The organism is Belnapia moabensis DSM 16746 (genome assembly GCF_000745835.1).
Classification (GTDB): Bacteria; Pseudomonadota; Alphaproteobacteria; order Acetobacterales; family Acetobacteraceae; genus Belnapia; species Belnapia moabensis.
This window is the reverse complement of the sequence record NZ_JQKB01000008.1, coordinates 54,472-165,659: the sequence shown is the minus strand read 5'-3', so window position 1 is coordinate 165,659 and position 111,188 is coordinate 54,472. Positions and strand designations below refer to the sequence as shown.

At 71.6% G+C, this 111,188-nt stretch carries 86 protein-coding genes (1 of these 86 running past the window's edge); 34 read left to right on the top strand and 52 right to left on the bottom strand.

Features of this window, described 5'->3' with window-relative positions; all coding sequences use genetic code 11:
• Nucleotides 1-3 precede the first annotated feature (3 nt).
• From tuf to EP26_RS07645, 10 genes are all read right to left on the bottom strand, one after another.
• On the bottom strand, nucleotides 4-1,191 hold the full coding sequence (tuf, locus tag EP26_RS07690) for an elongation factor Tu (RefSeq protein ID WP_043337546.1): 1,188 nt from the start codon (nucleotides 1,189-1,191) through the stop codon (nucleotides 4-6).
• A 27-nt stretch (nucleotides 1,192-1,218) separates the two neighbouring features.
• On the bottom strand, nucleotides 1,219-1,695 hold the full coding sequence (gene rpsG / locus EP26_RS07685; protein ID WP_043337545.1) for a 30S ribosomal protein S7: 477 nt from the start codon (nucleotides 1,693-1,695) through the stop codon (nucleotides 1,219-1,221).
• 13 nt (nucleotides 1,696-1,708) lie between these two features.
• Complete coding sequence (gene rpsL / locus EP26_RS07680; protein WP_043337543.1) at nucleotides 1,709-2,080, bottom strand: 30S ribosomal protein S12; 372 nt, start codon at nucleotides 2,078-2,080, stop codon at nucleotides 1,709-1,711.
• Nucleotides 2,081-2,405: 325 nt separating this feature from the next.
• The gene (gene rpoC / locus EP26_RS07675; protein ID WP_043337542.1) at nucleotides 2,406-6,560 is read right to left on the bottom strand and encodes a DNA-directed RNA polymerase subunit beta'; all 4,155 of its coding nucleotides are present in this window, start codon (nucleotides 6,558-6,560) and stop codon (nucleotides 2,406-2,408) included.
• Nucleotides 6,561-6,636: 76 nt separating this feature from the next.
• A complete protein-coding gene (gene rpoB, locus EP26_RS07670; RefSeq protein WP_043337541.1) occupies nucleotides 6,637-10,815 on the bottom strand; it encodes a DNA-directed RNA polymerase subunit beta in 4,179 nt (1,392 codons plus the stop codon).
• A 201-nt stretch (nucleotides 10,816-11,016) separates the two neighbouring features.
• Nucleotides 11,017-11,400: a 50S ribosomal protein L7/L12 gene (gene rplL / locus EP26_RS07665; protein WP_043337540.1), complete on the bottom strand. Its 384-nt coding sequence runs from the start codon at nucleotides 11,398-11,400 to the stop codon at nucleotides 11,017-11,019.
• A 77-nt stretch (nucleotides 11,401-11,477) separates the two neighbouring features.
• A complete protein-coding gene (rplJ, locus tag EP26_RS07660; protein WP_043337539.1) occupies nucleotides 11,478-12,008 on the bottom strand; it encodes a 50S ribosomal protein L10 in 531 nt (176 codons plus the stop codon).
• Between the two features lie 288 nt (nucleotides 12,009-12,296).
• On the bottom strand, nucleotides 12,297-12,998 hold the full coding sequence (gene rplA / locus EP26_RS07655) for a 50S ribosomal protein L1 (protein ID WP_043337538.1): 702 nt from the start codon (nucleotides 12,996-12,998) through the stop codon (nucleotides 12,297-12,299).
• Nucleotides 12,999-13,002: 4 nt separating this feature from the next.
• Nucleotides 13,003-13,437 (bottom strand): 50S ribosomal protein L11, encoded by a 435-nt coding sequence (rplK, locus tag EP26_RS07650; protein WP_043337537.1) that lies wholly within the window; start codon nucleotides 13,435-13,437, stop codon nucleotides 13,003-13,005.
• A 160-nt stretch (nucleotides 13,438-13,597) separates the two neighbouring features.
• Nucleotides 13,598-13,861: a GlsB/YeaQ/YmgE family stress response membrane protein gene (locus tag EP26_RS07645; RefSeq protein ID WP_043337534.1), complete on the bottom strand. Its 264-nt coding sequence runs from the start codon at nucleotides 13,859-13,861 to the stop codon at nucleotides 13,598-13,600.
• 153 nt (nucleotides 13,862-14,014) lie between these two features.
• Here EP26_RS07645 and EP26_RS07640 point away from each other — a divergent pair, with 153 nt between their 5' ends.
• Both EP26_RS07640 and EP26_RS07635 read left to right on the top strand, forming a co-directional pair.
• Complete coding sequence (locus EP26_RS07640; protein ID WP_084112377.1) at nucleotides 14,015-14,569, top strand: YidB family protein; 555 nt, start codon at nucleotides 14,015-14,017, stop codon at nucleotides 14,567-14,569.
• Between the two features lie 59 nt (nucleotides 14,570-14,628).
• Nucleotides 14,629-15,720, top strand: coding sequence for a PQQ-dependent sugar dehydrogenase (locus EP26_RS07635; protein ID WP_043337533.1), 1,092 nt, complete (start codon nucleotides 14,629-14,631; stop codon nucleotides 15,718-15,720).
• A 54-nt stretch (nucleotides 15,721-15,774) separates the two neighbouring features.
• Here EP26_RS07635 and EP26_RS07630 read toward each other — a convergent pair whose 3' ends face one another.
• Both EP26_RS07630 and EP26_RS07625 read right to left on the bottom strand, forming a co-directional pair.
• Entirely contained in the window at nucleotides 15,775-16,566 is a 792-nt protein-coding gene (locus EP26_RS07630; RefSeq protein ID WP_043337532.1) for a Bax inhibitor-1/YccA family protein, read from the bottom strand.
• A gap of 201 nt (nucleotides 16,567-16,767) precedes the next feature.
• Nucleotides 16,768-19,275, bottom strand: coding sequence for an ABC transporter permease (locus tag EP26_RS07625; RefSeq protein WP_245624318.1), 2,508 nt, complete (start codon nucleotides 19,273-19,275; stop codon nucleotides 16,768-16,770).
• A 120-nt stretch (nucleotides 19,276-19,395) separates the two neighbouring features.
• Between EP26_RS07625 and EP26_RS07620 the strand changes: the two genes are divergently transcribed.
• Entirely contained in the window at nucleotides 19,396-20,133 is a 738-nt protein-coding gene (locus tag EP26_RS07620; protein WP_043337530.1) for a TerC family protein, read from the top strand.
• Here EP26_RS07620 and EP26_RS07615 read toward each other — a convergent pair.
• Nucleotides 20,108-20,878, bottom strand: a complete 771-nt coding sequence (locus EP26_RS07615) for an SDR family NAD(P)-dependent oxidoreductase (RefSeq protein ID WP_043337529.1) — start codon at nucleotides 20,876-20,878, stop codon at nucleotides 20,108-20,110. The two genes, EP26_RS07620 and EP26_RS07615, sit on opposite strands and share 26 nt — an antisense overlap.
• 52 nt (nucleotides 20,879-20,930) lie before the next feature.
• Here EP26_RS07615 and EP26_RS07610 point away from each other — a divergent pair, with 52 nt between their 5' ends.
• Genes EP26_RS07610 through EP26_RS07600 form a run of 3 tightly spaced genes read left to right on the top strand, consistent with a single transcriptional unit; the run spans nucleotide 20,931 to nucleotide 23,360 of the window.
• Entirely contained in the window at nucleotides 20,931-21,818 is an 888-nt protein-coding gene (locus tag EP26_RS07610; protein ID WP_456303868.1) for a YicC/YloC family endoribonuclease, read from the top strand.
• Nucleotides 21,815-22,435: a guanylate kinase gene (gene gmk, locus EP26_RS07605; RefSeq protein ID WP_043337527.1), complete on the top strand. Its 621-nt coding sequence runs from the start codon at nucleotides 21,815-21,817 to the stop codon at nucleotides 22,433-22,435. Before EP26_RS07610 ends, gmk begins: the two co-directional genes overlap by 4 nt.
• A gap of 1 nt (nucleotide 22,436) precedes the next feature.
• Nucleotides 22,437-23,360, top strand: a complete 924-nt coding sequence (locus EP26_RS07600) for an AEC family transporter (protein WP_043337525.1) — start codon at nucleotides 22,437-22,439, stop codon at nucleotides 23,358-23,360.
• Here EP26_RS07600 and EP26_RS07595 read toward each other — a convergent pair whose 3' ends face one another.
• From EP26_RS07595 to EP26_RS07575, 5 genes are all read right to left on the bottom strand, one after another.
• Nucleotides 23,361-24,389, bottom strand: coding sequence for an amino acid ABC transporter substrate-binding protein (locus tag EP26_RS07595; protein WP_043337524.1), 1,029 nt, complete (start codon nucleotides 24,387-24,389; stop codon nucleotides 23,361-23,363).
• Between the two features lie 14 nt (nucleotides 24,390-24,403).
• Entirely contained in the window at nucleotides 24,404-25,720 is a 1,317-nt protein-coding gene (locus EP26_RS07590) for an NAD(P)/FAD-dependent oxidoreductase (protein WP_043337522.1), read from the bottom strand.
• A 78-nt stretch (nucleotides 25,721-25,798) separates the two neighbouring features.
• Nucleotides 25,799-26,623, bottom strand: coding sequence for a 16S rRNA (adenine(1518)-N(6)/adenine(1519)-N(6))-dimethyltransferase RsmA (gene rsmA / locus EP26_RS07585; RefSeq protein ID WP_043337521.1), 825 nt, complete (start codon nucleotides 26,621-26,623; stop codon nucleotides 25,799-25,801).
• Nucleotides 26,620-27,924, bottom strand: a complete 1,305-nt coding sequence (locus tag EP26_RS07580) for a peptidylprolyl isomerase (RefSeq protein WP_043337520.1) — start codon at nucleotides 27,922-27,924, stop codon at nucleotides 26,620-26,622. The genes rsmA and EP26_RS07580 overlap by 4 nt, the downstream gene beginning before the upstream one ends.
• Before the next feature lie 54 nt (nucleotides 27,925-27,978).
• Complete coding sequence (locus EP26_RS07575; RefSeq protein WP_052388921.1) at nucleotides 27,979-28,548, bottom strand: biliverdin-producing heme oxygenase; 570 nt, start codon at nucleotides 28,546-28,548, stop codon at nucleotides 27,979-27,981.
• A gap of 125 nt (nucleotides 28,549-28,673) precedes the next feature.
• Here EP26_RS07575 and hemN point away from each other — a divergent pair, with 125 nt between their 5' ends.
• The gene (gene hemN, locus EP26_RS07570) at nucleotides 28,674-30,026 is read left to right on the top strand and encodes an oxygen-independent coproporphyrinogen III oxidase (protein ID WP_043337590.1); all 1,353 of its coding nucleotides are present in this window, start codon (nucleotides 28,674-28,676) and stop codon (nucleotides 30,024-30,026) included.
• Here hemN and EP26_RS07565 read toward each other — a convergent pair.
• From EP26_RS07565 to EP26_RS07525, 9 genes are all read right to left on the bottom strand, one after another.
• A complete protein-coding gene (locus tag EP26_RS07565) occupies nucleotides 30,008-30,397 on the bottom strand; it encodes a winged helix-turn-helix domain-containing protein (protein ID WP_052388920.1) in 390 nt (129 codons plus the stop codon). The two genes, hemN and EP26_RS07565, sit on opposite strands and share 19 nt — an antisense overlap.
• Before the next feature lie 50 nt (nucleotides 30,398-30,447).
• Entirely contained in the window at nucleotides 30,448-31,209 is a 762-nt protein-coding gene (modA, locus tag EP26_RS07560; protein WP_043337586.1) for a molybdate ABC transporter substrate-binding protein, read from the bottom strand.
• A gap of 85 nt (nucleotides 31,210-31,294) precedes the next feature.
• Nucleotides 31,295-34,558, bottom strand: coding sequence for an efflux RND transporter permease subunit (locus EP26_RS07555; protein ID WP_043337519.1), 3,264 nt, complete (start codon nucleotides 34,556-34,558; stop codon nucleotides 31,295-31,297).
• Nucleotides 34,559-34,560: 2 nt separating this feature from the next.
• On the bottom strand, nucleotides 34,561-35,781 hold the full coding sequence (locus EP26_RS07550; protein ID WP_043337518.1) for an efflux RND transporter periplasmic adaptor subunit: 1,221 nt from the start codon (nucleotides 35,779-35,781) through the stop codon (nucleotides 34,561-34,563).
• A gap of 2 nt (nucleotides 35,782-35,783) precedes the next feature.
• Complete coding sequence (locus EP26_RS07545; protein WP_052388919.1) at nucleotides 35,784-37,136, bottom strand: TolC family protein; 1,353 nt, start codon at nucleotides 37,134-37,136, stop codon at nucleotides 35,784-35,786.
• A gap of 84 nt (nucleotides 37,137-37,220) precedes the next feature.
• Nucleotides 37,221-37,544, bottom strand: a complete 324-nt coding sequence (locus tag EP26_RS07540) for a hypothetical protein (RefSeq protein WP_211259395.1) — start codon at nucleotides 37,542-37,544, stop codon at nucleotides 37,221-37,223.
• Nucleotides 37,545-37,659: 115 nt separating this feature from the next.
• Nucleotides 37,660-40,107 (bottom strand): DNA topoisomerase (ATP-hydrolyzing) subunit B, encoded by a 2,448-nt coding sequence (gene gyrB / locus EP26_RS07535; RefSeq protein WP_043337516.1) that lies wholly within the window; start codon nucleotides 40,105-40,107, stop codon nucleotides 37,660-37,662.
• A 64-nt stretch (nucleotides 40,108-40,171) separates the two neighbouring features.
• Complete coding sequence (gene recF, locus EP26_RS07530) at nucleotides 40,172-41,350, bottom strand: DNA replication/repair protein RecF (RefSeq protein ID WP_043337515.1); 1,179 nt, start codon at nucleotides 41,348-41,350, stop codon at nucleotides 40,172-40,174.
• A 21-nt stretch (nucleotides 41,351-41,371) separates the two neighbouring features.
• Nucleotides 41,372-41,698 carry a TIGR02300 family protein gene (locus EP26_RS07525; protein ID WP_043337514.1) on the bottom strand — a complete coding sequence of 109 codons (327 nt, stop codon included), beginning with the start codon at nucleotides 41,696-41,698 and terminating at the stop codon, nucleotides 41,372-41,374.
• Between the two features lie 125 nt (nucleotides 41,699-41,823).
• On the opposite strand from EP26_RS07525, the gene aroA reads away from it, so the two are divergent.
• From aroA to EP26_RS07505, 4 genes are all read left to right on the top strand, one after another.
• Complete coding sequence (aroA, locus tag EP26_RS07520; protein WP_043337512.1) at nucleotides 41,824-43,173, top strand: 3-phosphoshikimate 1-carboxyvinyltransferase; 1,350 nt, start codon at nucleotides 41,824-41,826, stop codon at nucleotides 43,171-43,173.
• Nucleotides 43,170-43,823 carry a (d)CMP kinase gene (cmk, locus tag EP26_RS07515; protein ID WP_043337511.1) on the top strand — a complete coding sequence of 218 codons (654 nt, stop codon included), beginning with the start codon at nucleotides 43,170-43,172 and terminating at the stop codon, nucleotides 43,821-43,823. Before aroA ends, cmk begins: the two co-directional genes overlap by 4 nt.
• Before the next feature lie 255 nt (nucleotides 43,824-44,078).
• Nucleotides 44,079-45,797, top strand: a complete 1,719-nt coding sequence (rpsA, locus tag EP26_RS07510; RefSeq protein WP_043337510.1) for a 30S ribosomal protein S1 — start codon at nucleotides 44,079-44,081, stop codon at nucleotides 45,795-45,797.
• A gap of 82 nt (nucleotides 45,798-45,879) precedes the next feature.
• Nucleotides 45,880-46,659 carry an enoyl-CoA hydratase/isomerase family protein gene (locus tag EP26_RS07505; RefSeq protein WP_043337509.1) on the top strand — a complete coding sequence of 260 codons (780 nt, stop codon included), beginning with the start codon at nucleotides 45,880-45,882 and terminating at the stop codon, nucleotides 46,657-46,659.
• Between the two features lies 1 nt (nucleotide 46,660).
• On the opposite strand, the gene EP26_RS07500 is transcribed toward EP26_RS07505, so the two are convergent.
• Together EP26_RS07500 and EP26_RS07495 are read right to left on the bottom strand one after the other, a co-directional pair.
• Nucleotides 46,661-47,644 (bottom strand): tripartite tricarboxylate transporter substrate binding protein, encoded by a 984-nt coding sequence (locus EP26_RS07500; protein WP_043337507.1) that lies wholly within the window; start codon nucleotides 47,642-47,644, stop codon nucleotides 46,661-46,663.
• A 28-nt stretch (nucleotides 47,645-47,672) separates the two neighbouring features.
• A complete protein-coding gene (locus tag EP26_RS07495; RefSeq protein WP_043337584.1) occupies nucleotides 47,673-48,875 on the bottom strand; it encodes an MFS transporter in 1,203 nt (400 codons plus the stop codon).
• 158 nt (nucleotides 48,876-49,033) lie between these two features.
• On the opposite strand from EP26_RS07495, the gene leuC reads away from it, so the two are divergent.
• The 6 genes from leuC to EP26_RS07465 all read left to right on the top strand — a co-directional run bounded on the left by leuC (nucleotide 49,034) and on the right by EP26_RS07465 (nucleotide 54,228).
• The gene (gene leuC / locus EP26_RS07490; protein WP_043337505.1) at nucleotides 49,034-50,449 is read left to right on the top strand and encodes a 3-isopropylmalate dehydratase large subunit; all 1,416 of its coding nucleotides are present in this window, start codon (nucleotides 49,034-49,036) and stop codon (nucleotides 50,447-50,449) included.
• Between the two features lies 1 nt (nucleotide 50,450).
• A complete protein-coding gene (leuD, locus tag EP26_RS07485) occupies nucleotides 50,451-51,056 on the top strand; it encodes a 3-isopropylmalate dehydratase small subunit (protein WP_043337583.1) in 606 nt (201 codons plus the stop codon).
• Complete coding sequence (bla, locus tag EP26_RS07480) at nucleotides 51,053-51,895, top strand: class A beta-lactamase (RefSeq protein ID WP_043337503.1); 843 nt, start codon at nucleotides 51,053-51,055, stop codon at nucleotides 51,893-51,895. Before leuD ends, bla begins: the two co-directional genes overlap by 4 nt.
• Before the next feature lie 217 nt (nucleotides 51,896-52,112).
• Entirely contained in the window at nucleotides 52,113-53,327 is a 1,215-nt protein-coding gene (locus EP26_RS07475; RefSeq protein ID WP_342669091.1) for an aminotransferase, read from the top strand.
• 212 nt (nucleotides 53,328-53,539) lie between these two features.
• Nucleotides 53,540-53,779 carry a type II toxin-antitoxin system Phd/YefM family antitoxin gene (locus EP26_RS07470; protein WP_043337502.1) on the top strand — a complete coding sequence of 80 codons (240 nt, stop codon included), beginning with the start codon at nucleotides 53,540-53,542 and terminating at the stop codon, nucleotides 53,777-53,779.
• Nucleotides 53,776-54,228: a PIN domain-containing protein gene (locus tag EP26_RS07465; RefSeq protein WP_043337501.1), complete on the top strand. Its 453-nt coding sequence runs from the start codon at nucleotides 53,776-53,778 to the stop codon at nucleotides 54,226-54,228. Before EP26_RS07470 ends, EP26_RS07465 begins: the two co-directional genes overlap by 4 nt.
• Here EP26_RS07465 and argJ read toward each other — a convergent pair.
• Nucleotides 54,216-55,451 carry a bifunctional glutamate N-acetyltransferase/amino-acid acetyltransferase ArgJ gene (argJ, locus tag EP26_RS07460; protein ID WP_043337500.1) on the bottom strand — a complete coding sequence of 412 codons (1,236 nt, stop codon included), beginning with the start codon at nucleotides 55,449-55,451 and terminating at the stop codon, nucleotides 54,216-54,218. The genes EP26_RS07465 and argJ overlap by 13 nt on opposite strands.
• Before the next feature lie 16 nt (nucleotides 55,452-55,467).
• Nucleotides 55,468-56,412, bottom strand: coding sequence for a peptidylprolyl isomerase (locus EP26_RS07455; RefSeq protein ID WP_043337499.1), 945 nt, complete (start codon nucleotides 56,410-56,412; stop codon nucleotides 55,468-55,470).
• 244 nt (nucleotides 56,413-56,656) lie between these two features.
• Here EP26_RS07455 and secA point away from each other — a divergent pair, with 244 nt between their 5' ends.
• The 4 genes from secA to EP26_RS07435 all read left to right on the top strand — a co-directional run bounded on the left by secA (nucleotide 56,657) and on the right by EP26_RS07435 (nucleotide 60,977).
• Complete coding sequence (secA, locus tag EP26_RS07450; RefSeq protein ID WP_043337497.1) at nucleotides 56,657-59,386, top strand: preprotein translocase subunit SecA; 2,730 nt, start codon at nucleotides 56,657-56,659, stop codon at nucleotides 59,384-59,386.
• A 192-nt stretch (nucleotides 59,387-59,578) separates the two neighbouring features.
• Nucleotides 59,579-60,292 (top strand): RluA family pseudouridine synthase, encoded by a 714-nt coding sequence (locus tag EP26_RS07445; RefSeq protein ID WP_456303869.1) that lies wholly within the window; start codon nucleotides 59,579-59,581, stop codon nucleotides 60,290-60,292.
• Nucleotides 60,289-60,660, top strand: a complete 372-nt coding sequence (locus tag EP26_RS07440) for a hypothetical protein (protein WP_043337494.1) — start codon at nucleotides 60,289-60,291, stop codon at nucleotides 60,658-60,660. The genes EP26_RS07445 and EP26_RS07440 overlap by 4 nt, the downstream gene beginning before the upstream one ends.
• 44 nt (nucleotides 60,661-60,704) lie before the next feature.
• Entirely contained in the window at nucleotides 60,705-60,977 is a 273-nt protein-coding gene (locus EP26_RS07435; RefSeq protein WP_043337493.1) for a hypothetical protein, read from the top strand.
• Between the two features lies 1 nt (nucleotide 60,978).
• On the opposite strand, the gene EP26_RS07430 is transcribed toward EP26_RS07435, so the two are convergent.
• Genes EP26_RS07430 through EP26_RS07420 form a run of 3 tightly spaced genes read right to left on the bottom strand, consistent with a single transcriptional unit; the run spans nucleotide 60,979 to nucleotide 68,521 of the window.
• Entirely contained in the window at nucleotides 60,979-61,473 is a 495-nt protein-coding gene (locus EP26_RS07430; RefSeq protein ID WP_043337492.1) for a YaiI/YqxD family protein, read from the bottom strand.
• The gene (gene pbpC, locus EP26_RS07425; protein WP_052388916.1) at nucleotides 61,470-63,419 is read right to left on the bottom strand and encodes a penicillin-binding protein 1C; all 1,950 of its coding nucleotides are present in this window, start codon (nucleotides 63,417-63,419) and stop codon (nucleotides 61,470-61,472) included. The genes EP26_RS07430 and pbpC overlap by 4 nt, the downstream gene beginning before the upstream one ends.
• Nucleotides 63,419-68,521, bottom strand: coding sequence for an alpha-2-macroglobulin family protein (locus EP26_RS07420; protein WP_043337490.1), 5,103 nt, complete (start codon nucleotides 68,519-68,521; stop codon nucleotides 63,419-63,421). The genes pbpC and EP26_RS07420 overlap by 1 nt, the downstream gene beginning before the upstream one ends.
• Nucleotides 68,522-68,808: 287 nt before the next feature.
• On the opposite strand from EP26_RS07420, the gene EP26_RS07415 reads away from it, so the two are divergent.
• From EP26_RS07415 to EP26_RS34680, 3 genes are read left to right on the top strand one after another with little or no spacing between them, the layout of a single operon-like run.
• The gene (locus tag EP26_RS07415; RefSeq protein WP_084112374.1) at nucleotides 68,809-69,939 is read left to right on the top strand and encodes an efflux RND transporter periplasmic adaptor subunit; all 1,131 of its coding nucleotides are present in this window, start codon (nucleotides 68,809-68,811) and stop codon (nucleotides 69,937-69,939) included.
• A gap of 18 nt (nucleotides 69,940-69,957) precedes the next feature.
• The gene (locus EP26_RS07410; RefSeq protein WP_043337488.1) at nucleotides 69,958-73,050 is read left to right on the top strand and encodes an efflux RND transporter permease subunit; all 3,093 of its coding nucleotides are present in this window, start codon (nucleotides 69,958-69,960) and stop codon (nucleotides 73,048-73,050) included.
• Nucleotides 73,047-73,379, top strand: coding sequence for a DHCW motif cupin fold protein (locus tag EP26_RS34680; protein ID WP_043337487.1), 333 nt, complete (start codon nucleotides 73,047-73,049; stop codon nucleotides 73,377-73,379). The genes EP26_RS07410 and EP26_RS34680 overlap by 4 nt, the downstream gene beginning before the upstream one ends.
• Before the next feature lies 1 nt (nucleotide 73,380).
• Here the strand turns inward: EP26_RS34680 and EP26_RS07400 are convergent, their stop codons facing one another.
• The 3 genes from EP26_RS07400 to EP26_RS07390 are packed head-to-tail and all read right to left on the bottom strand — an operon-like array spanning nucleotide 73,381 to nucleotide 76,805.
• Entirely contained in the window at nucleotides 73,381-74,811 is a 1,431-nt protein-coding gene (locus EP26_RS07400) for a DHA2 family efflux MFS transporter permease subunit (RefSeq protein ID WP_043337485.1), read from the bottom strand.
• A gap of 9 nt (nucleotides 74,812-74,820) precedes the next feature.
• Nucleotides 74,821-75,825 carry an NADPH:quinone oxidoreductase family protein gene (locus tag EP26_RS07395; protein WP_043337484.1) on the bottom strand — a complete coding sequence of 335 codons (1,005 nt, stop codon included), beginning with the start codon at nucleotides 75,823-75,825 and terminating at the stop codon, nucleotides 74,821-74,823.
• Nucleotides 75,825-76,805, bottom strand: a complete 981-nt coding sequence (locus EP26_RS07390) for a Bug family tripartite tricarboxylate transporter substrate binding protein (protein WP_084112373.1) — start codon at nucleotides 76,803-76,805, stop codon at nucleotides 75,825-75,827. The genes EP26_RS07395 and EP26_RS07390 overlap by 1 nt, the downstream gene beginning before the upstream one ends.
• Nucleotides 76,806-76,852: 47 nt before the next feature.
• Between EP26_RS07390 and EP26_RS07385 the strand changes: the two genes are divergently transcribed.
• The 3 genes from EP26_RS07385 to EP26_RS07375 all read left to right on the top strand — a co-directional run bounded on the left by EP26_RS07385 (nucleotide 76,853) and on the right by EP26_RS07375 (nucleotide 80,663).
• Nucleotides 76,853-77,971, top strand: a complete 1,119-nt coding sequence (locus EP26_RS07385) for a CaiB/BaiF CoA transferase family protein (protein WP_052388915.1) — start codon at nucleotides 76,853-76,855, stop codon at nucleotides 77,969-77,971.
• Complete coding sequence (locus tag EP26_RS07380; RefSeq protein WP_043337481.1) at nucleotides 77,968-79,206, top strand: hydantoinase/carbamoylase family amidase; 1,239 nt, start codon at nucleotides 77,968-77,970, stop codon at nucleotides 79,204-79,206. The genes EP26_RS07385 and EP26_RS07380 overlap by 4 nt, the downstream gene beginning before the upstream one ends.
• Nucleotides 79,207-79,310: 104 nt before the next feature.
• The gene (locus EP26_RS07375; protein WP_052388914.1) at nucleotides 79,311-80,663 is read left to right on the top strand and encodes a tetratricopeptide repeat protein; all 1,353 of its coding nucleotides are present in this window, start codon (nucleotides 79,311-79,313) and stop codon (nucleotides 80,661-80,663) included.
• Here EP26_RS07375 and EP26_RS07370 read toward each other — a convergent pair.
• The 9 genes from EP26_RS07370 to EP26_RS07330 form a co-directional block, all read right to left on the bottom strand.
• The gene (locus EP26_RS07370; protein WP_043337480.1) at nucleotides 80,655-81,437 is read right to left on the bottom strand and encodes a fumarylacetoacetate hydrolase family protein; all 783 of its coding nucleotides are present in this window, start codon (nucleotides 81,435-81,437) and stop codon (nucleotides 80,655-80,657) included. The genes EP26_RS07375 and EP26_RS07370 overlap by 9 nt on opposite strands.
• Before the next feature lie 11 nt (nucleotides 81,438-81,448).
• A complete protein-coding gene (locus tag EP26_RS07365; protein WP_043337479.1) occupies nucleotides 81,449-82,384 on the bottom strand; it encodes an SMP-30/gluconolactonase/LRE family protein in 936 nt (311 codons plus the stop codon).
• Between the two features lie 68 nt (nucleotides 82,385-82,452).
• On the bottom strand, nucleotides 82,453-83,994 hold the full coding sequence (locus EP26_RS07360; protein ID WP_043337477.1) for a glycosyltransferase family 39 protein: 1,542 nt from the start codon (nucleotides 83,992-83,994) through the stop codon (nucleotides 82,453-82,455).
• Between the two features lie 48 nt (nucleotides 83,995-84,042).
• Complete coding sequence (gene bcsD, locus EP26_RS31785) at nucleotides 84,043-84,513, bottom strand: cellulose biosynthesis protein BcsD (RefSeq protein ID WP_169747370.1); 471 nt, start codon at nucleotides 84,511-84,513, stop codon at nucleotides 84,043-84,045.
• A 35-nt stretch (nucleotides 84,514-84,548) separates the two neighbouring features.
• Complete coding sequence (locus tag EP26_RS38075) at nucleotides 84,549-88,304, bottom strand: cellulose biosynthesis protein BcsC (RefSeq protein WP_043337475.1); 3,756 nt, start codon at nucleotides 88,302-88,304, stop codon at nucleotides 84,549-84,551.
• Complete coding sequence (bcsA, locus tag EP26_RS07345) at nucleotides 88,304-92,773, bottom strand: UDP-forming cellulose synthase catalytic subunit (protein ID WP_052388912.1); 4,470 nt, start codon at nucleotides 92,771-92,773, stop codon at nucleotides 88,304-88,306. Before bcsA ends, EP26_RS38075 begins: the two co-directional genes overlap by 1 nt.
• Nucleotides 92,770-93,594 carry a cellulose biosynthesis protein BcsQ gene (gene bcsQ / locus EP26_RS07340; protein WP_043337474.1) on the bottom strand — a complete coding sequence of 275 codons (825 nt, stop codon included), beginning with the start codon at nucleotides 93,592-93,594 and terminating at the stop codon, nucleotides 92,770-92,772. The genes bcsA and bcsQ overlap by 4 nt, the downstream gene beginning before the upstream one ends.
• 20 nt (nucleotides 93,595-93,614) lie before the next feature.
• Entirely contained in the window at nucleotides 93,615-94,145 is a 531-nt protein-coding gene (locus tag EP26_RS07335) for a hypothetical protein (RefSeq protein ID WP_157033433.1), read from the bottom strand.
• Nucleotides 94,146-94,357: 212 nt separating this feature from the next.
• On the bottom strand, nucleotides 94,358-95,431 hold the full coding sequence (locus tag EP26_RS07330) for a glycosyl hydrolase family 8 (protein ID WP_052388911.1): 1,074 nt from the start codon (nucleotides 95,429-95,431) through the stop codon (nucleotides 94,358-94,360).
• A gap of 180 nt (nucleotides 95,432-95,611) precedes the next feature.
• Here EP26_RS07330 and EP26_RS07325 point away from each other — a divergent pair, with 180 nt between their 5' ends.
• Nucleotides 95,612-96,499, top strand: a complete 888-nt coding sequence (locus EP26_RS07325) for a fumarylacetoacetate hydrolase family protein (protein ID WP_043337469.1) — start codon at nucleotides 95,612-95,614, stop codon at nucleotides 96,497-96,499.
• Between the two features lie 284 nt (nucleotides 96,500-96,783).
• Here EP26_RS07325 and EP26_RS07320 read toward each other — a convergent pair whose 3' ends face one another.
• Entirely contained in the window at nucleotides 96,784-97,674 is an 891-nt protein-coding gene (locus tag EP26_RS07320) for a LysR family transcriptional regulator (RefSeq protein WP_043337468.1), read from the bottom strand.
• A 151-nt stretch (nucleotides 97,675-97,825) separates the two neighbouring features.
• Between EP26_RS07320 and EP26_RS07315 the strand changes: the two genes are divergently transcribed.
• Nucleotides 97,826-98,896, top strand: a complete 1,071-nt coding sequence (locus EP26_RS07315; RefSeq protein ID WP_043337467.1) for an NAD(P)H-dependent flavin oxidoreductase — start codon at nucleotides 97,826-97,828, stop codon at nucleotides 98,894-98,896.
• Nucleotides 98,897-98,911: 15 nt separating this feature from the next.
• On the top strand, nucleotides 98,912-99,805 hold the full coding sequence (locus EP26_RS07310; RefSeq protein ID WP_157033431.1) for a hypothetical protein: 894 nt from the start codon (nucleotides 98,912-98,914) through the stop codon (nucleotides 99,803-99,805).
• On the opposite strand, the gene hemA is transcribed toward EP26_RS07310, so the two are convergent.
• Nucleotides 99,786-101,012, bottom strand: a complete 1,227-nt coding sequence (hemA, locus tag EP26_RS07305) for a 5-aminolevulinate synthase (RefSeq protein WP_043337573.1) — start codon at nucleotides 101,010-101,012, stop codon at nucleotides 99,786-99,788. The genes EP26_RS07310 and hemA overlap by 20 nt on opposite strands.
• Before the next feature lie 103 nt (nucleotides 101,013-101,115).
• The gene (locus EP26_RS07300) at nucleotides 101,116-101,715 is read right to left on the bottom strand and encodes a hypothetical protein (RefSeq protein ID WP_043337464.1); all 600 of its coding nucleotides are present in this window, start codon (nucleotides 101,713-101,715) and stop codon (nucleotides 101,116-101,118) included.
• 97 nt (nucleotides 101,716-101,812) lie between these two features.
• On the opposite strand from EP26_RS07300, the gene EP26_RS07295 reads away from it, so the two are divergent.
• Together EP26_RS07295 and EP26_RS31780 are read left to right on the top strand one after the other, a co-directional pair.
• Complete coding sequence (locus EP26_RS07295) at nucleotides 101,813-103,288, top strand: ATP-binding protein (protein WP_043337462.1); 1,476 nt, start codon at nucleotides 101,813-101,815, stop codon at nucleotides 103,286-103,288.
• A 134-nt stretch (nucleotides 103,289-103,422) separates the two neighbouring features.
• Nucleotides 103,423-105,438, top strand: coding sequence for an HWE histidine kinase domain-containing protein (locus EP26_RS31780; protein WP_052388910.1), 2,016 nt, complete (start codon nucleotides 103,423-103,425; stop codon nucleotides 105,436-105,438).
• Here the strand turns inward: EP26_RS31780 and map are convergent.
• Nucleotides 105,419-106,195, bottom strand: a complete 777-nt coding sequence (gene map / locus EP26_RS07280) for a type I methionyl aminopeptidase (protein ID WP_043337461.1) — start codon at nucleotides 106,193-106,195, stop codon at nucleotides 105,419-105,421. The two genes, EP26_RS31780 and map, sit on opposite strands and share 20 nt — an antisense overlap.
• Before the next feature lie 23 nt (nucleotides 106,196-106,218).
• Nucleotides 106,219-106,800 carry a TetR/AcrR family transcriptional regulator gene (locus EP26_RS07275; protein ID WP_043337460.1) on the bottom strand — a complete coding sequence of 194 codons (582 nt, stop codon included), beginning with the start codon at nucleotides 106,798-106,800 and terminating at the stop codon, nucleotides 106,219-106,221.
• A 69-nt stretch (nucleotides 106,801-106,869) separates the two neighbouring features.
• Here EP26_RS07275 and radC point away from each other — a divergent pair, with 69 nt between their 5' ends.
• Entirely contained in the window at nucleotides 106,870-107,799 is a 930-nt protein-coding gene (gene radC / locus EP26_RS07270) for a RadC family protein (RefSeq protein WP_245624316.1), read from the top strand.
• 81 nt (nucleotides 107,800-107,880) lie between these two features.
• A complete protein-coding gene (locus tag EP26_RS31775) occupies nucleotides 107,881-109,941 on the top strand; it encodes an HWE histidine kinase domain-containing protein (protein ID WP_084112371.1) in 2,061 nt (686 codons plus the stop codon).
• Here the strand turns inward: EP26_RS31775 and EP26_RS31770 are convergent.
• On the bottom strand, nucleotides 109,936-111,188 hold the 3' portion of the coding sequence (locus EP26_RS31770; protein WP_052388908.1) for a sensor histidine kinase. The gene runs 172 nt beyond the window's last position; 1,253 of the gene's 1,425 nt are visible here — the last part of the coding sequence; its start codon lies off the right edge, out of view — the gene reads right to left on this strand; the stop codon is at nucleotides 109,936-109,938. The two genes, EP26_RS31775 and EP26_RS31770, sit on opposite strands and share 6 nt — an antisense overlap.

Here is a 111,188-nt window from a genome sequence, read left to right as displayed (position 1 = left end):
GGCTTACTTCACGATGCTCGCAACGACGCCGGCGCCGACGGTGCGGCCGCCCTCGCGGATGGCGAAGCGGAGCCCCTGGTCCATGGCGATGGGGGCGATCAGCTCGACATCCATCGTCACGTTGTCGCCCGGCATCACCATCTCGACGCCTTCCGGCAGCTTCACGATCCCGGTCACGTCGGTGGTCCGGAAGTAGAACTGCGGCCGGTAGTTGGTGAAGAACGGCGTGTGGCGCCCGCCCTCCTCCTTGGTCAGAATGTAGGCCTCGGCCTTGAAGCCGGTGTGCGGCGTGATCGAGCCGGGCTTGGCCAGGACCTGGCCGCGCTCGACGTCCTCGCGCTTCGTGCCGCGCAGCAGCGCGCCGATGTTGTCGCCCGCCTCGCCGCTGTCCAGCAGCTTGCGGAACATCTCGACGCCGGTCACCGTCGTCTTCACCGTGTTCTTCAGCCCGACGATCTCGACTTCCTCGCCGACCTTGACGATGCCGCGCTCGACGCGACCCGTCACCACCGTGCCGCGGCCCGAGATCGAGAACACGTCCTCGATCGGCATCAGGAACGGCATGTCCTTCGGACGCTCCGGCTGCGGGATGTAGCTGTCCACCGCCGCCATCAGCTCGAGCACGGCGTTCTTGCCGATCTCGGGCGTCTTGTCCTCGAGGGCCGCCACCGCCGAGCCCTTGATGATCGGGATGTCGTCGCCCGGGAACTGGTAGCTGGAGAGCAGCTCGCGCACCTCCATCTCCACCAGCTCGACCAGGTCGGGGTCGGCCAGGTCCATCTTGTTCAGGAACACCACCAGGGCGGGGACGCCAACTTGGCGGGCCAGCAGGATGTGCTCGCGCGTCTGCGGCATCGGGCCGTCAGCGGCCGAGACCACCAGGATCGCGCCGTCCATCTGCGCCGCGCCCGTGATCATGTTCTTCACGTAGTCGGCGTGGCCGGGGCAGTCCACATGCGCGTAGTGGCGGTTCTGCGTCTCGTACTCGACATGTGCGGTCGAGATCGTGATGCCACGAGCCCGCTCCTCCGGCGCCTTGTCGATCTGGTCATAGGCCGTGAAGGTCGCGCCACCCGTCTCCGCCAGAACCTTGGTGATCGCCGCCGTCAGCGACGTCTTGCCATGGTCGACATGCCCGATCGTCCCAATGTTGCAGTGCGGCTTGTTCCGCTCAAACTTCGCCTTCGCCATCGTCGTCGTTCCTCGATCGGGTCCGGATTACCAGCGGTAATGGCTGAAGGCTTTGTTCGCCTCCGCCATCCGGTGCGTGTCTTCGCGCTTCTTAACGGCCGTGCCGCGGTTGTTCGCCGCGTCCATCAACTCGCCGGAGAGGCGCTCTTCCATCGTGTTCTCGCCGCGCTTGCGCGCGGATTCGATCAACCAGCGGATCGCCAGCGCCTGACGGCGCTCCGGGCGAACCTCGACCGGCACCTGATAGGTCGCGCCACCGACACGGCGGCTACGGACCTCGACGGCCGGCTTCACGTTGTCCATGGCCTCATGGAACATGCGCAGCGGGTCCCCATTGGGGCCGACGCGCCGCTTAAGCGTGTCCATGGCGGCGTAGACAATACGCTCCGCAGTGCTCTTCTTGCCGTCGTACATCAGCACGTTCATGAAACGGCTGAGGACGAGATCCCCGAATTTCGGGTCGGGCAGGACTTCGCGCTTCTGCGCGCTATGACGGCGAGACATGCCTCGGCCTCTCCTACTTCGGCCGCTTCGCGCCGTACAGCGACCGGCGCTGACGACGCTTCGGCAGGCCCTGCGTATCCAGGACACCGCGGAGGATGTGGTAGCGGACGCCCGGAAGATCCTTCACGCGGCCGCCGCGGATGAGCACCACGGAGTGCTCCTGCAGGTTGTGGCCCTCGCCCGGGATGTAGCTCACCACCTCGTAGCCATTGGTCAGACGCACCTTGGCCACCTTACGAAGCGCCGAGTTCGGCTTCTTCGGCGTGGTGGTGTAGACGCGCGTGCACACGCCACGCTTCTGCGGGCAGCCCTGCAGCGCCGGAACCTTGTTCCGCTTCGCATTCGGCTCGCGCCCCTGGGCGATGAGCTGGTTGATCGTCGGCATGACGCCCCTTCGTGTACCGTCCTGGGCCCCGCAGCCACGCAAAGCCAGAAGCCCGCACGGGCGGAGCCTGTAGCTCGCCGGCGGGCGCCCTGACCGGCACCCGGCCTGAGCAACCTCAAGGGTCGCGGTGCCGGACGCGCAGCGTTGTGGACCAAAGTTTCCTGGCTGTCCGGCGCCGCAGCGCCCGGCCTTGCCAAGGGCGGGCTACCTACGCGGTGCGGCTGGATGAGTCAAGCGAAGCAGAGCAACGGGAATGAAAAAGCCCGGATAAAAGAAAGGGCCGGGCTCCCGAAGGAACCCGGCCCCGTATCAAAGCAGAGGCAGCTTATTCGGCTGCCTGACGTCCACCCGGCTCCGGCAGGGCCGGCTGGGCCGTGGGCAGGCGCCCACGGTCCCGCTGCGCCGCCAGGGCCCGCAGGCGGTTCATCACGGAGCCCGTACCGGCCGGGATGAGCCGCCCGACGATTACGTTCTCCTTGAGGCCGGCCAGCACATCGACCTTGCCGGCCGTCGCCGCCTCGGTGAGCACCCGCGTCGTCTCCTGGAAGGAGGCGGCCGAGATGAAGCTCGTCGTCTGCAGCGAGGCCTTGGTGATGCCCTGGAGCACCGGCTCGGCCCGGGCGGGCCGCTCCTTGGCCTGGAGACGCTTCTCGTTCTCCTGCTCGAACTCGATCCGGTCCACCTGCTCGCCGACCAGGTAGGTCGTGTCACCGGGCTCGAGGATCTCGACCTTCTGCAACATCTGCCGAACGATGACTTCGATGTGCTTGTCGTTGATCTTCACGCCCTGGAGTCGATAGACGTCCTGGATTTCATTCACCAGATAGTTCGCCAGCGCCTCGACGCCCAGCACGCGCAGGATGTCATGCGGCACGCGCGGGCCGTCGACGAGCGGGTCGCCGGCCTTCACGTAGTCGCCTTCCTGCACCGAGACGTGCTTGCCCTTCGGCACCAGGTACTCGCGGGGCACCGGGGCCTCGTCGCCCTGCTGCTCCGGCACCACGACAATGCGGCGCTTCGCCTTGTAGTCCTTGCCGAATTCCACGCGGCCGTCGATCTCGGAGATGATCGCGTGGTCCTTCGGCCGGCGGGCCTCGAAGAGTTCGGCCACTCGCGGCAGACCGCCGGTGATGTCGCGGGTCTTCGACGACTCGCGCGGCAGCCGGGCCAGGACGTCGCCCGCCTTCACCACGCCGCCATTCTCGACGTTCAGCACCGAGGCCGGCTGCAGGAAGTACTGCTGCATTCCATCCGCCGAGCGCAGCAGCAGCCGCGGCCGGAGATTGGCATTGCGGGCCTTGTCGGCCGGCTCGCGCACCACCTTGGAGCTGAGGCCGGTCACCGGGTCCGTCTCCTCATAGAGGGTCACGCCCTCAATGAGATCGGCGAATTCCAGCGTGCCCGCCCGCTCAGTGATGATCGGCAGGGTGAAGGGATCCCACTCGGCCAGCTTCTGGCCACGGGAGACTGTGGCACCCTCATCGATCAGCAGCCGGGCGCCGTAAGGCACGCGGTAGCGCGCCCGCTCGCGGCCGGCCATGTCGCTGAGCACGATCTCGCAGTTCCGGCTCATCACCACCGGCGCGCCGGCGCTGTTGGCCACCACATTGCGGTTGGCGATCTTGACCGTGCCGTCATTGGTGGCTTCCACCGCCGACTGCTCGGCTCCGCGCTGCGCCGCACCGCCGATATGGAAGGTGCGCATGGTCAGCTGGGTGCCCGGCTCGCCGATCGACTGCGCGGCGATGACACCCACCGCCTCGCCGACATTCACCGGCGTGCCGCGGGCCAGGTCGCGGCCGTAGCAATGGCCGCAGACGCCGACGCCGGCGTCACAGGTGAGGACGGAGCGGATATACATCTCCTCCACGCCCGCCGCCTCGATGCGCTCGGCATCCGGCTCCTCGATCACAGTGTTCCGGGCGGCCAGCACCTCGCCCGTTGCCGGGTCGACCACGTCACGCTGGGTGAAGCGGCCGAGGATGCGCTCGGAGAGCGAGGAGATGACCTCGCCGCCATCCATCACCGGGCGCACGGTGATGCCGCGCTCGGTGCCGCAATCGTTCATGACGATGATGCAGTCCTGCGCGACGTCCACCAGGCGGCGGGTCAGGTAGCCCGAGTTCGCCGTCTTCAGCGCCGTGTCCGCGAGGCCCTTCCGGGCGCCGTGGGTGGAGTTGAAGTATTCGAGGACGGTCAGCCCCTCCTTGAAGTTGGAGATGATGGGCTGCTCGATGATCTCGCCGGACGGCTTCGCCATCAGGCCGCGCATGCCGGCCAGCTGGCGCATCTGCGCGGGCGACCCGCGCGCACCGGAGTGCGACATCATCCAGACACTGTTGGTCGGCCGACCGACCTCCTGGCGGGAGATCTCCTTCATCATGGCTTGCGCCACCTCCTCGGTGCAGCGCGACCAGGCGTCGACGACCTTGTTGTACCGCTCGCCGGCGGTGATGAGCCCGTCGAGATACTGCTGCTCGAACTCCTTCACCTCGGCCTTGGTCTTGCCGATCATCTCCGGCTTGCTGGCCGGGATCATCATGTCGTCCTTGCCGAAGGAGATGCCGGCCTTGGCCGCCTGGCGGAAGCCGAGGCCCATCAGCCGGTCGGCGAAGATCACGCTCTCCTTCTGGCCGCAATGCCGGTAGACGGCATCGATGACGTCGGAGATCGACTTCTTCGTCAGCTGGCGGTTGATGAGGCTGAAGGGCAGCTGCGGGTGCAGCGGCAGCAGCTGGCCCATCATGACGCGGCCCGGCGTCGTCACCGCCCGCTCCATCGCAACCTTACCGTCGCGGTCCATCGCCGGGCGCCGCATACGGATTTTGGTGTGGAGCTGGATCGCGCCAGCGGCCAGCGCCTGCTCGATCTCGCCCATGGTTCCGAAGGCCGGGGCCTCCTTCTCATCGGCGACGCGGAACTCCGGCGTCTCCAGGCTGAGATAGTAGAGGCCGAGGACGATGTCCTGGCTCGGCACGATGATCGGCTTGCCGTTGGCCGGGCTGAGGATGTTGTTGGTGGACATCATCAGCACGCGCGCTTCCAGCTGGGCCTCGAGGCTCAGCGGGACGTGCACGGCCATCTGGTCGCCGTCGAAGTCGGCGTTGAAGGCGGTGCAGACCAGCGGGTGGAGCTGGATCGCCTTGCCCTCGACGAGGACCGGCTCGAAGGCCTGGATGCCGAGGCGGTGCAGCGTGGGCGCCCGGTTCAGCATGACCGGGTGCTCGCGGATGACCTCCTCGAGAATGTCCCACACCTCGGGACGCTCCTTCTCCACCATCCGCTTGGCGGCTTTAATGGTGGTGGCATGGCCGTACTTCTCGAGCTTCGAATAGATGAATGGCTTGAACAGCTCGAGCGCCATCTTCTTCGGCAGCCCGCACTGGTGCAGCTTCATCTCCGGCCCGACCACGATGACCGAGCGGCCGGAGTAGTCGACGCGCTTGCCGAGCAGGTTCTGGCGGAACCGGCCCTGCTTGCCCTTTAGCATGTCGCTGAGCGACTTCAGCGGCCGCTTGTTGGCGCCGGTGATGGCGCGGCCGCGGCGGCCGTTGTCGAACAGCGCGTCCACTGCCTCCTGCAGCATGCGCTTCTCGTTCCGGACGATGATGTCCGGGGCGCGCAGCTCGATCAGGCGCTTCAGCCGGTTGTTCCGGTTGATGACGCGGCGATAGAGGTCGTTCAGGTCGGAGGTCGCGAAGCGGCCGCCGTCGAGCGGCACCAGCGGGCGCAGCTCGGGCGGGATCACCGGCACGACGCCGAGGATCATCCAGTCCGGACGCGCGCCGCTCTCGGCGAAGGCCTCGATCAGCTTCAGACGCTTCACCAGCTTCTTGCGCTTCGCCTCGGAGGTGGTCTCCTTCAGCTCGGCGCGCAGCCGGGTGGCCTCCTTGTCGCAGTCGATGCCGGAGAGCATCCCCTTCACCGCCTCGGCGCCGATGCCGACGGAGAAGGCGTCCTCGCCGAACTCGTCCATCTTCGCCTGGTACTGGTCCTCGTTCAGAAGCTGGTGCAGCTTCAGATCGGTCAGGCCCGGCTCAAGGACGACATAGGACTCGAAGTAGAGGACCTTCTCCAGCTCCTTCAGCGACATGTCGACCATCAGGCCAACGCGCGAGGGCAGCGACTTCATGAACCAGATATGGGCGACGGGGCTGGCCAGCTCGATATGGCCCATGCGCTCGCGGCGCACCTTGGCCAGCGTGACCTCGACGCCGCACTTCTCGCAGATGATGCCGCGGAACTTCATCCGCTTGTACTTGCCGCAGAGGCACTCGTAGTCCTTGATCGGGCCGAAGATGCGGGCGCAGAACAGCCCGTCCCGCTCCGGCTTGAAGGTGCGGTAGTTGATCGTCTCCGGCTTCTTGATCTCGCCATAGGACCAGGAGCGGATCTGCTCCGGCGAGGCGATCGAGATCTTGATCTGGTCGAAGGTCATCGCCTGGCCGGTTTGGCCCAGGATCTTCATCAGCTCGTTCATGCGGCCTTCCTTGTGGTCCAGCCCGCCGCCCCGCGCGCGGCGGGGCGGCTGTGTAGGAAAGATATGGGCGGCAGCCTCAGCTGCCGCGAGTCTCCAGGTCTACGTTGAGGCCGAGCGACTTCAGCTCCTTCACCAGGACGTTGAAGCTCTCGGGGATGCCGGCCTCGAAATTGTCCTGGTCGCGGACAATCGCCTCGTAAACCTTGGTGCGGCCGGACACGTCGTCCGACTTCACCGTCAGCATCTCCTGCAGCGTATAGGCGGCGCCATAGGCCTCCAGCGCCCAAACCTCCATCTCGCCGAAGCGCTGGCCGCCGAACTGCGCCTTGCCGCCCAGCGGCTGCTGGGTGACGAGCGAGTAGGGGCCGATGGAGCGGGCGTGGATCTTGTCGTCGACCAGGTGGTGCAGCTTCAGCATGTAGATGATGCCGACCGTCACCTTCCGCTCGAAGATCTCGCCGGTGCGGCCATCGGTCAGCCAGACTTGGCCGGAGCTGTCGAGCCCGGCGCGGTCCAGCATGCCCTCGATATCCGCCATCCGCGCACCGTCGAAGACGGGCGTTGCGATCGGGATGCCCTTCTTCAGGTTGTCGCAGAGCTCGATGAGCTGATCGTCGCTCATCGGGGCGATGTCGCGCTCGAAGACCTCGTCGCCATAGGTCGCGCGGAGATGGGCCATCAGCTCATCCCGCATCGCCCCGGTGCGGCGGTACTCCTCGACCAGGTCGCCGACCTGGCGGCCTAGATTGGCGCAAGCCCAGCCGAGATGGGTCTCGAGGATCTGCCCGACATTCATCCGCGACGGCACGCCGAGCGGGTTCAGCACGAGGTCGGCCGTGGTGCCGTCCTCGAGGAAGGGCATGTCCTCCACGGGCACGACCCGCGAGACCACACCCTTGTTGCCGTGCCGGCCGGCCATCTTGTCGCCCGGCTGCAGCTTCCGCTTCACCGCGACGAAGACCTTGACCATCTTCATCACGCCGGGCGGCAGCTCGTCGCCGCGCTGCAGCTTCTCGACCTTGCTTTCGAAGCGCTTCTGCAGGCGCTCGACGGCGGCGTCGAATTCGCGCTTCAGCGCCTCGATCTCGGCCATGGCTGCGTCGTCCTGCACGCCGATCTGGCGCCAGGTGGCCTTGGCGAACTGGTCCAGCACCTCATCGGTGATGACCGTGCCCGCCTTGACGCCGCGGAAGCCACCGGAGGCCTTCTTGTTCAGCAGGCGCTCGCGCAGCCGGCTGTGGAAGGACCGCTCCTGGATGGCTTTCTCGTCGTCGCGGTCCTTGGCGAGCCGCTCGATCTCGGCCCGCTCGATCGCCATCGCGCGCTCGTCCTTGTCGACGCCGCGGCGCGAGAAGACGCGGACATCAACGATGGTGCCCGCCACGCCCGGCGGCAGCCGGAGCGAGGTGTCGCGCACGTCGGAGGCCTTCTCGCCGAAGATGGCGCGGAGCAGCTTCTCCTCCGGCGTCATCGGGCTCTCGCCCTTCGGCGTCACCTTGCCGACCAGGATGTCGCCCGGCTGCACCTCGGCGCCGATATAGACGATGCCGGCCTCGTCGAGGTTGCGCAGCGCCTCCTCACCCACATTCGGGATATCGCGGGTGATCTCCTCCTGGCCCAGCTTGGTGTCGCGGGCCATGACTTCGAATTCCTCGATATGGATCGAAGTGAAGACGTCGTCCTTGGCGATCCGCTCGCTGATGAGGATGGAGTCCTCGAAGTTGTACCCGTTCCAGGGCATGAAGGCGACTAGGACGTTCCGCCCCAGCGCCAGTTCGCCCAGCTCCGTGCTCGGCCCGTCGGCGATGATCTCGCCGGCGCGCACGGCATCGCCCACCTTCACCAGCGGGCGCTGGTTGATGCAGGTGGACTGGTTGGAGCGCTGGAACTTGCGCAGCCGGTAGATATCGACGCCGCGGGTGGTGCCGTCATCGCCCGTCGCGCGCACCACGATGCGGGCGCCGTCAATGCTGTCCACCACGCCGTCGCGGCGGGCGACGATGGTCGCGCCGGAGTCCCGGGCGACCGCCGCCTCCATGCCGGTGCCGACCAGCGGCGCATCGGCGCGAACCAGCGGCACCGCCTGGCGCTGCATGTTCGAGCCCATGAGCGCGCGGTTGGCGTCGTCGTTCTCGAGGAACGGGATGAGCGCCGCGGCCACCGAGACGAGCTGCTTCGGCGAGACGTCGATGGCGGTGACCTCCTCCGGCTTCACCAGCCGGAAGTCGCCACCCTGACGCACGCTCACCAGCTCCGACTTGAACTCGCCGGTCTCGGCATCGACCTCGGCATCGGCCTGGGCGACGACCAGTCGCTCCTCCTCCATGGCGGAGAGGTAGCGCGGCTCGCCGACGATCTTGCCGTCCCGCACCAGGCGGTAGGGCGTCTCGATGAAGCCGTACTTGTTCACCTTGGCGAAGGTGGCGAGCGAGTTGATCAGCCCGATATTCGGGCCTTCCGGCGTCTCGATCGGGCAGATGCGGCCGTAATGCGTCGGGTGCACGTCGCGCACCTCGAAGCCGGCGCGCTCACGGGTCAGGCCGCCCGGGCCGAGGGCCGAGAGGCGGCGCTTATGCGTCACCTCGGAAAGCGGGTTGGTCTGGTCCATGAACTGGCTGAGCTGCGAGGAGCCGAAGAACTCCCGCACCGCAGCCGCCGCCGGCTTCGCGTTGATCAGGTCATGCGGCATGACGGTGTCGATATCGACCGACCCCATCCGCTCCTTGATCGCGCGCTCCATACGGAGCAGGCCGACGCGGTACTGATTCTCCATCAGCTCGCCGACCGAACGCACCCGGCGGTTGCCGAGATTGTCGATGTCGTCGATCTGGCCGCGGCCGTCCTTCAGCTCGAGCAGCACGCGAACCGTGGCGATGATGTCCTGCTTGCGCAGCGTACGCGTGGTGTCCGGCACCTCCTCGGCGGAGAAACCGAGGCGCATGTTCATCTTCACCCGGCCGACCGAGGAAAGGTCATAGCGCTCGGGGTCGAAGAACAGCCCGCGGAACAGGGTCTCGGCGGTCTCCGGCGTCGGCGGCTCGCCCGGGCGCATGACCCGGTAGATGTCCATCAGCGCCTCGTCGCGGTTGGTGTTCTTGTCCACCACCAGCGTGTTGCGCATCCAGGGGCCAACCGACTGGTCGATGGCGAGCGTCGGCAGCCGGTCGAGGCCGGCCGCCTCGATCGCCGCCAGCTTCGGCTCGGTCAGCTCCTCGCCGGCCTCGGCCCAGATCTCGCCCGTGTTCATGTCGACGAGGTCTTCGGCAACGAAGCGGCCGAGCAGGTCGGCGCGGCCGACCAGCACCTCCGTCGTGCCGCCCTCGGCGATCTTGCGGGCGGCGCGCGGCGTCAGCTTCGCGTCCTTCTCCGCGACGACCTGGCCGGTCTTGGCATCGATCAGTGGCTCCTGCAGCTTCACGCCGCGGAAGGCCTCCGGGTCGAAGGGGCGCGACCAGCCCTGGGCACTGCGGGTGAAGGCGACCTGGCTATAGAACTCACCCAGGATCTCCTCAGCATCCATGCCGCGGATCTCGTTGGGCTCCAGATTGGTGCCCTTCTCCGCGCGCAGCGCCTCAGTCCGGGCGCTGTCGAGCGCCAGCAGCAGGGTCGAGGCCGGGAGCTTCCGCTTCCGGTCGATGCGGACGTAGCAGATGTCCTTGGCATCGAATTCGAAGTCGAGCCAGGAACCGCGATAGGGGATGACACGAGCGGCGAAGAGGTACTTGCCGCTGCTGTGCGTCTTACCCTTGTCGTGATCAAAGAACACGCCCGGGCTGCGGTGCATCTGGGAAACGATGACCCGCTCGGTGCCGTTAATAATGAAGGTGCCGTTGTCCGTCATGAGCGGCATGTCGCCCATGTAGACATCCTGCTCTTTAATATCGCGGACGGAACGAGAACCCGTGTCCTCATCCACATCCCAGACGATGAGGCGGAGACGCACCTTCAGCGGCGCGGCGAAGGTCAGGCCGCGCTGGATGCACTCCTCGACGTCGTATTTCGGCTCTTCGAGCTCGTACTGGACGAATTCCAGCCGGCCACGGCCAGCGAAGTCGTCGATCGGGAAAACCGATTTAAAAACTTCCTGCAACCCAGTATGGGTGCGCGCGTCAGGGTTGACCTCCATCTGCAGGAAGGCCTCGTAGGAGGCCCGCTGCACGTCGATGAGGTTTGGCATCGGCGCCACTTCTGGCAGCCGGCCGAAGCTCTTGCGGATGCGCTTGCGCCCGGTGAACGACTTGGTGATAGCGTTCATGCCTGTCCCGTATCCCTCTCGCTCGGGCCACCGCCCGTCGCGTGCCGTATCAATGCCCGTCCATCGCTTCGCCCCGCCACGCCCGCCGGGGAGAAACGGCAGCACGGGCGGCAACCCAATGGGTTCCCGCCCGTACCTCCGATAGTATGGCCCCTGCCCCGGCGACGGACTGCCAGGGCGGGGATTGCAGCAGAAGCGACCTTACTTGACCTCGACGGTCGCCCCGTTCTCTTCCAGCACCTTCTTGATCTTGGCGGCCTCGTCCTTCGACGCAGCCTCCTTCACCACCTTCGGCGCGCCCTCGACCAGATCCTTGGCCTCCTTCAGGCCGAGACCGGTGATGGTGCGGATCTCCTTGATGATGTTGATCTTCTTGTCACCGGCCGCGGTCAGGGTGACCGTGAACTCGGTCTGCTCCTCAGCCGGGGCCGCGGCAGCACCACCGCCGGCGGCAGGCGCCGCCGCCACCGCGACCGGAGCCGCGGCGGAGACGCCCCACTTCTCCTCCAGCATCTTGGAGAGCTCGGCGGCTTCCAGGACGGTCAGGCTGGAGAGCTCATCGACCAGCTTTGCGAGATCGGCCATGTCTGTGTACCCTTTGATCTAATGGCTTGGCTTGCCGTTTGCAACACCCCCACCCATGGTGGGGGCTATCCCATTGGTCAGGCGGCTTCCGCCCCACCCTCGTCCTTCTTCGCGAAGGCGCTGAACACCCGCGCCAGCTGCGAACCGGGGGCCTGAAGCACCCCGGCGATGCGCGTTGCCGGGGTCTGGATCAGACCCAGCAGCTGCGCCCGCAGCGTCTCGAGCGAAGGCAGCTCGGACAGGGCCTTGATCCCATCGGGGTTCAAGGCCTGGGTCCCGAGTGCCCCGCCCAGGATCACGAACTTGTCGTTACCCCTGGCGAAATCCACGGCCGTCTTCGCCACCGCCACCGGGTCCTTCGACCACGCAAGCGCGGTCGGGCCCTTCAGCAGCGGCGAGACGGTCTGGAAGCGGGTGCCGTCGAGGGCGAGCATGGCCAGCCGGTTCTTCGCGACCTTGTACGTCGCACCAGCAGCCCGCATGCGGCGCCGCAGCTCGCTCACATCCGCGACCGTCAGCCCCTTGTTCTGGGCGACGAGCACGAAGGAGGTATCTGCGAACACCTCGGACAGCTGGGCGATGAACTCGCGCTTTTCCGTGCGGTCCATATCCCGTCTCCGTCGGTGGCCGGCGCCTGGTGGAGGGGCTCCGGCCGGTTCACGCGGGGGCTCACGGCGGAATGCCATGAACCCCGGTTCGACTGTCTGAGCGGGATTGCCAAGCCATCAGCGTCGCCAGGTCGCCCCGGCGTCGAAACGCTCCGCACCCCGTCTATCGCTGGCGGGGATACCCCCTTTAGGCCCCCAGAGGAGCACCCGCGGTCTCGGACAGGTTCGGGACGGCCCGGAGGCCGCCCCTGCGCACTCGCCCCGTCATGGGACGAGCGAATTGGGATCTCAGGCCGTCGCGCTCAAGGAGGCGACGTCGACCTTCACGCCGGGGCCCATGGTGGAGGCGACCGACACCTTCTTCACATAGGTGCCCTTGGCGCCCGCCGGCTTGGCGCGTTGGATCGCCTCGACGAAGGCGCGGGCATTCTCGAGGAGCTTCTCCTCGTCGAAGCTCGCCTTGCCGATGCCGGCATGGACGATGCCCGCCTTCTCCGCCCGGAACTCCACCTGGCCGGCCTTGGCCGCCGTAACGGCGCCGCGGACATCCATGGTGACGGTGCCGAGGCGCGGGTTCGGCATCAGGCCGCGCGGGCCGAGGATCTTACCGAGGCGCCCCACCAGGGCCATCATGTCCGGCGTGGCGATGCAGCGGTCGAACTCGATCTTGCCTTCCTGCACGGCAGCGGCGAGGTCATCGGCGCCGACCACATCGGCGCCGGCGGCCAGCGCCTCATCGGCCTTCGGGCCGCGAGCGAAGACGCCGACGCGGACGGTCTTGCCGGTGCCGTTCGGCAGCCCGACCACACCGCGGACCATCTGGTCGGCATGGCGCGGGTCGATGCCGAGATTCATCGAGATCTCGATGGTCTCGTCGAACTTCGCCTTGGCATTCGCCTTCACCAGGCTGATCGCCTGCTGGATCGGCACGATGGTGTCACGGTCGAAGGAGCCGTAGATCGCCTTGAGGCGCTTGCCCTGCTTGGCCATCGGATCAGCCCTCCACCACGACGAGGCCCATGGAGCGGGCCGAGCCCGCCAGCATGCGCACCGCCGCTTCCACGTCGTTGGCGTTCATGTCCTTCATCTTGGTCGCGGCGATCTCGCGCAGCTGGGTCTTGGTCACCCGGCCCACGGAGCCACCCTTGCCCGGCGTCTGGCTGCCCTTGTCGATCTTGGCGGCGCGCAGCAGGAAATGGGTGTTCGGCGGCGTCTTGGTAATGAAGGCGAAGGTGCGGTCGGAGAAGGCGGTGATGACCACCGGCGTCGGCGTGCCGGGCTCGAGGCCCTGAGTCGCCGCGTTGAACTCCTTCACGAACTGCATGATGTTGAGGCCGCGCTGACCAAGCGCCGGACCCACCGGCGGCGAGGGGTTCGCCTTGCCGGCCGGTATCTGCAGCTTGATGTAGCCGGTAATCTTCTTTGCCATGATACGTCCCTGCGGTCAGGGAGCCGCGGTGCTCACGGCGCCGGCCGCCTCGAAGGATGGCCGGACGCCTCCCGCGTCCCGATCTGAGTAGAGCCGGGGCGTATGGTCGGATCGGCGAGGGAAGTCAAGCCTTATCTGGCCTGACTTCCCTTCCGCACCGTCAGATCCGGTTGGCGGCGGAGCGGCGGGTCACGATGTTATAGATGGCCAGCACGATGACTGCGCCGACTACCGCGCCGATAAAGCCAGCCCCCTCCCCGGCCCGGTACCAACCGACGGCCTGGCCGAGATAGGTCGCCACCACGGCGCCGACGATGCCGAGCAGGGTGGTGATAATGAAGCCGGAGGGGTCCCGGCCCGGATGGAGGAATTTGGCGACGAGACCGGCGAGGAAGCCGATGACGATCGTTCCGATGATACCCATGGCCGCTAATCCCTTGTTGTCGATACGTGGCGATAAGCCTTCGCTTGCGCCTGGGTTCCGCGCTGTCGGTGCGATTCCAATAGGCGGGCCGGCATCGACTTCGATCCGTCTGCGTTCTCCGGTGCAGCGCACCAGCAGCGGGAGGATTGGCAGATGAGTGAAGGATTGTTCGGGCGTTCGGGCGGCGGCCTGACGGGTGGCATGTCAGGCGGGATCAAGATGGCGGCCATCGCGCTGCTGGTTCAGCAGTTGATGAAGCATTCCCAGTCCGGGGCAACTGAAGCCCAGGCGCAGGCGCCGCAGCAATCGGGCGGCGGGGGACTCGGCGACATCCTCGGTGGCTTGCTTGGCGGTGGCGGCGGCGCGGCGGCGGGTGGCATCCTCGGTGGGCTCGGCGGGTTGCTGGGTGGGCTACGGAGCCAGGGGCTGGAGCGGCATGTCGACAGCTGGGTGCAGCCTGGGCCGAACCAGCAGGTCTCGGGCGATGAGCTGTCCCGCGCCTTCGATCCGCGCGACCTGGATGCCGCCGCGCAGCATGCCGGGACCGATCGCGGCACGCTGATGAACGAGGTCAGCCGCGTGCTGCCTGAGATGGTGGACCGTATGACACCGCAAGGCCGCCTCCCCCAGCACGAGGGCGAGCTGGAGGGCGGCGGCATCGGCGGCTTGCTGAACAGCATATTCGGCGGTCAGAACCCTCGTCGGTAACCGGCCGGGGCTGGGTTCGATGGGCTTCCCGGCACCGCCGGGAGGCCCATCTCCGTCGGATGAAAACCCTTCTCGTGTTGGCCGTGATGGCCCTTCCCGCCGCTGCCGCCGCGCAGGGCGGATTTCGCGTGACCGAATTCGCCACAGGCCTCGACCGCCCCTGGGGCGGGGCCTTCCTGCCGGATGGGCGGCTGCTGCTCACTGAACGCCCGGGACGGGTGCGCCTGGTCGGGCGGGATGGGGCGGTCTCAGCCCCGCTCGGTGGCGTGCCAGCGGTGGAGGCTCGCGGCCAAGGCGGGCTCCTGGACCTGGCCCTTGCCCCGGACTTCCAGGCAACACGGGAGATCTATCTATGCCAGGCGGCACTGGTGCAGGGCGGCGCGCTGACGCGGCTGGTTCGCGCCCGGCTCTCGGCGGATGCGACGGCGCTCGAGGGGGCAATGCCCATCCTCGACGCGACACCGCCGCAGGAGAGCGGGCGCAACCACTATGGCTGCCGCATCGCCTTCGGCCCGGACGGGGCGATGTATCTTGCGACTGGCGATCGCTACGCAACCAAGATGCGGGCGCAGCGGCTCGACGACCTCGGCGGCAAGGTGTTGCGGCTGGCTCGGAATGGGGCGGCGCTGGCCGACAACCCTTTCGCCGGGCGGCCGGGGGTGCGGGCTGAGATCTTCACCCATGGGCACCGCAACCCGCAGGGCCTCGCCTTCAATCCCTGGACGGGAAGCCTGTGGGAGGCGGAATTCGGCGCCCGCGGCGGGGATGAGGTGAACATCATCCGGCCTGGACGGAACTACGGCTGGCCGGTCGTCACCAAGGGTGTCGACTATGACGGCAGCCGGATCGGCGAGGGCGCCTCGCGGCCGGACATGGAAGAGCCCGTTCATCACTGGGTGCCATCGGTCAGCCCCTCCGGCATCGCCTTCTATACGGGCGATGCCTTCCCCTCCTGGCGCGGCAGCCTGTTCCTGGCGGCACTCAACCCGCCAGGCCTCGTGCGGCTCTCGACCGAGGGCGACCGGGTGACAGGAGAGGAGCGGCTGCTGCAAGGGCGAACGCGGTTCCGCCAGGTGCTGCAGGGGCCGGATGGCTTCATCTACCTGCTGACGGATGAGAGTGCGGGACGGGTGTTGCAGCTCCGTCCATGAAAAAGGCCCCGGGGATTGCTCCCCGGGGCCCGTCCTCTCGCCTTGCGGCGAAGATCAGCTGTCGCTCTGGCGGACGCCCATGAACTGCAGCATCAGCTGGAACAGGTTGATGAAGTTCAGGTAAAGGCCGAGCGCATCCAGTACGCTGCGCTTGCCGGCCTGCTCCGTGCCCTCGGCATAGGCGTACTCGACATAGTCCGCCTTGATCCGCTGAGTGTCATAGGCGGTCAGGCCGGTGAAGATCACCACGCCGAGCACGCTGATGGCGAACTGGAGCGCCGTCGAGCCGATGAACATGTTCACCAGCCCCGCGATGATGATGCCGATGAGGCCCATCATCATGAAGCTGCCCATCCGCGTCAGGTCCGCCTTCGTCGTGTAGCCGTAGAGGCTGACGGCGGCGAACATGCCCGCGGTGATGAAGAAGGTGCGCGCGACCGAGGCGCCGGTGAACACCAGGAAGATGTGCGACAGGCTCGCGCCCATCACCGCCGCGAAGGCCCAGAACAGGGCCTGCGCCGTGGTCTTGGACAGCCGGTTGATGCCGAAGCTTAGCACCAGCACGAAGGCGAGCGGCGCGAACATGGCGATATAGGCCAGGATCGTCGGCTGCACGGCGGCGCCGCGCGGAGTCATCACACGCTGGTAGAACAGCGCCTGGAGCTCAGGGACGTTGGCGATCAGGTAGGCGACGATGCCGGTGAGCACCAGCCCCGAAGCCATCCAGTTATAGACCCGGAGCATATACGCCCGGAGCCCGGCATCGACGGCGACCGCGTCGGCGGTCGCCGCGCGACCCCAGCCTGGCGCACCCGTCGTGGCACGATAGTCGGGTTGAAGGGCCATAGGTGTCTCGAACCTCCCAAAGGGGGTTATCCCCGCGATATGCGTTTATATGGACAGGCTGTAACCCGTTTCAACGGGATTCGGGAGCGGCAGATCGAAGGATACCTCACAACCTCTCCGGCCGGCGGGCGAGGGAATCGCCGACCTGCCTAATATGGCCCGGCGACCGGTTAGGTTCATGTGAAGAAGTGTGCATGCCCCTTATTCGTTCCGCAACAGCGGCGCCGGCCGGGCCCGGAGCGCGAGGGCGGTGCCGATCTGGCCGCAGAGCAGGGTCAGCAGGGCGCAGCCGAGCACGGTGGCGGCGAGAGTCCCCGGCAGCGGTGCCCAATGCGCCTGCATCACCAGGGTGACGACGGCCCAGGAGGCGGCACTGCCCGCCACCGCCGCCAGCGCCCCGGCGACGAGGCCGATCAGCGCATACTCCACCATCCAGGCAGCGCGAATCTGCCGCCGCGTCGCGCCGATGGTCTTCAGCACCACCGCGTCGCGCACCCGCTGGCGCTGTCCGGCGGCGACGGCACCCGCCAGCACCAGACCGCCCGCCAGCAACGTCACCCCGCCGACCGCCGACATCGCCGTGCCGATGCGGCCGAGCAGGGTCGCCACCGCCTCCAGCGCGTCGCGCACGCGGATGCCGGTGACATTGGGGAAGGCGTCGGTCAGCACGCGGAGCACCGTCGCATCCTGCGCCGCATCGCCGCGGAGGGTGGCGATATGGGTGTGCGGCGCCGCCTCCAAGAGGCCGGGCGAGGCGACCATGGCGAAGTTCAGCCCAAGGCCGCGCCAGTTCACGTCGCGCAGGTTGGCGATGGTGAAGTCGATGTTGCGGCCGAGGATGTTGAGGGTGATGACGTCGCCGAGCCCAACTTCCCAGCCCTTGGCGATGTTCGCCTCGAAGGAGAGCAGCGGCGGGCCGCGGTAGTCGGCCGCCCACCACTGGCCGGCGACGAGGCGCGTGCCATCGGGTGGGGCCGGCGTGTAGGTCAGGCCGCGGTCGCCGCGCAGCGCCCATGCGGTCTCCGGCGTCGTCCGGTATTGCTCGGCGGGAATGCCCTTCACCGCGGCGACGCGGGCGCGGAGGCTCGGCACCCGCTTCACCTCCTCTATGCCGGGGATGCCGCGGGCCAGCGCGTCGAAGCGCCCGGCCTGGTCCGACTGGATGTCGATGAAGAAGAAGTTCGGCGCGTTGGCCGGCATCTCATTGGCCAGCTCGCGGCGGAGATTGCCCTCGATCTGGGCGATGGCGGCGAGCGTCGTCAGGCCGATGCCGAGCGAGACCACCAGCAGCACGGTCGGCGCGCCGGGCCGGTGCAGGTTGGCGAGGCCGAGGCGCAGCGCCGGCCGCCGCAAATGGCCGAGCCGTCGGGCGAACAGCATCAGCCCGGCGGCGCCGAGGCGGAAGAGCAGCAGCGCCCCGATCGCCGCGCCGCAGAAGCCGGCGGCGAAGTATGGATCGCCCGAGCTGCGGATGACGAGGCCGATCAGCGCCAGGGCCGCGAGCGCGTTGAGTGCGAGTACCGGCCAGGCCGGGCGGCCGGTGGCCGGCTGGACGGCGTCACGGAACAGCGCCGCGCCCGAGATCCGCGCCGCCCGGCCGAGCGGCCAGAGGGCGAAGGCGAGCGCGGTGAGGAAGCCATAGAGCGCCGCGCCGATCAGCGGCCGCGGATAGGGGGCAAGGCGCGGCGGCACCGGCAGTGCGCCCGACAGCGCCTGCGCCGCCGCCCAGGTCAGCCCGTAGCCGGCCGTGAGACCGATGACGATGCCGAGCGCGGCCAGTGCCATCACCTGGATCAGATAGGTAAGGAAGATGACGGAGGACGGCGCGCCGAGGCAGCGGAGCGTGGCGATGGAGCGGGCTCGGGCCTCGAGCCAGGCGCGTACCCCGGTGGCGACGCCAATGCCCCCCACCAGCAGCGCGGTGAGGCCGGCCAGCGTCAGGAAGGAGGCGGAGCGGTCGAGGAAGCGGTTCACCCCCGGCTCCGCCGCATCGGCGGTGCGGATGCGCCAACCCTCGGCGGCGAAGGCGGCCTGCAGACTTTCGGCGAAGGCCTTGGGGTCGGCGCCAGCCGGCAGGCGGAGACGGAGGTCGCTCTGGTAGAGGCTGCCGGGCTGGATCAGCTGCGTCTCCGGCAGGGTGGCGGCGGCGATCATAGCCCGAGGGCCGAACAGGGCGGGCGTCGCCACCTTGTCTGGCTCCACCTTGACCGTCGCGGCGAAGCGTAGATGCGCCTCGCCGATCCGCACCTCGTCGCCGAGGGCGAGGCCGAGCCGCCCGGCGACCAGTGGGTCGAGGGCGATCATGCCGGCAGCGAGCGGCATGGGCGGGTCGAGCTCCAGCCGGCCGATCAGCGGATAGGCGCCGTCCACCGCCTTTAGCTCCACGAGCATGCGCTCGCCCTTCGGCGAGACGGCCATGGCGCGGAGGGAGGTGATGGCGGAAGGGACGGCGCCGCGGGCGGTGGCCCAGGCCAGCAGCTCCGGCGGCAGGGGCCGCGAACCGCCGCGGACCTCCACATCGCCGCCGAGGATGCGGGCGCCATCGGCCCGCAGCCCGGCCTGGATGCCGGCGCGCAGCGTCCCGACCGCGGCGATGGCGGCGACGCCGAGGGCGAGGCAGGCGAGCACGATGCGCAGGGACCGCATCCCGCCGCGCAGTTCGCGCCGCGCCAGGACGAGGCCGAGCCTCGTTTGGCCGAGGATGCCCAAATATCGTCTCCGCAATGGTGTTAAGCTTCCGAGGTGGGGCGCCGGAATGGCGATCCAAGGCCTGACGGCAGCGCCTGCAGTGAAGAAGCGTTACGCCGCCCGACCGGGAGAGCAGAACGAATGGAAAGTGAAATCATCGTCGCCCTTGTGGCACTCATCGCGATGGAGGTGGTGCTCGGTATCGATAACCTCGTCTTCATCGCCATCCTTTCCAACCGCCTGCCGGAGGAGCAGCGGGTGAAGGCGCGGCGGATCGGCCTCGGCCTCGCCGTGCTGATGCGCTTCGTCATGCTGGCGGGCGCCTCCTGGCTGCTCTCGCTGACCCGGCCGCTCTTCGCGGTGGCGGGGATGGATTTCTCCGGCAAGGACCTGATCTTGCTCGGTGGCGGGCTCTTCCTGATCGGCAAGGCGGTGATCGAGATCCACCACCGCGTCGACCCGGACAGCCAGGAGGCGGCGCATCAGGCGGATACGCGGGTCGCCGGCTTCTGGGCGACGGTGTTCCAGATCCTGCTGCTCGACCTCGTCTTTTCGGTGGACAGCATCCTGGCGGCGGTCGCGCTGACGCGGGAATTCTGGATCATCGCCACCGCGATCGTCGTCTCGGTGCTGGCCATGCTGCTGTCGATGGATGCGCTCTCCCGCTTCATGGAGCGCAACCCGACGGTGGTGATGCTGGCACTGGCCTTCCTCGTCATGATCGGGATGGTGCTGGTGGCCGAGGGCTTCGGCGTGCATGTGCCGAAGGGCTTTGTCTATGTTGCCATGGCCTTCGCCGCGGCGGTGGAGGGGCTCAACCTGTTGGCGAAGCGGGCAATGCGGCGGAAGGGGACTACTCCTTCGCCGGGAAGCGGTTGAAGACCAGGGCGCGGAGGCCGGGCGGCAGGCCGCCCGCCAGCCGCGCCGCCAGGTAGAGCGGCCAGGGATAGGCGATGCGGGTACGGCCGGCGGCGATGCCGGCCAGCGTCCGCCGCGCCGCCTCCTCCGGCTCCATCAGGAAGGGCATCGGGAAGGCGTTCCGTGCCGTCATTGGCGTGCGGATATAGCCGGGGCAGACGGCGTGAAGGCGGATGCCGCGCCGCCGCTCGCTGGCATCCAGCGCTTCGGCCCAGCGCTGCACCGCCGCCTTGCTGGCGCAATAGGCGGGTGCGCCGGGGGCGGCCACGAAGGCGGCGACGGAGGCCACTACCGCCACCCGGCCGCGCACCCCGTCCGGGCCGGGAGGCTGGGCGGCTATCGCCTCGATCGCCGGAAGGGCGGTGTTCAGCACGCCGGTGACGTTGGTCTCGAAGACTGAGCGGGCGACCGAGGCGGGCTCCACCGCGCCGCCGGTGCCGGCGGAGATGCCGGCATTGGCGAGGACGAGGTCCAGCCGGCCGGCACCTCCGATCCAGCTGGCCATCGCCCCGGCGTCACAAACGTCGACCACGCGCGGCACGGCAGTGGCGCCGGCGGCCCGGCAGGCCTCGGCCACCTGCTCCAACCGGGCCGCATCCCGCCCGCCGAGATGGAGCACCCTCCCCTCCCCCACGCAGGCCAGCGCGAGCGCCCGCCCGAGGCCGGAGGAAGCTCCCGTCACCAGCACATGCCGCCACGCTGCCATCGCTTGCATCCCGCCGCGCCGCGCGGGACAAGGCGCGACGATGGGCACTCTTATGAGCATGACCGGCTTCGCGCGCGAGAGTGGCGTGCTGGCCGATGGCACCGGATTCGTGTGGGAACTCCGCAGCGTGAACGGGCGGGGCCTCGACCTTCGCCTCAGGCTGCCGAACGGGCAGGACGCGCTGGAAGCCAGCTTGCGCGAGGCGCTGACCAAGCGGCTGAAGCGCGGCAATGTCTCGGCGACGTTGACCCTGAAGCGGGAGGAGCGGCCGCGCCTAGCCATCGACCCCGCGGCGCTCGACCAGGCCTTGCGGCTGGCGCTCGACCTCGCCGCCCGCATCCCCGGCAGCGCGCCGCCGCGGGCCGAGGCGCTCCTGGCGCTCCCCGGCGTCATGCGGAGCGAGGTGCCGGAGCCGGACGAGTCGCAGGAGGACGCGAAGCGGGGCGAGCTCACTGCCGCCTGGGGCCAGGCGCTGGAGGGGCTGGTCGCGGCGCGGCGCGCGGAGGGGGCGAAGCTGCTCGATATCCTCGCCGGGCTGCTCGACGGGGTCGCGGCGCTGCGCGAGCAAGCCATCGCCGAGGCGGCCGACCAGCCGGAGGCGCAGCGGCGCCGGATGCTGGACCAACTCGCCGCCCTGCTCGGCGAGGCCGGCACGGCGCGCGTCCCGGAGGAGCGGCTGGCGCAGGAGGTGGCGCTGCTCGCCCAGAAATCCGACGTGCGAGAGGAGCTGGACCGGCTCGGCGCCCATATCGAGGCAGCCCGCGCCTTGCTGAAGGCGGGCGAAGGCGCGGGACGGAAGCTTGACTTCCTTACCCAGGAATTCGTGCGCGAGGCGAATACGCTCTGCTCAAAATCCGCCTCCGTCCCCCTCACCCGCACCGGGCTTGAACTGAAGGCCGCGATCGAGCGGCTGAAGGAGCAGGCGGCGAATGTCGAATGATGCGTAAGGGCTGCTGCCTCGTCCTCGCCGCGGCGCCTGGAGGCGGCAAGACCAGCATCTCCCGCGCGCTGCTGGAGCTGGAGCCGGAGCTGCGGCTCTCGGTCAGCGCGACGACGCGGGCGCCAAGGCCAGGCGAGCGGGAGGGGGAGCACTACTTCTTCCGCACGGCCGAGCAATTCGCGGCCGGCGTCGCGGCGGGCGAGTTCCTCGAGCATGCCAGCTTCCTCGGCCGCTCCTACGGCACGCCGCGCGCCCCGGTGGAGGCGGCGCTGGCGGCCGGGCAGGACGTTCTCTTCGACATCGAGTGGCAGGGGCACCGGCTGCTGAAATTGGCGATGCCGGAGGATGTCGTCGGCATCTTCCTGCTGCCGCCGAGCCTCGCCGAGCTGGAGCGGCGGCTGCGCGGCCGCGGCCAGGACGGCGAGGAGGAGATCGCCCGGCGCATGGCCGCCTCGCGCGAGGAAATGCGGCACTGGGACGAGTTCGACCACGTGCTGGTGAATGACGACTTCGCCACGACCGTCGCCGCGGCGCGCGCCATCCTGCACGCCGCGCGGACGCGGCGGAGCCGCCTGCCCTGGCTGCCGGGCTTCGTCGCCGGGCTGCTGGGGGAGTAGGGTGGGGGCGGTCCTCGAGGTCGTCGGGCCGGTCTTCGTCATCATCGGCCTCGGCTGGGCGATGGCCCGCCGAAACTTCATCGACGCGCCGGGCTTCGCGGCGCTGAACCGCTTCGTCTTCACCTTCTGCGCGCCCTCGCTGCTCTTTCTTGGCGGAACGACCGGGGCGGGTGGCGGCGGGCGGGCGGCGCTTGCCTTCTTCCTCGGGACGGCGGTGCTCTATGCGGGCGTGCTGGTGCTGGCGCGGCGGCGGATGCCGCTCGGCCAGGCGGGAATGCTGGCGCTCGACGCCACCTTCGGCAACACGGTGATGATGGGCATCCCGCTCATTCTCGCAGCCTTCGGGCAGGCGGCGCTGGCGATGCTGCTGGCGATCCTGGCGCTGCATTCCATGCTGCTGCTGGGGACGGCGACCGTCGTCGCCGAGATCGGGCTGCATGCGCGGGCGCCCTGGCGGCGGGTGCTGCGGGCGACGCTGCTCGGCGTGGCGCGGAACCCGATCGTCATGGCGGTGCTGGCGGCGCTGGTATGGCGGCTGGTCGGCCTGCCGCCGCCACCCGGCGTGGTGCGGCAGACGCTCTCGCTGCTCGGCGGCGCGGCGCCGCCGGTCGCGCTGTTCTGCCTGGGCGGTAGCCTGGCGCGCTTCGATGTCGCCAGCGCCTGGCGGGAGACAGTGGTGGCGACGGCCCTCAAGCTGCTGGCGATGCCGGCGCTGGTCGCGCTGGTGGGCGCGGCGATGGGGCTCGACCGGTTGGAGATGGCGGTCGCGGTGACGGCGGCGGCGCTGCCGACGGGCGCGAACGCCTTCCTGCTCGCCGAGCGCTACCGCATCGGCGCGGCACGCTCGGGTGCGACGGTGCTGGCCAGCACGCTGCTCTCCGTCGTCACGCTGGCGGGGCTGCTGGCTTGGTTCGGGATCGGCTGATCAGCGCATGGGCGGGGCGAATTGCAGGCCGCCCTTGGTCCAGAGCGCGTTCGGCCCGCGCTCGACGCCCATCGGGGTGATCGAGCGGTCCCACATCTCGCCGTAATTGCCGACCTGGCGGATCGCCTCATAGGCCCAGCGGTTGTCGAGGCCGAGCGCCTCGCCGAGATTGCCCTCGCGCCCGAGCAGGCGGCGGATGTCGGGGTTGGTGCTCGATTCCAGCTTGGCGAGGTCGGTGCTGCGGACCTCGAGCACCTCGGCGGTCAGCAGGGCGAAATGCACCCAGCGCACGACGTCGAACCAGCGGTCATCGCCCTTGCGGACCATGGAGCCGGATGGGCCGGTGCTGATCATCTGCGACAGGATTCGGTAGCCCTTCGCCCGCTCCGGCCCGAGCTGCCAGCGGAAGCCGGCAAGCTGCGAGGCATCGGTGGGGAAGGCATCGCAGCGGCCGGCAAGAAAGGCCTCCTGCACCTCGGTCACGCCGCCGATCATCACCGGGGTGAAGCGCATGGAGCGGGTGCGGAAGAAGTCGGCCAGGTCGAGCTCCGTGCTGGTGCCGGGGCGGACGCAGACGGTCGCGCCGTCGAGCTGCCCGGGCTCCGTCACGCCACTGTCGGCGCGGACGATGAAGGTGGTGCCGTCCCAGAAATTCGTCGCGGCGAAGAGCAGGCCGAGATTGCCCTCCCGCGTCAGCGACCAGCCGGTATTGCGGATCAGCACGTCGATCTCGCCCGATTGCAGGGCGGTGAAGCGGGTCTGCGCCGAGAGGTTGACGTAGCGGACGCGCTTGGCATCGCCGAGCACGGCGGCGGCGATGGCACGGCAGTAATCGGCATCGAGCCCCTGGACCTCGCCGCGGCTGTCGGCGAGCGAGAAGCCGGCGATCTCTCCCGAGACGCCGCAGAGGAGCTGGCCGCGGGCGCGGACCGCATCGAGCGTCGCCGAGCCACTGGGGCGTGGCTGGGCAGCGGCGGGCCCGGCGGCGAGACCGAGGGCGAGCAGGGCGAGGAGGCAGAGGCGGCGCATGGGGTCTCTCCGGGTCAGGCGGCGCGACGGGTGGCGCGGGCGAAGCGTTCCAGCCGGAAGGGCGCCGGATCGACGACGGGCGGGGCGCCGATGGCAAGCTCCGCGGCCAGCCGCCCGGCACCGGGGCCGAGGCCGAAGCCATGGCCGGAGAAGCCGCTCGCCAGGACCAGGCCGGGCAGCGCCGCGACCGGGCCAATGACCGGCACGGCATCGGGCGTCGCATCGATCAACCCGCCCCAGCTATCGGCGACGCGCATCGCCTTGAAGGCCGGGAAGTCGCGCGCGAGGTTGGCCTGCGCCTCGGCGAGGATGCCGGGGACCGGCGCCGGGTCGAGCACGCGGATGCGCTCGAAGGGCGTCACCTCGTCCATCGACCAGCGGCGCGGCATGCGCCATTCCTCGAGGAAACGGCCGCCCACGCGAAGCCGCAGCTCATGCCATTGCTTACGAAGCGAGGGCAGGAAGTCGCCCATCAGGCGGAAACTGTCGGGCACGATCTCGGCAACGCTGGCGCCGCGCTGCGCCACCGTGTAGCCGCCGTCGCGCCGCTTGCGGAAGGCCCAGTCGGAGGCGCCAACCGCCATCTCCGGCAGGCCCTCCAGCTTCTCGGTGCGGAGGACCGAGCCAAGGATCTTCAGTTGCGGGAAGTCGACGCCATGGTTGCCGAGAAAAAGGCGCGACCAGGCGCCGGCGGCGAGGATCACGCTGTCGCAGGCGATCTGCCCGCGCTCCGTAATGACGCCGGCGATGCGGCCGCCCGTCAGGTCAAGGCCTCGCACGGCGCATCCGGTGAGGATCGCGGCGCCGGCGCGGCGCGCGGCCGCGGCCATGGCTGGCACCGCCAAGGAGGGTTCGGCCCGTCCGTCGCTCGGCGTGTGGAGGCCGCCGGCCCAGCGGCGGGTGGTCTGGGGGAACATCTCCGCCACCTGGTCGGGGGTGAGCAGGCGGGCATCGATCTGCCATTGCCGCGCATGCTCGAGCCAAGCCTCGTGGGCCGCGGTATGCCGCGGGGTTTCGTGCAGGTAGACGACGCCGGCGCGACGATAGCCGGTCGGCGACTCGATGCGGGCTTCCATCCCCTCCCACTGGCGGAGGGCTTCGAGGGAGAGGGGCAGCTCGGCCGGGTCGCGGCCCATCTTGCGGCACCAACCCCAATTGCGACTGGACTGCTCGCCGGCGATGCGGCCCTTCTCCACCAGGGCGACGGAGATGCCACGCTCGGCGAGCGTCAGTGCGGCCATGACGCCGATGACGCCGCCGCCGATCACCACGACCGCGGCGCGGGCCGGGAGTGCCTCGTCGCCCTGAAATGGATCAACCGCTGCGGCCATGTATCACCTCGAGGACAATGCGATAGGGTGGCGAATCGGTGAGGCGAGGCCAAGGGCCTTATTGCGCCGCAACACCCCTCAAGCGCGGGCGAGCAGCATCCGGGCGAGGCGGTCGAATTCGGCGATGCTCAGCGTCTCCGCCCGGCGGTCACCGGCGATCCCCGCCGTGCCGAGCAGGCCTTCCGCATCGCCAAGTGATTTGAGCGCGCCGCGCAGCATCTTGCGGCGCTGGCCGAAGGCGGCGGCGGTCAGGCGTTCCATGCTGCGGAACAGCGCCTCGCCCGGATCCTCCGCATGCGGGGTGAGGCCGACCACGGCGGACCAGACCTTGGGTGGGGGGCTGAAGGCGCCGGGCGGCAGGCGCAGCAGCATCTCGCAGCGGCAGCGCCACTGGGCGAGGACGCCGAGGCGGCCATAGGCCTCCGTCCCCGGCGCAGCGCAGATGCGCTCGGCGACCTCCTGCTGAAACATCAGCGCCATGCCGGTCAGCGCCGCGGCGCCGCGCAGCCAACCGACCAGCAGCGGCGTCGCCACATTGTAGGGCAGGTTGGCGAGGATGGCGCGCGGGGCGGGGATGAGTGCTGAGACATCGATGCTCAGCGCGTCCGCCTCGATGACGCGGAGCCGGCCGGGATGGGCGGCCTCCAGCTCGGCGAGCGCGGCGATGGCGCGGCGGTCGAGCTCCACCGCCGTCACCGTCTCGGCCGGGCCAGCGAGCAGGGCCCGCGTTAGGCCGCCAGGGCCGGGGCCGACCTCCAGCACATGCCGCCCAGTCAGGTCGCCGGCGAGGCGAGCGATGCGGCCGCAAAGCGCCTCGTCCAGCAGGAAATGCTGGCCAAGCGACTTCCGCGCATCAAGCCCATGGCGGGCGATCGTCTCCCGCAGCGAGGGAAGCGTGGTCAGTTCCGCATCTCGATCACGGCGCGGCGGCGCAGGTCGCGCTGGAGCTGGCGGGACAGCAGCTCGATCCGGTCCCGCAGCATCTGCTGCTTGGCCTGGTCGGGCGTCAGCTCGGCGAGGTTCCGCTGCTCGCGGGAGCAGACCATCATCACCAGCACGCCGTCCGGCATCAAGATGGGCTGCGAGGGCTTGCCTGGAGCGAGGCCCGCCAGCATGGCCCGCAGCGGCGGCGGGTTCACCGTCTCCAGCCGGATCTGGCCGGGATCGGCGGCGCGGTCGCCGCCGCCGGCGGTCCGCGCCGCGGCCTCGACCGCATCGCAGCTGCGGGCATTGGCGGCGAGGCGCTGGGCCTTCTCCACTTGGTCGCGCTGCTGCTGCGTCGGGTTGTTGGGGTCGAGCGTGCCTGCGAAGGGGAAATAGGCCTGGCGGACGCTGATGAGCGTGGCGAGGTCGCGGCCGCTCTCGCGCTTCTGGCGGAGCGCGATGATCTGGTAGCCGCCGGGCACCTTAATAGCGTTGCTGATCGCGCCGGGCGGCATCCGCTCCGCGATGGCGGCGACGGCCGGGTCCAGGTCCTCCTTCCGGGTCCAGCCGAGGTCGCCGCCCTGCAAGGCGGTCTGCGACTGGCTGAACTGCGTCGCCGCCACCGGGAAGGGAATGCCGGCGCGGAGCTGGCGGATCACCTCCTCGGTGAAGCGATTGACCTCGGCCTCGTTCCGCGGGTCGTCGAGCGGGACGAAAATCTCGGAGAGCAGGTATTCCGGCTGCCCGGTGCGGGCGGCGGCGGCGCGGATGGTTTCCTGCACCTCGGCATCGGAGGGAACGGCAGTGGGGCCGAGCTGCTGGCGCAGCAGCCGGGCCCAGCCGATCTGGGTGCGGATCTGGTCATAGAGTACGCGCGGCTGGACGCCGACCTGGCGGAGCTGCTGGCTGAGCGCGCCCTCCGGCAGGTTGTTGCGCTGCTCCAGCTCCTTCACCGCCTCGGCGACATCGCCATCGGCGACGGGGATGCGGCGGCGCTGCACCTCCTGCAGGCGAAGGCGCTCGTCGATCAGCAGGCGGGTGACCTGCGGGGTGAGGCGGTCCAGCACCTCGGGTGCCACGGCGATGCCGGCATTGAGGGCGAAGAGCCGGGCGCGGCCGACGATGTCGGCGCGGCTCACCACCTCGCCATTGATCACGGCGACGATGCGGTTGGTCTGCGCCGCAGCCTGGGATTGCGGCGGCAGCTGCGCGCCCGCCGGCAGGGGCAGGGCGGCGGCCAGCAGCAGGGCGAAGGCGGCGGAACGGAAGGGGCGCGGCATGGGGGCGTTCCTTAGCCGGGCTGCGGCGGCAATGCCAGGGTCATGCATGGGCCGTCAGGCGAACCAGGCTTCGAAGGCGGCGAAGGTCGCGGCGGCGCCGGCCTGCATCCCGGCGAGGCCGCCGGGCTCGGCGCCGCAGGCCTCGATGGCGGCGCAGCAGGCGGCCCACATCGCCCCGTGCCGGGCGCCATGGCCGAGGAGGAAGCCCCTCCCCTCACCCGGCGGCAGCAGATGGTCGAGGCCGCGGGCGAGCTGGTGGCCCCCGAGGATGGAGCCTTCGGTCACGTAGAGGGCGCCGAGCGCCTCAGCGGCGGTGGCGAAGCCGGGTACGGGGGCGAGCGGCGCCTCGGCCAAGGCACCGAGATGGGCGAGGTCGGCCCACAGCAGCGGCGCCCGGCGGCGCTCGGCCAGGTCGATGCCGTAGCGGCCGAGCGGCGGAGCGGCTGCGAGGGCGGCCTCGATCGCCGCATGGAAGCCGAGCAGGCGGCGCAACAGCGCGACATAGGCCGGACGATCCAGCCGGCCCTCGGCCAGGGCCTCGAAGGCGGGGATGTGGTGCAGCCGCTCATGCGCCGCGGCTGTGGCCTCGCGGAGGGCAAAGCGGAAGGACGTGTGGGAGGGCACTGAGACGCGGGCTACCTTGGCTGGGGCGATACCGTACCAGCCCGGTCCGGTTAAGACCAGAGGCGGGTCCTGCCGGTTTGCGCCGGCGCAAGGACACCCGCACCGAGCGGGCGCAGCCTGCCGGCATGACCGATACCGCCCTGCCCTCCCGCCTGCTGCTCGCCGAGGCGCGGGTGCCCCGCTACACCAGCTACCCGACGGCCGCACAATTCGGGCCGCTGGAGGAAGCAACCTATCGCCGCTGGCTGACCGAACAGGTCAGCCCGGGCGATTCGCTCTCGCTCTACGTGCATGTGCCCTTCTGCCGCGATCTCTGTTGGTACTGCGCCTGCCACACGAGGCCGACGCGCTCGGCGGCTCGGATCGAGGCCTATCTTGGTGCGCTGCTGGCTGAGGCGGGGCAACTCGCCGAGGCGCTGCCGGCGCATGGCGGCATCGCCCATCTGCATCTCGGCGGCGGCACGCCTTCGATCCTCGGGCCGGAGGGGCTGCGGGCGCTGGTCGGCCTGCTGCGGGAGCGCTTCGGCCTGCGGCCGGGGGCGGAGCTGGCGATCGAGCTGGCCCCCCGGCTGTTCGACGCGCCGCTCGCCGGGACGCTGGGGGAGCTCGGCTTCACCCGGGCGAGCCTCGGCGTGCAGGACATCGACCTGGAGATCCAGCGGCGCATCGGGCGGCCACAGCCGGTGGAGCAGGTCGCCGAGGCGGCGCGGATGCTGCGCGCGGCGGGCATCGCCGGGGTCAACATCGACCTGATGTACGGGCTGCCGGGCCAGACCGAGGATCATGTGGCGGCCAGCGCGCGCTTCGCCGCCGGGCTCGGCGCCGACCGGCTGGCGGTCTTCGGCTATGCGCATCTGCCCAGCGCCCGGCCGCATCAGCGAGCGATCGACGCCGCCCTGCTGCCTGGCGCCGCGGCACGGATGGCCCAGGCCGAGCGGGCGGAACGGGAGCTGGTGGCGGCCGGCTATGTCGCACTCGGCCTCGATCATTTCGCCCGTCCGGAGGACCCGCTGGCCATCGCCGCGGCGGAGGGGCGGCTGCGCCGCAACTTCCAGGGCTACACGACGGATGCGGCGCCGGTGCTGCTCGGGCTCGGCGCCTCGGCCATTGGCTCGTTGCCGGGCGGCTTCGCGCAGAACCTGGTCGACGAGCGGCGCTATGCCGAGGCGGTGGCGGCCGGGCACCTGCCCGTCGCCCACGGCCTCGCAGTGACGGTGGAGGACCGGCTGCGCGGCAACCTGATCGAGCGGCTGATGTGCGACTTCGCCCTCGACCTCGACCTCGACCGGCCGGAGGCGGCCGCGGTGATCCGCGATGCCCTGCCGCGGCTGGTGGAGTTGGAAGGTGAAGGGCTGGTACGGCGCGGGCCGGGACGGCTGGAGGTGACGCCGCTCGGGCGCCGCTTCGTGCGGCAGGTGGCAGCCTGCTTCGACGTCCATGCCGGGGCGGCGGCGGCACGCTACTCCGTCGCCGTATGAGGCTCCTTCGTTCGGAGCAGGAGCGCGGCAAGGCGAGGCTCCGCGGCGCGCTGGGCAGCCCGCTCGATGGCGCGGTAGTCGGCGACAAGGCTGCGGCCAGCCTCGGTCAGCCTCGCGCCGCCGCCGCGATGGCCACCGGAACTCGCCTCCACCGCCGCTTGGCCGAGCAGCCGGTTCAGCGCATCGACCAGGTCCCAGGCGCGCTTGTAGCTCATCCCCAGAGCGCGGCCGGCGGCGGAGATGGAGCCCTCGCGGTCGATCGCCTCGAGCAGGTCGATCTTACCGGGGCCGACGCGACCCTGCGGCAGGTCGATCCGCAGGCTGAGCAGGCCGGTATCCCTGGCAGTGTTGGAGGAGCCCTCGGCGGTCATGCCGCCGAGTGTAGCGCCTTCCGCCTGGGCGCCCGGCGAAAAAACCTCCGTCAGCGCGCGAGCGAGAAGCCGAAGCGCTGCCAGGCCGGCGCCGCTTCCGGCCCGGCCAGGAAGCCGAGCAGGGCGCGGGCCTCCGCATGGCCCTCGGCCCGGCGGGTCAAGGCGAAGGGATAGGTAATCGGCGGGTGGCTCGCCGCCGGGAAGGTGCCGACGACGCGGACGCCGCTGCCAGCCGCGGCATCGGTCGCGTAGACGATGCCGTAGGGCGCCTCGCCGCGCTCGACCAGCAGCAGGGCGGAGCGGACATTGTCGGCGCGGGCGAGGCGCGGCGCGATCGCCCCCCATTGCCCCATCCAGGTCAGCGCGGCCTCGGCATAGCGGCCGACTGGCACATGCGCCGGGTCGCCGGTGGCGATGCGGCCGTTGGGGCCGAGCAGGGCAGCGAGGTCGGTCTCCCGCGTCAGCGTCACCGGGCGGGCGGCACCGGCCGGGGCGATGAGGACCAGGGCGTTGCCGATTGGGCTGCTGCGTGTCCTCTCCGCCAGCAGGCCGCGCTGTTGCAGGTAATCGGCCCAGCGCTCATCGGCGCTCATGAAGAGGTCGGCCGGCGCCCCCTGCTCGATCTGCCGGGCCAGGGCCGAGGAAGCGGCGAAGGAGAGACGCGGCGCCGGATAGCTGCGCGCCTGCCATTCCGAGGCGAGGGCGCGGAGCGCATCGGTCAGGCTGGCGGCGGCGAAGACGGTCACCGGCGCCTGCGCGCGGGCCGTGCCGGCGAGAGCGAGGCTGCCGAGCAGGGCGAGGCGGCGGCGCATGCGGGTCTCCCGATCCGTCATATCCAGCGGAACATAGCGAATGGGGTAACGGCGGTCCATCGCGCCGCCGCCACGGTCGGTGCGCTTAACCGATGCGAGCCAAGTCCGGCACCCGCCGTCGCGGGCTTGGCTCCCCCGTCGGGCCTTCGGCTCCGGCCTCTGCCACAGGCGGATCGGCGCTGCCAAAGCGCGCATAGAGCGCGGGCAGCACCATCAGCGTCAGCAGGGTGGCGGTGACGAGGCCGCCGATGACCACGGTGGCGATCGGCTTCTGCACCTCCGCGCCGGCCCCGGTGGCGAGCGCCATCGGCACGAAGCCGAGCGAGGCGACGAGCGCGGTCATCGCCACCGGCCGCAGCCGGTCCATCGCCCCCTGGCGGATCGCCGCCTCCCGCCCGAGGCCCTCGGCGCGCAGCTGCCGGATGTGGTTCAGCATGACTAGGCCGTTCAGCACCGCGACGCCGGAGAGGGCGATGAAGCCGACCGCCGCCGAGACCGAGAGCGGCATGTCCCGAAGCCAGAGCAGGGCGATGCCGCCGGTCAGCGCCAGGGGCACGGCGCTGAACACCAGCAGCGCGTCGCGCGGCGAGCCGAGAGCGGCGTAGAGCAGCAGGAAGACCAGGAAGAATACCGCCGGCACCACCACCAGCAGCCGCTGTCGCGCCGCCTCCAAATTCTCGAACTGCCCGCCCCAAGTGAGCCAGGAGCCGGCGGGCAGGCGCAGCTCCGCCTCCACCCGCGCCCGTGCCTCGGCGACGACGAAGGCGATGTCGCGGCCGCGGATGTTGGCGGTGACGACGATGCGGCGCCGGCCGTTCTCGCGGCTGACCTGGTTCGGCCCCTCGGTCAGGCGGAAGGCGGCGAGGCTGCGGAGCGGGATGCTCGCGCGCGCCTCGCCGGGCAGCGCCACCGGCAGGTTGCGCAGCGCCTCGAAGTCGCTCCGCACCGCCTCCTCCACCCGCACCATGATGGCGAAGCGGCGATCCCCCTCGAAGATCCAGCCCGCCTCGCGCCCGCCGATCGCCGTGCCGATCACCTCCTGCACCGCGTCGAGGCCGAGGCCGCGCCGGGCGATCTCGGCCTTGTCCACGGTGATCTCGAGGAAAGGCAGGCCCGTCGCCTGCTCCACCCGCACATCTTCGGCGCCAGCGACGCCACGGAGGATGCCGGCGACCCGCTCGGCCGCCGCCAGCATCGGCGGCGCCTCCTCGCCGAAGACCTTGACGGCGAGGTCGCCGCGGGTGCCAGCCAACAGCTCGTTGAAGCGCATCTGGATGGGCTGGGAGAACTCGTAATTGTTGCCCGGCAGGCGCCGTACCGCCGCCCCGATGCGGCGCACCAGCTCCGCCTTCGGCAGCGACGGATCGGGCCATTGGTCGCGCGGCTTCAGGATGATGAAGGTGTCGGAGATGTTGGGCGGCATCGGGTCAGTCGCCACCTCCGCCGTGCCGGTCTTCGAGAAGACCACCGCGACCTCGGGGAAGCGCGACACCGCGGCCTCGACCCCGAGCTGCATCGCCTGCGACTGGGTGAGCGAGGTGGAGGGGATGCGCATCGCCTGCATGGCGATGTTCCCCTCGTCGAGCTGCGGGATGAATTCCGAGCCGAGCCGCGTGCCGAGCAGCAGCGCGCCGAGGAAGAGCATCGCCGCGCCGCCGGCGACCGGCAGCGGCCGCCGCAGGGCGAGGTCCAGCGCCGGGGCATAGATGCGCCCGAGCGCGCGCAGGAGCGGGTTGTCCTTCTCCTCCACCCGTCCCGTGACCGCCAGGGCGACCATGGCGGGGACGAAGGTCAGCGACAGGACGAAGGCCATGGCGAGCGCGATGATCACGGTCAGCGCCATGGGCGCGAACATCTTGCCCTCCACCCCCTCGAAGCTGAGCAGCGGCAGGTAGACGAGGATGATGATGGCCTGGCCGAAGACCGAGGGCCGGATCATCTCGCGCGCCGCGGCGGCCACCGCCTCCAGCCGCTCGGGCAGCAGCAGCAGTCGCCCCAGCGCGTGCTGCCGCGCGGCGAGGTGACGCAGGCTGTTCTCGGTGATGATGACGGCGCCGTCGACGATCAGGCCGAAGTCGAGCGCGCCGAGGCTCATCAGGTTGGCGCTGAGGCCGCCTTCCAGCATCCCCGTCGCGGTCAGCAGCATCGTCGCCGGGATGACCAGCGCCGTCACCACCGCCGCGCGCAGGTTGCCGAGCATCAGGAAGAGCACGACGACGACGAGCAGCGCTCCCTCGGCGAGGTTGCGCGCCACGGTGCGGATGGTGGCATCGACCAGCTCGGTCCGGTCGAGCACGGTGCGCAGCCGGATGCCGGGCGGCAGCGTGCGGGCGATCCCGCCGAGCTTCGCCTCCACCGCCGCGGCGACGGTGCGGCTGTTCTCTCCGATCAGCATCAGCGCCGTGCCGACCACCGCCTCGGCCCCGTTCGCGCTGGCGCTGCCGGTGCGCAGCTCGCGCCCGACCTCGACGCGGGCGATGTCGCGGATGCGCACGGGCACGCCCTCCCGCGTCGTCACGACGACGTTGCGGATGTCTTCTAATGTTTCGAGCCGGCCGCCGGAGCGGACGACATAGCCCTCGCCGCCGCGCTCGATATAGCCGGCGCCGCGGCTCTGGTTGTTGCGTTCCAGCGCCTCCGCCACCGCGGCGAAGGAGAGACCGAGGCCGATCAGCCGCGCCGGATCGGGCTCGACATGGTACTGCTTCACCAGGCCGCCGATGGCATCGACGCCGGCGACGCCCGCCACGTTGCGCAGCTGCGGGCGGATGACCCAGTCCTGCAGCGTGCGCAGATAGGCGTCCCGCTCGATCGCCGTTGCCAGGCGCTGGCCCTCGGGCGTGAGGTAGCTGCCATCGGCCTGCCAGCCGGGGCGGCCGTCGCGCGCCGTGTCGCCGGGCGCGCGCGGCGCCCAGTCGAGCGTCCACATCGTGACTTCGCCGAGGCCGGTCGAGATCGGCCCCAGTCGCGGCTCGGCGCCCACCGGCAGCAGCTCGCGCGCCTCGGCCAGCCGCTCCAGCACCTGCTGGCGGGCGTAGTAGATGTCCACCTCGTCGAGGAAGACCGCCACGATCTGGCTGAAGCCGTTGCGCGACAGCGAGCGGGTGGAGGCGAGGCCACGGATGCCGGCCAGCGCGGTCTCGAGCGGCACCGTCACCTGCTTCTCGACCTCGTAGGGCGACAGCGCAGGCGCCAGGGTGTTGACCTGCACCTGGTTGTTGGTGATGTCGGGCACCGCGTCGATCGGCAGCGACTGCAGCGAGCGCAGGCCGAACCCGGCGGCGGAGGCGACCAGCAGCACCACCAGCCAGCGCTGGCGGACCGAGGCTTCGAGGATGCGTGCGATCATGGCTAGTGCTCGTGCCCGGCTTCGGCCTTGCCGAGCTCGGCCTTGAGGATGAAGCTGCCCGCGGCGGCGTAGCGCTCGCCAGGATCGAGGCCGGAGACGACCTCGACACCCTCCTGATCGCCGCGGCCGAGCACCACCTCGCGCCGCGCGAAGCCTTCGGGCGTGCGCAGGAAGACGACACTCTCGCCGCCGATCTCCTGCACCGCGCCACGCGGCACCAGCACCGGCACGGAAGTGCGGGCGGCGGCGACCTCAGCGGTGACGAAGCCGCCCGGGCGGAAGACGCCCTCCGGGTTCGGCAGCTCGACCACGGCACGGGCGGAGCGCGTCTCCGGGTCGAGCACCGGGCTGAGGAAGACGATACGGCCCTCGCCGCGCGCCTCGCCCCGGATGCGCACCGGCATCCCGTCCGCGACGAAGGCGAGGTCGGCCGGCGGCACCGCCAGCTCCACCCAGACGGTGGAGAGGTCAGCGAGCGTATAGACCTCCGCCTCGGCCGAGACCGCGTCGCCAAGCATCCGGGGGCGGGAGGTGATCCGCCCGGCAATCGGCGCCCGCACCTCCTGGCGCCGCAGCGCCTCGATCGGCTGGCGCGGCAAGGCCTCGATCTCGGCCTCGCTGAGGCCGATGGCGGCGAGCTTCTGGCGAGCGAGATCGAGGCGGATCTGCGCCTCCTGCCAGTCGGTCCGTGCCTTCAGGAAGTCCTGCTCGGCAGAGATGCGGCGCTGCCATAGCCGCTGCTCGCGCTCATGGGTGAGGCGGGCGAGCTCGGTGGTGCGCAACGCGGCGAGGTAGTCGCCCTTGGCGATGGCGATCTCGGCGCTCTCGACCACCGACAGCACCTCGCCTGCCGCCACCGTGTCGCCGAGGCGGCGGTGCAGGGCGGTGACGATGCCGGTCACGCGGGCAGGGACATGGGCCAGGCGATCGGCATTCGCGGCGACCGTGCCGGGCAGGGAGACGCGGCGCGCGACGATGCCGGGGCCGGCCTCCGCCAGCGCGATCCCGGCGGCGGCGGCTTCTTCCTGGGTCATGCGGAGGGTTCCCTCGGGGGCCTCATCGTCATGCGACACCCGCGCTGCATGGTCATGGTCGTGGTCTCCTCTCGCATGCGGCGGGGCAAGGCCGAGGCCCGCGCGCAGGCCGGCAGGCAGGCCGGGCGCCAGCGTCGCGGCGCCGAGCGCCAGGGCGGCACCGGCAAGGAATCCGAGAGCGGATTTCATGGTCACGGCCTCCCTGCCGTGGCGAGGGCACGGCCGCGGAGCCGGGCGATGTCGGCGCGCAGCTGCTGCACCTCGAGCAGGGCGGCGTTGCGCTGCTCGCGCGCATCGGAGAGTGCACGCTGGGCGTCGAGCACCTCGAGCAGCGAGAATTTGCCCGCCGCATAGCCCTCCCGCGCCCCGGCTGCAGCCTCCTCCGCCGCAGGCAGGACGATGCGGCGAAGCGAGTCGGCGGCCCGCCAGGACTGGTCCAGGCGGCGCTCGGCATCGCCCAGGGCGGCATCGAGATAGAGTCTCCCGCGCTCCGCCTCGGCCTCGGCCCGGTTCAGCTCGGCCCCGGCGCGCAGGATGTTGCCCTGGTTCCGGTCGAAGACCGGCAGCGGCACGCTGAGACCGAGCACGAAGGCGGTGTCCCCGCCCGCCTCGCGGAAGCGGCGGACGCCGGCGCCGAGCGTGACATCCGGCACGGCGTTGCGCCGCTGCAGGTCGAGCTCGGCGCGGCGCTGCTCGATCAGCGCGTCGAGCCTGGCGCGGTCGAGCTGGTCCGGCGGCGCGGTGGGCGCCCTGGCAGGGTCGGGGCGCGGGCCGGGGTCGTCGAACCAGGCCGACCGGGCGGGCATGACCTCGATCGCAGGCGTCGCCAGGAGCACCGAGAGGGCGCGGAGCGCGACCGCCGCCTCCCGCTCCGAGCGTTCGAGGAAGACCGCGGCGGTCTCCCGCGCCACCTCGGCCCGGCGCTGCTGCGGAAAGGCCTCCCGCCCGGCCTCGACCCGGCCGCGTGTTGCGCGCAGCACCTCATCCGCCAGCCGCACCCGCTCGCGGGCGATCTCCACCGCACGGCCACTGGCCACCACCTCGGCCAAAGCGCGGACGACCTCACGCGCCAAGTCGAGGCGCAGGGCCTCGACATCGAGGCCGGTCAGCGCCACGGCCCGGTCCGCCGCCGCGATGCGGGCCTGCCGCTTGCCGCCGGTCTCGATGCGCTGGGACAGCGAGTAGGTGGCCTGCAAGGACGAAAGGCCGCCATAGGACCCGCTGCCGCCGATATTCTCGGCATTGAAGCCAGCATCCGGATTGGGCCGCAGCCCGGCGGTGACGCGGTCGCCCCGCGCGGCCTGCGGCCCTGCCTCGGCGCTGCGCAGGATGGGGGCACGCGCCAGGGCGAGGCCTACCGCCTGCTCGGGGGAAGTCACCAGCAGGCGAGCGAGCTGATCCGGCGCGGGTGCCGCGACGGGCCGTGCCTGGGCCGGGTGGCGGCGGGGCGGTGGCTCGGCGCCCACAGGAAACACGAGACTCGTGGCGAGCAGGACCGCCCCCAGCAGGGCGAACGGAACGCGGGACGGGATTCGGATCAGCATGACACCCGTGAGGCAGACGGAATTCGAGTCAGGTCGCCTGCCCTGGTCTTACAGGGCAGGGCGGCCGCGGCGGCTCTGCTTCCGTCAGGCTCTGGGTGGGCGCGCGGGTGGCTCCGCCTCGTGGGAGGCGCGGGCGCGGTCGGCAAGGGGCACCGGCCGGTCCAGGGTAATGGCCAGCCGCCGCCGCCCGACGGTCTGCGGCGGCGCCAGGCGGTCAGCCGGCTGGCAGGCGCAGTGAGGCCCCGCATGGAGGATGCCGTGCGGGCGGGACGGCGCGTCCGGCATGCCGTCCTGGTCCATCGGAGCCAAGACCAGCGTGGCGGGCCCGGCCGAGGGCGAAGCCTCGGCGAAAACCGGCACCAGCAAGGATGCAAGCAGGACAGCCAACGCCAGAAGCCGGGCGATCATCGCCCGGCCCCTCGTCAGCCCCGTCCTGCCTGCGCCGCGGTCCAAGCCGCACCTCCATGCCATATGTCGAAATCGTAAGGCGGAGGGAATACGCCTTCAAGTGGCCGCGCCGGAGCTACACGTCCAGGTTGGCCACCTTCAGCGCGTTGTCGACGATGAACTCGCGCCGCGGCTCGACGACATCGCCCATCAGCGTCGAGAAGGCCTTCTCCGCCTCCTCCACGCTGTCGACCTTCACCCGCAGCAGCGTGCGGACCGAAGGATCGAGCGTCGTCTTCCAGAGCTGCTCGGGGTTCATCTCGCCCAGACCCTTGAAGCGCTGGATCGTCAGTCCCTTGCGCCCCTGCAGCAGGATGCGGTCGAAGGCCATGACCGGCCCCTGCACCGCAGCGCTCGTGCTGTCGAGCTGCAGCACCGCCTCGCCGCCGAACTCGCGGGTGAGAGTCTCGCGCCGCTCGTCCAGCCACCGCGCCTCGGCGCTGCGGAGCGCGGCCGGGTTCAGCACATGCCGTTCGGTCACGCCGCGGACGATGCGGGAGAGGATGAGGCCATCCGCATCCGCCGTCGCCTTCCAGCCGCGCTCGTTCGGGTTGGCCATCCCATCGAGCCGTGCCGCCAACACCTGCGCGGCGGCCAGCGCCCGCTCCGGCTCCAGCGTCAGCGCCCCGGCGACGGCGGCCTGCTCGACAATCTCGGTCGGCACCTGCGAGGCGAGGCGGCGGACGCGGCTCGCCACCTGGCGCAGCACCTCCATCTCGGCCCGCAGTTCCGGCCCGGCAAGCTCCCGGCCGTCGGACAGACGCAGCGTGGCGCCGTTCAGCGCCTTCTCGAGCAGGTAGTCCTCGAGCGCGCGATCGTCCTTCAGGTAGCGCTCGTCATTGCCGCGCTTGGCCCGGTAGAGCGGCGGCTGGGCGATGTAGAGATGCCCGCGCTCCAGCAACTGCGGCATTTGCCGGAAGAAGAAGGTGAGCAGCAGGGTGCGGATGTGGCTGCCGTCCACGTCGGCGTCCGTCATGATGACGATGCGGTGGTAGCGCAGCTTGTCCGGATCGAACCCGCCCTTCGCCGGCTCGCCCGGGCCGATGCCGGTACCGAGCGCGGTGATGAGCGTGCCGATCTCGGCGGAGGACAGCATCTTGTCCATCCGCGCCCGCTCGACGTTGAGGATCTTGCCCTTGAGCGGCAGGATCGCCTGGTAGGCGCGGTTGCGCCCCTGCTTGGCCGAGCCGCCCGCGCTGTCGCCCTCGACGAGGAAGAGCTCGCACTTGCTCGGGTCGCGCTCCTGGCAATCCGCCAGCTTGCCCGGCAGGGTGCTGAATTCGAGCGCGTTCTTCCGCCCGACCTTGTCGCGCGCCAGCTGCGCCGCCTTGCGCGCCGCGGCCGAGAGCACGACCTGGTCGAGGACGAGCTTCGCCTCCTTCGGATGCGTCTCGAACCAGTGGGAGAGCGCGTCGGCGACCGCCACCTGCACCACCGGCTGGACCTCGGAGGAGACCAGCTTGTCCTTGGTCTGGGACGAAAATTTCGGGTCGGGCACCTTCACCGAGATGACGGCGGTCAGCCCCTCCCGCATGTCGTCGCCGATGAGCTCGACCTTCTCCTTCTTCGCCAGCTCCTCGGCATACTTCATCACCACCCGCGTCAGCGCCTGGCGGAAGCCCGCCTGGTGCGTGCCGCCGTCGCGCTGCGGGATATTGTTGGTGAAGCAGAGCGCCAGCTCGCGCGGCGAGTTGTTCCACCACATCGCCAGCTCGACGCGGATGCCCTCGCTCTCCTTGCTGATGGCGGCGATCGGCGGGCGGAACAGCGGCTCCTTGCCCTGGTCGAGCCATTCAACGAAGGCGGTGAGGCCGCCGCGGAACTGGAAGAAGATCTCCTGCGCCGGGACGTGCCGGTCGTCCTTCAGGGCGATGGCGAGGCCGGAGTTGAGGAAGGCCAGCTCCCGCAGCCGCCGCTCCAGCACGGCGAAGTCGTACTCGACCTTGGTGAAGGTCCCGCTCGACGGCTTGAAGGTCACCTCGGTGCCGGTGCGCTCCGGCGAGGCGCCGATGATACGCAGCGGCTCGGTCGTATCGCCATGCTCGAAGCGGATGAAATGCTCGATCCCGTTGCGCCAAATCTTCACCTCCATCCATTCGGACAGGGCGTTGACCACCGCGGCGCCGACGCCGTGCAGGCCGCCGGAGACCTTGTAGGAGTTCTGGTTGAACTTGCCGCCGGCATGGAGGCGGGTCAGCACCACCTCGGCGGCGGAGACCCCCTCCTCCTCATGCATGTCGACCGGGATGCCGCGCCCGTCGTCGCGCACGGTGACACTGCCGTCGCCGTTCAGCGTGACCTCGACGCGGGTGGCGTAGCCGGCCTGCGCCTCGTCGACGGCGTTGTCGATGATCTCGAAGGCCATGTGGTGCAGGCCCGAGCCGTCATCGGTGTCGCCGATATACATGCCCGGCCGCTTGCGGACGGCCTCGAGGCCCTTCAGGACGGTGATGGATGCGCTGTTGTAATCGGCGCCCGACGCTTCGGTCGGGGTGGATTCGGCGCGCGCGGCGTCTTCGGTCATGCCGGCGGCAAGCTCCTCGGGTCAACGCTATGGGGACGACACTCTATATAGGGAGTCCCAGGCGTCAGGACACGGGTAAATCGCCATCCGGAACGAGTGCACCGGGCAGGGCTCGGAAGCCCTCGGCGGTGCCGCGCAGGGAAGTGAAAATGCCCGCATCCGTGCCGGTAAGGAAGGCCTGGGCCGGCAGGGCCGCCAGCGCCTCGAACAGCGCCTCCCGCCGGCGGGCATCCAGATGGGCCGCCACCTCGTCCAGCAGCAGCAGGGGGGCGAAGCCGCGGGCATCGGCGATCAGCCTGGCATGGGCCAGCACCACGGCGATCAGCAGGGCCTTCTGCTCGCCGGTGGAGCAGAGCGCGGCCGGCAGCCCCTTCGGCGCATGGGTAAAGAGCAGGTCGGCCCGATGGGGACCTTCCAGCGTCGCCCCGGCGGCGGCATCCCGCCCTCGGCTGGCCGCCCAGCCCTCGCGCAGCCCGTCCTCCACCGCCAGCGCCGGCGCCTCGTCCAGCGCGGCGGCGGCGGCGCATTGCAGGTCTAGCCGTGCCGCCGGGAAATCGCCGGTGATGCCGCCGAGCAGCACCCCGTTCAGCCGCCCGACCAGCCCCCGCCGTGCGGCCGCCGCGGCGACGCCGTGCCGCGCCATGGCATCCTCCAGCGCCGCGAGCCAGGCCGGGTCCACCCCCCTGCCCTCGCGCCGCTCCTGGGCCAGCAGGCGGTTGCGCTGGGCCATGGCGTTCTCATAGGCGGCAACCTCGCGGGCATGGTGCGGCTCCAGCGCCCAGACCAGCCGGTCGAGGAAGCGCCGCCGGTCGCCTGCACCGTCCTGGAACAGCCGGTCCATCTGCGGGGTGAGCCAGACCAGCGCCACCCGCTCCGCCAGTTCCGCCTGGCTGCGCACGGGCGCACCGTCGAGGCGGAAGGTCCGGCGCTCGATCGGCCCGCCCTCCGGCGTGCCGGTGCCGATGTCGAAGTCCTGGTAGGCCGCGCTGTCGAACCGCCCGGCGACGGCCCAGGGGCGCGGCCCCTCCCCCGCCTGCCGGGCGCAATCGGCCATGCGGGCCCCGCGCAGCCCGCGTCCAGGGCCGAGCAGGCTGATGGCTTCCAGCAGGTTGGTCTTGCCGACACCGTTCTCCCCGGAGACGGCGACGATGCGGGACCGGAAGGCGACGGTCAGCGCCGGGTAGCTGCGGAAATCCCGCAGCATCAGCCGGGTCAGCAGAAGGGCGGGCGGCGGCGCCGTCATGGCGCGCCGCCCGCGCCGGGGTCAGCCTTCCTCGTCGCGATCGCCTTCGACCTCGATCTCCTCGCCGATCGCATCGGCCTCGTCGTCGAGCTCCTCGGCGTCCTCGACCGTCTCATCGGCCTCGACATCCTCCAGCTCGACATCATCCGCCTCGGCGTCGGGCACGGCGGCGCGCTTCTTCAGCTTGTCGTCCACCGGCAGGCTGCCCGCGGCACGGCGCAGGCGCGGCTGCTCGGCCGGCTGCTCCGTGCCGCATTTCGGGCAGATGGCGGGTGCTCGGGTGAGGTCGTAGAATTTCGTGCCGCAGGCGACGCAGACACGCTTGAGGCCCAGTTCGGGCTTGGCCATGGGGGAAGCCTCGTGAGGATCTGGCCGCCGGCGCGCAGGGTTGGTGTGGCGGCTGCGCGTCGGCGGCTGAAAACGGGTCACGCGCATTGCCACGCGGGGCCGGGGCATGTCAAACGCGCGGGGCCATGTCCCATGATGCTTCCCCCAGGCCGCTCCGCGCCCAGGCGCCCGCCGCGCCCCTCTCCGGCACCCATCGCGTGCCGGGAGACAAGTCGATCAGCCATCGCGCGCTGATGTTCGGCGCGCTCGCCATCGGCACCACGGAGATCGAGGGGCTGCTGGAAGGCGAGGACGTGCTCCGCACCGCCGCCGCCATGCGCGCCCTCGGTGCGACGGTGGAGCAGCAGGGCCCCGGTGCCTGGCGCGTCGCCGGGCGCGGGATCGGCGGCCTGGTCGAACCGGCGGATGTGCTCGACATGGGCAATAGCGGCACCGCCGCCCGGCTGCTTTGCGGGCTGCTCGCCGGCCATCCCATATTTTCGGTGATGACGGGCGATGCCTCGCTCCGCCGGCGCCCCATGCTGCGGGTGACCGACCCGCTCTCGGCAACCGGCGCCAGCTTCTGGACCCGCGAGGGCGGCCGCCTGCCGCTTGCCGTCCAGGGCGCCACCGATCCTCTGCCGCTCGACTACCGGCTGCCCGTCGCCTCGGCTCAGGTGAAGTCGGCCTGCCTTCTCGCCGGCCTCTGCGCCCGCGGCACCACCCGCGTGGTGGAACCGGAGCCGACCCGCGACCACACAGAGAACATGCTCCGCCATTTCGGTGCCGCCGTCCGCGTCGAGGACACCGCCGAGGGAAGGGTGATCGAGCTCGAGGGCCAGCCGGAGCTGACCGCGGCCCCGATCCTCGTCCCCGGCGACCCTTCTTCCGCCGCCTTCCTGCTGGTCGCGGCCCTGCTCGTCCCCGGCTCGCAGGTGACGATCGCCAATGTCGGCCTCAACCCTCTGCGAACCGGCCTCTTCGCCACGCTCCGCGAGATGGGCGCCGAGTTGCGCATCGAGAATGCCCGCGTCGAGGGCGGCGAGCCGGTCGGTGACCTGGTCGCCACCCATGGGCCGCTCCGGGCCGTCGAGGTGCCGCCGGAGCGCGCCCCTTCAATGATCGACGAGTATCCAGTCCTTGCCGTCGCCGCCGCCGCCGCGACGGGCATCACCCGCATGCGCGGCCTCGCCGAGCTGCGGGTGAAGGAGAGCGACCGCCTGGCCGCCGCCGCCGCGATGCTCGCCGCCAACGGCATCGCCGCACGGATCGAGGGCGACGACCTGCTGGTGGAGGGCACCGGCGGCGTCATCCCGGGCGGCGGCACCGTCGTCACCCATATGGACCACCGCCTGGCGATGAGTGCCCTGGTGATGGGCCTCGCCGCCCGCGCGCCCGTCGCGGTGGACGATGCCGGCTTTATCGAGACCAGCTTCCCCGGCTTCGCCGCGCTGATGAACCGCGCCGCCGGCAGCGAGGCGATCCGCCCGGCATGAGCCTCGTCATCGCCGTCGACGGGCCGGCCGCCGCCGGCAAGGGCACGCTGGCCCGCCGCCTCGCCGCCGCGCTCGGCCTGCCCTATCTCGATACCGGCCTGCTCTACCGCGCGACCGGCCGCCGCGTTCTCGACCGCGAGGCCGATCCGCACGACGCCGCCATCGCCGCCGCCGAGGCCGGCGCCCTCCGCCCGGAAGACCTGGACCGCTCCGACCTGCGCGGCCCGGCCGCCGACATGGCCGCCAGCACCGTCGCCGCCATCCCCGCGGTGCGCGCCGCCCTGCTCGACTGGCAGCGCGAATTCGGCCGCCGCCACGGCGCGGTGATGGACGGGCGGGACATCGGCACCGTCGTCTTCCCCGCGGCGCCGGTGAAGCTCTTCGTCACCGCCACCCCGGAGGAGCGCGCCCGCCGCCGCTGGCTGGAGCTGCGGTCCCGCGGCGTCGCGGCCGACCGGGCGCAGGTCGCCGCCGAGATCCACACCCGCGACGAGCAGGATAGCAACCGCCCCGTCGCCCCGCTCCGTCCCGCCGAGGATGCCCTCATCCTCGACACCACCGCGCTCGATGCCGAGGCGGCCTTCGCCACGGCCATGGCGATGATCCGGGACCGGCTGAATTCTCTTGACCCTGGTGCCGCAAAAGCCTAGCGAAATCACCTCCGCGCGTCCGTAAGGGCCGCGGCGCCCGCAGTTGAGGGATCGGCATCACAGCAATGTGAGGCATCCCGCAGCCCAAGGGCCGGGACCGGGCGGGCCGATACGCCGCCCAAGGCACAGGGTCGAACGCGCCTCCATCCGCCCGACAAGGACGGCCCGGCGCCCGATCAAGCCGTGCCCGGCGGATCGCCGGGGGCGCAGGACCACCGCCCGCCGCTCGCGGGCAGTTCGGGACAGACAGACCGCATGGCATCCGCCACCACCCTCGCGCATGACGCGGGGATCGAAGACTTTGCCGCAATGCTCGACGAGACCCTGGGCGCCGATACCGGCTTCGCCGGCTCGGTTGTTTCCGGGCGCGTCATCCGCATCGATGACGACTTCGCCGTCGTCGATGTCGGGCTGAAGAGCGAGGGGCGCGTCCCCCTCAAGGAATTCGCCCCGCAGGGGCAGAAGCCGGAAGTGCAGGCCGGCGACGTGGTCGAGCTCTTCGTCGAGCGCTATGAGGACCGCGACGGCTCCATCGTGCTCTCGCGCGAGAAGGCGCGGCGCGAGGAAGCCTGGACCAATCTCGAGAAGGCCTACCAGGCGAACCAGCGCGTCAACGGCGTGATCTTCGGGCGCGTCAAGGGCGGCTTCACCGTCGATCTCGGCGGCGCCGTGGCCTTCCTCCCCGGCTCCCAGGTCGATATCCGCCCGGTGCGCGATGTCGGCCCGCTGATGGGCAGCCCGCAGCCCTTCCAGATCCTTAAGATGGACCGCGCCCGCGGCAACATCGTGGTCAGCCGCCGCGCCGTCCTCGAGGAGACCCGTGCGGAGCAGCGTTCTGAGCTGATCCAGGGCCTGAAGGAGGGCATGATCCTCGACGGCGTGGTCAAGAACATCACCGATTACGGTGCGTTCGTGGACCTCGGCGGCGTCGACGGCCTGCTGCACGTCACCGACATCGCCTGGCGCCGGATCAACCACCCGTCCGAGGCGCTGACCATCGGCCAGCCGGTGAAGGTGCAGGTCATCCGCTTCAACAGCGAGACCCAGCGCATCAGCCTCGGCATGAAGCAGCTGATGGCCGATCCGTGGGATGGCGTCGCCATCAAGTACCCGGTGAACGCCAAGTTCAGCGGCCGCGTGACCAACATCACCGACTACGGCGCTTTCGTGGAGCTGGAGCCGGGCGTCGAGGGCCTCGTGCATGTCAGCGAGATGTCCTGGACGAAGAAGAACGTCCATCCGGGCAAGATCGTCGCCACCTCGCAGGAAGTGGACGTGATGATCCTCGACGTGGACGAGCCGAAGCGCCGCATCTCGCTCGGCCTGAAGCAGGCCCAGGGCAACCCGTGGGAGCTGTTCCTCGAGGCCCATCCGCCGGGCTCCGTGGTCGAGGGCGAGATCCGCAACATCACCGAGTTCGGGCTGTTCATCGGCATCGGCCCGGAGATCGACGGCATGGTCCACATGTCCGACCTCTCCTGGGAAGAGGCCGGCGAGGCGGCGATGGCCAACTTCGAGAAGGGCCAGGTCATCAAGGCCAAGGTGCTCGATGTGGATGTCGAGAAGGAGCGCATCTCCCTCGGCGTGAAGCAGCTCGAGGCCGACCCGGCCGCGGAAGTGCTCGACAAGGTCCGCAAGGGCGATGTCGTCACCTGCATCGTCACGCAGGTTCAGGCCAACGGCATCGAGGTCCGGGTCGAGGATGTCCTCACCGGCTTCATCCGCCGCGCCGAGCTGGCGCGTGACCGCGGCGACCAGCGCCCCGACAAGTTCGCCGTGGGCGAGAAGGTCGATGCCAAGGTCACCGCCGTGGATCGCGCCGCCCGTCGCCTCGCCCTGACGATCAAGGGCAAGGAGATCGAGGAGGAGCGCGAGGCGATGAAGGAGTACGGCTCCACCGACAGCGGCGCCTCGCTCGGTGACATCCTGGGCGCGGCCATCCGCCGCCGCCGCGAGATGGCCGGCGAGGAGTAATCCTCGAGGCAGACCAGACCAGGCCGGCGGGGGCAACCTCGCCGGCCTTTTTTTATCCACGCGACGGGTGCAGGCTCGCCCCATGTCGAACCCCCTTCTCGTCGAGCGCTCCGGCGCCATCACCCGCCTCCGCTTCAACCGGCCAGAGCGGCTGAATGCCATCGATGCCGCCATGGCCGCGGCCTTCCGCGAAGCCGTCGATGCCCTGCCGCAGGACCCGGATCTCCGCTGCGTCGTGCTCTGCGGCGCCGGCCGGGCCTTCATGGCTGGCGGCGACATCTCCGCCTTCCAGGGGCCGCAGGCGCTAGCCGAGATCCGCCATATCCTGCAGCCGATGCATGAGGCGGTGGCCGGGCTCGCCGCCCTCCCCGTCCCCGTTCTCGCCAGCGTCCAGGGCGCGGCAGCGGGCGGAGGGCTGTCGCTGGCCCTCGGCGCCGATCTGGTGATTGCGGCGGAGGATGCGCGCTTCGCCCTGGGCTACCTGAAGCTTGGCACCGTGCCGGATTGCGGCGGGAGCTGGGTGCTACCGCGCCTCCTTGGCCTACGCGGAGCGATGGGCCTGGCGATGCTCGGCGAGGAGCTGGACGGGCAGGCGGCGCTCGCCGCCGGGCTGGTGAACCGGGTCGTGCCGGCCGCCGAGCTGGAGGCGGCGACGGAGGCCCTGGCGCAGGAACTCGCCAGCGGGCCGACGGCAGCCTTCGGCCGGGCCAAGGCGCTGCTCCGTGGGGCGGCGGGCCGCGACCTGCCGACCCAGCTTCAGGCGGAGGAAGCGGCCTTCCTCGCCTCGGCCGGTACCGCGGATTTCGCCGAAGGCGTCGCCGCCTTCCTCGGCCGCCGCCGCCCGGATTTCACCGGGAAGTAGGCTATTCGATAGTGACGTTGGCCGCGGTGATGACCTTGGCCCAACGGTCCACCTCGCCGCGGAGGAAGGTCCCGGCTTCCTCCGGGCTGCTGCCGACGGCGTCGAAGCCGAGGCCGCGCAGCCGCTCGGTCGCGGCCGGGTCGCGGACGATCTTCGCCACCTCGCCCGAGACGCGCTCGACGATCTCGCGCGGCGTATTGGCTGGGGCCAGCAGCAGGCACCAGGTGCTGGAGACGAAGTCCGGTAGGCCGCTCTCGATGAAGGTCGGGATGTTCGGCGCCCAGGTCGGGCGCGTGGCGCTGGCGAAGCCGATCGGCCGGACGGCGCCGCTCTCGAACTGCGCCCGCAGCGAGGAGAAGCTGTCGAACATCACGCCGATATTGCCGGAGATCAGGTCCTGCAGCGCCGGCGCCGTGCCGCGATAGGGCACGTGCACCATTTGCGTGCCGGTTCGGACCTGCAGGTCCTCCATCGTCAGGTGGGCCGCTGCGCCGATCCCGCTCGAACCGTAATTCAGGGCGCCCGGCCGCGCCTTGGCATAGGCCAGCATTCCGGCCAGATCGGTGAAGGGCAGCTTGGCATTGGCGCCGAGCACGAGCGGCGCGAGCATCATCAGCGAGACCGGGGCGAAGCTCGCTACCGGGTCGAAGGGCAGCTTGCCCTTGTAGAGCGTGGCATTGGCCGCATGAGCCCCGATCACCACGGCGAAGCTGTAGCCATCCGGCGGGCTGGCGGCGACAGCGCCGGCGCCGACGATGCTGTTGGCGCCCGGCCGGTTCTCCACCACCACAGGCTGGCCGAGCGCCTTCGACAGCGGTTCCGCCACGAAACGGGCAGCGACGTCGGTGGTGCCGCCCGGGGTGTAGGGGACGACGATGCGGATGGGCCGGTCCGGATAGCCCGCCGCCCGGGCGCCCCGCGAGGCGAGCAGGCCAGCGCCTGCCCCGAGCGCCGCGCGCCGGGTCACCGAAGCAAAGCCACTCATTGTCTCATGTTCCTCCCGATCGTCCCGTTCACTCGGCGGCCGTCACCGGTCGCTTGAAGCGCCGCTCGCCGACGAAGGCCATCGCCATGGTCGCCAGGATGAAGCAGACCGAGGCGGCGAAGACCAGCAGCGGCCGGCCATGGTCCATCAGCGCGCCGTAGATCATCGGCCCCACCGCGCCGCCGATGTTGAAGCCCGTCGTCACGATGCCGAAGACCCGGCCCACCGCGCCGGGCGGCGCCGCGGCCCGCACCAGCATGTCGCGGGAGGGCATGATCATGCCGGAGAAAAAGCCCGCCAGACCCATCACGCCCACCAGCACCACCGGCCCGAGCGGCACCAGCCCGACCAGGCCGATCAACGCGCCCGTCAGTCCGAAGCCGAGGGCAGCCACATCGCCATGCCGTGTGGTACGGTCGGCGATGATGCCGCCGGCCAGCACGCCGAAGGCGCTCAGCAGAAGGAAGGCGCTCAGCGCGACATTGGCCGCGGCGAAGTCGACGCCCCGGCCGTTCACCAGCGCCACGACCGAGAAATTCTGGATGCCGCCGAGCGAGAGGGCGAGCAGGGTGAAGAAGACCGTCAGCATGACGACGGCCGGCGTCAGCACCGATTCGGCTGGGGCCTTGGCGGCTTTGGCTGCGGCGGCGCGGGGCGCAGGGGCCTCGTCGCGGGCGAAGGCGAGCGGCAGGGCGGCAAGGATGGCCAGCCCCCCGGCCGCGCCGAGCGCTGCCTCGAGCCCGGCGAGGCTGGAGAGGCCGAGCATCAGCGCCGGGGCCATCGCCCCTCCAAGATAGCCGGAGAAGGTGTGGATGGAGAAGGCGCGGCCGATCCGCTCCTCGCCGATGGTGCGGCCGAGAATCTCGTAATCCGCCGGGTGGTAGACGGCATTCGCCAGGCCGAGCAGCGCCGCAGAGACCAGCAGCACGGGATAGGTCGGCATCGCCGCCAGCAGGACAAGGGCGAAGGCGCCGAGGCCGAGCCCGGCCACCAGCACCCGCCGCGAGCCGAAGCGGTCGACCGCATAGCCGAGCGGCGCCTGGGTGACGCCGGAGACGATGTTGTAGAGCGTCAGCGCCAGCGCCAGCTCGACGAAGGAGACGCCGAGCCGGTCGCGCAGCAGGGGGAAGAGCGGCGGCAGGACGAGCTGGTGGATGTGGCTGACGAGATGCGCGCCGGAGACGAGGGTCAGCGAGCGCAGTTCCGGCCGGGTCCAGCTGGCAGCCTGCATGGCGGGCATTCCCTCGTTTGCTTGGCCCTCGAGATGGGGCGGTGATGCAGCATCGCCAGGATCGGCGGCGAGGGAAAGGGACGAGCGAGCGTGGCTGACCCTACTGGACCGCATCCCTCCCCCGCCGCAGGATCGGCGCGAAGCGGGCGGAGGAAGCCATGTCCGAGGCGCCGAGGACGATGTTCGAGAAGATCTGGGACCGCCACCGGGTCCTGGAGCGGGAGGACGGGCAGACGCTGCTCTATGTCGACCGGCACCTGGTGCATGAGGGCGGTGCCGCGGCCTTCGCGGCGCTGCGGCGGCGCGGGCTGGCACCGCGCGCGCCCGACCGCATCTTCACCGTGCCGGATCACTACGCGCCGACCGACAGCCGCCGGCTCGATGACATCCGCGACCCGCGCCACCGCGAGATGATCGAGCAGCTTGCCCAGAATTCGAAGGAGCACGGCATTCGGCATTTCGGCCTCGGCGGGCCGGAGCAGGGCATCGTGCATGTGATCGGGCCGGAGCTCGGCCTCTCCCAGCCGGGGATGCTGATCGTCTGCGGCGACAGCCATACCAGCACGCATGGGGCGCTCGGCGCGCTCGCCTTCGGCATCGGCAGCAGCGAGGTCGCGCATGTGCTGGCGACGCAGACGCTGTGGCAGCGCAAGCCGAAGACGATGCGCATCACCGTCGACGGGAGGCTCGGCGAGGGTGTTTCGGCGAAGGACGTGATCCTCGCCATCATCGCCCGGATCAGCGCGGCGGGGGCGACGGGGCATGTGATCGAATATGCCGGCAGCGCCATCACGAGCCTCTCGATGGAGGGGCGGCTGACGCTCTGCAACATGTCGATCGAGGCGGGTGGGCGGGCCGGCATGGTGGCGCCGGACGAGGCTACCTTCGCCTATCTCGCCGGCCGGGCCTATGCGCCGGAGGATTGGGAGGCGGCGCTCGCGCGCTGGCGGGCGCTGCCGAGCGACCCGGGGGCGGTATTCGATGCGGAGGTGACGCTGGATGGCGGCGCCATCGAGCCGATGGTCACCTGGGGCAACAGCCCGGAGGAGGCGCTGCCGATCGGCGGCACCGTGCCGGGGCCGGAGGCGGCGGCCGATGCGGAGCGGCGGGAGACCATGGCGCGGACGCTCGACTATATGGGCCTCGCGCCGGGGATGGCGCTGGAGGGGTTGGCGGTCGATAGGGTCTTCATTGGCTCCTGCACCAATTCCCGGATCGAGGATCTGCGGGCCGCTGCCGCCGTCGCGCGGGGGCGGCGCGTGGCGGAGAGCGTCGAGGCCTGGGTGGTGCCGGGCAGCGAGGCGGTGAAGCGCCAGGCCGAGGCGGAGGGACTGCACGAGGTCTTCCGCGGTGCCGGCTTCGACTGGCGGGAGCCGGGGTGTTCCATGTGCGTGGGGATGAATGGCGACATCGCCCGGCCGGGCAGCCGCGTCGCCTCGACCAGCAACCGGAATTTCATGGGGCGGCAGGGACCGGGGGCGCGGACGCATCTGGTCAGCCCGGCGATGGCCGCCGCCGCCGCGGTGGCGGGGCATTTCACCGATGTGCGGCGGCTGCTGGCGGGGGGCGGCTGAGATGGAGGCTTTCACCCGGCTTACCTCCGTGGCGGTGCCGCTGCCGCGGCCGAATATCGACACCGACCAGATCATCCCGGCGCGCTTCCTCTCTCGGCCGAGGGAGGTCGATCATGGGGAGTTCCTCTTCCACGATGCGCGACGGCGGCCGGAGACGGGGGAGCAGGATCCCGAATTCCCGCTGAACCGGGAGGTGTTCGGGGCGGCGCGGATCATCGTGGCGGGGCGGAATTTCGCCTGCGGGTCGTCGCGGGAAAGCGCGGTCTGGGCGCTGTTCGATGCGGGGTTCCGCTGCGCCATCGCGCCCAGTTTCGGCGACATCTTCCGCACCAACGGGATGAAGAACGGGCTGCTGCCGGTGGTGCTGCCGGCGGAGGCGGTGGCGGCGCTGACCGCGCAGGTGGAGGCGGCGCCGGAGGCCGAGGTCACGGTCGACCTGCGGGCGCTGGAGGTGACCTTCCCGGATGGATCGGTGCATGGCTTCGAGGTCGATCCCTTCGCCCGGCACTGCCTGCTGGAGGGGCTGGACGAGATCGGGTTGACCCTGTCGCTGGAGGATGAGATCGCGGCCTTCGAGCGGCGCTACGGGCGGGAGAACACGCGATGAGGCGAAGGACGGTGCTGGCGGCGGGTGCGGTGCTGGCGATGCCGGCCGCGGCGGCCGAGGGGCTGGCGGCGCTGGAGGCGCGGCAGGGCGGGCGGCTCGGTGTCGCCATCCTGGATAGCGGCAGCGGGCGGGTGCTGGCGCATCGGGGGGAGGAGCGGTTCGCGCTGTGCAGCACCTTCAAGCACCTGGCGGCCGCGCGGGTGCTGGCGCGGGTCGATGCGGGCGAGGAGTGGCTCGACCGGCATGTCGCCTATGGACGGGAGGCGCTGGTGCCTTACTCGCCTGTGACGGGGCCGGGGGCGGAGGCGGGCGGCCTCGCCATGGGAGCGATCTGCGAGGCGGCGGTGGCACTCAGCGACAATACGGCGGGCAACCTCATGCTCGACAGCTTCGGTGGGCCGGCGGGGCTGACGTCCTGGCTGCGGGGGCTGGGGGATGGGGCGACGCGGCTGGATCGGCGGGAGACGGAGCTGAATGTCGTGCCGCCCGGGGATGAGCGGGATACGACGACGCCGCTCGCCATGGTGGGGACGATGCGGCGGCTTCTGTTGGGCGAGGCGTTGTCGGCGGGTTCGCGGGAGCGGTTGGTGGGGTGGCTGGTCGGGTCCAAGACGGGTGATGCGCGGCTCAGGGCCGGGATGCCGGCGGGATGGCGGGTCGGCGACAAGACCGGCACCGGGCCGGCGCCGCTGGTGCCGACCAACGATGTCGCCATCGCCTGGCCGCCGGGGCAGGCACCGGTCATCGTCGCCGCCTATCTCGAAGGCGCGCGGGGGAGCGATGCGGAGCGGAGCGCGGTGCTGGCCGAGGTCGGGCGGGTTGCGGCGCGGATGGTTTGAGATCTTGAAGCCTGGGGGCGGGTAAGCTCTTGAGGTAGTTCGGTTTCAGGAGGGGAATTTAGGATTTTAGGGCTTTAGGCGAGTTGCCGGGCCGGGCTTCGGGCGCGGCCTCACCTTGGGCGAATATTCCTATAGCGGGATGGGATCAGCGGGGCAAGGATCTTGCAGGGTGGGGGCACGCGCCGCAGCATGGCGCGAGCCTTGAGGAGCCCCGCCGATGCGTCCGAACAGCCTCCATGCCGCCGACCTGGCGCATCTCGTCCATCAGCAGACCGATCTCGGGGCGCATGAGGCGGAGGGGGCCATCCTCATCGCGCGCGGGAATGGCGTGCGCGTCACCGATACCGAGGGGCGCGAGTATATCGAGGCGATGGCGGGGCTGTGGTGCGCCTCGCTCGGCTTCTCCGAGCGGCGGCTGGCGGAGGCGGCCTACAAGCAAATGCTGGCGCTGCCCTACTATCACACCTTCTTCCAGAAGGGGCATGAGCCGAGCGTCCGGCTGGCCGAGAAGCTGGCGGCCATGGCGCCGGAGGGGCTCAACCATGTGCTCTTCCAGTGCAGCGGGTCGGAGGCGAATGACGCGGCGATCAAGCTGATCTGGTATTACAACAACATCCGCGGTAAGCCGGCGAAGAAGAAGCTGATCGGGCGGATGCGCGGCTACCATGGGAATACGGTGGCGACGGCCTCGCTCTCCGGCCAGCCGCATATGCAGGCGGATTTCGACCTGCCGCTGGGCGAGCGGTTCCTGCACATCTCCAACCCGAACTACTACCGCTTCGGGCAGGAGGGGGAGAGCGAGGAGCAGTTCAGCGCGCGGATGGCGGCCGAGTTGGAGGCGCTGATCGAACGGGAGGGCGGGGAGACCATCGCCGCGCTCTTCGCCGAGCCGGTGCAGGGCGGCGGCGGCGCCATTACTCCGCCGCGCGGGTATTTCGACCTGATCCAGCCGATCCTTACGCGGCATGACATCCTGCTGGTCGCCGACGAGGTGATCTGCGGCTTCGGGCGGACGGGCAATCTCTGGGGTTCCGAGACCTATGGGATGCGGCCGGACATGCTGGTCTCGGCCAAGCAGCTGACGGCCAGCTACCAGCCGCTTTCGGCGCTGCTGATCTCGGACCCAATCCATGCGGCGCTGATGGAGGGAAGCCGGAAGCATGGCAGCTTCGGGCATGGCTTCACCTATGGCGGGCATCCCGTGGCCTGCGCGGTCGGGCTGGAGACGCTGGCGATCTACGAGGAGCGGGACATCCTGGGGCATGTGCGGGCCGTCTCGCCGACCTTCCTCGAGGGGCTGGGGGCGATGCGGGAGCATCCGCTGGTCGGCGACGTGCGCGGCGTCGGGCTGATCGCGGGGGTGGAGCTGGTGGCGGACAAGACGACGAAGGCGCCCTTCCCGCCTGCGGCCAAGGTGGGGCTGCTGGTGTAGGAGAAGTGCCAGGCGGCGGGGCTGATCGTACGGGCGATCGGGGACCGGATCGCCTTCACGCCGCCGCTCATCATCACCGCCGAGGAGATCGGGGAGATGTGCGGGCGGTTCCGGGCGGGGCTGGATGCGGCCTGGGCGGAGCTGGGCGGGAAGGCGCTGGCGACGGAGTAGCTAAGCGACTATATGACCACAGTGGTCACACAGGGTCCGACATGCACGAATTGCAGCTGCGCGATGCGAAGGCCGGCTTCTCGGCGGTGGTCGAGAAGGCGGCGCAAGGCGAGCCGAGCGTCGTCACGCGGCATGGGGAGAAGGTGGCGGTGGTGCTCGGCTATGCCGAGTGGCGAAGGCTGACCGGGGCGCAGCCCTCCTTCGCCGATCTGCTGCTGGCCTTTCCCGAGGATGATGAGGTCGGGCGCGATCCGGCGCCGGTGCGCGACCTCGGTCTGTGAGCGCGGGGTTCCTGCTCGATACCAATGTCGTCTCGGCCACGGCGCCTGACCGGCGGGGCGTGCCGGATGTGGCGAAGCGGGCGGCGCGGGACTGGGTGCTGGACAACCAGGACCGGCTGTTCCTGCCAGTGATCGCCGTCGCCGAGATCGCGGCGGGGATCGGGGCGCGGGAGGCTTCGGGGGCGGTGCGGCATGCGGCCGATCTGGCCGCCTGGCTGCGGGCGGTGCTGGTGGCCTATCCGGAGCGGGTGCTCGGCTTCGATGCCAGGGCGGCGCTGGAGGCGCGGGCGCTGGCCCGGACCGCGCGGGCGGCGGGGGTGGAGCCGGGCTTCGCCGACCTCACCCTGGCCTGCATCGCCCGCACCCATGGGCTGGTGCTGGCGACGCGGAACCTGCGGCACTTCACCCCGATGGGGGTGGAGGCCATCGACCCGTTTCAGCTCCGGTAGGAGCCGTTGATGTCGATGTAGCCGTGGGTCAGGTCGCAGGTCCAGACGCGGGCCTTGCCGCGGCCGAGGCCGATATCGACGGTGATCTCGACCTCGCGGCCCTTCATATGGGCGACGACGGGGGCCTCGTCATAGCCGGGGACGACGCCGCCTTCCTGCGCCATCCAGGTGCCGCCGACGGCGATGCCGAGCTTGTCGCGGTCGGCCGGCTCGCCGGACTTGCCGACGGCCATGACGATGCGGCCCCAATTGGCGTCCTCGCCGGCGATGGCGGTCTTCACCAGCGGCGAATTGGCGATGGCCATGGCGATGCGGTGGGCCGACTTGGCGCTGACGGCGCCGATGACGTCGATCTGGATGAGCTTCTGCGCCCCCTCCCCGTCGCGGGCGACCTGGAGGGCGAGGTCGAGCAGGACCTCGTCGAGGGCGCGGGCGAAGTCGCGCAGCATCGCGCCGCCTTCGGCGGGGATGCGGGGGTGCTTCGCCTGGCCGGTGGCGAAGAGCAGGACCGTGTCGCTGGTCGAGGTGTCGCTGTCGACCGTGATACAATTGAAGGACTTGGCGACGCCCTTCGACAGAAGGGACTGGAGGGCGGCGGCGGGGATCTTCGCGTCGGTCGCGATGAAGCTCAGCATGGTCGCCATGTCGGGGGCGATCATGCCGCTGCCCTTGGCGATGCCGGCGATGGTCACCGTGGCGTCGCCGATGGTCGCCGTGCGGAGGGCGGCCTTGGGGAAGGTGTCCGTCGTCATGATCCCCCGCGCGGCGTCGGGCCAGCGGTCAGGGGAGAGGCCAGAGTGGAGAGCCGGGAGGGCGGCGGTCAGGCGGTCATGCGGCAGGGTCTCGCCGATGACGCCGGTGCTGGCGAGGAAGACCTCGCGGGGCTTGCAGCCGACGAGCTTCGCGGCGGCCTCGGCCGTGGCGGCGGTGGCGTCGCGGCCGGCCTTGCCGGTGAAGACGTTGGCGTTGCCGGCATTCACGACCAGGGCGCGGGCTTTCCCACCCTTGAGGGCGGCGCGGCACCAGTCGATGGGGGCGCCGGGGCATAGGTTGCGGGTGAAGACGCCCGCGACCGTCGTGCCGGGGGCGAATTCCAGCATCGTCAGGTCGGCGCGGCCCTTGTAGCGGATGCCCGCCTCGATGACGCCGAGGGTGACGCCGGCGATCGGCGGCAGCTCCGGCATCGGTTGAGCAAGCGGGGAGACGGGCAGCGGGCCGGCCATGGGCGTGGGCTCTCTATCAGCGACGTTGGGGTTGCGGGGCGGCGGGGCGGGCCGGGGCCGCTGCGGGCGGGGCCGCGTTGTCCATCAGCGAGGGGGCGGGCTGGTCGAGGCGCTCGACCTTCGCCGCATCGCGGGCGCGGGCGACGACCTGCTGCACCTGCTCCTCCAGCATCTTCTGGCGGAGCTGGTTGCGGCTCTCCTCGAAGCCCGGCACCGGGGCGGAGCGGCGCTCCTCCACCTTGATGACGTGCCAACCGAAGGAGGTGCGGACCGGGGTCTGGGTCACCTGGCCGGTCTGGAGGGCGAAGGCGGCCTCGGCGAATTCAGGGACCATGTCGCCGCGCTTGAAGAAGCCGAGATCGCCGCCGCTCTGGGCGCCGGGGTCGCGGGAGCGGCGCTTCGCCACATCGGCGAAGTCGGCGCCGCCGGCGAGTTCGGCGAGCACGGCCTTCGCCTCGGCCTCGGTCTGGACGAGGATGTGGCGGGCGTGGACCTCCTCCTCGCCCTGGCGGCGGCTGGCCTCTTGGTCGTAGCGGGCGCGGATGGCGGCGTCGGTGACGGCGGGCGTCACCTCGCGGGAGAGGTAGGCCTGCTGCAGCTCCTGCTCCTCGGCGCGGCGGATGCGGCGCTGGACCTCGGCGTCCTTGTCGAGGCCCGCCGAGCGGGCGGCGTTGGTCAGGACGCGCTCGGTGACGGCGCGGTCGATGAGCTGGCGGGCGACCTCGGGGGGGAGCATCTGCATCAGGGCCGGGCCGGGCATGGTGCGCATCTCGGGCGGCAGCACGTCCTGGGCCGTCGCCATCACGTCCGAGAGGCGGACCGGGCTGCCATCGACCCGGGCGAGGATGGGGTCTTCCGCCCCCTGGGGGGTTGCCTGGAGCGCCGGTGGGGGCGCGGCCGTCTGGGCGAGCGCGGCGGCGGGGGCCAGGAGGGCAGCCAGGAGAAGGGGGCGGAAGGTCATAAAGTCGGGGGGCTCCGAAAGGCGCCGGACAATGCCGGATGCGGCATGGGGCGGCAAGCGCGTGAAGATTGACCTCAGCGCGGCGCTTGCCTATCTGTTCCGCGCTCCGGGGTCGCGCCCCATGGTCGTACCGAGGACGCTGCCCGAAGCTCCGGCTTCGGCCCCATCCCGGCGGCCCTTGGGGCCATAGACTGCCGAGGCCCGCGCGGGCAGTACCGCGCAATCCCGGAGAAACCAGGTTCGCATGTTCGCCCGCATCGCCCGCGCCCTGTTCGGCACCACCAATGACCGGGCGCTGAAGCGCCTCCAGGCCCGCGTGCCGGAGGTGAATGCGCTGGAGCCTGCCTTCGCCGCCCTCTCGGACGAGGCGCTGCAGGGCAAGACCGCCGAGTTCCGCGAGCGGCTGGGCCGCGGCGAGGAGCTGGATGCGCTGATGCCGGAGGCCTTCGCCACGGTGCGCGAGGCGGCGAAGCGGGTGCTCGGCCTGCGCCATTTCGACGTGCAGCTGATCGGCGGCATGGTGCTGCACGAGGGCAAGATCGCCGAGATGAAGACCGGCGAGGGCAAGACGCTGGTCGCCACGCTGCCGGTCTACCTCAATGCCCTGAGCGGCCGCGGCGTGCATGTCGTCACCGTGAACGACTACCTGGCGAAGCGCGACAGCGAGTGGATGGGGCGGCTCTACCGCTTCCTCGGGCTCAGCACGGGCGTGATCGTGCATGGGCTCAATGACGAGGAGCGGCGGGCGGCCTATGCGGCCGACGTGACCTACGGCACGAACAACGAGTTCGGCTTCGACTACCTGCGCGACAACATGAAGTACCGGCTGGAGGAGATGGTCCAGCGCGACTTCAACTATGCGATCGTCGACGAGGTCGACAGCATCCTGATCGACGAGGCGCGGACGCCGCTCATCATCAGCGGGCCGTCGGATGACAGCTCCGACCTGTATCGCCGCGTGGACGAGGTGGTGAAGCGGCTGGTCGAGGACAAGGCGACCTACGACAAGGACGAGAAGCAGCGGACGGCGAACCTCACCGATGGGGGCTCCGAGCGCGTCGAGGAGATGCTGCGCGAGGCGGGGATGCTGGAGGAGGGCAACCTCTACGACTTCCACAACGTCACGCTGGTGCATCACGTGAACCAGTCGCTGCGGGCGCATGTGCTGTTCGCGCGGGATGTCGACTACATCGTGCGGGACGACAAGGTCGTCATCATCGACGAGTTCACTGGGCGGATGATGGAGGGGCGGCGCTACTCGGACGGGCTGCACCAGGCGCTGGAGGCAAAGGAGCACGTCACCGTCCAGCCGGAGAACCAGACGCTCGCCTCCATCACCTTCCAGAACTACTTCCGGCTCTATCCGAAGCTGTCGGGCATGACGGGCACGGCGGCGACGGAGGCGGACGAGTTCGCCGAGATCTACAAGCTCGAGGTGGTCGAGATCCCGACCAACGTGCCGGTGGCGCGCAAGGACAGCGACGACGAGGTGTATCGCTCGGCCTCCGAGAAGTACGAGGCGGTCATCAAGCTGATCGACGAGGCGCGGACGCGTGGGCAGCCTTGCCTGGTCGGCACCACGAGCATCGAAAAGTCGGAGCTGATCGACGCGCTGCTGAAGAAGCGCGGCATTCCGCACAACGTGCTCAATGCGCGCTACCACGAGCAGGAGGCGACCATCATCGCCCAGGCGGGGCGGCCGGGCTCCGTCACCATCGCCACCAACATGGCAGGGCGCGGGACGGACATCCAGCTCGGCGGCAATGCGGAGATGCTGGCGCGGCAGGAGACGGGCGCGAGCGAGGGGCCGGAGTACGAGGCGGCGCTGGCGCGGCACAAGGCGGAGGTCGAGGAGGCGCGAGCCAAGGCGAAGGCGGCCGGCGGGCTCTTCGTCATCGGCACGGAGCGGCATGAGAGCCGGCGCATCGACAACCAGCTGCGTGGCCGCTCGGGGCGGCAGGGCGATCCCGGCGCGTCGCACTTCTTCCTCTCGCTGGAGGACGACCTGATGCGCATCTTCGGCAGCGACCGCATGGGCGGGATGCTGCAGAAGCTGGGCCTCAAGGACGGCGAGGCGATCGTCCATCCCTGGATCAACAAGGCGCTGGAGAAGGCGCAGAAGAAGGTCGAGGCGCGCAACTTCGACACGCGCAAGAACCTGCTGAAATACGACGACGTGATGAACGACCAGCGGCGCGAGGTCTATGCCCAGCGCCGCGCCTTCATGCAGGCGCCGGAAGTTGCCGAGACGGTGGCCGAGATGCGGCGGGAGTGCATCGAGGCGATGGTCTCGGCCGCCATCCCGGAGAATGCCTATCCCGAGAGCTGGGATGTGGCGGGGCTGGAGGAGAAGGTGCGCGACCAGCTCGGCCTCGACCTGCCGGTCGTCGCCTGGGCGAAGGAGGAGGGCATCGACGAGACGCAGGTGCGCGAGCGGATCGAGGCTGCCGCCGAGCAGCACTATGCCGCCAAGGCCGCGAATATCGGGCCGGACCTGATGCGCGTCGTCGAGAAGTCGCTGCTGCTGCAGATCTTCGACGCGGTGTGGAAGGAGCATCTGCTGGCGCTCGACCACCTGCGCCAGGGCATCGGGCTACGGGCCTACGGGCAGCGCGACCCGCTGAACGAGTACAAGTCGGAGGCCTTCGCGCTCTTCAACGCCATGCTGGCGGATATGCGCGAGCGGGTGACGAGCGTCCTGATGCGCCTCGAGCTGCAGCCGAATGCGCCGCCGGAGCAGTTCACCCGGGGGCCGGAGCCGGTGCGGGTGATGGATCTGCGCCATCCGGAGCCGGCGATGGGCGAGATGGCGATGGCGGGCGGCGGTTTCGAGCCGGCGCCGCTGCTGGCCCCGCCGCCGGTGGCGGAGGGCGTCAACCCATCCGACCAGGCGACCTGGGACCGGACGCCGCGCAACTCCCCTTGCCCCTGTGGCAGCGGGAAGAAGTACAAGCACTGCCACGGCAGGGTCTGAGCGGCGGGCCCAAGCGCCGTCACTCAGCGTAATTGCAAGGGCCAGCCCGAGGTGGTGCGGGCCTTCGCGCGGAGGCGGCGAAGCGCAGGCCGGGGCTGCGGGCGGCCACCGGCATCATGCCCCTGGATGGCTCGGTCGAGACGGTGACCTGAGCGATCCCGCCTTCATGGCGGCGGGGCGGGGCAGTATAGGCTGTGCGGGACATGCCACTCGCCAGGAAAGGGCCGCGCCATCCGCACCGCATCGGGGCCGGCTTCGGCCATCGACCCGCTCAGTCGGCTGCTGCACCGGGACGAGCGGCTGCTGATCCTCGACAAACCGGCGGGGCTCGCGGTGCATGCGGGGCCGCGTGGCGGGCCCTCGGTCGAGGACTGGCTGCCGGCGCTGGCTTTCGGCAAGCGGCGTCTGCCGCAGCCGGCGCACCGGCTCGACCAGGATACGGCGGGGTGTCTGGTGCTCGGGCGGACCAGGCCGGCGCTGGCGGCGCTTGGTGCGCTCTTCGCCGGGGGGCGGGCGCGCAAGACCTATTGGGCGGTGGTGCGGGGCGGGCCGGAGGGTGATTCCGGCGAGGTCGATGCGCCGCTGCTGAAGCGCAGCACGGCGAGGGACGGCTGGTGGATGGCCATCGACCCGGCCGGGCAGGCGGCGCGGACCGCTTGGCGGGTGATGGGGCGCGGGGTGGGGCTCGCCTGGCTGGAGTTGGCGCCGCGGACCGGGCGGACGCATCAGATCAGGGTTCATTGCGCGCATCTCGGCTGCCCGATCCTGGGCGATGGGCGGTATGGCGGGGGCGAGGGCGCGATGCATCTGCTGGCGCGGGCCATCGCCCTGCCGCTGGAGCCGCCGGTGGCGGCCACGGCGCCAGTGCCGGGGCATATGCGCGCGGCGATGGAGGCTTGCGGGTGACGGGGGTGATTCTGCTGGTCCTGCTGCTGGCGGGGCCGGCGGCGGCGCAGCGCGGCGGCTGCGGCATGGGGCTCGGGCTGGAGGCGCTGCGGGGGGCCGAGGAGGCGTTGCGGGCGGGGGCCGAGGCGCCGTCGCTGCTCGCGGGGCGGGAGGCGGCCGGGCAGGCTGCCGACCGGCTGGCGGAGGCGGCGGGGCGGCTTGCCGGCTGCGGCTGCGCGCGGGCGGCCGGGGAGGCGCAGGAGGCGGCCGGGCTTGCCGAGGGGCTCCGTGGGGCGGCGGAGCTGGCGGGGATTCGCCGCGGCATGGACCGGGCGCGCTTCTCCGCCAGGCTGGCGCGGGAGCGGCTGGACCGGCAGGGCTGCTCCTGAACGCGGCGCCCGGAGCGGCGTTTTTGCCCCAAAGGAGGCTTGCGATGCGTCACGTCCTGATTCTGGGTTTCATCCTGCTGGCCGGCCCGGTGGCGGCGCAGGACCAGCCACGGGCGCAGCCCGACCGGGTGCCAAGCCTCGGCGGGCGGGTCTTCCCCTCGGGGCAGGTGGAGCGCGAGGTGAGGCCGCAGGAGGGCGCCGCCGCCGAGCGCGACCGGCAGCAGCTGCGGGAGCTGAACGAGCTTTCGCGGCAGCTGACGCCGCCGGGCACGCCGGTGCCGGCGCCGCATGTCGAGCCGCCGCGGCGCCAGAACTGAGCTATTCGAAGGACACCCAGGGGCGGGGCGGCGGGGCGGCGGCCTCGCGCCGGGCGGCGGCGACTTCGGCATCGAGAGCGGCGAGGAAGCGGGAGCGGTCGGCCTTGGTCAGCGGCGCGGGGCCGCCGGTCATCTGGCCCATGTCGCGCATCCCCTGCGAGATGGTGCGGCCGACCAGGGCGCCGCCGATATTGTCCGTCGTCCAGGGGCGGCCCTTGAAGGAGAGCGCGCGGGCGCCTTTGGCCAGGCAGCGGGCGGCGAGCGGGATGTCGGCGGTGATGCAGACATCTCCGCGGGCGGCGCGCTCGGCGATCCAGTCGTCGGCAGCATCGGCGCCTTCGGGGACGAGGACCATCTCGACATTCGGCAGGCCGGGTGGGCGGACGGGGCGGCTGCCATTGGCGACGAGCTTCACCGGCAGGTTCAGGCGCGTTGCGACGCGGAAGGCCTCCTCCCGCACCGGGCAGGCATCGCCATCGATATAGAGTGTCGTCACCGGACCCGCACCTCCGCCCGCGCCGCGCTGCCCGCGGCATCCAGCACCGTCACGCGGTAGAAGCCGGGGCCTTCGGGGACCCAGGCGGCCTCCCGCTTGGCCGGCTCGGCGGGCAGGGGGCGGCCATCGACGAGGAAGGTCAAGGGGCGGCGGCCGCCGGAGGCGCGGAGGGTGACATGGCCCTCCCCTTCCTCCAGCACGGCACCGGGGGGTGGGAAGGTGAGGCGGAGGCGGTCGAGCATCTCGGCCATGGGGGGTGTGGCGGCGCGGACGGGGAGGCCCTGGCGGGGCGCGGGGGGCAGGCGTTCGAAGATGCGGGCCAGGAGCGGCAAGGCGGTGCGGGCCCCCGTCGCGCCGGGGAGCGGCGTGCCGTCGGGGCGGCCGACCCAGATGCCGGCGACGTGGCGGGCATCGAAGCCCATCGCCCAGGCGTCGCGGCCGCCCCAGCTGGTGCCGGTCTTCCAGGCGATGCCATGGGGGCCACCGCCGGGGAAGGGGTTGACCAGGATGGCGGCGGTGAGGCCGGCGGCGCGCGGATCGAGCACGCGGCGGGGGGTGGGGCCGGGGCCGGGTTGCAGGCGGAGGGGGGCTGCCTCGCCGCCCTGGCCGAGCATGGCGTAGAGGCCGGCCATCTCGCGGAGGGTGATGCCGAGGCCGCCAAGGGCGAGCGGGAGGGAGGGGTCGGCGCCGGGGGGCAGGCGCGGCGGGGCACCGGCGGCCTTCAGCGCGGAGGCGAAGCGGAGGGGGCCGAGCTCGCTGAGCAGGGCGACGGCGGGGAGGTTCAGCGAGTGGCGGAGCGCGTCGGCGACGGTGACGCGGCCGGCGAAGCCGCCGTCGAAATTCTCCGGGGCGTAGCTGCCGAAGCGGCGCGGCAGGTCGGCGAGCAAGGTCTCGGGTGCGGCGATGCCGGCCTCGAAGGCCAGCGCGTAGAGCATGGGCTTCAGCGCCGAGCCGGGGGAGCGGATGGCGCGGGTGAGGTCGAGGGCGCCGGCGCGGCCTTCAGCTCCGAAGGCGCCGCCGTGGAGGGCGCGGATCTCGTGCGCATCCGCATCGGCGACGAGGATGGCGAGGGAGGCGCGGTCGGGCAGGCCGGCGAGGGCGGTGGCGGCGACATCCTCGATGGCGCGCTGGAGGGGGAGGTCGATGGTGCTCGGGATGCGGTGGGCGGGGTCGGAGCGGGCCAGCTCCCGCGCGAGGTGCGGGGCAAGGCGGGGCATGGGCTGGCGGGCGACGGGGACGGGGGTGGCCAGCGCATAGGCGGTATCGGCCGGGGTGATGCCGGGGGCGTCGGCGGCGCGGGCCGTCAGCAGGGCGTCGCGGGCGAGGCGGGCGCGCTCGGGGTGGCGGTCGGGGCGGGTCGCCTCTGGGCGGCGGGGGATGGCGACGAGGAGGGCGGCCTCGGCGGGGTCGAGCTGGCGGGAGGGGCGGCCGAACCAAGCCAGCGAGCCGGCGCGGACGCCTTCGATATTGCCGCCCATGGGGGCGAGGGTGAGCCAGATGCCGAGGATGTCGTCCTTGGAGTAGCGGGCCTCCAATTGCAGGGCGCGGAGGATCTCGATCGCCTTGCTGCGGAGGGTGCGGGGGCGCGGCTCCAGCAGGCGGGCGGCCTGCATGGTCAGCGTCGAGCCGCCGGAGAGGATGCGGCCGGCGTGGGCCCATTGCCAGGCGGCGCGGGCGAGGGCCAGGGGGTCGACGCCCGGGTGCCAGCGGAAGCGGCGGTCCTCGGCGGTGATCAGCAGATCGGTGAGGTGGGGCGGGACATCGGCCGTGGAGGTGGTGAGGCGCCAGGTGCCGCCGGGGGCCGGGAGGGTGGAGAGGGTGCGGCCGTCGCGGGCCAGCACCTCCTGCCCGACCGCCTCCAGTCGGGAGAGGTCGGGGGGGAAGGCGCGGTCGAGCGCCCACCCTGCCCCGGCCAGCAGCGCCAGCGCGGCGAGCAGGCGCCGCATCAGTCGGCCGGCAGCACCGTGATCCGCCCGGTATTCTGCCGGGCGAAGACCTGCGGCCGGTACATGTCCTCGACCTGGGCGCCGGGCAGCTCGAACCGGCCGGCGGTGACGGCGCGGAGGCGGACGGCGATGCGGAAGTCGGGGGCTTCCGGCGTCAGGTCCAGCGCGGCGGCGAGGCGGTCGTCGAGGGCGGGGGTGGCCGCCGTCTCGCTGAGGGTGCCGAGCCAGGGCATCCCCGCCACCTCGCCGGCGGAGAGGCGGCCAACGATCTCCCACCCCGCCGGCAGGCCCTGCTGGAGGATGGCGCGGTGGGCCTCGCGCGTCTCGGCTTTCCCTTCCAGCAGTAGGACGAAGACATTGTTCTGCTTCAGCGTGTCGAGGTTCAGGGGCTGGCCGCTAAGGTCGAAGAAGCGGCGGGCGATGCGCATGCCCGCGCGCCCGGCCGGGGCCGGCTGGGCCGGGATACCGGTGACGGAGAGGCTGGCCCAGACCGGCGCGTCGGAGAGGTTGCGCGCGGTGCCCGGCGCCTGGAGGGCGACGGCGAGGATGGGCGCCGGGGCCTGGGGGGTGCCGTTGACGGCGACGCGGACGGGGCGGCCGTCGCGGCCGAGGGTGGCGGCGGCGGTGACGCCCCAGGCCTGTTCCTGGGTATTGGCGGATTGCGGCGTCAGCTCCGGGCCGGGCAGCGTCGCCTGCAGGGCGGAGAGGCGGTCGGGGAGCAGGCCGCTCTCCTTCAGCAGGGTGGCGACGGCGAGCGCGTCGCGGGCGGCGGTGCCGTAGTCGTAGATCCAGGCGCGGCGGGCCGGCGTCGCCAGCGTGGCGGCGAAGGCGGCCTCGGCGCGCGGGCGGTCGCCGGCCTTGGCGAAGGCGGCGGCGAGCTGGGCCTTCGCCAAGGGGGTGGGGAGCTGGTCGAGATCCTCCAGCAAGCGGCGGGCGGCGCCGAGGCGGGGGCGGCCGGCGAGCGAGAGCACGTAGAGGCGGTAGGCCTGGGCGGCGCGTTCCTCCGGGTTGCTGGCGGAGATGTCCTCGGCCTGCTCGGCGATGGATTTCAGCGCATCCTCGAGCGCGGCGTCGGGCACGACGGCGCCGGCGGCGCGGGCGCGCAGCAGGGCCTCGGTGGCATAAGCGCCGGTCCAGTACTGGACCTCGCCCTGGGCGGACCAGAGGCCGAAGCCGCCATCGTAGCGCTGCTTGTTCAGCACCCATTCGACGGCGCGCTGGAGGCGGGCGGCGCGCTCCTCGCCGGCCAGCCCGTCCACCTGGCCCGAGCTGAAGGCGAGAAGCTGGGAGGAGGACTGCTCGAGGCAGGCGAAGGGGTAGTTTTCCAGCAGCTTCAGCATGCCGCCGGCGTCGTAGCGCGTGGGGCCGCCGAAGCTGGCGGCGGCGCGCCAGGTACCGGGGAGCCAGCGGTCGGCGGCGAGCGCCAGCGGACGCTCCTGGTTGGGGGGGATTTCCTGGGCCGTGACCTCGGTGGTGACGGGGCGGGAGGAGCGGATGGTGATGCGGGACTCGCGGCTGGCAGTGAAGCCGCCGGGGCCGGCGACGGTCAGGCGGAGCACGCCCTGGCCGGCGGCGGTGGCGCGGAGGCTGCTCGTCGGCAGGGCGCGGGCGCCGGCGGCAAGGCGGGCGGTCAGGCGCTCCGGGCCGGCCAGCGCGATGGCGCCTTCGGTGGAGAGGGTGGCCGTTACCTCGCCCTCGGGCAGGTCGAGGTTGCTGAGGAGGACTGGGAGACGGGCCTCGTCGCCGGGGGCGAGGAAGCGGGGCAGCAGCGCCTCGGCGATGATCGGGTCGCGGACCGTCAGCGGCTTGCTGGCGGCGCCGATGCGGTTGCCGGCCCAGGCGACGGCCATCAGCCGCAGCTCGCCGGCGAAGTCGGGGATGTCGAGGGTGACGGTCGCGGTGCCGTCGGGGGCCACGGCGACGGGGCCGGAGAAGAGGGCGACGGTGCGCTGCGGGATGTCGATGGCGCCGGCAGAGAACTCGTCGCCGCCCTGGCGGAGCACGGCCAGCTCGCCCTCGGGCGGGGGGATGAGGCGGCCGTAATCGTCGCGGATATCGACGGCGAGGCGGCGACGGCCCATGAAATGCGGGACCGGGTCCGGGCTCTCGAAGCGGGTGAGGCGGAGGATGCCTTCATCGACCGCGGCGAGGGTCAGCATGGCCCCCTCCCCCGCATTCGCCAGCCTGATGGGGATGGCGAGGCTCTGGCGGGGGGTGATGCGCTCCGGCGTGCCGATCGAGACCTCGATGCGGCGGGAGCCGGGATCGACCTGCACCCAGGCGAGGCCGAGGGCCCTTCCCGGCTGACCCTGGCGGGTCTCGCCGGGACGGAAGGCGGTCACCGCCACATAGGCGCCGGCACCCCAGGCGGCATCGACGGGCACCTCGACCTCCGTGCCGCCTTCGGCGAGCTGGATCTCGCGGAGGGAGACCAAGCGGTCGGTCAGGATGGCGAGGCTGGCGGAGCCGGAGAAGGGCGGGGTGATGCGGATGCGCGCCGTCTCGCCAGGGGCATAGGCGCGGCGGTCGGCGGCGACGTCGACCTTGTCGGGAACCTCGGGCGTCTCGCCGCCGGCCCAGCCGGAGCGGAAGCGGATGGAGGTGATGGCCATGCCACCCGGCTCCGCCACTTCCAGCCGGTAGCGGCCGAAGGGCAGGCGGCGGGCGAAGCGGGCGGGGCCGGAGGCGGGGACGGCAAGGTCGGCGCTGTCCACCGGCTCGTCGCGCCATACGGTCTCATAGCGGGGGGTGCCGCCGCGGGTGACGATGCGCCAGTCCGGGCGCTCGCGCACCAGGCGGGCGCGGAGGCGGGCGGCGGCGGGCCTGGCGTCGGGGCTGAGAGCGATGACCTCGAAGCCTGCCTCGGCGCCGGCATCGATGGCGAGGTCGGCGAAGAGCGGCTTCACCCCGATCATCCGGCCAGGGCTGCGCACCGGCAGGGTGAGCGAGGTGCGGGAGGCGCGGCCGCCGGGCTCGTCGATGGAGATGGCGAGCTCGGCCTGGAGGGGACGGGTGGTGTCGGGGGCGCGCGGCAGGGAGAGGGCAAGGCTGCCGCCGCCCTGGTCGTCCAGCGCCTCGATGTCGAAGGGGATGAGGTCGGGGGCGAACTGCTCGTCCGCCAGGCCGAAGAGGTAGTCCTTGAACTGCGGGAAGGGTGAGCGGAGGGCCTGGAGGCGGAGTTCCGCGCTGCCGGTGAGGCCGGCGGCCGGGGCGCCGTAGAGGAAGCGGGCGTTGATGGGCAGCGTCAGCACCTGGCCGGGGACGAGCGGGCCGGGCGCGGGGCCGGCCTTCACCTCGAGTCGCTCGGGGACGAAGGCGTCGACGCGGAATTCCACGCGGCCGACCGGCGGGTCGTTGGGGTCGGCGAGGACTTCCAGTGTCCAGACGCCGGCGGGGGCGCTGGTGCCGAGCGGGATGGGCCAGAGGATGGCCGCGCCCGGCGTGCGGGCGGGCACGGCCTCGGCATAGACGCTGCCGTTCGGGCGGCGCACCCGGAAGCGGGCTGGCAGGTCGAGCGGGGCGCCGCCGCCGTCACGGATGAGAGCGGCGGCCTTCACCGTTTCGCCGGGGCGGTAGATGCCGCGGTCGAGCCAGGCGAAGGCGTCGATGGCGCCGGGATGCGGGGCGCCCGTCGCGCCGCGGTCGGAGAGGTCGAAGGCGGCGCTTTCCAGGTCGAGTTGGACGAGGTCGTCGCCGAGCACGGCCTGGAGTGCCTTGGGCGCCATCGGGCCCGTGCCGCGCAGCAGAGGGGCGGCGAAGCGGACGAGGCCGTCGGGACCGGTCTCGGCCTCGGCCAGGATGTCGTTGCTGGTGGCGAGCAGCCGGACTTGGGTGCCCGGGCGCGGCTGGCCGGCGCCGAGGCCCCTCACCTGCGCGGCGAGTCCCTGCGGGCTGCGCCAGGCGGTGATGCCGAGATCGGTCACCATGATGGGCAGGCCGGCGGCGCGGGCGCGGGTGCCGTCGGCGGGCTTCACCACCAGCGTGTAGAGGCCAGGGCCGGCGGCACGGAGGGCCTCCGGCAGGGGGATGACCTGGCGCTGGAGGCGGTTGGCCTCGAAGCGGGGCAGCTCGATCCGGCCTTCCCAGATGGTGCGGCCCCAGGTGTCGGGGATGTCCTCGGCCGTCCAGCTGTCGAGGGCGGTGCCCGGGCTCCAATTGCGGCCGAAGGGGACGAGGTTGCGCTCGGTCACCCGCACGACGCGGAGGTTGAGCGCGGAGAGGTTCATCGTATTGAAGCCGATGCGCGGCGCCTGGCCGCGCGGCAGCAGGAAGCCGCTGGAATCGAAGATGATGCTGGCCGCCCGGTTGGGCATGGCGATGCGCAGCTCTGCATCGCGGGTGAGGCGCTGGCCGTCCTCGCCAGGCAGGCCGGCGCGGAGCAGGACGCGGGTGGTGGCGCCGTTCGGCAGGCCGAGGATGCAGAGTCGGTCGCCCTCGCGCGTCACGGCGAGGCCGGGGATGGCGGGCTCGGTCCGCACCCAGTCGCCCGGCTGCCAGTCGGTGCGGCGGGCAGGCGGCAGGGTGAAGGCGAGGCAGGCGCGGGCCGGCTCCGCCTCCGGCTCGGTGTTGATGCGGGCGACGAGCAGGCCGGCGGCGCGGCGGGCATCGGCGAGCATCTGGCGGTAGCGCGGCTCGTTCGGGGCGCGTTCGAGGACGGCGGCGAGGGCCTGGAGCTGCTGGGCGGGGCGGTCGAGACGTTGCAGGGCCTCGGCCATGAGCAGGAGCGAGGGAATCTCGGGCTCGCCGGCGGCGACCTGCTGGAAGTTCATCCACGCCGCCTGGAGGGAGCGGGTTGGGTCGGGCGGCGTCTTCTGCAGGTTGGCACGGGCGAGGGCGAGCCAATGTTCAGGCTTCGGGTCGCCGCCGGCGACGCGCTCCTCCCAGGCCTGGGCGGCGGCGGGCCAGTTGCCGGCGCGCTCGGCCTGGGCGGCGCGCTGCTCGGCGGCGGCGCGCTGCTGCGGCGTGGCGCCGGCCGGGAAGCGGCGGGTCAGGTCGCGCTGCCAGGCTTCGGCATCGGCGGAGACGCCGGGCAGGTCGAAGCCCTGGGCCTGCAGGCCAGGCGAGAGGCAGAGCAGGCCGAGGAGCAGCAGAAGCAGGCGCATGCGGCGGGTATCCCAGGTGCGAGGCCGAGCATCGCACGGAGCCGGCATCGTGGGGATGAAACTGTTCATGAAGGGTAAAACCGTTGCGCGTTGCTGGCTCTCCCGTCGCATGCCATGGTCGTTGCGAAGCCAGCGCACATCTGGCCGGCGCCGCATTCCCGTCATGCTTCGGTATCCATTTTCTGGCAGGAATTCGTGGGGGCGGAGGCAATGCGGCGTATATGAGACGCCGTACTGCCCTGCCGTTCGGCTGCCGGCCGCGCGCGGCCGTGGGAGAACCGAGACGAATGACGCGACGCTACCTGCCGCGCCTGCGGCGCCTCGCCTTCGTGACCCTGCTGGCCTTGCTGCCGGCGGGGCTGGCCCAGGGCCAGCAAGGGGGCGGCGCCGTGCCGGTGACCACGGACCCGGTGCAGGTAGGGCCGGTGCCGGTGGAGATCCTGGCCAACGGCATCGTCGCCTCGGAATCGGTCATCACCATCCGCACCCGCGTCGATGGGCAGATCGAGCGGGTGCATGTGACGGAAGGGCAGATGGTGCGGCGGGGGCAGCCGCTCTTCACCCTCGACTCGCGGCTGGCCCAGGCGATGCTGGCGCAGCAGGAGGCGCAGCTTGCCAGCAACCGGGCGCAGGAGGCCCGCACCCAGGCCGATGCCAGGCGCTACCAGTCGCTGCGCGGCGAGAGCTTCGCCTCGCAGCAGCGCTTCGAGCAGGCGCAGGCGGATGCGCTGGCCGCCGCCGCCACGGCGCGGGCGACCGAGGCGCTGATCCAGCAGACGCGGCTCAGCATCGATTATGCGACGATCGTCGCCGAGATCGACGGCAGGCTCGGCGCCATCCCGCTGCGGGCGGGCAATTTCGTGCGCCAGGCGGAGAATACCGCCATCACCACCCTGACCCAGATGGACCCGATCCTGGTGCAATTCGCCATCCCCGAGCGGTGGCTGCCGGAGGTGCAGGCGGCGATGCTGCGCGACCCGCCGCGCGTCGCGGTGCGGCTGGAGGGAGACACGGCGGCGCCGGCGGAGGGGCGGCTCGTCTTCGTCGACAGCGCGGTCGATACGACGACGGGGACGATCCTGCTCAAGGCGCGCTTCGAGAATGCGGGGTTCCGGCTCTGGCCGGGACAGTATGTGCAGGTGCGGATCGCGCCAAGGGTCGAGCCGCAGGCGATCACGGTCGCGGGGCCGGCTGTGCAGACGGGGCAGAACGGGCGCTTCGTCTTCGTCCTCGCGCCGGACAATACGGCGCGGCGGCGGGATGTGGTGCTGGTGCGGGTGGCCGGGGAGCGGGCCGTCGTCGCGGGCGCCCTGGAGCCGGGCGAGAAGGTGATCGTCGACGGGGCGCAGCGCGTGACCGACGGCACGCGGGCGGTGGAGCGCAATGCGCCGCCGCAGCGCGTCTCGAGCGTCCAGTAGGCGGGGGCGAAGGCCAGGATGAACATCTCCGAACTCTGCATCCGCCGCCCGGTGATGACCGGGCTGCTCTCCATCGCGGCCATCATCGCCGGCATCATCGCCTATACGAGGCTGCCGGTGGCGGCCGTGCCGCGGGTCGATTTCCCTGTCATCACCATCTTCGCCAACTTCCCCGGGGCGAGCCCGGAGACGATGGCGACCAGCGTGGCGCTGCCGATCGAGCGCGAATTATCGACCATCGCGGGCGTCGATTCGATGAGCTCGATCAACGGGCAGGACACCTCGCAGATCACCGTGCAGTTCGTGCTGACCAAGAACATCGATGCGGCGGCGCAGGATGTGCAGGCCGCCCTGACGCGCGCGCAGCGGCGGCTGCCGGTGGACATGCTGGTGCCGCCGAACTACCGCAAGGTGAACCCGGCGGATGCGCCGGTGGTGCTGCTGACGGTCTCGGGGGGCGACAAGCCTCTGTATTACCTGAACGACCTGGTGAGCACGATCGTCAGCCCGGCGCTGTCGCGCGTGCAGGGCGTGGCGCAGGTGCAGACCTATGGCGAGCAGCTCTATGCGGTGCGGGTGCGGCTCGACCCGGACCGGATGGCGGCGATGGGGCTCGCCTTCGACACGATGCAGCAGGCGATCGCCCAGGCCAATTCGGCGACGCCGGTCGGGCTGATGAATGGCGACCGGCAGCAGCTGACGCTGCGCGCCAACGACCAGCCGCAGGATGCGGCGGCCTTCGGCAACCTCGTCGTCGCCGGGCGGCCGAACTCGCCGGTGCGGCTGAACGAGATCGCCTCGGTCGCCGATGGCGTCGCCAATAGCCGCATCGCGGCCTGGCGGAACGACGAGCGGGCGCTGGTGCTGGCGGTGCTGCGGCAGCCGGATGCGAATACGGTCGATGTGGTGGATGGGGTGAAGGCCAGCCTGCCGGCGCTGGAGGCGGCGCTGCCGCCGGGGGCGAAGATCAACGTCATGCTCGACCGTTCGCTCTCGATCCGGGCGGCGGTGCATGACGTGCAGGAGAGCCTCGCCATCGCCATCGGGCTGGTGGTGCTGGTCTGCTTCATCTTCCTGCGCAAGCTGAGCGCGACGCTGATCCCGACCGTCGCGGTGCCGATCAGCCTCTGCGTCGCCTTCGGGCTGATGTACCTGATGGGCTACGGCATCGACAACGTGACGCTGCTCGGGCTGACCATCGCTGTCGGGCTCGTGGTGGATGACGCGATCGTCGTGCTGGAAGCCATCATGCGGCATATCGAGGAGGGGATGGCGCCCATCCCGGCCGCCATCAAGGGCTCGCGGGAGATCGGCTTCACCGTGCTCTCGATCACCCTCTCGCTGGTGGCGGTCTTCCTGCCGATCCTGCTGATGGGCGGCGTCGTCGGGCGGGTGTTCAACGCCTTCGCGGCGACCGTCTGCCTCTCGGTCATCGCCTCCTGCATCGTCTCGCTGACGCTGACGCCGCTGATGGCCTCCCGCCTGCCGGCGCATAGCAAGCCGGGACTGGTGGAGCGGGTGCTGGAACGCTTCCTGAGCGCGATCGAGCGCGCCTATGCGGCGATGCTCGACTTCGCGCTGCGCTTCCGCTTCCTGGTGTGGATCGCCTTCTTCGCCTCGCTCGGGGCGGCGGGGTACATGGCCGTGGTCATCCCCAAGGGCTTCTTCCCGATCGAGGATACCGGGCTGCTCAGCATCAACACCGAGGGGCCGCGCGGGGCCTCCTATGCGGCGATGGTGGAGATGCAGGGCCAGCTCTCGCGGCAGCTGCGGCAGAACCCCGCGGTCGCCAATGTCGTCTCCAATATCGGCGCGGCCGGCGGCTCGATCTCGATCAACCAGGGGCGGATGTTCGTCGAGCTGAAGCCGGCGGCGGAGCGGCCCGGCATCGTCCAGGTCATCCAGCAGCTGCGGCGGGAGACGAGCCAGATCCCCGGCCTCCGCGTCTTCGTCCAGCCGATCCAGAACCTCAATTTCGGCTCGCGGCAGACGCGAACGCTGTATCTCTATTCGTTGCAGGGGCTGAGGCTCGAGGAGCTCTATGACTGGGCGCAGCGGATGGAGCAGCAGCTGCTGAAGATCCCGCAGCTGCAGGACGTGAACACCGATCTGCAGATCGACAGCCCGGTGGTGCAGGTGAACGTCAACCGGGATCGGGCGACCTCGCTCGGGGTCTCGGTGGATGCGGTGCGGCAGGCGCTGTTCTCGGCCTTCGGCACGCGGCAGATCTCGACGCTCTACGGGCAGGCGAATGCCTACCAAGTCATTCTCGAGGCCCTGCCGGAGGACCAGCGGGACGAGACGGGGCTGGCGAAGCTCTATATCCGGTCGAATACGGGGCGGCTGGTGCCGCTCTCGGCGGTGGCCAGCATCGAGCGGAAGTCGGGGCCGCTCAATGTCTCGCATCAGGGGCAGCTGCCGGCCGTTGTCATCGGCTTCAATACGCCGCCGGGGGTGGCGCTGGGGGATGCGGTGAACGCCATTCGCGCGGCGGAGCGGGAGGTGGGGATGCCACCCACCATCGTGACCGGCTTCAGCGGGGCGGCGCAGGTCTTTCAGGAGGCGTTGGCGGGGCAAGGCGCGCTGGTGCTGGCGGCTATCGCCATCGTCTATCTGGTGCTCGGCGTGCTGTATGAGAGCCTGATCCATCCGCTGACCATCCTCTCCGGCCTGCCGGCGGCGGCGCTGGGGGCGTTCCTGACGCTCTATGCCTTTGGGCTCGACCTCTCCGTGATCGCCGTCATTGGCGTGCTGCTGCTGATAGGCCTGGTCAAGAAGAACGCCATCATGATCGTCGATGTCGCGCTGCAACGGCAGCGTGCGGGGGCGACGGCCTTTTCGGCGGTCAGGGAGGCGTGCCTCCTGCGGTTCCGGCCGATCCTGATGACGACGCTGGCGGCGGGTGCGGGTGCGGTGCCCATTGCCGCCGGATGGGGCGCGGCGGCGGAGTTGCGGCAGCCGCTCGGGCTTGCGGTGGTCGGCGGGCTCGCGGTATCGCAGGTGCTCACCCTCTTCGTCACCCCGGTGCTCTATCTCGGCTTCGATGGGCTGGCGCGGCGCCTGACCTTCAAGCGGCGGCAGGCACCCGTTGGAGCGGCGCCCGCGGAATGAAGATCCCTGCCCTTCCCTTCACCGTCACCGATTGGGCCGGCGTTGCCGAGACGCGGCATCCCGGCGAGACGGGCGAGGCCGTCTGGCGCACGCTCGAGGTCGGCGACCTCCGGGTGCGGGAGGTGGAGTACTCGCCGGGATACCTCGCCGATCACTGGTGCGACCGGGGGCATGTCCTCTACGTGCTGGAGGGTGAGCTGGAGACGGAGCTGAAGGACGGGCGGCGCTTCACCCTGACGCCGGGGATGGGCTACCGGGTTTCCGATTTCGGCGACGAGCCGCATCGCTCCTCGACGCGCATCGGGGCGAAGCTGTTCATCGTCGACTGAGCTACTCGGCGGGGGCGGCGATCCGCCGGTGGCCGCTGACCTCGGCGCCCGCGTCGGGGGCGAGGCGGAGGAAGAAGGGGCAGGAGGCCAGGACCACCAGCGCGGCGACGATGAAGGCGACGGCGAAATCCGGCACCTCCGCCACGTGGTGGCCGCTGAGCGACTTGCTGACTTCGAGGCTCGTCGTCGCCAGGACCACGCCGAGGGCGGGGGCGAGCTGCTGCACCGTGCCGGAGAAGCTCGTCGCCGCCGAGAGGCGGGTGGCCGGGATGTCGGCGAAGGAGAGGGTGTTCAGCGCGGTGAATTGAAGGCTGCGGAAGAGTCCGCCGGCCGCCAGCAGCAGGAAGATCGCCGCGAGCGGCCAGGACGGGGTGAAGAGCGCCGCCACGGCGACGCCGGCCGCGGCCAGGACCGAGGTGCCGAGCAGCACGGTGCGGAAGCCGAAGCGGCGGAGGATGGGGCGGGCAAGCGGCTTCATCACCAGCGCGCCGAGAGCCGTTGCAAAGGAGACGAGGCCGGCCGCCGAGGCGGTCTTGCCGAAGCCGACCTGGAGCAGCATCGGCACGAGGAAGGGCGTCGCCCCGGCGCCGATGCGGAACAGGCTGCCGGCCAGCGTGCCCTGGTTGAAGGTGGTGATCCGCAGCAGCGAGAGGTCGAGGGCGGGGCGCTTGGCCCGCAGGCAGTGGCGGATGGCGGCCCAGCCGAACATCAGGCCGAGGACCAGCGCCGCCCCGGCGATGCCCGCGGGGACGACGCCGCGGCCGATGGTCTCGAGGCCGAACATGAAGAGGGCGAGCGCGAGGCCGATCAGGACGAGACCCATGACATCGGGCGGGCCGGGGTCGCCGGGGGGGATGTCCTCGATCTTCCAGGCGACGAGGGCGAGGCCGAGCAGGCCGATCGGGACGTTGATGAGGAAGACTGACTGCCAGCCGAAGGCGTCGGTCAGGAAGCCGCCGAGGGGTGGGCCGCTGATCGGGCCGATCATGGCCGGCATGGTGAGCCAGGTCATGGCGCTCAGCATTTCTTCCTTGCGGACCTGGCGGAGCAGGAGGAGGCGGGCGACGGGGACCATCATCGCGCCGCCGAAGCCCTGGAAGACGCGGGCGGCGATCATCTCCGGCACACCGGTGGCGCGGCCGCAGAGGATGGAGGCGAGGGTGAAGATGGCGATGGCGGCCATGAAGACGCGCTTCGCGCCAAACCGGTCGGCGACCCAGCCGGAGACGGGGATGAAGACGGTGAGCGAGACGAGATAGGCGGTGATGGCAACGCCGAGGCGGGCGGGCTCCACACCCAGATCGGCGGCCATGGAGGGCAGCGCCGTCGTCACCGCGGCGCTGTCGAGGTTCTGCATGAAGAGCGCGCTGGCGACGATGGCGGCGGTGAGGCGCGGGTCGGGCTTGGCGGGCGGCGCGCTGGTCTCGCTCATCCGGGCAGGCTACGCCTCGTGCGGGCGCAGCACCACCCGGCCGCTGGCGCGGCGGCCTCTGACCTCGGCCATGGCCTCGCGGAATTGGGCGAGGGGGAAGCCGGCATGGACTTCGGGGCGGAGGGCGCCTTCGGTCCACCACTGGACGAGTTGGCCCCATAGGGCGCGGGCGCGGGGGGCGTGGAGAAGGCGGTTGTCGCCGGGGGACCAGCCGACATAGGTGCCCCAGTTGAGGCCGGCGACGGCGATGTTCTTCAGCAGCAGGAGGTTCACCGGCAGTTGCGGTATGCCGCCGGCGGCGAAGCCGATGGTGACGAGCGTGCCGCCATCGCCGAGGCAGCGGAGGGACTCGTCGAAGACGGGGCCGCCGAGGGTGTCGAGCACGGCGGCGACGCCCGTGCCGCCGGTCGCCTCGCGCACGGCGTCGCGGAAGGGCTCGGCGCTGTCGAGGACGAGGTCGGCGCCGCGGGCGAGCGGGATGCCGCGCTTCGCCGCGCCGCAGCGGGCGATGACGCGGGCGCCGAGGGCGCGGGCCACTTCGAGGCCGGCCAAGCCGACGCCGGCGGCGGCGCCGTGGACCAGCACCCATTGGCCGGGGGCGAGGCGGGTGCGCCAGAGCAGGGCGCTGGCCGCCGTCGGGTAGCTGATGGGCATGGCGACGGCGGGCTCGAGGGGGAGGCCGTCGGGGATGGCGATGACGTGGATGGCGTCGGCCACCGCCTCCTCGGCCATGCCGCCCCAGTCCAGCACGGCGAAGACGCGGGTGCCGGGGGGGAGCGGGTCCGGCACGTCGGGGGCGCTTTCGATGACGGTGCCGGCGATCTCCGTCCCCGGGGTGAAGGGCAGCGGGGGCTTCCGCTGGTACTTGCCGGCGACGACGAGTTGCGTGGCGAAGGAGACGCCGGCGGCCTCGACGCGGATGCGGACGCCGCCCGGCCGGAGCGGCGGCGGGGGGATGTCCTTCAGTTCGAGCGCATCGAATTCGCGCCAGGACTCGCAGACCACGGCGCGCATCAGTCGAGCCTCACATTCGCTTCGCGGACCAGGCGGCCCCAGCGGTCGAATTCGCGGCGGCAGAACTCGGCGAAGCGCTCGGGGCTGTCGGCGACGGGGTCGGCGCCGAGGGTGGCGAGGCGCTCGCGGACCTCGGGGGCCTGGACGGCGGCGGCGACGGCCTGCTGCAGGCGGAGGGCGATGGCGGGCGGCAGGCGGGGCGGGCCCCAGATGGCGTACCAGGTGGCGATCTCGAAGCCGGGGACGCCGGCCTCGGCGACGGTCGGCAGCTCCGGGTAGGCGGCGACGCGGCTCGCGGTCGTCACCGCCAGCGGGCGGAGCAGGCCGGCGCGGACCGCGGCGGCACTGCTCGGGATGCTGTCGAAGATCAGCTGGATGTTGCCGGCGATGAGGTCCTGCACCGCCGGCCCGGCGCCGCGATAGGGGACGTGGACCATCTCCGTCCCGGTCATCAGCTTGAACATCTCGCCGGCCAGGTGCAGCGCGGAGCCGTTGCCGGAGGAGGCGTAGGAGACCTTCCCGGGGTTCGCCTTCAGATAGGCGATCAGCTCCGGGATGGTCTTCACCGGCAGGGCGGGGTTCACCACGGCGACGAGCGGGACCATGGCGATGTTGGTGACGGGGGTGAAGTCGGCGACCGCGTCGAAGGGCATCGACGGGTTCAGGTGCGGGATGATGAGGTGGATGGAGGCGTTGACCAGGAAGGTGGCGCCGTCCGGGGCGGCGCGGGCCACGACCTCGGAGCCGATGACGCCGGAGGCGCCGGCGCGGTTCTCGACCACCATGGGCTGGCGGAGGTCTTGCGCCAGGCGGGTGGTGATGACGCGGCCGAGGATGTCGGTCGGGCCGCCGGGCGGATAGGGGATGACGAAGCGGACGGGGCGGGATGGCCAGTCCTCGGCCTTCGCCAGCCCTGGTGCCGCCGCGAGCAGGCCGAGCGCCGTCCTTCGGGTGATCCGCATCCCCTCCCCTTCCCTCATCCGTCGTTCCAGGCAGGATAGGGGGTGAAGACGCGGGAGGAAACGCCATGCAGCCGTATCAAGGGCTCTTCGTGCTGGATGCGAGCCAGGGCATCGCCGGGCCCTATTGCGCGACGCTGCTCGCGGCCTGCGGGGCGGAGGTGCTGAAGGTGGAGCCGCCGGCGGGGGACTGGTCGCGGGGGCTCTCGACGCGGGAGGGCACGCAGAGCGCCATGCATGTCACCTTCAACCGCGGCAAGCGGAGCGTGGTGCTCGATCTGCAGGAGGAGAAGGGCCGCGCGGCCTTCCGCACGCTGGCGGCGCGGGCGGATGTGATGCTGGAGGCCTTCCGGCCCGGCGTCGCGCGGCGGATCGGCGTTGTGCCGGAGGCAGGGAAGGCGGATGTCGTCTTCCTCTCGATTTCGGGCTTCGGGCAGCAGGGGCCGCATTCGGAGCGGCCCTGCACGGATAGCGTGGCGCAGGCCTATTCGGGGATGGTCTCGCTCAATATCGGCATGGATGGCGTGCCCCATCGCACCGGCAACCTGATGACGGTGGATATGGTCACCGGCATCTCGGCCTTCGCGGCGGTGCAGGCGGCGCTGGCGGGGCAGGCGCGCGACAGGGTGGCGGGGGCGGCGCCGCAGCGGCGGGTGCTCGATGTGTCGCTGATGCAGTCGGCGGCGGCGCTGATGGCCTTCAACGTCGCCGAGCAGGGGCTGCTCGGGCGGGTGCCGCCGCTCGCCAACGTGCCCTCCGGGACCTACCAGGGAAGCGATGGACGCTGGTTCATGGTGGCGATGCTGCGGGAGCCGGAATTCGCCACGCTCTGCGGCATCGCGGGGTTGCCGGAGCTGGCGCAGGATGCGCGCTTCACCAGCTTCGCGGCGCGGGCGGAGCATCGGGAGGCGTTGCTGCCGATGCTGCGGGAGGCCTTCGCCAAGGCGCCCGCCGCCGAATGGGTGACGCGCTATCAGGCGGCGCGGATGCTGTGCGACCTGGTCAACACGCCGCTCGACTGGCTGGCGGACCCGCATGTGCAGGCGGTCGGCGCGGCGGTGCCGCTGGAGCAGCCGGGGCTGGGCACCCTGCCCTTTCCGAAGCTGCCGGGGATCGGGGCGTGGAGCGTGCCGGCGCCGGGCCTCGGCGAGCATACGGAGGCGGTGCTGGCGGAGCTTGGGCTTTGAGGCTCGTCCAGGATTTGCTGGACCGGCTGGCGGAGATCGGCGCCGATCCGCCCGGCATCACCCGCGAGGCTTTCGGGGCGGGTGAGAACGCCGCGATGGCGCTGATGGCGGAGACGGCGCGGGGGCTCGGGCTCGAATGCGGCGTGGATGCGGGGGCGAACCTCACCATGCGCTGGGTGGGGAGCGACCCATCGGCGGCGCCGGTGCTTGTCGGCTCGCATCTCGACAGCGTGGTGCATGGCGGGAATTTCGACGGGGCGGCGGGGGTGGTGGCGGGGCTCGCGGCCATCGCGGCGTTGCGGGCGGAGGGGTTCCGGCCGCGCGCCACCATCGAGGTGCTGGCGCTGCGCTGCGAGGAGGCGGTGTGGTTCGGGCTCGGGCTGATCGGCAGCCGGAGCCTGCTCGGGCGGTTGCCGAAGGGGGCGCTCGACCTGCCGCATGCGCGGGGCGGGCGCAACCTGCGGGATTGCATCGCGGGGTGCGGGGGCGATCCCGGGGCGCTCGGGCGGCCGCTGCGGGACCCGCGGCGGATCGGGGCTTATGTCGAGGTCCATATCGAGCAGGCACCGCAGCTCATCGAGGCGGGGCAGCCCGTGGCGCTGTGCCTGGCCAATCCGGGGAATGTGCGGCACCCGCATATCCGCATCACCGGGGAGGATGCGCATACCGGGCTGCCGCATCGCTTCCGCCACGATGCGGCGCTGGCGGGGGCGGAGCTGGCGCTGGCGCTGGAGCGGCTCTGGCTCGACGAGGAGGCGGGGCGGCGGCCGATGGCGGTGACCATCGGGCGGTTCCATACCCTGGTGGAGCGGCATGCGATGACGGTGGTGCCGGGGGCGTTCGAGATGAGTCTCGACCTTAGGGCCTATGAGCCGGCGCATCTGGCGGCGCTGGAAGCGAAGCTGCACGGGCTGGTGGGAGCGGTCGCGGCGCGGCGGGGGGTGGCGATCGATCTCGGGCCGCGGAGCGCGGCGGCGCCGGGGGTGATGGATGCGGCGATTCTCGAGGAGCTGGCGGCGGCGGCGGCGCGGCAGCGGGGCCTGGCGCCGCCGCGGCTCAACAGCCCGGGCAGCCATGACGCCAACAACTTCGCCGCGGCCGGGGTGCCGACGGGAATGCTGCTCATCCGCAACCGCAATGGCAGCCACAACCCGGACGAGGCGATGGAGACGGATGACCTGCTGGCTGGGATCGGCCTGCTCACGCTATGGCTGGCGGGCCGCGCCGGGCATTGAGGCCGGCCGACTCTCAACTCCTCGCAAGCCTTCCGCAGCAAAGCGGCGGAAGGACACCAGCTATGGGCCAGCTTCGACAAGACTTCCGAAGGATGAGGGAACGCATGCAGAAGGACGCGCAGGGCCTGCCGATGACGGTGGCCTCGGCCGAGGCGGCGGCGGGCTATGACCGGACGCTGGAGGGGTTCCTGCTCTACCGGGCGGATACCTCGCAACGGCTCAAGGCGGCGCTGAAGCTCGACCCGGAGAGCCCGATGCTGGTCTTGCTGAAGGGCACCTTCGCCATGCTGGCGGCCAACTCCGCCTTCGCTCCGGCGGCGCTTGAGGCGGCGGCGAAGGCGGGAGCGCTCGCCGAGCGCGGCACGGCGCGCGAGCGGGCGCATGCGGCGGCGCTGGCGGCCTGGGCGGAGGGCGATATGGCGCGCGCGCTCGCGGCCTGGACGGGCATCATGGCCGAGCATCCGCATGACCTGCTGGCGCTCCGGCTGCATCACTACAACGCCTTCTGGCGGGGGCGGGCCGACATGATGCTGGCGGCCGTCACCGGCGTGCTGCCGCATTGGGGGGCGGACCAGCCGGGCTACCACAATGTGCTGGCCTGCCAGGCCTTCGCCAATGAGGAGTGCGGCAACTACCTGGTCGGCGAATCCGCCGGGCGGGCGGCGGTCGGCATCAACCCGGCGGATCTCTGGGCGACGCATGCGGTCGCGCATGTGATGGAGATGCAGGGGCGGCGTGGCGAGGGCATCGCCTGGACCTCGGGGCTGGAGCAGCATTGGGAGGGGGGGAACAACCTCACCCATCACCTCTGGTGGCACCGGGCGCTGTTCCACTACGAGCGGGGCGAGCACGACCAGGTGCTGGCGCTCTACGACCGGAATTTCCGCAACCTGGAGAGCCCGGTGACGCAGGCGATGCCGGACCTCGCCATCGACATGCAGAATGCCGTCTCCATGCTCTACCGGCTGCGGCTGCAGGGCGTGGATGGCGGGGCGCGCTGGACGGAGCTGGCCGACAAGTCGGAGGCGCGGATCGGCGATTGCCAGCAGGGCTTCAACCTGCCGCATTTCATGATGGCGTTGGTGGTAACAGGGCGCTTCGGCGCGGCGGAGCGGATGCTGGAGGCGGTGCGCGACTATGCGCGAAGCCATAACGGCGGGAATGCCGCAATCATCGGGCAGTATGCGCTGCCGATCTGCGAGGCGGTGCTGAAGCATGGGCGGGGGGACTTCGCCGGTGCGGTGGCGGCGATGCGGCCGGCGCTCGGCGGGATGCATGCGCTCGGCGGCAGCCACGCGCAGCAGGACGTGCTGGAGCAGTTCTTCCTCGATGCCGCCATGAAGGCGGGGCTGGAGGAGGATGCGCGGCTGCTGCTGGAGCGGGTCGCTGGCCGGCACCCGGTGCCGCCGGAGCGGCGGGCGGGATACCGCAAGGCGGCCGCCTCCATCCTACATTGAGGGGGCGTAGGGGTTCTCCAGGACGCCGATGCCCTCGATGGTGACGGCGACTTGCATGCCGGGGCGCATCGGCAGGGCGCCGAGCGAGGTGCCGCAGGCGATGACGTCGCCGGGATGCAGCGTCATCTCACGCGAGATGAGCGAGACGATGCGCGCCGGCGGCAGGATCATGTCGGCGAGCGGGTAGTCCTGGCGGGTGCGGCCGTTGAGCGCGACGGTGACGCGGGCCGATCGCCAGTCGAAGCCGGTGGCGATGGCGGGGCCGATGGGGCCGAATGTGTCGCAGCCCTTGGCCCGCGCCCATTGCGGGAAGGAGGCGTCGGCGGTCAGCAGGTCGAGCGCCGTCACGTCATTCACGGCGGTGTAGCCGAAGATGGCGGCTTCGGCCTCCGCCTCGTCGACTGCCGAGACCTCGCGGCCGATGACGATGCCGAGTTCGCCCTCGTAGAGCACCTTGCCGTCATAGCCCGCGGGCGGGTGGATGGCGGCGCCGGGGCCGATGACGCAGCGCGGGTTCTTCAGGAAGTAGAGGGGGAATTCGGGGATAGCGTTGCCCTGCTTCGCGGCGGCGGCGTGGAAGTTGTTCCAGAGGCCGATGAAGGCGCCGGGCTGCACGGGCGGCAGCAGGCGCACCGCCGAGAGCGGCAGGCGCTTGCCGGTCGGGGCGGGCGTGCCGAAGAACTCGCCGGCATGGACGGCGATTTCCTCGCCTTCCAGGGCGCCGAAGCCCTCGGCGCCGTCGCGGTCGCGGTCGTAGCGGACCCAGAGCGTCATCCCCTGTCCCTTCAGTTGTGCGGAAGGTGGAGGCCGGGCTCGTCCCACCCCATCGCAGCCAGCTTGCCAGTGGTGGAGAGGGTGATGAAGGCGGTGCGCCGGTCGGGCCCGCCGAAGCAGAGGTTGGTGGGCATCGGCTCCGGCATCTTCACCACGCGGATGATCTCGCCGCTGGGGGAGACGGTGGTGATCTCGCCGCTCACCAACGTTGCGACGCAGATGTTGCCGGCGGCCGTCGCGGCGACGCTGTCGAGGCGGCGGTAGCCGGGGAACTGGCAGAGCACGCGGCCGCCGTTCGAGGAGGGCCAGGGGTCCTTGCGCACCACGCCGGGGCCTTCGATGTCCCAGGCCCAGAGGCGGCCCGTTTCCGTCTCGGCGGCGTAGAGGGTGCGGCCGTCGGGCGAGAGGGCGATGCCGTTGGCGCCGCCGAAGACCGGGTAGGCGGCCTCGACAATCTTCGAGCCGTCGGTCGCGGCCCAGTAGACGCCGCCATGGTCGCGGTCGCGGGCGCGGACCTTGCCGAGGTCGGTGAACCAGAAGCCGCCGTCGCCGGGGCTGCCCTTGGGCGCGAAGACGATGTCGTTCGGGCCTTTCAGCTTATGGTCGCCGCAGCGGTCGTAAAGCACGCGCACATCGCCCGATCGCGGGTCGATCACCTCGATGCGGCCGCCGCTGTAGTCGGGCGACTGGCCGATGGGGCGGATGAAGCCCGGCTCCTCGTGCCAGAGGAAGCCGCCGTTGTTGCAGCAGAAGATCTTGCCGTCCGGGCCGAGGGCGATGCCGTTCGGGCCGCCGCCGGGGCGGGCGACGGTGGTCTTCGTCCCGTCCGGGGCGACGCGGGTGAGGGTGCCGGCGGCGATCTCGACCAGGATGATGCTGCCATCCGGCATGGCGACCGGACCCTCCGGGAACCGCAGCCCCTCGGCCAGGATGCGCAACTCGGCCATGCCTCTCTCCCCCTTCAATCTTGCCGGGGATCATGCGCCAGAAGGCGGGGCTTGCAACCCCACCCGGACTATTTCGGTGCCCAGAGCTCGATCGGGCCGCGCTCCTCCGGCACCTCGCCCACCTGGTGGTAGTCGCTCTCGAGCGCCTCGGTGATGATGGCCGCCGCACTCTCGCGCAGGCGCGGCCACCAACCGCGGTCGATGACGACGAAGCGCGGGCGGGTCGCCATGATGCGCGCCACCTCGGCATCGGTGTTGATGCCGGCGATGTCGGTGAACTCGCCGGTGAGCTGGGCGGGGAAGACGAAGCGCGTCGGCAGCGCCGCATCGGTCAGCGCGTAGATGACGGGATGGTAGTTGGCGACGAAGATGGTCTCGCCCGGCTTCAGCTCGGCGCGGATCAGGCGGGTGATCTCGACCACCGGGTCGGCTTCGAACAGGCCGATGCCGCGGTCGACGCGGGCGGTGGCGTCGGCGCGCCAGGAGCCGATCATCACCACCGCGACCAGCAGGGCGAAGCCGGGGGCGCGGCGGTGCGCCGGCAGCCAGCGGGCGAGGCGCCAGCACCCGAAGGTCGCCATCAGCGCGAGGGAGGGCAGCCACAGCAGGAAGTAGTGCGGGTAGAAATAGCCCGGCGAGGCGACGCCGACGCTGGCGGCGGCGAACCAGATCAGCCCGACCCGCACCAGCATCCCGGCGATGCCGCGCCGCGGCAGCCAGCGCAGCAGGGCGGTGCCGGCCAGCGCGATGGGCCAGAGCAAAGTCAGGATCTCGACGAGGATGCGGTGGAAGGACTCCACCCCGCCGAGCCGCCCCTCGGCATAGCGGAGCGGGCCGAGGAAGGTGCCGTCGAGGAAGTCGGCCAGCGCCCCCTGCCACCAGTAGAGCAGGCCGAAGATCAGCGTCGGCAGGGCGCAGAGCCCGGCATAGGCAGCGGCCATCGCCAGCGCCCGGCGCCAGGGCAGCAGGCGGAGCCAGAGAGCGGGAAAGACCATCAGCGCGAAGCAAAGGCAGCCCTCGACCACCATCACCGGCTTGATGGCGAGCGCCGACCCGATCAGCAGGCCCATGGCGACCAGCCCGGGCCAGCCGGGCGCCTCCCGCAGGCGGAGCGTCCCGGCCAGGCCGCGGATGCCGAGCGCCATGGCGGAGACGGTGAGCGGGGCGAACAGGATCTCGGTATTGGTGGCGAGCCCGCCCATCCTGAGACTATGAGCGATGTAGATGAAGCCCGCCGCCAGGCCGATGCCGCGCGGCCCGCCCGCCGTTCGCACCGCGCCATAGAGCGCCCAGGCGGCCAGCGCCACGCAGAAGCAGCCGAGCAGGCGGATGGTGGCGATGCTCTCGCCAAAAACGGCCATCGCCGCGGCGAAGACCGCCGGCGCGCCGACCGGGTGCATGTCCCAGACCGCGACCAGCGGCCAGTGGCCGCGCAGCCATTGCTGGGCTTGGACCAGGTAGAGCCCCTCATCCGTGTCGATCACCGCGACGGTGAAGCCGAGGGCGCGCAGCAGCAGCGAGGCCAGCAGCATCGCCAGCGGGACGACGAGGATGCCGAAGACGCGGTCGATCGCGGCGAAGGGGGCCCGCAGGCGCGGAGAAAGGCTCATCGGGCGCTTCGCATATCATGGACCGGGGGGTGGGGAACCCCTCCCCCGTCAGCCCCGGCCGTAGCGGAGGAGGATGACGCCCGGCCTGCTGCCGGTGCGGCGGGGGACGAGGCTCGGCTCGGCGCCGGGCTGGGCGCCGAACCAGGTGCCGTAGAGGCCCTCCAGCACCGCGCCGACCCAGCCGCCGGAGGGGTCGGCCCCGGTCGCCACCAGGGGGGCGGCGCAATGGGTGACGACGAGGGCGCGGTCGTTCGGGTCGAGGGCGATCTCGGCCCAGCCCCAATCGGCGGCCGCCAGGGCCTCGTTCACCCGGGCCTCCAGCTCGGCGAGGCCGGCGCAGGCGGGCAACGGGGTCAGGGTGGCGAAGCGGGCGCCGACGGCACGCAGCAGGGCGTCGCGCGAGGCGGCGTCGAGGTTGGCGTCCAACGTCTCGACCAGGGCGCGGAGGAAGCCGCGCCACTGCGCCGCGACGCCGCGGCGGGCGAGATAGCTGAGGGCATTCGGCTCGGCTGCCGTCATGCGAGGCCCTTCCGGGAAGGTGAGCGAGGTGTCCATCACTTGTCGAACCGGTAGCGGGCGAAGAACATGCCGCGTGCCTCGTTCCAATTCGCGGTGCGGTCGTAGCGCAGCAGGGCGCCGATGCGAAGATTGGGCGTCACGGCATAGTCGATGTCGCCGCGGACCCCGCCGATGATGACGGAGGCGCTGCGGGCCGCCTGGCTGGCCCTGGCGGTCGGGTCGGATTCGAGCTGGGCCTGGGCGCCGGTATCGGTCGGGAAGTAGCGGGCGGCGTCCTCGCGGTAGCTCTGGTAGCCGATGGTGCCGCCGAGCCGCCAGGAGAGGTCGCCGTCGCGGCCGCGCCAGTCGACCGGGATGTTGGCGGCGAAGTAGCTCTGCGGGCTGAAATAGCCGCCATTGCCGTAGGTGAAGAGGCGCTGGTTGTTGTCATAGGCGAAGTAGACGAGGTCGAGCCCGGCCGTCAGCTCGTCGCCCGGCCGCCGCCAGACCTGGTAGGAGGCCCCTGCCCCGGCCTCGAAGCGGTTGTTGCTGGCGGTGTTGCGGCCGGTGAAGCTGGAGTAGCCGGCCCCGGCGTAAAGGCCGACCGGGCCGGTGCCGTATTCCAGCTGCGCCCGCCCGCCGGTGCGGACTACGCCGCCCCAGACCTGGCCGCTTGCCGGGTCGCGCACACCGGACCAGGAGAGCAGGCTGTCGGTCACCGAGCGGCGCTCGGCGGTCAGCCGCAGCTTAAGTGTCGGGCTGAGGGCGGGGGCGAATTCGACGCCGCCCAGGAAATTCTGCTCGCGGAAGCCGATGGGCGAGGTGCCGACATCGGCGCGGAAGCTCTCCCGCGCATAGCCGAGGCCGAGGCCGACGCCAGTCGCCGTGGTGTCCCGCGCGGTGAGGCGCTGGCGGTCGGCGGGGCTGGCCGAGGGCGTCGTCCCTTGCAGGCCGGGGGCGAGGGCGTTGCTGCCATAGGCGCGCAGGCCCTCGATGTTGTCGGCGTTCAGCTTGCCGGTGGCGATGCTGACCGGCGTGACCGTCGCGGTGATGCGGCCGCCGGGGGCGATGGAGGCTTCGAGCGGGGCGGAGACCTCCTCCAGCCGGTCGCGGCCGCTGGTGCCGGAGCGGGTGCGGTAGGCGACGGCGCCCTGGAGACGGGCGGTGGTTTCCTCGCGCACCAAGCCGAGCTCGCGCTGGATCTCGGCATCGACCGGGTCGATAGCGGGGGCGAGGGGGGTGCCGGGCAGGCCGCCGCGGCGGAAGGGGTTGTCGCGGCCGGCCTGGGCGAGCAACGGGCCGTTGCCGGCGGTGGGGTCGCCCCCTTGGGTGGCCTGGGAGCGGCGCTGGGCGGCGGCCATCTCCAGCGCGCGCAGGGCACGGCCGTTCTGGCCAGCGGCGCGGGCGAGGCGCGCCTCCGCCAGCGAGACGCGGAGGTCGCCGGGGCTGATGGCGCGGGCCTCGACCAGCAGGGCCTCGGCCCGGCCCCAGTCGCGCGCGGCGATGGCGGCGTCCATGGCGGCGAAGCGGGCTTCGAGGCTGGACGGGTCAGCCTGGAGGACGCCCTCGGCGATGCGGCCGGCAGCCTGGGGCTGGTTGGCGCCCTGGTAGAGCCGGGCGAGCGCCAGGTTGGCCGGGGCGTTGGTCGGGTCGCGGGCCAGGACGGGGGCGAGCAGGTCATAGGCGCCGGCCTGGTCGCCCTGCTCGTTCAGCCGGTCGGCAGCGCGGACGGCGAGGCCGGATTGCAGGGCGGCGGCCTGGCGGCGTTCCTCTCCCGTCAGGTTGGGCAGGGCCTCCACGGCGCGGGCGAGCGCGATGGCATCGGCCTCCGCCCCGGCGCCGAGCAGGGCGGTGGCGATGGCGAGGCGGGCGGAGGCGCTGGCGCGGGGGTTGGCGGCGAGCGCGGCGCGGCCGGCCTCGGCGGCGCCCATCGGATCGTTCAGTTGGCCGAGCTTGCGGATGGCGAGCTGGGCGTTGGTGCCGGTCGGGTCAGCGCGGCGGGCGATGCCGATGAGCTGGAGGCGGCCCTGGGCCTGCTGGCCGGAGCGGATGAGGTTGGCTGCCGCCTGCACCTCGGCGGCGATGCGGGCGCGGGCCAGCAGGCCGTTCATGTCGGCGTTGCGCAGGCGGACGGGGATGCGGTCGAGGTAGCCGGCGGCATCGGCGGGGCGGCCATCCTCCTCGGCGAAGAGCGAGGCGGCGTGCAGCGAGGCGGGGTTGCCGGTGGCGGCGGCGGACTCCATCAGCTGGCGGGCCTCGGCGCCGCTGCCCTGGCGCGCGAGCAGCCGGGCGAGGTCGAGGCGGATCCAGGGGCTCGACGGGTCGGCCTGGAGCGCCTGGCGGAGCATGGCGATGGCGGCGGCCGGGTCCGGGTTGCGCTGGGCCTCGGTGCGGATGGCGTTCGCCCGGCCGGACATGGCATCGCCGCCGGCGAGCGGGCCGCGGGCGTTGCGTTGCAGCTCCTCCGCTTCGGCGAAGCGGCCCTGCTGCTGCAGTACCTCGTAGAGGCCGCTGGCGGCGGGGCCGAGATTGGGGCGGCGGCCGAGCGCGGCGTGGTAGCGGGATTCGGCGCCGGCGAGGTCACCGCGGCGCAGCGCGAGGTCGCCGAGCAGCGCATCGGCATCGGCGCGGTCGCCGGCGCCGCGGCTGGTGGCACGGCGGAGAGTCTGCTCGGCGGCGTCGAGGTTGCCGGCCTGGAGCTGGCTGCGGGCGGTGGCGAGGTCGGCGGCATAGCCGGCGCCGTCGAGGGCGCGCTGCCACTGGTCGCGCTTCCCGGGGTCGAGGCGGATGGCGCGCTCGAGCAGGCTGCGCGCCTCGCCGTAGCGGCCCTCGCGCAGCCGGACGAGGCCGAGGCCGCCGGTGGCGTCGGCATCCTCCGGGTTGCGGGCGACGGCGGCCTCGAAGTCGCGCTGGGCGTCGCGCAGGCGACCGGCGTTCAGCTGCTCGAAGCCGCGGATGCGGGTGAGGCTCGCCTCGTCCGGCGTGCCGGCGGGCGGGTTCTGCGCCTCGGCCAGCTTGCGGGCGATGTCGCCGTCATTCGGGAAGCGTTCGAGGAAGGATTGCAGCGCCGGGACCATGTCCTTGCTTGGGCCCTGCCAGAGCAGCGCCTGGCGCCAGGCGGCGGTCGCGGTGTTCGCCACCTCCGGGTTGGCGGCGAGCTGGCGGAGGCGGCCGATGCCGTCGTTGCGCGTGGCGTCGCGGTAGGTCAGCACCTGGGCATGGGCGAGCTGCAGGCGCATGTCGCTCGGCGAGCGGGCAGCGAGGCGGGCGAGGCCGTCGCGCGCCTCCGGGTAGCCCTGCTCGGTGCCGGCGAGGGTCGCGTAGTATTCCTGGGCGTAGCCGTCGGGCGGCGTCGCGCCGCGGAACAGCTCCTGGTAGCGCTGCACCGCCTCGGCGGCGCGGCCAGCCCCGGCGAGGCGGCGGGCCTCGGCCAGCGCGCCGGTATCGACAGTCGCGGCGCGGACGGTGATGTCGGTCTCGCCGAGCCGCGGGTCGCCGGGCGCCACCTGGCGCAGCCGCGCGAGGTAGCTTTCGGCCGGCTGGCGGTTGCCGAGATGGGCATGCGCCTGGGCGGCGCCGGCCAGCGCCTCGACATTGCGCGGATCGACGACGAGCAACCGCTCCAGCGTGCGGATGACGAGTTCCGGCCGGTTCTGCAGGCGCCAGTAATTCGCTTGGTCGAGCAGGGCGGTGATGGCGCCTTCCTGCCCGCCCTGGGCCGCGGTGGCGGCAGTGGGCTGGGCTTGGCCTTGGGCGAGCGCGACCGGCGGCAGCAGCAGCGCGGCGGCGATAAGGGGCGCGCGGCGGAGCATCAGCTTGTCCTCATGCGCAGGCGGCGGATCGCGCGGCGGCGGAGCACCCAGTAGACGGGCGCCGAGACCAGCAGGGCGGCGAGGGCGAGCAGGCCGAGCAGCGCCGCCGGGCTGGTCGAGAGATAGACCTGCGGCCAGAGCCAGGGCGGCAGCACGCCGGTGTTGTAGCTGCGGCCGAGGCTGTAGCCCTGGAGCTTGCCGGCGGTGAGCAGGACGAGGTCGCCCTCGACGCGGGGCAACTGCTCGCGGTCCTGCAGGGCGGCGACCATGTCCTCGAGCGCGGCCGGGGTGGTGCCGGTCAGCGCGAGCACGGAGCGGCCGGGCTTCAGCGGCGATTCGAAGCCGAAGACCGCGCCGAGCCCGTCGCCCGGTGCCGAGAGCTGGGCCGAGGCGCGTTCCGCCGCCCCCGTCCGGTCGCCGGCGCCGAAGATGTGGCGGAAGCCGCCCAGCATGTCCGGCAGGGCGACGGTGAGGCGGTTGCCGTCGATCTGCACCGGCGCGTGCGCCATCAGCTGCGGCAGGGCCGGCTGGCGGCCGAGGGCGCCGATGACGATGAGGTCCTTCTCCGTCGCCTGGGCCAGCGCCTGGGGCCGCACCACCTGCACACCGGTCGCCGGATGGCCGACGAGGGCGGAGATGCGGCCGATCAGGCCGAGGAAGGCCGAGAGCTCGCTGGTGCTCGGCCGGTCGGGCAGGACGACGGCGGTGGTGGAGAGGTCGGCGAGGCGGGTGAAGGGGAAGCCGGAGCTGGCGAAATAGGCGAGGTTCGGCAGGCGGGTGAAGCGGTAGGCCGAGGAGAGGTCGATCGTGCTGTCCGGGTCGATGCCGGCATGGATGTCGCCGGGGATGGCGACGCATTCGCCGCGCGAGAGCGGGCGCATGTCGAAGCGCAGTTGCAGCTCGTTCTGGCCGAAGACGATCCAGGGCGGGATGCCGAGGCGTGCCTCGGAGCGGTCGCCGGTGCCGCCGAACCATCCGGCGACGGCGGAGAGCGGCCAGGCCGGCTCCGGGCCGCGCAGCGGGAAGCTCTTCAGGTAGAGGTCGTTGATGGTGGCGTCGACGCGGGAGACGGCGACGTCGACGATGGGGCCCGGGGGGGCGCGGAAGCGGATATCGGCCTGCAAGGGCTGGTTGCGCCAGGTGAAGAGGTCGGGCGCGGTGCGAAAGGGGATGGAGATGGCGCCGGGCGAGTAGCCGGAGACCTGCAGCTCCGTCGGGTCGACCAGCTCGCCGAGCTTCACCGGGCGGTTGCTGCGAACCCAGCGTGGCGCGTCATAGGGCTGGCGGGCCGCCATCTCCGGCAGCTGGACGATGGCCGCCTCGCCCGACAGCGCCTCGCGCCCGACCGCGAGTACCGAGGCGGCGGCCACCGCCTCCGCCCCGGTGCGGCCGCCGAGGACGAGGATGAGGCCGAAGGGGTCGTTCGGGTTGGGCAGCAGGGCGACGGTCGGGCCGTCGAAGCGCGGCAGCGGCACGCCCTGGATGACGTCGCCGCTGGTGGCGACCATCACCGCATGGCCGCGCGGCGGCGGCACGGGGGCGACGGGGAAGCGGGCGGTGCGGTAGTCGGCCTGCACCGCGAACCAGGAGGAGGCGATGGCCGCCGCCCGCAGCGCGTCGTTGCCGGCGCCCTCGGCAAGGATCACGGGCAGTACCAGCTGCTCGCGCAGCAGGCGCGGGTCGAAGAAGGGCTCCGGCAGCCGCGCCAGGTCGCGGGTCAGCGGCAGCTTCTCCAGGGTGAGGTTCAGCGTCGAGGTGTCGGAGACGACGGCCCAGAGCAGGCCGGAGAGCGGGTCGTTGCACTCGACCGCGTAGCGGCCGGAGAAGCGGATGTTCAGCCGGTTGTTGTCGGCGAAGAAGACCGGGTTCACCGGGAATTCTAGCGGGCCGAAATTCGGCCGGTTGCGGTCCGGCTGGATGGCGCCGACGAATTGCTCGTTCAGCGCGATGGAGATCTGGCTCAGCTCGGGGATCAGCGCGGGCGAGGTCGAGCCCTGCATGACGAGGCGGGCATCCGTCACCACCTCGTCGCCGCGGACGCCGAAGAGCACGCCTTGCAGGTCGGAGGTGCCGCGGAGCTGCATCGGCGAGCGGAGGCCGAGCTGGCGCAGCGTATAGCTGATGCGGCGCGTCCCGAGCGTCGGGTCATGCGCGCCGGGGGCGGCGAGTGCGGGCGCCGGCGCATAGGTTGGGGCCTGGCCGAAGGCGGGGCGCGGCTGCGCCGAGGCCTGGCCGGCGGCGGTGAGGCCGAGGCCCACGAGCAGCCAGGCCGCGGCGCGGCGTGTCGTGACGCGGCTCGGCGCCGGCGGGCGCTCCGGCTCGGCGATGACCGGGACATGGTGGGCCATCGCCGGGGCGCGGCGGCGCAGCGAGAATTGCGAGCCGCCGCGCACCAGGCCGGTGATGCTCACCATCACCTCGCGCAGCGAGCGCAGCGGCCGGTCGATCCGCGTCTCGTCCCAGGGCATCCAGGCATCGGCGCGGCCGAGCACGGCGCGGACGATGCGGCCCTCGTCATGCAGGTCCTGCGGGACGAAGCGCACCTGCAGGCGCCCCTCCGACCAGCGCAGAACCTCGGCCGGCAGCGGGATCGTCTCATGGCCACAGTGCAGCTCGAGCGTCACCACCGCGTCGTCGACCATGCCCTCGGGGCGGTCGGCATAGACCGCGGCGCCGCCGAGGGAGAGGTCGCGCGTCTCGCCCTCGACCGCGCGGCCGTCGGGCAGCAGGATGGTGGCCGGGACATCGGCGCTGATCCGCGCCCGCTCGCGCAGCTGGCGCCGCTCGCGCCCAACGGCGAGGCCGGTCATCACCGTGATGAAGCAGAGCGAGCACCAGAGGAGGTTCAGCATGTAGGCCTGGAATTCGAGGCTCTGCCTCGGGTTGGTCATCAGTCCCCAGAGGCCGAAGCCGAGGCCGGCGGCGAGGAAGAGGGCGAGCACCATGTTGGGCCCGACCGCGCGCATGTCGAAATAGCCATCGGCCAGCGTGCCGCCCTTGTCGGTGACGTTGAACTTGCCGCGGCGCGGGTCGAGCAGGGTCGCCAGCGTGACCGGCAGCAGATAGACGGCAAGCACGGCCTCGTAGATCTCCGACCAGAAGGAGTGGCGGACGCGGCCCTGGATGCGGCTCGCCGTCACGATGGAATGGATGATGTGCGGCCCGGCATAGGCGACGATCGCCAGCGGCGAGGCCGCGATGATGGTCTGCCCGCCGAGCAGGTAGGCGAGCGGCGCGGTGAGGAAGACGAAGCGCGGCAGCGGGAAGAGGAAGTGGAACATCGCCATGAAGTAGCAAAGCCGCTCGGACCACCCGAGGCCGCTCGCCGTCAGCGGGTTCTCGATGCGGAGGATCTGGATCATCCCCCGCCCCCAGCGCATGCGCTGGCCGATATGCAGCATCAGCCGCTCGGTCGCGAGGCCGGCCGCGAGCGGCATGCGGATATAGGCGGTGCGCCAGCCGAGCCGCTGCATGCGCAGCGAGGCGTGGCAGTCCTCCGTCACCGTCTCGGTCGGCACGCCGCCGATCTCCTCCAGCGCCTCGCGCCGAATGACGGCGCAGGAGCCGCAGAAGAAGGTGCCGCCCCAGAAGTCGTTGCCCTGCTGGATGAGGCCGTAGAAGAGCAGGTTCTCGTTCGGCACGCGCGAGCCGGAGACGAGGTTCCGCTCGAAGGGGTCGGGCGAATAGAAGTGGTGCGGCGTCTGCACCATGCAGAGGTCGCGGTCACGCAGCAGCCAGCCGAGGGTGAGCTGGAGGAAGGCGCGCGTAGGCACATGGTCGCAGTCGAACACGGCGATGAACTCGCCGCTGGTGACGCCCATCGCGTGGTTGATGTTGCCCGCCTTGGCGCCCTTGTTGTCGGGCCGGGTGATGTAGTTGGCGCCGACCTCGGCGGCGAAGCGGCGGAAATCCTCGCGCCGTCCGTCGTCGAGCACATGGACGCGCAGCTTCTCGGGCGGCCAGTCGATGGCGAGGGCCGCGAAGACGGTCGGCTTCACCACCTCCAGCGGCTCGTTGTAGGTCGGGATGAAGACATCGACGACCGGCCAGGCGGCGACATCGTCCGGCAGCGGCACCGGCTTGCGATCGAGCGGCCAGAGCGTCTGGAAGTAGGAGAGGATGAGCGCGACGGCGGCATAGACCTCGGCGATCACCAGGCCGGTGCCGAGGAAGGTCTGCCAGAAGCTCGTGTAGTCGAGCGTGTCGCTCAGCCGCCAGTACAGGTAGCGCAGCGAGACGATGGTGGAGAGAGCCGCGAGGGCGAGCGTCATCACGCGGCCGCGGAAGACATTGGCGGCGAGGAAGAGCATCACTCCGCCGATCGCCAGATAGGCCTGGTCCTTCGGCTCGAGCGGCGCGACGATCACCGTCAGCGCCGCGGTCAGGCCGACGAGGATGGCAAAAGTGCCGCCGATGCGGCTGCGCATGAAGGGCAGGCGGGCGAGCCGGTCGCGGGTGCTGGTGCTCATGGCGCGACCGGTTCCGTCGGGAGGGGCCCAATGGACTGAGGCCCAATGGACAGGGGCAGTGGCGGCAGCAGGGCGGCGATGCCGCGGGTGATGTCCCCGATGTCGAGGGCTGCGGGGCTGTCCGGGGCCAGCGCGTGCAGCAGGCGCTGGGCGGCGACCGCTTCGGCCACCGCCTCGTCGCGGCAGATGGCGCCGAGCAGGCGGGGGCCGAGATGGCGGACCAGTGCCTCGGCCACGGCGCGGGAGAGGCGGGAAGAGGCCTCGACCTGGTTCAGCACGACGCGCACGCGGCTGGTGTGGAGCGCGGCCAGGGTCCCGCCGCCGAGGAAGCGGCCGCTGTCGATCTCGGGCACCAGGGCGGCGCTGGTCGCATCGGCCAGCAGCACCGTCACGACAAGGTCGGCGAGCGGCGCCAGCAGGTTCAGCACCTGCGAGGGGCCGGGCGGCAGGTCGGCCAGCAGGACGAGGCCGGGCGTTGCCAGCATGGCGCGCACCGGGGCCAGCAGCAGCTCCGGCTCGCGCTCCAGCGCGGCGGCGAGGCGCAGCGCGGCGCGGATGTCGGTCGCCCCATGCGGCAGCAGGGCGACGCCGGAATCGGTGTCGCGGACGAGGCCGCGCCAGTCGGGGCGGCGAGGCAGTTCCATCAGGAAGCCGGCGGCGTCCCGCACCGGCAGGCCGAAATGCAGGCGGAGCGCGTTCTGCGGGTCGCAATCCATCGCCAGCACCGGGTGGCCCGCGCGATGCAGCGCATCGGCGAGGTTGGCAGCGAGCGTGGTCTTGCCGACGCCTCCCTTGGGCGCGGCCACGCAGATCAGCGGCATTCTGCCTTCCCCGATCCTGTCTAGCGCACGCCCGAGGGATGGCCCGCGACGCGGAAGGCGGCGAAGGGCGAGGCCAGTTCCGGCTGAGCGCCGCCGACCAGGCGCATCACCTCGGCGAGCGGCAGGGTGACCATGCCGGCGGGCAGCAGGCCGGTCTGTGGCATGGCGGCGGGCCAGCCCGGCGGGGCGACGGTCTGCGCCATGCCGTGCAGCAGGGTGGCGAGAGTGCCAGAAGACGCGTGAGAGGGAGCCGGAGCGGGGGACGGTGCGAAAAAAGGCGCCGCGGGCGGCTCGGGCAAGGGTGGCTGCGGCCGGTAGGGCGCCTCGGCGACGGGCGTTGGCGCGGCCGGGCGGGCGGGTTCGGGCAGCTTGTAGCTGAGGTCGACCGGGCCGGGCGAAGGCCGGCTGGCGAAATCGGCGGGCAGCGGGACGAAACTTGGGGGAGGCACCGAGGCATGCGGCTCGGCCGCCGGGGGAGCCGGCTTCGCTTCCGCCGCCGCGGCCTCCATCGCGGCGCCGACTAGAGGGAAGGAATTCGGAGCATCATCCACTGATTGAGACGGCGTTCCACGCACCGGCTCGTTCCCGAAGCTCCGGTACCGGAGTCCGGGAGACTTCAAGGCTGCCGCTACCCGAGCAACATCCGAGTCCCGTTCCATCGCGCAGTCGTTCCCTTAGATGGAGAACAACATGCCGTGAGTTCATTCAAAACGGAATAGGTTTTTGAACAGCATATCAACTTTTGCGCAATCTTGCCCTCGGCTTACCGCTGCGCCATGCGGACCAGGAGGCTGAGCGCCGCGGAGTAGTAATCGGGCGCATCCGCGACCATGCCTTCCGCCCGCTGCGTCACCGGCCCTGTAGGCCTTTGCGCTCCGGCAAGGCGGGCAATGGCAGTAACCCCAGGTGAAGCCGGATAGGGGGCGATGCGGTCGTTGGTCAGGTCCGCCCAGGCCGGCATGAACGGATTCGCGGGATCGATCCAGAAATTGCGCACACGCTCGAGCACCGGCTCTCCCCCGAGGCCGGCCCAGGCCAGGTAGAGCGGCACCCGTACCGCGTCGAAGGAGAAGCGCGGCGGCCAGTTCGACGGCAGGGTCAGCCCACCATCGGCGCGGGCGAGCACGGCCCAGTCGGGCGGCAGGCCCCAGCGGCCGAAGCGGCATTGGCGCAGCAGCACCAGCCCATCGGCCGCGACGCGCACCCAGGCCGGGTCCGGCACCGCTCGCGCCAGGGCGCCGAAGGCGGGGAAGACGTAGTAGGAGGGGTTGATGATGGTCCCATCGGCCAGTTCGAAGCCTCGCGCGCCCGGCAGCAGCACGCTGTAGGCGCCGACGCGGCGGACCAGCAGCCGCAGGATGTCCCGCGCGATGGCGGTGCCGAGCATCGTGTAGTCCGGCATGTCCCAACGCGCGCCGGCATCGAGCAGGGCCCAGGCGATGCAGATATCGCCATCCGTCGCGTTGTTCGGGTCTTCCACCGGGAGGGCCGCATCGGGCTTGAAGCGCCAGGCATGGAGGTTGTCGCCCGGGCGCCGCAGCACCCGCCGCGTCCAGCCGAGGATGCGCTCGAAGCCCGGCCGGTCATCCGCGGTGAGGGCGAAGAGCAGGGCCCAGCCCTGGCCCTCGGAATGCGAGACGCCCCCATTGCCGGTATCGACGACACGCCCGTCCGCCATCAGGAAGCGCGACTGGAACTGGAACCATTCGGCACGGAAGATGGCCGACGCCGCCGCAGGCTGGGCGGGTGCGGCGCATGCAATGGCGGCGAGCGTAGCCAAGGCACTGCGTCGGGCCAGCACGGGGCCGATCGGGGAGGGCTGGGATGGGGTCTGCACCGGCCAGCTCTCGGTTGAAGTTGCAGTCGCCCAGCTTGTAGCAACAAGCGCCGCTTCGGGCAACCGGTGGTTGTTGAACTTTGCGTGCGCGCAACGGAAGTCGCGGGTTCCTGGGGCTTGCCACAACTACGCGCGCGCGGTCCCCTGGACCTCACGCCAGAAACACGGGGGACGCTCTCCATGACCAAGCTTGCTACCTTTTCCGATGCGAAGGGACCGCGCCTCGGCGCCGTGCTGGAGGATGGCCGCATCCTCGACCTGGCCGCGGCCGGCGGCGCGCCCGCCGACATGCTCGGGCTGATCGAGGCCGGGCCGGGGGCGCTGGCCGCCGCACGCGCCCTGGCCGCCTCCCCTCCCCCGGCCGCGGTGCTGCCGGCCGGCAGCTACAGGCTGCTCGCGCCGATCCCCCGGCCGCGGCGCAACGTCTTCTGCGTCGGCCGCAACTACATGGACCATGTGGCAGAGGGCGACCGGACCCGCGGCATCAGCCAGTCCGAGCTGCCGAAATACCCGCAGTTCTTCACCAAGGCGCCGGAGGCAGTGATCGGGCCGGATGAACTGGTGCCGGCCCATACCGGCGTCACCGAATGGCTCGACTACGAGGTGGAGCTGGCCTGCATCATCGGCCGCGAAGGGGTGAACATCAGCCGGGAGGATGCGCTCAGCCACGTCTTCGGCTGGAGCATCGGCAATGACGTGACAGGGCGCGAATTGCAGCGCCGCTACGGACAGTGGTTCAAGGGCAAGTCGCTCGACCGCTCCTGCCCGCTCGGGCCCTGGATCGTGCCGGCGGAGGAGCTGGATGCGCTCAACACCGGCATCCGCTGCTTCGTCAACGGCGAGAAGCGGCAGGACAGCCACACCTCGAAGATGATCTTCGATGTGCGCGAGATCATCCACCAGCTCTCGCTCGGGTTCACGCTGCGGCCGGGCGACGTGATCATCACCGGCACGCCGGAGGGCGTCGGCTACGCCATGCAGCCGCCGCGGACGCTGAAGCCGGGCGATGTCATCCGCTGCGAGATCGACGGCATCGGCTCGCTTACCAATACCGTGGCGGAACATTGAGCGTGGACGGGCCGCACGGCCTCTGTGGCGGGGCGGATACCGGCATGCCGGTCGCCGATGCCGATGCGGCGGCGAGGGCACGGGTGGTGGGGAAGACCGTCGGGGTCGATGTCTGCCGCACGGCTTCAACGCGGATTGCCGGCTCAGCTACCGCGAGGGTGCGGCGAAGGATGGGTTGGGCGAGGATGCTAAGCTGGTCCAAGAACAACGGGATGGGTTGAGGGGGCTCCTGCCCTCCTCAAGCTCCTCCTGTCGGGGGCCGAAGGGCCCCTGGCCTCCTTGAGCTAGGCTGCTTCCACGGTATGCGCTTCCGCCCGGCGCATCGCATCGAGAAACGCACGCAGCGCACCCGAGGCGTAGCAGTCGCGGCGGCGGGCGAAGACCGTCTCCACATGGCCTTCGCTGCGCGGCAGCGCCTCCACCGCGAGGCGGCCGGGCTTCACCACCGGGCCTATCAGCGCGCGCGGCAGCAGGGTGATGCCGAGGCCGGCCGCGACACTCGAAAAGATCGCCTCCAGCGTGCCGAATTCCAGCAGGCGCGGCGCCGGGATGCCGCGTCGCGCCAGCACATCCTCCAGCCGCTGCCGGTAGGAGCAGCCGGCGCGCAGCACGATGATGCGGATATCCCCCTCCCCCGCCAGCAGGCGCGCCAGCGGGCGGGTGCCGGGGGCCGAGAGGAGCACCAGCTCCTCCGCCCATACCGGCGCCGCCTCCAGCGCCGGATGCGCGACGGGACCGCAGAGGAAGGCGCCTTCCACCTCCTGCGCCAGCACCCGTTCCAGCAGCTCCGCCGTCGTGCCGGTGCGGATCGTCAGGTCCACCGCCGGATGCGCGGTGACGAAGTCGCGCAGCGCCGGGCCGAGTCGGATCGCCGTCGTCGTCTCCAGGGCACCGAGGCAGAGCGGGCCACGCGGGGTGCCGTCGTCCAGCACGGCGCGGCGGGCATCCTCGAGCGCGCGCAGTACCCGCTCCGCCTGGGGCAAAAGCCGCGTGCCGGCCGCGGTCAGCCGCACGCCGCGGCCGCCGCGCTCGAACAGCGCCAGGCCGAGCCGCGCCTCCAGCTGGCGGATATGGGCGGTGACGTTGGACTGCACGGTGTTCAGCGCCAGCGCCGCGCGGCTCATGCTGCCGAGCCGCGCCACTGCCTCGAAGATCCGCAGATCGGCCACGTCCATGGCGATGCGCTCCAATGCCGGGGGCCAGTAAGGCGCGGGCGGGCGGCGGCGGCAAGCCATCTGCCGGAGCGATGGCGCCGATCAGGAATCATCGCTTGTGCCGAAGCCCCGGCAGCGGAACCCTGGGGGCCGATGAGTGGAGGAAACCACGATGACCTCGGCCCTCGCCCGCAGCGCGGCCTTCTGTGACCGCTTCGGCCTGCGCCTGCCGATCCTGCTCGCCCCGATGGCGGGGACCTGCCCGCCCGCGCTCTCCATCGCCGTTGCCAATGCCGGCGGCATGGGAGCCTGCGGGGCGCTGCTGATGCAGCCGAAGGCGATCCTCGCCTGGGCCGCCGAGGTGCGGGGAGCGACCAATGGGCCCTTCAGCCTGAACCTCTGGATTCCTGATCCGCCGCCCGTCCGCGATGCGGCGCGCGAGGCGGCGGTGCGACGCTTCCTCGGTGGCTGGGGGCCGGAGGTGCCGGCAGAGGCGGGCGATGCGGCGCCGCCCGATTTCGAGGCGCAATGCGAGGCGCTGCTGCAGGCGGCGCCGGCGGCCGTCTCCTCGATCATGGGACTGTTCCCGGCCGCCTTAGTCGAGCGGCTGAAGGCGCGCGGCATCACCTGGATGGCCACCGTCTCGACCCTGGCCGAGGCCCGCGCTGCGGAGGCGGCGGGGGCCGACATCCTCGTGGCGCAGGGGGCGGAGGCCGGCGGGCATCGCGGCCGGTTCGATGCGGCGCGGGCGGAGGCGGAGATGGTGGGGTTGATGGCGCTGGTCCCGGCCGTGGTGGATGCGGTGCGGATTCCGGTGGTGGCGACGGGCGGCATCGCCGATGCGCGCGGGGTGGCGGCGGCGCTCGCCCTCGGTGCCTCGGCGGCGCAGATCGGCACCGGCTTCCTCCGCGCCCCGGAGGCGGGGATCGCCCCGGCCTGGGCCGATGCGCTGGGCGGGGCGGCGCCGGAGGGCACGCGGGTCAGCCGCGTCTTCAGCGGGCGGGCGGGGCGGAGCCTGGCCACCGCCTATGTCGCGGCGGCGACGGCGCCGGATGCGCCGGAGCCTGCGCCCTATCCGGTGCAGCGCGGGCTCACCGGGGCGATGCGGGAGCAGGGAACCAAGGCGGGGAATATCGGGCGCATCCAGGCCTGGGCAGGGCAGGCGGCGGGGCTGGCGCGGGCGGAGCCGGCGGGGGAGATCGCGCGCTCGGTCTGGGAGGGGGCGCGGCGGCTGCTTGCCTGACCTATGCTCGGCGACATGCCGACTCGCCGCACCACGTTGCTCGCCCCGCTCGCGCTGGCCGCCTGCGCCTCGCCCCTGCCCGAGGCGAGGATCGCCGCCAGCACGCCGGAAGCGCGCGCATTGCTGGAGGAAAGCGCCGCGGCGCATGGGCTGGAGGCCTTCCGGCGCCTCCGCGATGTCAGCGTGAGCTATGCCGGGGAGTGGGCGCCGGTCATCGGGCGGTTGCAGCCGGTGCTGGTGGACCGGGGCTTCCGCGGCACCTCCGAGGAGCGGTTGCTGCCGCGGGAGGGGATCGTCGCCCAGGCCCATGCGGGGCCGGAGGGGCGGAAGCAGGTGGTGCGGCGCTCCGGCGGCGGGGGCACAGGCGAGGTGCGGGTCTGGTTCAACGGCGAGCCGGCAGAGGATGCGGAGCGGCGCAGCGCGGCGGCGCTGGTGGCGGATGGCTATGCGCTCTTCCTGCTCGGGCCCATGCTGCTCGCGGGCGGCTGGGGGACGCCGCGGGCCGCCATCCTCGAGCGGGATGAGGACGAGGCGGTCACGGTGGGTGGGCGGCGCTGGCCTTGCGTGGTGCTGCGTGGACGGATGATCCCCGGCCTCGGCTTCTCCGGGGCGGAGCGCATTGCCCTCTATCTCGACCGGGAGGAGCGGCTGATGCGGCGGGTGCGCTTCGGGCTGGAGGGGATGGAGGGCACGCGTGGCGCCGTGGCCGAGGTGGATGCCTGGGGGCATATCGAGCGCCAGGGCGTGCGCTGGCCGACGCAATTCCACGAGCGGCTGCTGCGGCCGCTGCCGCTCGCCGTGCATGACTGGCGGCTGACAGGGCTCGACCTCGACCGCGGCATCACCGTGGCGGAGGTCGAGGGGCCGGCCTTCCTCGGCCGGGCGGCTGCTATTCCGCCGCCTGCCTGAGATCGGTCGGCAGCACGGCGCGGAGCGCGGTGACCAGCGCGGCCATCATCGCATCGGTATGGAAGGGCGTGGCGCAGAGGCGCAGCCGTTCCGTGCCGCGCGGGACGGTGGGGTAGTTGATCGGCGTGGCGTAGATGCCGTGCTCGTCCAGCAGGCGTCGCGCGACCTGGCGGCAGAGCTCCGCCTCCCCGACCCAGACGGGGACGATGTGGCTCGGCCCCGGGATGCGCGGCAGGCCGGCGGCGTCGAGGGCCGCCTTCAGCGCCTCGGCGCGCTCGGCCAGCGCGCCGCGCCGGGCCTCGTCGCGCTTCAGCACGCGGACGCTCTCCAGCGCGGCGGCGGCGACGGCGGGCGGCAGGGCAGTGGTGAAGATCAGCCCGCCCGCGGTGCTGCGGATGTAGTCCACCATGTCGGCATCGCCGGCGAGGTAGCCGCCGAAGACGCCGAAGCCCTTGGCCAGCGTGCCCTCGATCAGGTCGACGCGGTGCGCGACGCCGTCCCGCTCCGAGATGCCGCCGCCCGTCGCGCCATAGAGGCCGACGGCATGGACCTCATCGAGATAGGTCATGGCGCCGTAGCGCTCGGCGAGGTCGCAGATGGCGCCGATCGGGGCGATGTCGCCATCCATGGAGTAGACGCTCTCGAAGGCGATCAGCTTCGGCGCCCCGGCGGGGGCGGCGGCCAGCTTGGCCTCGAGGTCGGCGAGGTCGTTGTGCCGCCAGATCACCCGGCCCGCGCCCTTGGCGCCGCGCATGCCGGCGATCATCGAGGCGTGGTTCTTGGCGTCGGAGAAGACGATGAAGCCGGGCAATGCCTCCAGCACCGCGGCGATGCCGGCCTGGTTGGCGATGTAGCCGCTGCCGAAGAGCAGCGCGGCGGGCTTGCCGTGCAGCGAGGCGAGTTCCGCCTCCAGCGCCACATGGAGCGGCGAGGTGCCGGAGATGTTGCGGGTGCCGCCAGCGCCCACGCCATGCTCCCCGACCGCCTTCGCGGCGGCGGCCAGCACCTGCGGGTGCGCGCCCATGCCGAGATAGTCGTTGGAGGACCAGACGGTGACCTCCCGCACCCCCTGCGGCGCGTGCCAGCGGTAGAGCGGGAAGCGCCCGGCCAATTTCTCCAGATGGGCGAATTCGCGGTAGCGGCCCTCGCGGCGCAGTTCGGCGAGATTGGCGCGGCAATGGGCGAGGAAGGCTTGGCGCGTGTGCATCGGGTCCGGCATCGGCGGTGTGATCCGCCATATGTCCGCATCGGCGCGAAATGCCAATTGATCCTGCGCAACCCTGCCATTCATGGAGGGGGTGCCCCGGGCCTCAGAAGTCGTTGAGCAGGCGGTCGATTTCGGCCTGGGCGAGGTCGGGGCCGGCGGCCTCCGGCTCGGCGACGGTGTGCCGCACCGCCCTCACCTCCACGGTTTCGACCGGGGCGGTGCCGCCGGGGATCATCCCCTCCAGCATCTGCTCGACCTGCTGGAGGTGCTGTATGGCGCGGCGGATGCGCTGGCCGGTGACGTCCTGGAAGGAGCAGGCTTCGAAGATGGAGCTGACCTTCTCCGAGACGAGGCGGAGCGAGGCGGCATCCTTGCTGTCGCTGGCGAGCCAGTCCTGGATGGCCTCGGCGGCCTCCATGATGGTGTTGGCAGCGGCCTCCGTCGCCTGCACCACCGCCTCAAGCTCGAGGCCGCTGTTGCGGGTGGTGGTGGCGGGGATGGCGATCAGCGTCGCGATCTGCTCGTGGATGCGGCCGAGCTGGCCGGAAAGGTTCTCCTCCGAGTAGTCCACCAGCTGCACCGTGGCATGGATTTCGGCGCTCAGCTCGGCGATGCGGCGGTCGATGAAGCCGCGCAGGTCGGAGAACATGCCGCCCATCTCGGCGCGGAGCGACAGCACCTCCTCGGCGGTTCCAGCCTGCATCGCCTCTCACTCCCGGCCTCGACAACGGGGCGGATCATGCCACCGCAAGAATGAAGACCCTGTTTATGGAAGCGCGCTGCTGCGCTACCACCGCGCCATGACGGTCCGCATCGATCTCGGCCAGACGGAAGCCGGCGCCCCCGCCCTGATGGACCTCGAGGAGCTGCTGGCCACCCGCCTGCTGGTCCAGGGCAATTCCGGCTCGGGCAAGTCCCACCTGCTGCGACGGTTGCTGGAGGGCAGCGCGCCCTGGGTGCAGCAGGCGGTGATCGACCCGGAGGGGGATTTCGTCACGCTGGCCGACCGATTCGGGCATCTCGTGATCGATGCGGCGGGGCATTCGGAGGCCGGGTTGCAGCTCGCCGCCGAGCGCATCCGCCAGCACCGGGTCTCGGTCATCCTCAACCTGGAGGGGCTGGACACCGAAGGGCAGATGCGCCGGGCCGCGGCCTTCCTCGGCGGGCTCTTCGATGCCGAGCGGGCGCATTGGACGCCGATGCTGGTGGTGGTGGACGAGGCGCAGCTCTTCGCCCCCATGGCCGCCGGCGAGGTGGCGGACGAGGCGCGGAAGGTCTCGCTCGGCGCCATGACCAACCTGATGTGCCGCGGCCGGAAGCGGGGGCTGGCGGGGATCATCGCGACGCAGCGGCTGGCCAAGCTCGCCAAGAACGTGGCGGCCGAGGCTAGCAACTTCCTGATGGGCCGCACCTTCCTCGACATCGACATGGCGCGCGCCGCCGACCTGCTCGGGATGGAGAAGCGCCAGGCGGAGATGTTCCGCGACCTCAGGCAGGGGCATTTCGTGGCGCTCGGGCCGGCCCTCGCCCGGCGGCCGCTGCCGGTGCGGATCGGCGCGGTGGAGACGGAATCGCGCGGCGCGGCGCCGAAGCTGACGCCCCTGCCGAGCCAGCCGCTGGAGGATGCGCGGGCGCTGATCCTCCAGCCGCCGGCGCCCGAGGCGCCTCGGCCGCGCCGTGCGCCCCCTCCCCCGCCGCCGGATATCCTCGCCCAGCTCGCCGCCGCCCGGCCGGCGCCGCCCCCTACCCTGCCGCCGCCCTCGGCCGAGCAGCAGGCCGAGCAGCGGCGGCGGCTGGAGGCGGTGATGCGGCAGGTGCTGGCCGACCCCGACAGCGGCTACCGGCCGGCGGCGGTGCTGTACCAGGATTTCCTCGTCCGCTGCCGGATCGAGCAGATCGGCAGCAAGCTGCCCGACATGGCCGCATTCCGCCGGCTTCTGGCGATCGGCAAGGCGGGGGTGCCGGCGGAGATGGCCGAGGGGGAGGAGTGGGCAGAGGCGGTGGCGCGGGCGGCGCCGCTGCCGGAAGACCTGCAGGGCGTCTTCCTGCTGCTGGCGCGGGCAGCGCTGGCTGGCGCCCCCTGCCCATCGGATGCCGCCATCGCGCGTGCCTACGGCACCCGCTCCGCCGGCCGGGCGCGGCGGGCGCTGGCCTTCATCGAGGAGCGCGGGGCGATCGTCACCCGGCCGGACCTGACGGGGCGGCGCATCGTCACCATCGCCGGGCCGGGCTGGGAGACGGCGCCGGGGCACCCGGAGGAAGAGGCGGTGGCGTGAGCCCGGGCCGCGAAATGGCCATTGCCTTCGCCGCCGGCGCTCGGGCACACCGTTACTTCGCAATTCCGCGAGCCGGTCGGGAGGATCGGCTGGCCTGACACCGGCCCACCGTCCCAGGACCTTGACCGGCCCCGATGCTGTCCGCCACGCGTTTCCAGCAGGTCATCCTCATCGCCGCGGTGCTGGTGCCGGCCGCCGTCTTCGGCACGGCCGCCTGGTGGAACCGCGGCGAGGTGCTGCGCGAGAGCACGGCGACGGTGGAGCGCACCGCGTCCATCATGCACGAGCATGTCGCCCGGGTACTCGACACTGCCTCCCTCGTGCTGGACCGGGTGCAGGACCGGGTCGAGACGATGGACGATGCCGAGGTCGCGCGGTCGGAGGTCAGCGACTTCCTCGCCGCGGTGAATGCGCCGCTCAGCCAGATCGTCTCGGTCTGGGTGGCGGATGCGCGGGGGTATGTTCTCGCGGGCAGCCATGGCTGGGACCGCAGCACCAGCATCGCGGACCGCGATTTCTTCGCCGTCCAGCGCGACGACCCGGGAACCGGCACCTATGTCAGCGCTGCCTTCAGCGGCCGGGCGACCGCCGTCTCCTCGGTTGCGGTCAGCCGCCGGCGACCGGCATCGGACGGGCGCTTCCTCGGCACCGTCCATGTCTCATTGAACCCCGAATACTTCGTGCACTTCTTCCGCGAGGCTTCGCCGCCCTTCCCGCATGTGGCGCTGCTGGTCCGGAGCGACGGCGCCCTGCTCGCCCGCAACCCGGCCGGCAACGCGCCGCGGCGACTCGGCCCCGAGAGCGCGTTGATGAGCGCCGTCGCCCGGCAGCCGGAGCATGGGCTCAGCCGCGGCATCTCGACCATCGATGGCGCGGACCGCATCTTCGCCTATCGCCGGGTCGGGCAATGGCCGGTCTATGTCAGCTTCGGCGCCGATGTCGACGTGCTGCTCAGGCGCTGGCGCGGCAACCTCCGCGCCTATGGGGTGGTGACGCTGGCGGCGGCGCTGACCTTGCTCGGCACCGCCTGGCTGGCGCTGCGCCGGGCGCGGGCGGCGGAGGTGGCGGAGGCGGCGCTCGCCCGCGAGGCCGCCGCGCGCGCTGCAGCCGAAACAAGCCAGGCGGCCGAGGCGCGGTTCCGCGGCGTCTTCGAGAGCCGGGCGGTGGGCATGTCGGTCTTCGACCTGGCCACGGGTGAGACGCTGCTCTGCAACGACCGGCTGCTGGAGATGACCGGCGGCAGCCGGGCCGCATTTGAGGCTGGGACCTGGGACTGGCGGCGCGTCACCCCGCCGGAGCACTTGGCCCGCGACGAGCATGCCGTCGTCGAGGCGCGTGCCCGCGGCTGGTGGAGCCCCTTCGAGAAGGAATACGAGCGGCCGGACGGCTCGCGCATCCCGGTCCGCATCTCCTCCGCCCCGCTTCCGGGCGAGCCGGGGCGGGTCGTCGTGCTGGTGGAGGACATCTCCGAGCAGCGCGAGGCGGAGATGCGGCGCGACCTACTGATGCGCGAGGTCGACCATCGCGCCAAGAACGCGCTGGCCACCGCCCGCGCGGCGCTGCGGCTGACCCGGGCGCCGGACCTACCGAGCTATATCGAGCTGGTGGACGGGCGGATCACCGCGCTCGCCCAGGCGCTGGCGCTGCTGTCGCAGACGCAGTGGCAGGGCGTCGACCTCGGCACGCTGCTGCGCGGGGAGCTGGCGCCCTTCCTCGATGCCAGCCGGGGGCAGGTGCGGCTGGAGGGGCCGGCCCTCACCATCGGCGCCAACGCGGTGCAGGCGCTGGCCATGGCGGTGCATGAGCTGGCGACCAACGCGACCAAGTACGGCGCCCTGTCGCGGGCGGAGGGGCGGCTGCTGCTGCGCTGGGAGGTGCTGGCCGGGCCGCCGGCGCGGCTGCGCCTCTCCTGGCAGGAGAGTGGCGGGCCACCCGTGGTGGAACCGCCGAAGGACAGCGGCTTCGGCACGCGGGTGCTGGAGGCGACGCTGGCGCGGCAGCTCGGCGGCAGCGTGGAGCAGCATTGGGAGGCGGCGGGGCTGCGCTGCGAGATCCTGCTGCCGGCCGCGCGGGTGCTGGCGGCAGCGGAGGCGCCAGGGCAGGGATCGGCGCCGGCATCGTCCCCGGCCGTCAGCCCGGCGACAGCGTGAAGATCTCGCAGCCCGCCTCGGTCACGCCGACGCTGTGCTCATACTGGGCGGAGAGGCTGCGGTCGCGGGTCACGGCGGTCCAGCCGTCGCTCAGCACCTTCACCTCCGGCCGCCCGGCATTCACCATCGGCTCCACGGTGAGGAACATGCCGGGGCGCAGCCGGGCGCCTGTGCCGGGACGGCCGTAGTTCAGGATGTTCGGGGCGTCGTGGTAGACACGCCCCAGGCCATGGCCGCAGAACTCGCGGACGACGCTGAAGCGCGCCGCCTCCACATGGCGCTGGATGGCGTGGCCGATATCGCCGACCGTGGCGCCCGGCCGGATCGCCGCGATGCCGCGCATCATCGCCTCATGCGCAACCTCCATCAGGCGCGTGGCGCGGGTGCCGGCCTGGCCGACGGCATACATGCGGCTGCTGTCGCCGTGCCAGCCGTCGAGGATCACGGCGAGGTCGATGTTGAGGATGTCGCCATCGGCCAGCCGACGCTCGCCGGGGATGCCGTGGCAGACGACGTGGTTGAGCGAGATGCAGGTGGCATGGGCATAGCCCTGGTAGCCGAGCGAAGCGGGCCTGGCGCCGTGGTCGAGCACGAATTCATGGCAGAGGCGGTCGAGCTCGGCGGTGGTGATGCCGGGACGGACATGGGCGCCGATCATGTCGAGGGCGGCCGCGACGAGCCGCCCGGCCGCCCGCATCCCGGCGAAATCCTCGGGCGCGTGGATCCTGATGCTGCGGCGAGGGGCGTGGTCGTCCATCGGTGCTCCGGGGGATGGTAAGCTTACGTAAGGGGCATGCCGGCGTGGAGTTCGGCAATCATCCGCTCGGCGAAGGGTGGCAAGGCGCCGCCGCGCTGAAGATGGGGGCGGAGGATGGCGATCGGCGCGTCGAAGATGAGGAATTTGGCCCGCGCCAGATCCTCGTCGCGGAGGATGCCGTCACCGCGGGCGGCGATGCAGGCGCGGAAGGCGGCATCGAAACCCTCCTCCAGCCGCTCCAGCTCGGCCCGCAGCGGCGGCGGGGGCGGGGTATCCTCGAACAGGGTGACGGGCTCGTGCAGCAGCAGGAAGCGGGCGCGGCGCTCGCTTGCCCTGGCCCAGGGGAGGATGGCCAGCGCCGCCTCGCAGGGGCGGCCGGCCTGCAGCAGGGGGGTGAGGGCCGCGGTGAAGGAGGCATAGGCCGCGTTCCAGGCGGCGCCGAGGACGGCCGCGCGGGATTCGAAGCGATGGTAGATCGAGCCCGTGGGCGCCCCGACCCGGCGGGCAATAGCCTGCATCGTGGCTGCGGCGGGGCCGCCCTCGGCGACCAGTGCCACCGTCGCCTCGATGAAGTCGTCCTCGGTGAAGCGTGCCGTCCTGACCATGGGAATTGGAATGCACGTTTTAGAATGTGCTGTCTAGATGGGTTGGCCCATGGGCGTGGCCATGAAGAAATGTTTTACATTTGCATCGATATCGGCATGATCGCCCCACCCGGCAGGAAGCGGGGTGCGGTGTGGCTGAGGAAATGGCTGCCTTTCCGGAGCGGCGAGACGGCGGCGGCGCCTCGCCCGCCGCCTGGCTTCCGTGAAAGCGCCTCGCCGGTCGCCTTCGCCCGCGCGCCGTCCGGCGAGACCCTGTCGCCCGAGCGGGCGCCGGAGCGGGCGGAGGCGCCGCTGCCCGCCCGCCCCCCGGCCGAGCTGCCCTTCCCCAGCACCGGGCCGCATGGCCACCGCGCGCGGATGCGGGAGAAGCTGCTGGAGCGCGGGCCGGAGGCGCTGGCCGATTACGAGCTGCTGGAGATGCTGCTCTTCTTCGCCATGCCGAAGGGCGACACCAAGCCGCTGGCCAAGGCGTTGATCAACCGCTTCGGCAGCTTCGGCGCCGTGCTCGCCGCGCCGCAGGACCAGCTGCTGGCGACGCGCGGCCTCGGCCCGCACAGCGTCGCCGCGCTGAAGCTGGTGCAGGCCTCCTCCTTCCGCCTGGCGCGGGCCGAGGTGATGGAGCGGCCGGTGCTGAACAACTGGGAGCGGCTGATCGGCTACCTCACCGCCGTGCTGGCGGAGGAGAAGATCGAGCAGTTCCGCATCCTCTTCCTCGACACCCGCAACCGGCTGATCGCCGACGAGGCGCAGGCGCGCGGCACGGTGAACCACACGCCGGTCTATCCGCGCGAGGTAGTGAAGCGCGCGCTCGAGCTGCATGCGACGGCGCTGATCCTGGTGCACAACCATCCCTCGGGCGACCCGACGCCGTCCCGCGAGGATGTCGCCATGACGGCCGAGGTGAAGCAGGCGGTCGGCGTGCTCGGCATCGCGCTGCACGACCATCTCATCATCGGCCGCGGGCGGCATCTCAGCTTCCGGCGCGAAGGCTTGCTCTAGCGAGGCGCGCGATGGACGTTTCCGCACGGAACCGACCCCGCCTCCTGCGTTACCGCATGACGGGATGCACGAGGACGAGGCTTGAGCACGAGGGCGGTACCGGACTGGCAAGGAGAGGCCCTGCTGCGGCAACAGACCGTGCTGGCACGGTTCGGCGAATTCGCGTTGGAGGCCGATGATCTCGACGAGATCCTGACCACCGCCTGCCGACTGGTCGGCGAGGCGCTCGGCACCGAGATGGCGAAGGTGGTGGAGCTGCAGCCGGACGGGAAGACCCTGCTGGTGCGCGCCGGCATCGGCTGGCGGCCCGGCATCGTCGGGCAGCTCCGCCTGCCGCTCGACGACGAGAGTTCGGAAACGTATTCGATGAAGTCGCCGGAGGCGATCGTCTCCTCCGATATCGCCCGCGAAACCCGCTTCCGCTTCCCCGATTTCCTCATCGAGCACGGGGTGAAGGCGATGGCGAATGTCTCCATCCTTGGCGCCTCCGGCCAGCCACCCTTCGGCCTGTTGCAGGTGGACAGCCGCCGGCCGCGCGACTTCAGCGAGAGCGACCTCAATTTCCTCCGCAGCTACGCCAACCTGCTGGCCTCGGCGGTGGCGCGGCTGCGGGTGTTCGGCGAGGTGAGCCGCCGCGAGGCGGAGTTGCGCGCCAGCCGCGACCGCCAAGCGGCGGCGCTCGAGACCGGCGTCATCGGCTTCTTCACCTGGGACGCGTGTGACAGGACCGTCAGCGCGGACAAGCATTTCGCCCGCTTCTTCGGCCTCGACCCGGCGGCGCTGGCGGCGGGGCTGCCGCAGGCGCGGATCGCCGAGCGCATCCATCCCGGCGACCGGGCGGCAGTCACCGAGGTCTGCACGGTTGCGCTGCGCTCGCTCGGCGACTTCGCCAAGGAGTTCCGCCTGGTCCACCCGGATGGCAGCCTGCGCTGGGTGATGGTCCGCAGCCATTGCTACGAGGCGGCGGCGAGGCGGCCGCTGCGCTATACCGGCACCGCGGTCGACGTCACCGCCGCCAAGGAGGCCGAGGCGGCGCTGCGCCGCGCCAACGAGGTGCTCGAAGCCCGCGTCGCCGAGCGCACCCGCGCCCTCACCGAAGCCAATGCCCGGCTGCGCACCGAAGCAGCGGAGCGGGAGCGGGTGCAGCGCGCCTTGCAGCAGGCGCATCAGATGGAGACGGTCGTCGCCCATCTGCCGATCGGCGCCGGGCTGGTCGCGCCATCCGGCCGGATCATTGTCGGCAACCCGGAATTCCGCCGGCTGCTGCCGCGCGCCGTCATCCCCTCGGTGGACCGCACGGCGCGGGGCAACTGGCTCGGCTGGGGCCCCGACGGCCGCCCGGTCGCGGCCGAGGACTTCCCCGCCGCCCGGGCGCTGCGCGGCGAGGTGGCGCTGAATGTCGATTTCCTGCACCGCGAGCCCGGTGGCGAGGGGTGCTGGCGCCGGATCAGCGGCATCCCCATCCCTGGCGATGACGGCTCGGTCATCGCGGCGCTGGTGGTGATCGTCGATGTCCACCAGGAGAAGCTGGCCTCGGAGCGGCAGATGCTGCTGACCCGCGAGGTGGACCATCGGGCGAAGAACATGCTGGCCGTCGTCCAGGCGGCGCTGCGGCTCACCCAGGCGCCGGACACGGAGAGCTTCATCCGTGCCATCGAGGGGCGGATCGCGGCGCTGGCGCGGGCGCAGACGCTGCTCGCAGCCGATAGCTGGTCGGGGGCGGACCTGCACCGCCTCCTGCACGGCGAGCTTTCGGCCTTCCTCGGCGGCAGCGGCGGGCCGTGCGCCGTCATCGAGGGGCCGCGCCTCGTGCTGCCGCCCGGGGCGGCGCAGCCCTTCGCCATGGCGATCCACGAGCTGGCGACCAATGCCATCAAATACGGCGCGCTCAGCCGGCCCACCGGGCGGCTCGCCATCACCTGGTCGATGGCGGAGGAGGAGCGGCTGCGGTTGCGCTGGGAGGAGAGCGGCGGGCCCGCGACCGGGGGTGCGCCGCGCCGCACAGGCTTCGGCTCCCGCGTGCTGGCCGGCACCTTGCGGGACCAGCTCGGCGGGCAGGTGGGGATGGCCTGGCGGGATGAGGGACTGGCCTGCGACATCGAGCTGCCGCTGGCCCGGCTGCGGCAGGAGCCGGCGCTATGAGGCCTCCGGCCCGGTCCAGCGTGGCAGGTCCATCCAGAAGCGGCTGCCCTCGCCGGGCGCGGAGATGACGCCGCAGCGGCCGCCCAGCCGCTCCGCCACCCGCCGCACGATGGCGAGGCCGACGCCGGTGCCGGCGAAGGCCTCCCGCCCGTGCAGCCGCTCGAAGGGGCGGAAGATGCGCTCCTGGTGCTCCGGCGCGATGCCGATGCCGCGGTCCTCGACCCAGAGGCGGACCAGCCCGCCCTCCCCTTCCGTGCAGCGGATGGTCACCTGCGGCGGCTCGCCGGGGGGGCGGAATTTCAGCGCGTTGCCGAGGAGGTTGCCTACCGCCTGGACCAGCACGCCGGCATGGCCGCTGACCGCCGGCATCGGCCGCAGCACCTCGACGCGCGCGCCTTTCAGCTCGGCGCGGGACTGGTCGAGCACCGCCTCCACCACTTCCTCGAGCGGCACCCGGCGCAGCGCGATGTCCTGCCGCGCCAGGCGGCTGTAGCCGAGGATGTCGTCGATCAGCCCGTCCATCCGCTCGGCGGCGCCGGCGATGCGGGCGAGGTAGTCGCGCTCCTCCTCGCCGAGCCGGGCGCCGGCATCCTCCTCCAGCGCCGCGGCAAAGCCGCCGATGGCCCGCACCGGGGCACGCAGGTCGTGCGAGATGGTGGCGGCGAAGGAGCGCAGCTCGTCATTCGCCTCCTCCAGCGTTGCCGTGCGCTCCTCGACCTGCTGCTCCAGCCGGTGGTTCTGCTCGACGAGCCGGCGCTCGTCCCGCCGGCGGAGCATGCCGAGGGCGCCGAGCCCGGCCGAGGCCAGCGCCAGCAGGCCGCAGCCCAGGGCGAGGAAGGTCGTCATCCGCGTGCGCTCGTCCTGCAGCGCCGTGCGCTCGCGGAGGATGCGCCGCGCGGTGGCCTCGAAGGTGCCGAAACCGTCGCGGATGCGGTCCATCAGCTCGCGCCCGCGGTCGGTCCGCACCACGGCCAGCGCCGCCTCGGGCGCATCGAGGCGCAGCGCCACCGTCTCCGCCAGCTCGGCGAGCTTCGCCTCGATCACCGGCCGCAGTGCATCCAGCCGCGCCTGCTGCTCGGGGACCATGACCGCGGCATCGAGCGCGGCGAAATCGGCCCAGATGCGGTCAACCGCCTGATGGTAGGGGGCGAGGTAGCCGGCCTCGCCGAGAAGGAGGAAGCCGCGCTGGCCAGTCTCGGCATCCAGCAGATCGACCACCACCGCCCGCGCCCCGTCCAGCATCCGGA

What these genes read in the sequence shown, in the direction of transcription:
- tuf (WP_043337546.1), bottom strand. Translation starts at nt 1,191, where the DNA reads ATGGCGAAGGCGAAGTTTGAGCGGAACAAGCCGCACTGCAACATTGGG.
- rpsG (WP_043337545.1), bottom strand. Translation starts at nt 1,695, where the DNA reads ATGTCTCGCCGTCATAGCGCGCAGAAGCGCGAAGTCCTGCCCGACCCG.
- rpsL (WP_043337543.1), bottom strand. Translation starts at nt 2,080, where the DNA reads ATGCCGACGATCAACCAGCTCATCGCCCAGGGGCGCGAGCCGAATGCG.
- rpoC (WP_043337542.1), bottom strand. Translation starts at nt 6,560, where the DNA reads ATGAACGAGCTGATGAAGATCCTGGGCCAAACCGGCCAGGCGATGACC.
- rpoB (WP_043337541.1), bottom strand. Translation starts at nt 10,815, where the DNA reads ATGAACGCTATCACCAAGTCGTTCACCGGGCGCAAGCGCATCCGCAAG.
- rplL (WP_043337540.1), bottom strand. Translation starts at nt 11,400, where the DNA reads ATGGCCGATCTCGCAAAGCTGGTCGATGAGCTCTCCAGCCTGACCGTC.
- rplJ (WP_043337539.1), bottom strand. Translation starts at nt 12,008, where the DNA reads ATGGACCGCACGGAAAAGCGCGAGTTCATCGCCCAGCTGTCCGAGGTG.
- rplA (WP_043337538.1), bottom strand. Translation starts at nt 12,998, where the DNA reads ATGGCCAAGCAGGGCAAGCGCCTCAAGGCGATCTACGGCTCCTTCGAC.
- rplK (WP_043337537.1), bottom strand. Translation starts at nt 13,437, where the DNA reads ATGGCAAAGAAGATTACCGGCTACATCAAGCTGCAGATACCGGCCGGC.
- EP26_RS07645 (WP_043337534.1), bottom strand. Translation starts at nt 13,861, where the DNA reads ATGGGTATCATCGGAACGATCGTCATCGGCTTCCTCGCCGGTCTCGTC.
- EP26_RS07640 (WP_084112377.1), top strand. Translation starts at nt 14,015, where the DNA reads ATGAGTGAAGGATTGTTCGGGCGTTCGGGCGGCGGCCTGACGGGTGGC.
- EP26_RS07635 (WP_043337533.1), top strand. Translation starts at nt 14,629, where the DNA reads ATGAAAACCCTTCTCGTGTTGGCCGTGATGGCCCTTCCCGCCGCTGCC.
- EP26_RS07630 (WP_043337532.1), bottom strand. Translation starts at nt 16,566, where the DNA reads ATGGCCCTTCAACCCGACTATCGTGCCACGACGGGTGCGCCAGGCTGG.
- EP26_RS07620 (WP_043337530.1), top strand. Translation starts at nt 19,396, where the DNA reads ATGGAAAGTGAAATCATCGTCGCCCTTGTGGCACTCATCGCGATGGAG.
- EP26_RS07615 (WP_043337529.1), bottom strand. Translation starts at nt 20,878, where the DNA reads ATGGCAGCGTGGCGGCATGTGCTGGTGACGGGAGCTTCCTCCGGCCTC.
- EP26_RS07610 (WP_456303868.1), top strand. Translation starts at nt 20,931, where the DNA reads ATGAGCATGACCGGCTTCGCGCGCGAGAGTGGCGTGCTGGCCGATGGC.
- gmk (WP_043337527.1), top strand. Translation starts at nt 21,815, where the DNA reads ATGATGCGTAAGGGCTGCTGCCTCGTCCTCGCCGCGGCGCCTGGAGGC.
- EP26_RS07595 (WP_043337524.1), bottom strand. Translation starts at nt 24,389, where the DNA reads ATGCGCCGCCTCTGCCTCCTCGCCCTGCTCGCCCTCGGTCTCGCCGCC.
- EP26_RS07590 (WP_043337522.1), bottom strand. Translation starts at nt 25,720, where the DNA reads ATGGCCGCAGCGGTTGATCCATTTCAGGGCGACGAGGCACTCCCGGCC.
- EP26_RS07580 (WP_043337520.1), bottom strand. Translation starts at nt 27,924, where the DNA reads ATGCCGCGCCCCTTCCGTTCCGCCGCCTTCGCCCTGCTGCTGGCCGCC.
- hemN (WP_043337590.1), top strand. Translation starts at nt 28,674, where the DNA reads ATGACCGATACCGCCCTGCCCTCCCGCCTGCTGCTCGCCGAGGCGCGG.
- EP26_RS07565 (WP_052388920.1), bottom strand. Translation starts at nt 30,397, where the DNA reads ATGACCGCCGAGGGCTCCTCCAACACTGCCAGGGATACCGGCCTGCTC.
- modA (WP_043337586.1), bottom strand. Translation starts at nt 31,209, where the DNA reads ATGCGCCGCCGCCTCGCCCTGCTCGGCAGCCTCGCTCTCGCCGGCACG.
- EP26_RS07555 (WP_043337519.1), bottom strand. Translation starts at nt 34,558, where the DNA reads ATGATCGCACGCATCCTCGAAGCCTCGGTCCGCCAGCGCTGGCTGGTG.
- EP26_RS07550 (WP_043337518.1), bottom strand. Translation starts at nt 35,781, where the DNA reads ATGAAATCCGCTCTCGGATTCCTTGCCGGTGCCGCCCTGGCGCTCGGC.
- EP26_RS07545 (WP_052388919.1), bottom strand. Translation starts at nt 37,136, where the DNA reads ATGCTGATCCGAATCCCGTCCCGCGTTCCGTTCGCCCTGCTGGGGGCG.
- EP26_RS07540 (WP_211259395.1), bottom strand. Translation starts at nt 37,544, where the DNA reads ATGATCGCCCGGCTTCTGGCGTTGGCTGTCCTGCTTGCATCCTTGCTG.
- gyrB (WP_043337516.1), bottom strand. Translation starts at nt 40,107, where the DNA reads ATGACCGAAGACGCCGCGCGCGCCGAATCCACCCCGACCGAAGCGTCG.
- recF (WP_043337515.1), bottom strand. Translation starts at nt 41,350, where the DNA reads ATGACGGCGCCGCCGCCCGCCCTTCTGCTGACCCGGCTGATGCTGCGG.
- EP26_RS07525 (WP_043337514.1), bottom strand. Translation starts at nt 41,698, where the DNA reads ATGGCCAAGCCCGAACTGGGCCTCAAGCGTGTCTGCGTCGCCTGCGGC.
- aroA (WP_043337512.1), top strand. Translation starts at nt 41,824, where the DNA reads ATGTCCCATGATGCTTCCCCCAGGCCGCTCCGCGCCCAGGCGCCCGCC.
- cmk (WP_043337511.1), top strand. Translation starts at nt 43,170, where the DNA reads ATGAGCCTCGTCATCGCCGTCGACGGGCCGGCCGCCGCCGGCAAGGGC.
- rpsA (WP_043337510.1), top strand. Translation starts at nt 44,079, where the DNA reads ATGGCATCCGCCACCACCCTCGCGCATGACGCGGGGATCGAAGACTTT.
- EP26_RS07505 (WP_043337509.1), top strand. Translation starts at nt 45,880, where the DNA reads ATGTCGAACCCCCTTCTCGTCGAGCGCTCCGGCGCCATCACCCGCCTC.
- EP26_RS07500 (WP_043337507.1), bottom strand. Translation starts at nt 47,644, where the DNA reads ATGAGTGGCTTTGCTTCGGTGACCCGGCGCGCGGCGCTCGGGGCAGGC.
- EP26_RS07495 (WP_043337584.1), bottom strand. Translation starts at nt 48,875, where the DNA reads ATGCAGGCTGCCAGCTGGACCCGGCCGGAACTGCGCTCGCTGACCCTC.
- leuC (WP_043337505.1), top strand. Translation starts at nt 49,034, where the DNA reads ATGTCCGAGGCGCCGAGGACGATGTTCGAGAAGATCTGGGACCGCCAC.
- leuD (WP_043337583.1), top strand. Translation starts at nt 50,451, where the DNA reads ATGGAGGCTTTCACCCGGCTTACCTCCGTGGCGGTGCCGCTGCCGCGG.
- bla (WP_043337503.1), top strand. Translation starts at nt 51,053, where the DNA reads ATGAGGCGAAGGACGGTGCTGGCGGCGGGTGCGGTGCTGGCGATGCCG.
- EP26_RS07475 (WP_342669091.1), top strand. Translation starts at nt 52,113, where the DNA reads ATGCGTCCGAACAGCCTCCATGCCGCCGACCTGGCGCATCTCGTCCAT.
- EP26_RS07470 (WP_043337502.1), top strand. Translation starts at nt 53,540, where the DNA reads ATGCACGAATTGCAGCTGCGCGATGCGAAGGCCGGCTTCTCGGCGGTG.
- argJ (WP_043337500.1), bottom strand. Translation starts at nt 55,451, where the DNA reads ATGGCCGGCCCGCTGCCCGTCTCCCCGCTTGCTCAACCGATGCCGGAG.
- EP26_RS07455 (WP_043337499.1), bottom strand. Translation starts at nt 56,412, where the DNA reads ATGACCTTCCGCCCCCTTCTCCTGGCTGCCCTCCTGGCCCCCGCCGCC.
- secA (WP_043337497.1), top strand. Translation starts at nt 56,657, where the DNA reads ATGTTCGCCCGCATCGCCCGCGCCCTGTTCGGCACCACCAATGACCGG.
- EP26_RS07435 (WP_043337493.1), top strand. Translation starts at nt 60,705, where the DNA reads ATGCGTCACGTCCTGATTCTGGGTTTCATCCTGCTGGCCGGCCCGGTG.
- pbpC (WP_052388916.1), bottom strand. Translation starts at nt 63,419, where the DNA reads ATGCGGCGCCTGCTCGCCGCGCTGGCGCTGCTGGCCGGGGCAGGGTGG.
- EP26_RS07420 (WP_043337490.1), bottom strand. Translation starts at nt 68,521, where the DNA reads ATGCGCCTGCTTCTGCTGCTCCTCGGCCTGCTCTGCCTCTCGCCTGGC.
- EP26_RS07415 (WP_084112374.1), top strand. Translation starts at nt 68,809, where the DNA reads ATGACGCGACGCTACCTGCCGCGCCTGCGGCGCCTCGCCTTCGTGACC.
- EP26_RS07410 (WP_043337488.1), top strand. Translation starts at nt 69,958, where the DNA reads ATGAACATCTCCGAACTCTGCATCCGCCGCCCGGTGATGACCGGGCTG.
- EP26_RS34680 (WP_043337487.1), top strand. Translation starts at nt 73,047, where the DNA reads ATGAAGATCCCTGCCCTTCCCTTCACCGTCACCGATTGGGCCGGCGTT.
- EP26_RS07400 (WP_043337485.1), bottom strand. Translation starts at nt 74,811, where the DNA reads ATGAGCGAGACCAGCGCGCCGCCCGCCAAGCCCGACCCGCGCCTCACC.
- EP26_RS07395 (WP_043337484.1), bottom strand. Translation starts at nt 75,825, where the DNA reads ATGCGCGCCGTGGTCTGCGAGTCCTGGCGCGAATTCGATGCGCTCGAA.
- EP26_RS07390 (WP_084112373.1), bottom strand. Translation starts at nt 76,805, where the DNA reads ATGAGGGAAGGGGAGGGGATGCGGATCACCCGAAGGACGGCGCTCGGC.
- EP26_RS07385 (WP_052388915.1), top strand. Translation starts at nt 76,853, where the DNA reads ATGCAGCCGTATCAAGGGCTCTTCGTGCTGGATGCGAGCCAGGGCATC.
- EP26_RS07375 (WP_052388914.1), top strand. Translation starts at nt 79,311, where the DNA reads ATGCAGAAGGACGCGCAGGGCCTGCCGATGACGGTGGCCTCGGCCGAG.
- EP26_RS07370 (WP_043337480.1), bottom strand. Translation starts at nt 81,437, where the DNA reads ATGACGCTCTGGGTCCGCTACGACCGCGACCGCGACGGCGCCGAGGGC.
- EP26_RS07365 (WP_043337479.1), bottom strand. Translation starts at nt 82,384, where the DNA reads ATGGCCGAGTTGCGCATCCTGGCCGAGGGGCTGCGGTTCCCGGAGGGT.
- EP26_RS07360 (WP_043337477.1), bottom strand. Translation starts at nt 83,994, where the DNA reads ATGAGCCTTTCTCCGCGCCTGCGGGCCCCCTTCGCCGCGATCGACCGC.
- bcsD (WP_169747370.1), bottom strand. Translation starts at nt 84,513, where the DNA reads ATGACGGCAGCCGAGCCGAATGCCCTCAGCTATCTCGCCCGCCGCGGC.
- EP26_RS38075 (WP_043337475.1), bottom strand. Translation starts at nt 88,304, where the DNA reads ATGCTCCGCCGCGCGCCCCTTATCGCCGCCGCGCTGCTGCTGCCGCCG.
- bcsA (WP_052388912.1), bottom strand. Translation starts at nt 92,773, where the DNA reads ATGAGCACCAGCACCCGCGACCGGCTCGCCCGCCTGCCCTTCATGCGC.
- bcsQ (WP_043337474.1), bottom strand. Translation starts at nt 93,594, where the DNA reads ATGCCGCTGATCTGCGTGGCCGCGCCCAAGGGAGGCGTCGGCAAGACC.
- EP26_RS07325 (WP_043337469.1), top strand. Translation starts at nt 95,612, where the DNA reads ATGACCAAGCTTGCTACCTTTTCCGATGCGAAGGGACCGCGCCTCGGC.
- EP26_RS07320 (WP_043337468.1), bottom strand. Translation starts at nt 97,674, where the DNA reads ATGGACGTGGCCGATCTGCGGATCTTCGAGGCAGTGGCGCGGCTCGGC.
- EP26_RS07315 (WP_043337467.1), top strand. Translation starts at nt 97,826, where the DNA reads ATGACCTCGGCCCTCGCCCGCAGCGCGGCCTTCTGTGACCGCTTCGGC.
- EP26_RS07310 (WP_157033431.1), top strand. Translation starts at nt 98,912, where the DNA reads ATGCCGACTCGCCGCACCACGTTGCTCGCCCCGCTCGCGCTGGCCGCC.
- hemA (WP_043337573.1), bottom strand. Translation starts at nt 101,012, where the DNA reads ATGCACACGCGCCAAGCCTTCCTCGCCCATTGCCGCGCCAATCTCGCC.
- EP26_RS07300 (WP_043337464.1), bottom strand. Translation starts at nt 101,715, where the DNA reads ATGCAGGCTGGAACCGCCGAGGAGGTGCTGTCGCTCCGCGCCGAGATG.
- EP26_RS07295 (WP_043337462.1), top strand. Translation starts at nt 101,813, where the DNA reads ATGACGGTCCGCATCGATCTCGGCCAGACGGAAGCCGGCGCCCCCGCC.
- EP26_RS31780 (WP_052388910.1), top strand. Translation starts at nt 103,423, where the DNA reads ATGCTGTCCGCCACGCGTTTCCAGCAGGTCATCCTCATCGCCGCGGTG.
- map (WP_043337461.1), bottom strand. Translation starts at nt 106,195, where the DNA reads ATGGACGACCACGCCCCTCGCCGCAGCATCAGGATCCACGCGCCCGAG.
- EP26_RS07275 (WP_043337460.1), bottom strand. Translation starts at nt 106,800, where the DNA reads ATGGTCAGGACGGCACGCTTCACCGAGGACGACTTCATCGAGGCGACG.
- radC (WP_245624316.1), top strand. Translation starts at nt 106,870, where the DNA reads ATGTTTTACATTTGCATCGATATCGGCATGATCGCCCCACCCGGCAGG.